Annotated in this window: 98 protein-coding genes (2 of these 98 cut by a window edge); 47 read left to right on the top strand and 51 right to left on the bottom strand. The window is 72.8% G+C overall.

Features of this window, described 5'->3' with window-relative positions; genetic code table 11:
* Nucleotides 1–717: the 5' portion of a LysR family transcriptional regulator gene (locus KB893_RS08445; protein ID WP_246505502.1), read on the bottom strand. 171 nt of this gene lie to the left of the window's left edge; 717 of the gene's 888 nt are visible here — the first part of the coding sequence; its start codon is at nucleotides 715–717; its stop codon lies beyond the left edge, outside the window.
* A gap of 146 nt (nucleotides 718–863) precedes the next feature.
* On the opposite strand from KB893_RS08445, the gene KB893_RS08440 reads away from it, so the two are divergent.
* From KB893_RS08440 to KB893_RS08425, 4 genes are all read left to right on the top strand, one after another.
* The gene (locus KB893_RS08440; RefSeq protein WP_211925364.1) at nucleotides 864–1,610 is read left to right on the top strand and encodes a glucose 1-dehydrogenase; all 747 of its coding nucleotides are present in this window, start codon (nucleotides 864–866) and stop codon (nucleotides 1,608–1,610) included.
* Nucleotides 1,611–1,961: 351 nt separating this feature from the next.
* Nucleotides 1,962–2,654: an aspartate/glutamate racemase family protein gene (locus tag KB893_RS08435; protein WP_211925365.1), complete on the top strand. Its 693-nt coding sequence runs from the start codon at nucleotides 1,962–1,964 to the stop codon at nucleotides 2,652–2,654.
* An 89-nt stretch (nucleotides 2,655–2,743) separates the two neighbouring features.
* Nucleotides 2,744–3,061: an EthD family reductase gene (locus KB893_RS08430; protein ID WP_211925366.1), complete on the top strand. Its 318-nt coding sequence runs from the start codon at nucleotides 2,744–2,746 to the stop codon at nucleotides 3,059–3,061.
* A gap of 23 nt (nucleotides 3,062–3,084) precedes the next feature.
* Complete coding sequence (locus tag KB893_RS08425; RefSeq protein ID WP_213173606.1) at nucleotides 3,085–4,626, top strand: MFS transporter; 1,542 nt, start codon at nucleotides 3,085–3,087, stop codon at nucleotides 4,624–4,626.
* On the opposite strand, the gene KB893_RS08420 is transcribed toward KB893_RS08425, so the two are convergent.
* The 3 genes from KB893_RS08420 to KB893_RS08410 all read right to left on the bottom strand — a co-directional run bounded on the left by KB893_RS08420 (nucleotide 4,538) and on the right by KB893_RS08410 (nucleotide 8,009).
* The gene (locus KB893_RS08420; protein ID WP_211925368.1) at nucleotides 4,538–5,716 is read right to left on the bottom strand and encodes a serine hydrolase domain-containing protein; all 1,179 of its coding nucleotides are present in this window, start codon (nucleotides 5,714–5,716) and stop codon (nucleotides 4,538–4,540) included. The two genes, KB893_RS08425 and KB893_RS08420, sit on opposite strands and share 89 nt — an antisense overlap.
* 52 nt (nucleotides 5,717–5,768) lie before the next feature.
* A complete protein-coding gene (locus tag KB893_RS08415) occupies nucleotides 5,769–6,407 on the bottom strand; it encodes a helix-turn-helix domain-containing protein (RefSeq protein ID WP_211925369.1) in 639 nt (212 codons plus the stop codon).
* Nucleotides 6,408–6,641: 234 nt separating this feature from the next.
* On the bottom strand, nucleotides 6,642–8,009 hold the full coding sequence (locus KB893_RS08410; protein WP_211925370.1) for a hypothetical protein: 1,368 nt from the start codon (nucleotides 8,007–8,009) through the stop codon (nucleotides 6,642–6,644).
* A 393-nt stretch (nucleotides 8,010–8,402) separates the two neighbouring features.
* Here KB893_RS08410 and KB893_RS08405 point away from each other — a divergent pair, with 393 nt between their 5' ends.
* Nucleotides 8,403–8,909 (top strand): hypothetical protein, encoded by a 507-nt coding sequence (locus tag KB893_RS08405; RefSeq protein WP_211925371.1) that lies wholly within the window; start codon nucleotides 8,403–8,405, stop codon nucleotides 8,907–8,909.
* A gap of 44 nt (nucleotides 8,910–8,953) precedes the next feature.
* On the opposite strand, the gene KB893_RS08400 is transcribed toward KB893_RS08405, so the two are convergent.
* Nucleotides 8,954–9,889, bottom strand: coding sequence for a LysR family transcriptional regulator (locus KB893_RS08400; protein WP_211925372.1), 936 nt, complete (start codon nucleotides 9,887–9,889; stop codon nucleotides 8,954–8,956).
* Between the two features lie 102 nt (nucleotides 9,890–9,991).
* Here KB893_RS08400 and KB893_RS08395 point away from each other — a divergent pair, with 102 nt between their 5' ends.
* The 3 genes from KB893_RS08395 to KB893_RS08385 all read left to right on the top strand — a co-directional run bounded on the left by KB893_RS08395 (nucleotide 9,992) and on the right by KB893_RS08385 (nucleotide 12,793).
* Entirely contained in the window at nucleotides 9,992–11,200 is a 1,209-nt protein-coding gene (locus tag KB893_RS08395; protein WP_211925373.1) for an MFS transporter, read from the top strand.
* A 27-nt stretch (nucleotides 11,201–11,227) separates the two neighbouring features.
* On the top strand, nucleotides 11,228–12,259 hold the full coding sequence (locus tag KB893_RS08390) for an aldo/keto reductase (RefSeq protein ID WP_211925374.1): 1,032 nt from the start codon (nucleotides 11,228–11,230) through the stop codon (nucleotides 12,257–12,259).
* Nucleotides 12,260–12,439: 180 nt separating this feature from the next.
* The gene (locus KB893_RS08385) at nucleotides 12,440–12,793 is read left to right on the top strand and encodes a nuclear transport factor 2 family protein (protein WP_211925375.1); all 354 of its coding nucleotides are present in this window, start codon (nucleotides 12,440–12,442) and stop codon (nucleotides 12,791–12,793) included.
* 90 nt (nucleotides 12,794–12,883) lie between these two features.
* Here KB893_RS08385 and KB893_RS08380 read toward each other — a convergent pair whose 3' ends face one another.
* Nucleotides 12,884–14,701 (bottom strand): EAL domain-containing protein, encoded by a 1,818-nt coding sequence (locus KB893_RS08380; RefSeq protein ID WP_211925376.1) that lies wholly within the window; start codon nucleotides 14,699–14,701, stop codon nucleotides 12,884–12,886.
* Between the two features lie 318 nt (nucleotides 14,702–15,019).
* Here KB893_RS08380 and KB893_RS08375 point away from each other — a divergent pair, with 318 nt between their 5' ends.
* On the top strand, nucleotides 15,020–16,501 hold the full coding sequence (locus KB893_RS08375; RefSeq protein WP_211925377.1) for a lipopolysaccharide biosynthesis protein: 1,482 nt from the start codon (nucleotides 15,020–15,022) through the stop codon (nucleotides 16,499–16,501).
* Here KB893_RS08375 and KB893_RS08370 read toward each other — a convergent pair.
* The 4 genes from KB893_RS08370 to KB893_RS08355 form a co-directional block, all read right to left on the bottom strand.
* Nucleotides 16,485–17,405, bottom strand: a complete 921-nt coding sequence (locus KB893_RS08370; protein ID WP_211925378.1) for a hypothetical protein — start codon at nucleotides 17,403–17,405, stop codon at nucleotides 16,485–16,487. The genes KB893_RS08375 and KB893_RS08370 overlap by 17 nt on opposite strands.
* A gap of 570 nt (nucleotides 17,406–17,975) precedes the next feature.
* The gene (locus KB893_RS08365) at nucleotides 17,976–19,496 is read right to left on the bottom strand and encodes a fumarate hydratase (protein ID WP_211925379.1); all 1,521 of its coding nucleotides are present in this window, start codon (nucleotides 19,494–19,496) and stop codon (nucleotides 17,976–17,978) included.
* A gap of 116 nt (nucleotides 19,497–19,612) precedes the next feature.
* Nucleotides 19,613–20,269, bottom strand: coding sequence for an ankyrin repeat domain-containing protein (locus tag KB893_RS08360; RefSeq protein ID WP_211925380.1), 657 nt, complete (start codon nucleotides 20,267–20,269; stop codon nucleotides 19,613–19,615).
* A 170-nt stretch (nucleotides 20,270–20,439) separates the two neighbouring features.
* Entirely contained in the window at nucleotides 20,440–21,414 is a 975-nt protein-coding gene (locus KB893_RS08355) for a Tle-like phospholipase domain-containing protein (protein WP_211925381.1), read from the bottom strand.
* A 135-nt stretch (nucleotides 21,415–21,549) separates the two neighbouring features.
* On the opposite strand from KB893_RS08355, the gene KB893_RS08350 reads away from it, so the two are divergent.
* The 4 genes from KB893_RS08350 (at nucleotide 21,550) to KB893_RS08335 (ending at nucleotide 26,249) form a co-directional block, all read left to right on the top strand.
* Nucleotides 21,550–23,277 carry a gamma-glutamyltransferase family protein gene (locus tag KB893_RS08350; RefSeq protein ID WP_211925382.1) on the top strand — a complete coding sequence of 576 codons (1,728 nt, stop codon included), beginning with the start codon at nucleotides 21,550–21,552 and terminating at the stop codon, nucleotides 23,275–23,277.
* 31 nt (nucleotides 23,278–23,308) lie between these two features.
* Complete coding sequence (locus tag KB893_RS08345) at nucleotides 23,309–24,019, top strand: 2OG-Fe(II) oxygenase (protein ID WP_211925383.1); 711 nt, start codon at nucleotides 23,309–23,311, stop codon at nucleotides 24,017–24,019.
* 95 nt (nucleotides 24,020–24,114) lie between these two features.
* On the top strand, nucleotides 24,115–25,041 hold the full coding sequence (locus KB893_RS08340) for an AEC family transporter (protein WP_211925384.1): 927 nt from the start codon (nucleotides 24,115–24,117) through the stop codon (nucleotides 25,039–25,041).
* A gap of 62 nt (nucleotides 25,042–25,103) precedes the next feature.
* A complete protein-coding gene (locus KB893_RS08335) occupies nucleotides 25,104–26,249 on the top strand; it encodes a hypothetical protein (protein ID WP_211925385.1) in 1,146 nt (381 codons plus the stop codon).
* 234 nt (nucleotides 26,250–26,483) lie between these two features.
* Here the strand turns inward: KB893_RS08335 and KB893_RS08330 are convergent, their stop codons facing one another.
* Nucleotides 26,484–27,236 carry a ComF family protein gene (locus KB893_RS08330; protein WP_211927113.1) on the bottom strand — a complete coding sequence of 251 codons (753 nt, stop codon included), beginning with the start codon at nucleotides 27,234–27,236 and terminating at the stop codon, nucleotides 26,484–26,486.
* A gap of 49 nt (nucleotides 27,237–27,285) precedes the next feature.
* Here KB893_RS08330 and bioB point away from each other — a divergent pair, with 49 nt between their 5' ends.
* The 5 genes from bioB to KB893_RS08305 are packed head-to-tail and all read left to right on the top strand — an operon-like array spanning nucleotide 27,286 to nucleotide 32,235.
* Nucleotides 27,286–28,320 (top strand): biotin synthase BioB, encoded by a 1,035-nt coding sequence (bioB, locus tag KB893_RS08325; protein WP_211927114.1) that lies wholly within the window; start codon nucleotides 27,286–27,288, stop codon nucleotides 28,318–28,320.
* A gap of 7 nt (nucleotides 28,321–28,327) precedes the next feature.
* The gene (bioF, locus tag KB893_RS08320; protein WP_211927115.1) at nucleotides 28,328–29,557 is read left to right on the top strand and encodes an 8-amino-7-oxononanoate synthase; all 1,230 of its coding nucleotides are present in this window, start codon (nucleotides 28,328–28,330) and stop codon (nucleotides 29,555–29,557) included.
* A 1-nt stretch (nucleotide 29,558) separates the two neighbouring features.
* Entirely contained in the window at nucleotides 29,559–30,341 is a 783-nt protein-coding gene (bioH, locus tag KB893_RS08315) for a pimeloyl-ACP methyl ester esterase BioH (RefSeq protein ID WP_211927116.1), read from the top strand.
* Nucleotides 30,338–31,228 carry a malonyl-ACP O-methyltransferase BioC gene (gene bioC, locus KB893_RS08310; RefSeq protein WP_211927117.1) on the top strand — a complete coding sequence of 297 codons (891 nt, stop codon included), beginning with the start codon at nucleotides 30,338–30,340 and terminating at the stop codon, nucleotides 31,226–31,228. Before bioH ends, bioC begins: the two co-directional genes overlap by 4 nt.
* The gene (locus tag KB893_RS08305; RefSeq protein ID WP_338026906.1) at nucleotides 31,225–32,235 is read left to right on the top strand and encodes a multidrug resistance efflux transporter family protein; all 1,011 of its coding nucleotides are present in this window, start codon (nucleotides 31,225–31,227) and stop codon (nucleotides 32,233–32,235) included. The genes bioC and KB893_RS08305 overlap by 4 nt, the downstream gene beginning before the upstream one ends.
* Nucleotides 32,236–32,243: 8 nt before the next feature.
* Here the strand turns inward: KB893_RS08305 and KB893_RS08300 are convergent, their stop codons facing one another.
* The 3 genes from KB893_RS08300 to KB893_RS08290 are packed head-to-tail and all read right to left on the bottom strand — an operon-like array spanning nucleotide 32,244 to nucleotide 34,293.
* Nucleotides 32,244–32,654, bottom strand: coding sequence for a ketosteroid isomerase-related protein (locus KB893_RS08300; protein ID WP_211927118.1), 411 nt, complete (start codon nucleotides 32,652–32,654; stop codon nucleotides 32,244–32,246).
* Entirely contained in the window at nucleotides 32,651–33,319 is a 669-nt protein-coding gene (locus KB893_RS08295; protein ID WP_211927119.1) for a YdcF family protein, read from the bottom strand. Before KB893_RS08295 ends, KB893_RS08300 begins: the two co-directional genes overlap by 4 nt.
* Nucleotides 33,316–34,293, bottom strand: coding sequence for a pyridoxal-phosphate dependent enzyme (locus tag KB893_RS08290; RefSeq protein ID WP_211927120.1), 978 nt, complete (start codon nucleotides 34,291–34,293; stop codon nucleotides 33,316–33,318). Before KB893_RS08290 ends, KB893_RS08295 begins: the two co-directional genes overlap by 4 nt.
* Nucleotides 34,294–34,409: 116 nt before the next feature.
* Here KB893_RS08290 and pepN point away from each other — a divergent pair, with 116 nt between their 5' ends.
* The 3 genes from pepN to mnmG all read left to right on the top strand — a co-directional run bounded on the left by pepN (nucleotide 34,410) and on the right by mnmG (nucleotide 40,305).
* The gene (gene pepN / locus KB893_RS08285; protein ID WP_211927121.1) at nucleotides 34,410–37,013 is read left to right on the top strand and encodes an aminopeptidase N; all 2,604 of its coding nucleotides are present in this window, start codon (nucleotides 34,410–34,412) and stop codon (nucleotides 37,011–37,013) included.
* A gap of 79 nt (nucleotides 37,014–37,092) precedes the next feature.
* A complete protein-coding gene (locus tag KB893_RS08280) occupies nucleotides 37,093–37,842 on the top strand; it encodes a hypothetical protein (protein ID WP_211927122.1) in 750 nt (249 codons plus the stop codon).
* 588 nt (nucleotides 37,843–38,430) lie between these two features.
* Nucleotides 38,431–40,305, top strand: coding sequence for a tRNA uridine-5-carboxymethylaminomethyl(34) synthesis enzyme MnmG (gene mnmG, locus KB893_RS08275; RefSeq protein ID WP_213173605.1), 1,875 nt, complete (start codon nucleotides 38,431–38,433; stop codon nucleotides 40,303–40,305).
* A gap of 12 nt (nucleotides 40,306–40,317) precedes the next feature.
* On the opposite strand, the gene KB893_RS18695 is transcribed toward mnmG, so the two are convergent.
* Together KB893_RS18695 and KB893_RS08265 are read right to left on the bottom strand one after the other, a co-directional pair.
* Complete coding sequence (locus tag KB893_RS18695; RefSeq protein WP_211926042.1) at nucleotides 40,318–44,178, bottom strand: translocation/assembly module TamB domain-containing protein; 3,861 nt, start codon at nucleotides 44,176–44,178, stop codon at nucleotides 40,318–40,320.
* Nucleotides 44,175–45,968: an autotransporter assembly complex protein TamA gene (locus KB893_RS08265; RefSeq protein WP_211926041.1), complete on the bottom strand. Its 1,794-nt coding sequence runs from the start codon at nucleotides 45,966–45,968 to the stop codon at nucleotides 44,175–44,177. The genes KB893_RS18695 and KB893_RS08265 overlap by 4 nt, the downstream gene beginning before the upstream one ends.
* 164 nt (nucleotides 45,969–46,132) lie before the next feature.
* Between KB893_RS08265 and KB893_RS08260 the strand changes: the two genes are divergently transcribed.
* Genes KB893_RS08260 through KB893_RS08240 form a run of 5 tightly spaced genes read left to right on the top strand, consistent with a single transcriptional unit; the run spans nucleotide 46,133 to nucleotide 50,832 of the window.
* Nucleotides 46,133–46,762 (top strand): PepSY-associated TM helix domain-containing protein, encoded by a 630-nt coding sequence (locus KB893_RS08260; RefSeq protein ID WP_211926040.1) that lies wholly within the window; start codon nucleotides 46,133–46,135, stop codon nucleotides 46,760–46,762.
* A gap of 9 nt (nucleotides 46,763–46,771) precedes the next feature.
* Complete coding sequence (locus tag KB893_RS08255) at nucleotides 46,772–47,284, top strand: DUF2271 domain-containing protein (RefSeq protein ID WP_211926039.1); 513 nt, start codon at nucleotides 46,772–46,774, stop codon at nucleotides 47,282–47,284.
* A 35-nt stretch (nucleotides 47,285–47,319) separates the two neighbouring features.
* Complete coding sequence (locus KB893_RS08250; RefSeq protein WP_211926038.1) at nucleotides 47,320–48,126, top strand: DUF4198 domain-containing protein; 807 nt, start codon at nucleotides 47,320–47,322, stop codon at nucleotides 48,124–48,126.
* A gap of 43 nt (nucleotides 48,127–48,169) precedes the next feature.
* Nucleotides 48,170–49,210 carry an FAD:protein FMN transferase gene (locus KB893_RS08245; RefSeq protein WP_211926037.1) on the top strand — a complete coding sequence of 347 codons (1,041 nt, stop codon included), beginning with the start codon at nucleotides 48,170–48,172 and terminating at the stop codon, nucleotides 49,208–49,210.
* The gene (locus KB893_RS08240) at nucleotides 49,207–50,832 is read left to right on the top strand and encodes a sulfite reductase subunit alpha (RefSeq protein WP_211926036.1); all 1,626 of its coding nucleotides are present in this window, start codon (nucleotides 49,207–49,209) and stop codon (nucleotides 50,830–50,832) included. Before KB893_RS08245 ends, KB893_RS08240 begins: the two co-directional genes overlap by 4 nt.
* Nucleotides 50,833–50,843: 11 nt before the next feature.
* Here KB893_RS08240 and KB893_RS08235 read toward each other — a convergent pair whose 3' ends face one another.
* The 3 genes from KB893_RS08235 to glyQ all read right to left on the bottom strand — a co-directional run bounded on the left by KB893_RS08235 (nucleotide 50,844) and on the right by glyQ (nucleotide 56,142).
* The gene (locus KB893_RS08235) at nucleotides 50,844–52,991 is read right to left on the bottom strand and encodes a diguanylate cyclase domain-containing protein (protein ID WP_211926035.1); all 2,148 of its coding nucleotides are present in this window, start codon (nucleotides 52,989–52,991) and stop codon (nucleotides 50,844–50,846) included.
* 71 nt (nucleotides 52,992–53,062) lie between these two features.
* Nucleotides 53,063–55,168, bottom strand: coding sequence for a glycine--tRNA ligase subunit beta (gene glyS, locus KB893_RS08230; protein ID WP_211926034.1), 2,106 nt, complete (start codon nucleotides 55,166–55,168; stop codon nucleotides 53,063–53,065).
* A 65-nt stretch (nucleotides 55,169–55,233) separates the two neighbouring features.
* A complete protein-coding gene (glyQ, locus tag KB893_RS08225; protein WP_211926033.1) occupies nucleotides 55,234–56,142 on the bottom strand; it encodes a glycine--tRNA ligase subunit alpha in 909 nt (302 codons plus the stop codon).
* Nucleotides 56,143–56,276: 134 nt separating this feature from the next.
* Between glyQ and KB893_RS08220 the strand changes: the two genes are divergently transcribed.
* On the top strand, nucleotides 56,277–57,098 hold the full coding sequence (locus tag KB893_RS08220; protein ID WP_211926032.1) for a BPSS1780 family membrane protein: 822 nt from the start codon (nucleotides 56,277–56,279) through the stop codon (nucleotides 57,096–57,098).
* 37 nt (nucleotides 57,099–57,135) lie between these two features.
* Here the strand turns inward: KB893_RS08220 and KB893_RS08215 are convergent, their stop codons facing one another.
* The 5 genes from KB893_RS08215 to KB893_RS08195 all read right to left on the bottom strand — a co-directional run bounded on the left by KB893_RS08215 (nucleotide 57,136) and on the right by KB893_RS08195 (nucleotide 60,403).
* On the bottom strand, nucleotides 57,136–57,858 hold the full coding sequence (locus tag KB893_RS08215) for an RDD family protein (protein WP_211926031.1): 723 nt from the start codon (nucleotides 57,856–57,858) through the stop codon (nucleotides 57,136–57,138).
* On the bottom strand, nucleotides 57,842–58,594 hold the full coding sequence (gene tatC, locus KB893_RS08210) for a twin-arginine translocase subunit TatC (RefSeq protein ID WP_211926030.1): 753 nt from the start codon (nucleotides 58,592–58,594) through the stop codon (nucleotides 57,842–57,844). The genes KB893_RS08215 and tatC overlap by 17 nt, the downstream gene beginning before the upstream one ends.
* Nucleotides 58,591–59,106 carry a Sec-independent protein translocase protein TatB gene (gene tatB, locus KB893_RS08205; protein ID WP_211926029.1) on the bottom strand — a complete coding sequence of 172 codons (516 nt, stop codon included), beginning with the start codon at nucleotides 59,104–59,106 and terminating at the stop codon, nucleotides 58,591–58,593. The genes tatC and tatB overlap by 4 nt, the downstream gene beginning before the upstream one ends.
* A gap of 22 nt (nucleotides 59,107–59,128) precedes the next feature.
* On the bottom strand, nucleotides 59,129–59,383 hold the full coding sequence (tatA, locus tag KB893_RS08200; RefSeq protein WP_211926028.1) for a Sec-independent protein translocase subunit TatA: 255 nt from the start codon (nucleotides 59,381–59,383) through the stop codon (nucleotides 59,129–59,131).
* A gap of 66 nt (nucleotides 59,384–59,449) precedes the next feature.
* The gene (locus KB893_RS08195) at nucleotides 59,450–60,403 is read right to left on the bottom strand and encodes a lipid-binding SYLF domain-containing protein (protein ID WP_211926027.1); all 954 of its coding nucleotides are present in this window, start codon (nucleotides 60,401–60,403) and stop codon (nucleotides 59,450–59,452) included.
* Nucleotides 60,404–60,653: 250 nt separating this feature from the next.
* Here KB893_RS08195 and hemH point away from each other — a divergent pair, with 250 nt between their 5' ends.
* Complete coding sequence (gene hemH / locus KB893_RS08190; RefSeq protein WP_211926026.1) at nucleotides 60,654–61,634, top strand: ferrochelatase; 981 nt, start codon at nucleotides 60,654–60,656, stop codon at nucleotides 61,632–61,634.
* Nucleotides 61,634–62,485: an alpha/beta fold hydrolase gene (locus tag KB893_RS08185; RefSeq protein ID WP_211926025.1), complete on the top strand. Its 852-nt coding sequence runs from the start codon at nucleotides 61,634–61,636 to the stop codon at nucleotides 62,483–62,485. The genes hemH and KB893_RS08185 overlap by 1 nt, the downstream gene beginning before the upstream one ends.
* Here KB893_RS08185 and KB893_RS08180 read toward each other — a convergent pair.
* The 3 genes from KB893_RS08180 to ttcA all read right to left on the bottom strand — a co-directional run bounded on the left by KB893_RS08180 (nucleotide 62,482) and on the right by ttcA (nucleotide 65,219).
* Nucleotides 62,482–63,252, bottom strand: coding sequence for a M48 family metallopeptidase (locus tag KB893_RS08180; protein WP_213173604.1), 771 nt, complete (start codon nucleotides 63,250–63,252; stop codon nucleotides 62,482–62,484). The two genes, KB893_RS08185 and KB893_RS08180, sit on opposite strands and share 4 nt — an antisense overlap.
* A gap of 100 nt (nucleotides 63,253–63,352) precedes the next feature.
* Nucleotides 63,353–64,258 carry a recombination-associated protein RdgC gene (locus tag KB893_RS08175; protein WP_213173603.1) on the bottom strand — a complete coding sequence of 302 codons (906 nt, stop codon included), beginning with the start codon at nucleotides 64,256–64,258 and terminating at the stop codon, nucleotides 63,353–63,355.
* A gap of 76 nt (nucleotides 64,259–64,334) precedes the next feature.
* Nucleotides 64,335–65,219: a tRNA 2-thiocytidine(32) synthetase TtcA gene (gene ttcA, locus KB893_RS08170; protein WP_211926228.1), complete on the bottom strand. Its 885-nt coding sequence runs from the start codon at nucleotides 65,217–65,219 to the stop codon at nucleotides 64,335–64,337.
* A gap of 99 nt (nucleotides 65,220–65,318) precedes the next feature.
* Between ttcA and KB893_RS08165 the strand changes: the two genes are divergently transcribed.
* Nucleotides 65,319–65,528: a YdcH family protein gene (locus KB893_RS08165; protein WP_211926229.1), complete on the top strand. Its 210-nt coding sequence runs from the start codon at nucleotides 65,319–65,321 to the stop codon at nucleotides 65,526–65,528.
* Between the two features lie 21 nt (nucleotides 65,529–65,549).
* Here the strand turns inward: KB893_RS08165 and plsB are convergent, their stop codons facing one another.
* The 5 genes from plsB to KB893_RS08140 form a co-directional block, all read right to left on the bottom strand.
* A complete protein-coding gene (gene plsB / locus KB893_RS08160) occupies nucleotides 65,550–68,153 on the bottom strand; it encodes a glycerol-3-phosphate 1-O-acyltransferase PlsB (protein ID WP_211926230.1) in 2,604 nt (867 codons plus the stop codon).
* 3 nt (nucleotides 68,154–68,156) lie between these two features.
* Nucleotides 68,157–69,134, bottom strand: coding sequence for a hypothetical protein (locus tag KB893_RS08155; RefSeq protein WP_211926231.1), 978 nt, complete (start codon nucleotides 69,132–69,134; stop codon nucleotides 68,157–68,159).
* A 235-nt stretch (nucleotides 69,135–69,369) separates the two neighbouring features.
* Nucleotides 69,370–70,230, bottom strand: a complete 861-nt coding sequence (locus KB893_RS08150; protein WP_213173602.1) for a 5'-nucleotidase, lipoprotein e(P4) family — start codon at nucleotides 70,228–70,230, stop codon at nucleotides 69,370–69,372.
* A 45-nt stretch (nucleotides 70,231–70,275) separates the two neighbouring features.
* Nucleotides 70,276–71,394: a cyclopropane fatty acyl phospholipid synthase gene (gene cfa, locus KB893_RS08145; RefSeq protein WP_211926233.1), complete on the bottom strand. Its 1,119-nt coding sequence runs from the start codon at nucleotides 71,392–71,394 to the stop codon at nucleotides 70,276–70,278.
* Between the two features lie 96 nt (nucleotides 71,395–71,490).
* Nucleotides 71,491–73,479 carry a UvrD-helicase domain-containing protein gene (locus KB893_RS08140; RefSeq protein WP_211926234.1) on the bottom strand — a complete coding sequence of 663 codons (1,989 nt, stop codon included), beginning with the start codon at nucleotides 73,477–73,479 and terminating at the stop codon, nucleotides 71,491–71,493.
* A gap of 181 nt (nucleotides 73,480–73,660) precedes the next feature.
* Here KB893_RS08140 and KB893_RS08135 point away from each other — a divergent pair, with 181 nt between their 5' ends.
* The 4 genes from KB893_RS08135 to KB893_RS08120 all read left to right on the top strand — a co-directional run bounded on the left by KB893_RS08135 (nucleotide 73,661) and on the right by KB893_RS08120 (nucleotide 78,327).
* Nucleotides 73,661–75,037: an SEL1-like repeat protein gene (locus tag KB893_RS08135; RefSeq protein ID WP_211926235.1), complete on the top strand. Its 1,377-nt coding sequence runs from the start codon at nucleotides 73,661–73,663 to the stop codon at nucleotides 75,035–75,037.
* Between the two features lie 506 nt (nucleotides 75,038–75,543).
* Nucleotides 75,544–76,692, top strand: coding sequence for a porin (locus KB893_RS08130; RefSeq protein ID WP_211926236.1), 1,149 nt, complete (start codon nucleotides 75,544–75,546; stop codon nucleotides 76,690–76,692).
* 327 nt (nucleotides 76,693–77,019) lie between these two features.
* Nucleotides 77,020–77,643 (top strand): tetratricopeptide repeat protein, encoded by a 624-nt coding sequence (locus tag KB893_RS08125; RefSeq protein ID WP_211926237.1) that lies wholly within the window; start codon nucleotides 77,020–77,022, stop codon nucleotides 77,641–77,643.
* A 72-nt stretch (nucleotides 77,644–77,715) separates the two neighbouring features.
* Nucleotides 77,716–78,327 carry a thymidine kinase gene (locus KB893_RS08120; protein WP_211926238.1) on the top strand — a complete coding sequence of 204 codons (612 nt, stop codon included), beginning with the start codon at nucleotides 77,716–77,718 and terminating at the stop codon, nucleotides 78,325–78,327.
* A gap of 1 nt (nucleotide 78,328) precedes the next feature.
* On the opposite strand, the gene mutM is transcribed toward KB893_RS08120, so the two are convergent.
* Nucleotides 78,329–79,141: a bifunctional DNA-formamidopyrimidine glycosylase/DNA-(apurinic or apyrimidinic site) lyase gene (gene mutM, locus KB893_RS08115; protein ID WP_211926239.1), complete on the bottom strand. Its 813-nt coding sequence runs from the start codon at nucleotides 79,139–79,141 to the stop codon at nucleotides 78,329–78,331.
* Nucleotides 79,142–79,414: 273 nt separating this feature from the next.
* On the opposite strand from mutM, the gene KB893_RS08110 reads away from it, so the two are divergent.
* From KB893_RS08110 to KB893_RS08100, 3 genes are all read left to right on the top strand, one after another.
* A complete protein-coding gene (locus KB893_RS08110) occupies nucleotides 79,415–80,626 on the top strand; it encodes a DesA family fatty acid desaturase (protein ID WP_211926240.1) in 1,212 nt (403 codons plus the stop codon).
* A 116-nt stretch (nucleotides 80,627–80,742) separates the two neighbouring features.
* Nucleotides 80,743–81,243: an SRPBCC family protein gene (locus KB893_RS08105; RefSeq protein ID WP_211926241.1), complete on the top strand. Its 501-nt coding sequence runs from the start codon at nucleotides 80,743–80,745 to the stop codon at nucleotides 81,241–81,243.
* Nucleotides 81,227–81,607: an EF-hand domain-containing protein gene (locus tag KB893_RS08100; RefSeq protein ID WP_211926242.1), complete on the top strand. Its 381-nt coding sequence runs from the start codon at nucleotides 81,227–81,229 to the stop codon at nucleotides 81,605–81,607. The genes KB893_RS08105 and KB893_RS08100 overlap by 17 nt, the downstream gene beginning before the upstream one ends.
* Nucleotides 81,608–81,653: 46 nt before the next feature.
* Here KB893_RS08100 and KB893_RS08095 read toward each other — a convergent pair whose 3' ends face one another.
* The 6 genes from KB893_RS08095 to KB893_RS08070 form a co-directional block, all read right to left on the bottom strand.
* Nucleotides 81,654–83,081, bottom strand: coding sequence for a 3'-5' exonuclease (locus KB893_RS08095; protein ID WP_211926243.1), 1,428 nt, complete (start codon nucleotides 83,079–83,081; stop codon nucleotides 81,654–81,656).
* Between the two features lie 4 nt (nucleotides 83,082–83,085).
* Nucleotides 83,086–83,604: a hypothetical protein gene (locus tag KB893_RS08090; RefSeq protein ID WP_211926244.1), complete on the bottom strand. Its 519-nt coding sequence runs from the start codon at nucleotides 83,602–83,604 to the stop codon at nucleotides 83,086–83,088.
* A gap of 11 nt (nucleotides 83,605–83,615) precedes the next feature.
* The gene (locus tag KB893_RS08085; protein ID WP_213173601.1) at nucleotides 83,616–85,436 is read right to left on the bottom strand and encodes a DUF294 nucleotidyltransferase-like domain-containing protein; all 1,821 of its coding nucleotides are present in this window, start codon (nucleotides 85,434–85,436) and stop codon (nucleotides 83,616–83,618) included.
* 82 nt (nucleotides 85,437–85,518) lie between these two features.
* Nucleotides 85,519–87,294: a sodium:solute symporter family protein gene (locus tag KB893_RS08080; RefSeq protein ID WP_211925762.1), complete on the bottom strand. Its 1,776-nt coding sequence runs from the start codon at nucleotides 87,292–87,294 to the stop codon at nucleotides 85,519–85,521.
* Between the two features lie 13 nt (nucleotides 87,295–87,307).
* The gene (locus tag KB893_RS08075) at nucleotides 87,308–87,568 is read right to left on the bottom strand and encodes a DUF4212 domain-containing protein (RefSeq protein WP_211925761.1); all 261 of its coding nucleotides are present in this window, start codon (nucleotides 87,566–87,568) and stop codon (nucleotides 87,308–87,310) included.
* Between the two features lie 218 nt (nucleotides 87,569–87,786).
* Entirely contained in the window at nucleotides 87,787–89,181 is a 1,395-nt protein-coding gene (locus tag KB893_RS08070) for a DcaP family trimeric outer membrane transporter (RefSeq protein ID WP_211925760.1), read from the bottom strand.
* A gap of 237 nt (nucleotides 89,182–89,418) precedes the next feature.
* Here KB893_RS08070 and acs point away from each other — a divergent pair, with 237 nt between their 5' ends.
* The 5 genes from acs (at nucleotide 89,419) to KB893_RS08045 (ending at nucleotide 93,965) form a co-directional block, all read left to right on the top strand.
* Nucleotides 89,419–91,362: an acetate--CoA ligase gene (acs, locus tag KB893_RS08065; protein ID WP_211925759.1), complete on the top strand. Its 1,944-nt coding sequence runs from the start codon at nucleotides 89,419–89,421 to the stop codon at nucleotides 91,360–91,362.
* Nucleotides 91,363–91,439: 77 nt separating this feature from the next.
* On the top strand, nucleotides 91,440–92,111 hold the full coding sequence (locus KB893_RS08060) for a response regulator transcription factor (protein WP_211925758.1): 672 nt from the start codon (nucleotides 91,440–91,442) through the stop codon (nucleotides 92,109–92,111).
* 10 nt (nucleotides 92,112–92,121) lie between these two features.
* Entirely contained in the window at nucleotides 92,122–92,943 is an 822-nt protein-coding gene (locus tag KB893_RS08055; protein WP_211925757.1) for a hypothetical protein, read from the top strand.
* Between the two features lie 96 nt (nucleotides 92,944–93,039).
* A complete protein-coding gene (locus tag KB893_RS08050) occupies nucleotides 93,040–93,231 on the top strand; it encodes a hypothetical protein (protein WP_211925756.1) in 192 nt (63 codons plus the stop codon).
* The gene (locus KB893_RS08045) at nucleotides 93,228–93,965 is read left to right on the top strand and encodes an ABC transporter ATP-binding protein (protein ID WP_211925755.1); all 738 of its coding nucleotides are present in this window, start codon (nucleotides 93,228–93,230) and stop codon (nucleotides 93,963–93,965) included. Before KB893_RS08050 ends, KB893_RS08045 begins: the two co-directional genes overlap by 4 nt.
* On the opposite strand, the gene KB893_RS08040 is transcribed toward KB893_RS08045, so the two are convergent.
* The 8 genes from KB893_RS08040 to KB893_RS08005 all read right to left on the bottom strand — a co-directional run bounded on the left by KB893_RS08040 (nucleotide 93,962) and on the right by KB893_RS08005 (nucleotide 103,401).
* Nucleotides 93,962–97,408 (bottom strand): hybrid sensor histidine kinase/response regulator, encoded by a 3,447-nt coding sequence (locus KB893_RS08040; RefSeq protein ID WP_211925754.1) that lies wholly within the window; start codon nucleotides 97,406–97,408, stop codon nucleotides 93,962–93,964. The genes KB893_RS08045 and KB893_RS08040 overlap by 4 nt on opposite strands.
* A 30-nt stretch (nucleotides 97,409–97,438) precedes the next feature.
* Nucleotides 97,439–98,833, bottom strand: coding sequence for an FAD/NAD(P)-binding protein (locus tag KB893_RS08035; protein WP_211925753.1), 1,395 nt, complete (start codon nucleotides 98,831–98,833; stop codon nucleotides 97,439–97,441).
* A gap of 108 nt (nucleotides 98,834–98,941) precedes the next feature.
* A complete protein-coding gene (gene rpmG / locus KB893_RS08030; RefSeq protein WP_211925752.1) occupies nucleotides 98,942–99,109 on the bottom strand; it encodes a 50S ribosomal protein L33 in 168 nt (55 codons plus the stop codon).
* 13 nt (nucleotides 99,110–99,122) lie between these two features.
* On the bottom strand, nucleotides 99,123–99,359 hold the full coding sequence (rpmB, locus tag KB893_RS08025) for a 50S ribosomal protein L28 (protein ID WP_211925764.1): 237 nt from the start codon (nucleotides 99,357–99,359) through the stop codon (nucleotides 99,123–99,125).
* Between the two features lie 216 nt (nucleotides 99,360–99,575).
* Nucleotides 99,576–99,908, bottom strand: coding sequence for a lipid-A-disaccharide synthase N-terminal domain-containing protein (locus KB893_RS08020; protein WP_211925751.1), 333 nt, complete (start codon nucleotides 99,906–99,908; stop codon nucleotides 99,576–99,578).
* Nucleotides 99,905–100,645 (bottom strand): glycosyltransferase family 2 protein, encoded by a 741-nt coding sequence (locus KB893_RS08015; protein WP_211925750.1) that lies wholly within the window; start codon nucleotides 100,643–100,645, stop codon nucleotides 99,905–99,907. Before KB893_RS08015 ends, KB893_RS08020 begins: the two co-directional genes overlap by 4 nt.
* Entirely contained in the window at nucleotides 100,642–101,616 is a 975-nt protein-coding gene (locus KB893_RS08010; RefSeq protein ID WP_211925749.1) for an NAD-dependent epimerase/dehydratase family protein, read from the bottom strand. The genes KB893_RS08015 and KB893_RS08010 overlap by 4 nt, the downstream gene beginning before the upstream one ends.
* A gap of 60 nt (nucleotides 101,617–101,676) precedes the next feature.
* Nucleotides 101,677–103,401 carry an ArnT family glycosyltransferase gene (locus KB893_RS08005; RefSeq protein ID WP_211925748.1) on the bottom strand — a complete coding sequence of 575 codons (1,725 nt, stop codon included), beginning with the start codon at nucleotides 103,399–103,401 and terminating at the stop codon, nucleotides 101,677–101,679.
* A 147-nt stretch (nucleotides 103,402–103,548) separates the two neighbouring features.
* On the opposite strand from KB893_RS08005, the gene KB893_RS08000 reads away from it, so the two are divergent.
* Together KB893_RS08000 and KB893_RS07995 are read left to right on the top strand one after the other, a co-directional pair.
* Complete coding sequence (locus tag KB893_RS08000; RefSeq protein WP_211925747.1) at nucleotides 103,549–104,235, top strand: response regulator transcription factor; 687 nt, start codon at nucleotides 103,549–103,551, stop codon at nucleotides 104,233–104,235.
* Nucleotides 104,228–105,517 carry a sensor histidine kinase gene (locus KB893_RS07995; protein WP_211925746.1) on the top strand — a complete coding sequence of 430 codons (1,290 nt, stop codon included), beginning with the start codon at nucleotides 104,228–104,230 and terminating at the stop codon, nucleotides 105,515–105,517. Before KB893_RS08000 ends, KB893_RS07995 begins: the two co-directional genes overlap by 8 nt.
* 16 nt (nucleotides 105,518–105,533) lie before the next feature.
* Here KB893_RS07995 and KB893_RS07990 read toward each other — a convergent pair whose 3' ends face one another.
* The 4 genes from KB893_RS07990 to KB893_RS07975 form a co-directional block, all read right to left on the bottom strand.
* Nucleotides 105,534–106,418 (bottom strand): ParB/RepB/Spo0J family partition protein, encoded by an 885-nt coding sequence (locus KB893_RS07990; protein ID WP_211925745.1) that lies wholly within the window; start codon nucleotides 106,416–106,418, stop codon nucleotides 105,534–105,536.
* Complete coding sequence (locus KB893_RS07985; protein ID WP_211925744.1) at nucleotides 106,418–107,212, bottom strand: ParA family protein; 795 nt, start codon at nucleotides 107,210–107,212, stop codon at nucleotides 106,418–106,420. Before KB893_RS07985 ends, KB893_RS07990 begins: the two co-directional genes overlap by 1 nt.
* Nucleotides 107,209–107,862, bottom strand: a complete 654-nt coding sequence (gene rsmG, locus KB893_RS07980; RefSeq protein WP_211925743.1) for a 16S rRNA (guanine(527)-N(7))-methyltransferase RsmG — start codon at nucleotides 107,860–107,862, stop codon at nucleotides 107,209–107,211. The genes KB893_RS07985 and rsmG overlap by 4 nt, the downstream gene beginning before the upstream one ends.
* 114 nt (nucleotides 107,863–107,976) lie before the next feature.
* Nucleotides 107,977–108,453 (bottom strand): SPFH domain-containing protein, encoded by a 477-nt coding sequence (locus KB893_RS07975; RefSeq protein ID WP_211925742.1) that lies wholly within the window; start codon nucleotides 108,451–108,453, stop codon nucleotides 107,977–107,979.
* A 242-nt stretch (nucleotides 108,454–108,695) separates the two neighbouring features.
* On the opposite strand from KB893_RS07975, the gene hemB reads away from it, so the two are divergent.
* The 3 genes from hemB to KB893_RS07960 form a co-directional block, all read left to right on the top strand.
* The gene (gene hemB, locus KB893_RS07970; protein WP_211925741.1) at nucleotides 108,696–109,685 is read left to right on the top strand and encodes a porphobilinogen synthase; all 990 of its coding nucleotides are present in this window, start codon (nucleotides 108,696–108,698) and stop codon (nucleotides 109,683–109,685) included.
* 62 nt (nucleotides 109,686–109,747) lie between these two features.
* The gene (gene aroE, locus KB893_RS07965; protein ID WP_211925740.1) at nucleotides 109,748–110,587 is read left to right on the top strand and encodes a shikimate dehydrogenase; all 840 of its coding nucleotides are present in this window, start codon (nucleotides 109,748–109,750) and stop codon (nucleotides 110,585–110,587) included.
* Nucleotides 110,588–110,714: 127 nt separating this feature from the next.
* Nucleotides 110,715–111,074, top strand: the 5' portion of a protein-coding gene (locus tag KB893_RS07960) for a DUF1800 domain-containing protein (RefSeq protein ID WP_213173600.1). The gene runs 1,389 nt beyond the window's last position; only the first 360 of its 1,749 coding nucleotides appear in the window; the start codon lies at nucleotides 110,715–110,717; its stop codon lies beyond the right edge, outside the window.

Here is a 111,074-nt window from a genome sequence, read left to right as displayed (position 1 = left end):
GTCGCCCAGCGGCCTCGGCAGCACGGCGAGGCCCACGCCCTGCAGGCACATCCGCGCCTGCACGCTCCGGCTCGTGCTGGTGAACACGCGCCTCGACGTCGGGAAGGCGTCGAGCAGCCAGGCGACGTCGGGGAAGTGGGACTGCGCCGTGTTCATCAGGATGAGCCCGACCGCGTCCGGGTCGTCCTGTGCGATGCGCGCGGTGTCGGCCGTGCCGTAGACGCCGTAGCCGATCCGCATCAGGCGGCGCTGGACGATGTCCGGCTCGCTGAAGGGCACGATGCGGAAGGCCACGTCGGCGTCGCGGCGCGAGAGGTCGAGCAGGCGATAGCTCGCGATCAGCTCCGGCACGACGGCGGGATGGCGACGCCCCAGTTCGGCCAGGACGGGCGCGAGCACGTAGCCGGCGAACCAGTCGGCCGACGAGATGCGCAGGATGCCTTCGAGGCGGTCGTGGTTGCCCGCCAGGCGCCGCTCCATGGCGAGCGCGGAGTTCTCCATCGACTCCGCCAGCGCCAGCAGCGCATCCCCGGCATCGGTGAGCACCAGCCCGCGCCGGGTCCTGCGGAACAGGGGTTGCTGCGCCTCGTCCTCGAGCGCCCTGACGCGGCGGCCGACCGTCGGATGGCTCACGCCCAGGCTGCGGGCGGCCTCGCCGAACGAGCCGCCGCGGGAGACGGCCAGGAAGATCCGGACGTCGCTCCACTCCATCGCCATGACCGCCGTTCAAAAACGTACGCGGAAGATGCAGGAATGGCAGTCCACAGACAATCGTGCTGGGACCAGCATGGCGCCTCGCTCATCGGCGGCCCGCGCGGGACGCGCGCCGGCCCGCGCAGGCCGCCCCATCCGGAACCCAGGACATGCACACGTTGAAGGACAAGGTCGCCCTCGTCACGGGCGCCTCGAAGGGCATCGGCGCGGGCATCGCCCGCCGCCTCGCGGCCGACGGCGCCAGGGTCGTCGTCAACTACGGCTCGGACGCGGCCGGCGCGGACAGGGTGGTCGCCGACATCGAGGCGGCAGGCGGGCAGGCTGCCGCGGTCGGCGCGGATGTCAGGAACGAAGCCGAGGTCGAGGCGCTGGTCCAGGCGGCCATCGACCGCTTCGGGCGGCTGGACATCGTGGTGAACAACGCCGGCATGTACCAGTTCGCCAGGATCGAGGACACCACCGAGGACCTCTTCCGCAGGCAGTTCGACCTCAACGTCCTCGGCCCCCTCCTGGTCGCCGGCGCCGCAGCGCGGTACCTCGGCAGGGGCGGCAGCATCGTCAACGTCGGTTCCTTCGTCACGCGCGTCCTCCCGGCCGAGAGCGCCATCTACAGCGGCACCAAGGGTGCGATCGACGCCATCACCGGCGTGCTCTCGCGCGAGCTCGGCCCGCGCGGCATCCGCGTCAACGCGGTGAATCCCGGGCTGGTCGAGACCGAGGGCTCCCATGCCGCCGGCGCGATGGGCTCGGACTTCCAGGCCTGGAACGAGGCGCAGACGCCGCTCGGCCGCATCGGCCAGGTGCAGGACATCGCGCCGATCGTCGCCTATCTCGCGTCGGATGCCGCGGGCTGGGTGACGGGCGAATGCATCGTGGCCTCCGGCGGCATGCGCTGAGGCGGCGGTGCCGCGCACTGGCCGTCCTGCGCGCTTGCGCTCCGCGACGACCGGTCGCTGCGGAGCGGCCCAGCATGCGGCCCGCGCGCACGTCCGGCGCCTGCGCTGCGCGCCTCACCCCCATCCCGACCTTCCCCCGCAGGCGGGGAAGGGGCAGAAGCGCCTTTTCCTTCCGGAGGAAGGGCGGGATGGGGCGCGAAGCGCTGCGTTCGGCCGCGATCGAGCAACAGCCGTGGCTGCGCCACGCCCCTCTCCCCAACCCTCCCCCACGAGGGGGAGGGAGCCGGGCGTGCTTCGTAGGCCCGGGTTGGCGAAGCTGCGCGGCACGCGACACACATCAGGAGGAAGACGATGCAAACCATCGGACTGATCGGCGGCATGAGCTGGGAATCGACCCTGCCCTACTACCGCCTCATCAACGAGACCGTCCGCGACCAGCGGGGCGGCCTGCACTCGGCGCGGCTGCTGCTGTTCAGCGTCGACTTCCACGACATCGAAGCGCTCCAGCACGCCGGCGACTGGGCGGCCGCGGGCGCGGCGATGGCCGATGCCGCGCGCGCGCTGCAGGCCGGCGGCGCCGACTTCCTCGTGCTGTGCACCAACACCATGCACAAGGTGGCCGACGCCATCGCCGCGGCCACGCCGTTGCCGCTGCTGCACATCGCCGACTGCACCGCGGATGCGCTGGCCGCGGCCGGCATCACCCGCGTCGGCCTGCTCGGCACGCGCTTCACCATGGAGCAGGACTTCTACCGCGCGCGGTTGGAGGCGCGCGGCATCGAGGTGATCACCCCGGACGCCGACGCGCGTGCCGAGGTGCACCGGGTCATCTACGAGGAGCTCTGCCAGGGCGTCATCCGCGACGGGTCGCGCGCGGCCTATCGCCGGGTCATGGCCGCTCTCGCCGACGCCGGTGCGCAGGGCATCGTCCTGGGCTGTACCGAGATCACGCTGCTGGTGTCGCAGGCCGATGCCGCGGTGCCGCTGTTCGATACCACCGCGCTGCATGCCCGCGCCGCCGCGCTGCGCGGCCTCGCGTCCTGACGCGGGCGGCCCCCGCACGCGCGGACGAGGCCCACCCGCAGCCCACCCATCCAACGCCCAACACAGGGCGCCGCTGCGATCGGATACCCATGCATAGCCAGGCATCGCCCACCGTCGTCCACGTGCGCTATCGAGGTGCGCGCCACGACCGCTTCGATCGGCATTACTACGTCGATGTCCACCTGCCGCTGGTGATGGCGGCGTGGGGTCGCTACGGCCTGCTCGGCCTGGAGGCGTTCTTTCCGGCCAGCGGGTCGGAAGGAACCGTCGCCCTGTGCGAATGCATCTTCCGCGACGACGCCGCGCTCGACGCCGCCTTCGCCTCGCCGGAAGCCGCCCGCGTCATGGCCGACGTGCCGCGCTTCACCGCGATTGCGCCGACGCGGTTCCGGCTCCTCCCGCTCTGATCCGGCACGGAGATCCGCAGGCGATGGATGTGGAGACGCACACCGCGGAGGCGACGGCCGCCGATCCGCGCAGATGGCTCGCGCTGGCCGTGCTGCTGACCGGCACGCTCCTGCCGCCGCTGGACTTCTTCATCGTCAACGTGGCGCTGCCCGCGATCCGCGCGGACCTGGGCGCCTCTGCCGACGTGTCGCAGCTGGTGATCTCGGTCTATGCCGCGGCCTATGCCGTAACCTTGATCCTGGGCGGGCGCCTGGGCGATCTGCATGGCCGCAAACGCGTGTTCCTGGGCGGCATGCTCGGCTTCGGCATCGCCTCGACGCTGTGCGGCCTGGCGCCGTCGCCGGGCGTGCTCGTCGCCGGACGGCTGCTGCAGGGCATCTCGGCGGCGGTCATGGCGCCGCAGTCGCTGGCATCGATCCACGCCCTCTTCCCCGCGGGCGAGAAGAGCCGCGCGCTGAGCCTCTATGGCGCGACGTTCGGCCTCGCGTCCGTGGCCGGACAACTGCTGGGCGGCGTGCTGGTTTCGGCCAGTCCGTGGGGACTCGGTTGGCGCAGCGTGTTCCTGGTCAACCTTCCGGTCATCGCGCTCGCCGTCCCGGCTGCGCTGGCGTTGATGCGCGAGAGCCGGCCCGAACGCGCGGCGCGCCTGGACGTGAGGGGAGCGCTGCTGCTGGCGGCCGGCCTGCTCGCCCTGGTGGTGCCGGTGATCGAAGGTCGGGAGCACCGCTGGCCGTGGTGGTGCCTGGCCCTGCTGGGCGTGAGCGGTCCGCTGCTGCTCGTGTTCTGGCGCCATGAAGTGCGGCAGGAAGCCGCCGGCGGGACGCCCTTGATCCTGCCCTCGCTGCTGGCCGTGCGCGGGCTGCGCCGCAGCCTCGCGTCGACCTTCTTCTTCTACGCGCTGGCGGCGTTCTTCCTCGTGTTCGCGATCTACGAGCAGGCGGGCCTGGGCCGCGACGCCTTCGCGGCCGGGCTGGCGATCCTGCCGCTCGGCATCGGTTTCCTTCTCGGCCCGCTGTGCAGCCCGCGCATTGCGGCGTACCTGGGCCCGCGTACCGCCGCGTTCGGCATGGTCCTGGAAGTCCTCGGCCTGGTGATGGCCGCGACGCTGGTCGGTGCCGGCGCACCCTCCTGGCTCGCGCTGCCGTTGTTCGCCATCGGTGCCGGGCAGGGCATCGCGCTGCCGGCGCTGGTGCGGTCCAGCGTGGATCATGTCGACGCGCGCTGGGCGGGGCTGGCGTCGGGCCTGGTGAATGCCACCCTGCAGATCGGCGCCGCGATCTGGGTGGCGATGATCGGCGGCGTGTTCTTCGCCATCGCGCCCGACGGCGCCGGTGCGCACGACGTGCGGCTCGGCTTCGCGGCCGCGTCCTTGGCGATCGCCGCCGCGCTGGCGGTGGCGGCCGCGCTGGGCGGGAAGCGCAGGCCGTCCGCAGCGGGGCGAGCTGACGGCATGCCCGCGCCTGAGCCCCAGGTGCTCACCTCGCCCGGTGCAGCTCGGGATAGGTCCACCACCACGGATAGTTCGTTTCGCCCAGGACCAGCTCGACGATCTCCGGATAGATGATCTCGGCGCGGACGCTGTTGGACAGCAGCACCACGCAGCGGTCCTCGACCTGCTGGCAGATCGCGATGTTGCCGGTCCACTCGTTGTGCCCGCCCTTGGCGAAGGCCGGCCCGCGCGGACCCTGCCATGCCTCGACGCCGAGCCCGGCTCCGAGGCCGATGGCCGCGGTGCGCGGATCGCGCGTGGTGCTGGCCTGGATCGTGGGGAACTTGTAGGCCGTGCGGATCGGCACGGCAGGCCGGATCCACTCCGCCCGCATGGCGCGCGACAGGCCCTCGCCCGCCAGCATGCCGCGCCACATGCGCGCCTGGTCGGCGATGGTCGTGTCCATCGATCCCGAGGCGCTGACCGTGCTGCGCTCGTCGTGCGGCTCGAACGATCCGTCCATGGCGTAGCCGTCGGCGAGCCGGCCGGCGAAGTCGGCGCGCCACTGCATGTCGCTGTCGGGCATGCCGAAGCGGTCGAAGATCCGGCGCTGCATCTCCGCCTTCACGTCCAGGCCCAGTCCCTCTTCCAGCACGAACTGCAGGAGGTAGTAGCCCTCGCCCGAGTACGCATAGCCGCGCCCCGGGCTGAAGTGGAAGCGCAGCGCCTGTTCCGGCTCGAGGAAGCGCAGGTTCGCGAGCCCCGAGGAATGGGTCAGCAGGATGCGCGGGGTCAGCAACCGCCACGCCTCCTGTCCCTCCAGCGTCGCCCAGCTGCGGTCGCCCTCGTCGTAGGCGGGCAGAGGCTTGTCGAGGTAGTCGGAGATGGGACGGTCGAGCCCGATCCTGCCCTCGTCGACCAGCTGCAGGACCATGTAGGCGAAGGCGGCCTTGGTCAGCGATGCGCCGTACATGATCGTGTCGGTCTCGAGCGGTTGGCGCCTGGCGACGTTGCGATGGCCGAACGCCCTGACGTGGGTGATGTCCCTGCCGTCGATCACCGCGATGGCCAGCCCCTCGACGTCCTCCGTCCTCATCAGGCGTTCGATGCGGGCATCGAGATCGGCGGCCTCGATGGCCGGCGGCGCGGAGACGACGGGGGCGCCGCTGGCCAGTGCCGTCCAGGTGGCGAGCAGGAACGCGGTGACGATCGCGGGGAGTTTCATCGGTCGGTGCTCCTGGTGGATTCGTGATGCCGTCGGGGTGGGCGCAGGCACGTCAGCGCCAGCGCCCGGCGAGGAAGAAGCAGCCGAGACCGGCCGAGATCAGGAGGAGGCCCGGGACCAGCGCCCAGCCGAAGCGGGCGGGTTGCCACTGCGCGCCGCTGCCGACGAGCCGCCACAGGCGCACGCCCTCCGGGGTAGCCTCGGTGAATTCGGGGCCCCGCATCTGCGCGATGTACCGCGTCGCCGCCGCCGCCCGGACCGGCTCGTCGCCCTCCGCGCCGTCCTGCGGAAACACCTGGTCGGAGACGTAGGTGAAGGTCGCGACGTCGCGACCGCGGTCCACCATCGACAGGCCGACAAAGCCGCCTCCCAGCGCCAGCGCGACGAGCCCGGCCGTGAGCCAGCGGCGCGGGATGGCGCGGCGCCTGTGCGACTGGGCCAGCATCAGCGCCCGCAGGCTGTCGATCTCGCGCAGGCGCTCGAGTTCCGCGGGGAACAGGATGTCGAGCATCGCGTGCGGCGCGATGCCGTAGGCGCCGGCGAGCCTGTCGTAGATCTCGCCCGACGGGATCGACTTCCCGGTCTCCAGCTTCGACAGGTAGGACTGCTCGATGCCGGCCCGGGCCGCGGCTTCCGGCTGCGTCCATCCGCGCTGCACGCGCGCATGCCTGAGGTAATCGCCGAACTTCATTCCGTCCCCCTCCGCTGGATGCCGCCATCCACGGGCATGACAGCCGGGAATTCAAGCTGAATATCGAGGAATAGGGGAAATCGACCGATGCTTGCCGGCTCCGCCTGCGGCTGCCGGCGTCAGCGATGGAAGCAGGACTCCTGCGCACCTCCTGGCGGAGCCGGTGGAGATCGGCTCGCTCCGTCCACTGGTCCCATGGCCGGCAGCAGGCGGACCACGACCCCGTCGGGCCGGCTACAGCAACAGCATGCGCCGGCTGCGTTCGCCCTTCGCCAGGCCGTGGAACACCACGCTCCCGCTCTCGTCATCCCACTGCAGCGCGGCGCCGGTGTAGGGGTCGGTCAGCGGGGATGCGGCGACGGCGGACGCGGCCTGGCTTGCAGCGATGCCCTGGCTGCGCAGCGTCGCGGCCAGCAGGGCGGCGCGGCGGACGCCCTCGAGATCCGCCGCGCGCACGCCGTAGTCGGCATACGCCGGCCTGGCGATGTCGACCAGGATGTGTCCGGCCGTGTTGTAGGGGTGCAGCAGGGTCCGCCAGGCGGACACCTCGGCGGCATTGCGGCGCTCTTCCATCACCTGCGGAACCCGACCGAGATCCTCGACATCGTAGGCACGGGCGACGTCCAGCAGCGCGGTGGCCAGGAGGTTGCTGCTCGCCTGCGGCTGGAAGAACCGGGGAGCCAGGCGATCGATCAGGCCCATGTCGGCGAGCGACAGCTGCACGGCGTGATGGACCGTCGCCTGGCTCAGCCGCCAGTCGCCGGCCAGCGGCCGGTACAGCGCGCGCTCCTCGCGGTCGATCGGCTCCCGCCACGAGGGCGGGATCGCGGCTGCCTGCTGCTCGGCCGGCAGGGCGCGCAGGGCGAGGTTGCCCAGCGCGAAATGCCGGTCGATCGCGTTGACCGCCATCATCTTGGCGATCAGCCGGTCCGAGGAGCGCAGCACCATGCGCCAGAACGCGAGGTCCTGCTGCAGCACGTCGCGCACGCCTGCCGCATCGCCCGCCGTCGCCTGCCGCCAGGCGTCGAGCAGCAGGAGTTGCTGGCCGTCGAGCAGGCCCTGGTAGCCCTGCAGCGGTGCGGATGCGTCGATGGGCACGAGTCCGCGCCACTGGCTGCGCTCGATCAGTTCGCGGTAACGCGCCAGCAGCCAGGTCTCCGAGGCCTTCCAATCGGACACGGCATCAGGCGCGCGCTCGAGCTGCTGCGCGCACTCGGCGCCCTGGTACATGCAGGCATCCGCAAGCGCGGCCACGGCATCCGAGCGCGCGTTGCGATAGGCACGACGCTCGCCCTCGAACACCAGGTCGTCGGCAGCGGCGTCGCCGGGGCCGAGCCGCTCCAGGAAGTCCATGCGGGTGGCGCCCTGCGCGACCGGATCCTGCCCGTCGGCCACCAGCAGGCCCAGTGCATACACGTAGCCGTTGTCGGCATCGGCCACGTCCGGCCGCTCCTCGATCAGCGCCCGCATCGCGACGGCATCGGCCGAAGGCGGCTCGTCCGAGCGGTTGACCACCAGCAGCACCACGTACAGGCCCAGCACCAATGCGACGCAGCCGGCGGCCAGCCAGCCCATGATCCGCAGTCCCTTCCGGACGTCCATGTCGTCTCCCCTGTCGATGGATCGTTGGCCGCCCTGCGTGCGGCGCCACTCCCACGATGCCTGGCGATCATCCAGATCGACGGTCGCTACCGTGGTCGGGTGATCGCCTCTCTGGATACAGAGATTACCTGGCGAGCGAAGACTGCTGGGCGTATCCGGGCTATGGAATCATGATGGACACGGAGCGCGCCGGCCTGATCCACGACGTGTCGGAGACGGCCGAGGAGTTCGTGTTCATCGAACCCACAGCACGCGCCGACTGACCTGCAGGGCGTCGCGGCGGGGCCTTGTCGGGTCGCGGCCGCGGCTTGGGACCGGTGGATCATGTGTGGAGCGAGCGGCCGACCACGCCCTCCGCCGACAGCGGCGAAGGAATGCTCGAAGGAGAGGGCCATGGGCATCGGACGGATGCTGTGCATCGCGTCATTGCTTCTCGCCGGCGCGACGGCCGCTCAGGAACGGGTGCAGCGCGTCGTGGACGCGGCCGGCATCGTCGCCGCGGTGGGTGACGGTGAGGAGCAGCTTAGGAAGCTGCGCAAGGACGGTTTCGTCGAGTGGGCGCGCGCCGTCGACGTGGACGAGAAGGGGCTGGATGCGGAGGCGATCGCGATCGACCTGTTCGAGTTCGACCTGGTCGCAGTCAAGGATGCGGCCGCAACTGCCGCGGCGTCGAAGGCGTGGCCTGCAGGTGTCGTGAACTGGGTCGGCTACAGCGTGGGCGCCGAAGACGACCCTGTCCCGAACGTAAGGCTCACGTTGCGGCGCGGAGTGCTGATTGGAACGATCACGCTGCCCGGAGCGAGCTACTCGATCCGGCCTCTCTCCTCGGGCGGACACGCGCTCATAAAGCGGGACTCGAGCCGGATGGACGAGGGCGACGACGACGTTCTCTACCGGTGACGGTAAACGACGTGCAACGTATGGCCGGCGTGCCCGCGGGCTGGTCACTGATCCGCCGCATCCCCCGCCAGCCCCGGCCGCTCCCACGGCGGCTGCGTGCCGAAGCGGTCGGCGAGGAAGTCGACGAAGCGGCGCACGCGCGGCGGTTGCAGGCGCGAGGGGGTGACGGCGCTGATCTGGGTGGTGGGCGGGCGCCAGTCGGGGAGCACCACGACCAGCCGCCCGCTGCGCAGGTCGTCGGCCACGTGCCACAGCGAATGCAGGGCGATGCCCTGGCCGGCCAATGCGGCCTCGCGCATCACCTCGCCAAGGTTGCTCTCGAAGCGGCTGGCCATGCGCACGCGTGCGGTGGCGCCGTCGGGGCCGACCAGCGTCCATACGTCCTGGCGGCCGTCGCGGCCCATCAGCAGCACGCCGTCGTGGCCGGCGAGGTCGTCGGGCGTGTGCGGCACGCCGCGCTCGCGCAGGTAGGCAGGCGCGGCGCAGAGTACGCGCCGGTTCGCCGCCAGCCGCCGCGCGACCAGGCCCGAGTCCTCCAGCGCGCCGATGCGGATGGCGAGATCGAAGCCGTCGCGGACCAGGTCGACCAGGTCGTCGCTGAGGTGCGCGCTGATCCGGAGCTTCGGATGCAGGCGCTGGAACTCCGGCAGCAGGGGGGCGACGTAGAGCTGGCCGAACGAGGCCGACAGCGTCACCCGAAGGGTGCCGGTGACGTGCGCGGCGCCCTCGCGCAGGTCCTCGCCGAGAGCTTCGAGCTCCTGCACCAGGACGCGGCCGCGTGCGGCCAGGGCCTGGCCCTCGGGCGTGGGATGCAGGCGGCGCGTGGTCCGGTGCAGCAGGCGCACGCCGAGGTCGCGCTCCAGCCGCTTGAGGCGCTGGCTGGCCACGGCGGGCGACAGGTCGAGGCGGCGCGCGGCGGCGCTGATCGAGCCGGCGTCCAGCACCCGCAGGAACAGGGCGATGTCGCCGATGCGGTCCATGGCCATTGTCTGCGAACCGTTGAAGGTGATTCACGATAGCAGCGGTTTCTGTGGGGAAGCGGCAGGCGCACGATCGCGCCTTCCTTCCCGCAAGGCGATCCCATGCCCGCTGCCCCGTCCGCCTTCCGGATGCCCCCGGCGCTCTATGCCCTGACCATCGGCGCCTTCGGCATCGGGACCACCGAATTCGTCCTGATGGGCCTGCTGCAGCAGGTCGCCGGCGACCTCGGCGTCTCCATCCCCGCCGCCGGCATGCTGATCAGCGGCTATGCGCTGGGCGTGTGCGTCGGCGCGCCGCTGCTCACGCTCGCCACCGCGCGCCTGCCGCGCAAGGCGGTGCTGGTGGCGCTGATGGGCATCTTCACCCTCGGCAACCTGGCCTGTGCGCTGGCGCCCGACTACCTGACGCTGATGGCCGCGCGCGTGCTGACCTCGCTGGCGCACGGCACCTTCTTCGGCGTCGGTGCGGTGGTGGCGACCTCGCTGGTGCCGGCCGAACGCAAGGCCTCGGCGATCTCGATCATGTTCGCCGGGCTGACGGTGGCCACCCTGCTGGGCGTGCCGGCCGGCGCGTGGCTGGGCCTGCACTTCGGCTGGCGCGCGACGTTCTGGGCGGTGACCGCGATCGGCGTGGTCGCGCTGGCGGTCGTCGCGCACCGGGTGCCGGCCACGGCCGGCGCCGGCACGCCGGTGCGCTGGCGCGAGGAGATCGCGGTGCTCGGCCGCACCCAGGTGCAGCTCGCGCTGGCGATGACGGTGGTCGGCTACGCCGGCGTGTTCGCGGTCTACACCTACATCCAGCCGCTGCTGGTGGACGTGGCCGGCTTCGCCCAGGCCGCGGTGTCGCCGGTGCTGCTGGTGTTCGGCGCCGGGATGATCGCCGGCAACCTGCTCGGCGGACGCCTGGCCGACCGCCGCCCCACGCCGGCACTGGTCGGCTCGCTGCTCGCGCTTGCCGTGGTGCTGGCGTCGATGGGCTTCGTGCTGCATTCGCAGGTCGGCATGATCGTCTTCGTCGGCCTGCTCGGCGTGGTCGCCTTCGCCACCGTCGCACCGCTGCAGCTGCGGGTGCTGAACCAGGCCCGCGGCGGCGGCCAGAACCTCGCTTCCAGCCTCAACATCGCCGCCTTCAACCTCGGCAACGCGGCCGGCGCGTGGCTGGGCGGCGTGGTGGTCGCCGGCCCGCTCGGCCTGACCGCCACGCCCTGGATCGCCGCGCTGGTGACCGTCGCCGGCCTCGGCATCGCGCTGCTCAGCGTCGGCATCGAGCGGCGCGGTGCGTCCGTCGTCGCCTGCGCCCCGGCGCGCTGATTCCCCATCCACCGACGAGCGCTGCCCATGGACACCCGCTTCCTCGGCCGTTCCGGCCTCGCTGTTCCCGTTCTCGGCTTCGGTGCCGGCACCTTCGGTGGCAAGGGCCCGCTGTTCTCGGCCTGGGGCGACACCGGCGCCGACCAGGCGCGGCGCATGGTCGACCTGTGCCTGGAGGCCGGGGCGAACCTGTTCGACACCGCCGACGTCTACTCCGACGGCGCGTCGGAGGAGATCCTCGGCGCGGCGCTGGCAGGCCGCCGCGACCGGGCGCTGATCTCGACCAAGACCGGCCTGCGCCTGGGCGACGGGCCCAACGATGCCGGCGCCTCGCGCATCCGCCTGCTGCGCGCGGTGGACGCGTCGCTCAGGCGCCTGCGCACCGACTACATCGACCTGCTGCAGCTGCACGCCTTCGATGCGATGACGCCGGTCGAGGAGACCCTGTCGACGCTGGACGCACTGGTGCGCGCCGGCAAGGTCCGCTACCTCGGCGCGTCGAACTACGCCGGCTGGCAGCTGATGAAGTCGCTGGCGGTCGCCGATGCGCACGGCTGGCCCCGGTTCGTCGCCAACCAGGCCTACTACTCGCTGGCCGGGCGCGACTACGAATGGGAGCTGATGCCGCTCGGGCTGGACCAGGGCGTCGGCGCCGTCGTGTGGAGCCCGCTCGGCTGGGGCCGGCTGACCGGGAAGCTGCGCCGCGGGCAGCCGCTGCCGGCGCAGAGCCGGCTGCATGCGACCGCCGCGTTCGCGCCGGCGGTCGACGACGAGCGCCTGTTCCGCATCGTCGATGCGCTCGATGCGGTCGCCGCGGAGACCGGGCGCACGGTGCCGCAGGTCGCCATCAACTGGCTGCTGCAGCGCCCGACCGTGAGCACGGTGCTGATCGGCGCACGCAGCGAGGCGCAGCTGCGCGACAACCTCGGCGCGGTCGGCTGGGCGCTGGATGCCGGGCAGGTGGCGCGGCTGGATGCGGCCAGCGCGGTGGAGCCACCGTATCCGTACTACCCCTACTGGCGCGGGCAGTTCGCCGAGCGCAGCCCGGTGCCGGTGTAGGTCGTAGGGCGGCGCAGGCCGCTCCCGCCTCGTGCATGGGCGCATGCGGAGGCGTGATCGCGGCGCGGGGTCGCGGCTGAAGCCGCTCCTACAAGGTGCTCGGAGCCCCGGGTGCATGACGGCGTCGCGATGCGGATCCCGCTAGCGTCGGCGGACGGCACGTGCACGAGGAGAGCGACGATGGCGGAGGCGCACAAGCGGACGCTGGAGCAGGCCAACGCGGCGGTCTCCAGGGGCGATTTCGAGGGCTTCCTGGTCCACTGCACCGAGGACACGGTGTGGCACTTCCTGGGCGAGAGGACCTTGCGCGGCAAGGCCGAGGTGCGGGCGTGGATGGCGGAGGCCTACCGGCAACCGCCGCGCTTCGAGGTGCATCGCATGATCGCCGAGGGCGACGCGCTCGCCGCGCTGGGCGAGATCACGCTGACGGACGCGGACGGGAAGGACGCGCGCTTCGCCTACTGCGACGTGTGGCGGTTCGAGGAGGGCAAGCTGGCGGAGCTGCGCGCCTACGTGGTCGCCCAAAACGGGTAACGCCGCGGCGCCGGCCGTGTCCTCGCGGGAGGGGCGATGCGGTGCCGCGGGCAGCTCCCTGGGTTCGCGGCCGCGCGAGTGCGGTGCGGGTCAGCCCGCGTCCGCCGCCGCCAGCGCATGCGCCTCGGCCTCCTCCAGCACGCGCACGCCGACGCCCTCGTGCTTGGCCCGGCGCTTGGCCGCCGCGGCGAAGGAGGCGACGTCCTCGGCGCGGGTGAAACGGCCAGGGGCGATCTCGGCGACGCCCATGCACAGGGTGGTGAGCGGGAAGGTCGCGGGACGGCCGCTGCGATCCTCGCCCTGCAGCACGCCGCGGCGGACGTCGTCGGGATCGAACAGCTGCACGGCGGCCTCGTTGAACGCCGCGACGATGCGTTCGCAGCGTTCGCGCCAGTCGCCGCTCTGGAACAGGATCACGAAATCGTCGCCGCCGACGTGGCCGACGAAGTCGTGCCGCGCGTCGACGTGCCGGCACTGGATCTCGGCGGCCAGCCGGATCATGCGGTCGCCGCGGAAGTAGCCGTACTGGTCGTTGAAGGGCTTGAAGTTGTCGAGGTCGCCGTAGGCCGCCACGAACGGGCGCCCCGCGGCGAGCAGGCGCTCGATGTGCTCGGTGATCGGGATGTTGCCGGGCAGGAAGGTCAGCGGGTTGGCGTAGCGCGCGGCCTCGATGCGCAGCTCGGTCACACGGCGCACCAGCGACTCGCCGGTACCCAGCCCGCGGTAGCGGCCCTGGTCGGTGATGACGAAGCCGTCGGCGAGGTAGCGCTGGTCCTCGCCGCGCAGGACGTCGGCCATGTCGGCGATGCCGTCCGACAGCTCGGCGAGGATCGGGTGCTCGTGCATGAAGCCGCTACAGGACCGGTGCGCGTGCAGCTCGCGGGTGAACGGGCGCGCCATGCGCTCGTTGAACACCTGCCGGTTGATCAGGCCCAGCGGCCGCGCCTGCGCATCGATCACCGCCAGCGCATGCAGGTCGGGATGCCGCTGGAACAGGCGCTCGACGTCGTCGTTGCTGTTGGCCGGCGTCAGCGCCGGCGCCTCGACCAGCAGGTGCGCCGCGGCGATGCGCCGCCCCGGCGCCACCCGCGAGGCCTGCGGATGCAGGGCGGCGCCGCCCGCACCCAGCGCGAGCACTTCCGCCGCCGGGGTGCGGCAGGGGCTGCGCTGCGGGCGGCCGAGCAGGAAGCCCTGCGCGTAGCCGATGCCGAGATCCTTGACCAGCTCGAGGTCGGCGGCGGCCTCGATGCCCTCGGCGACCAGCTCCGCGCCGAGCGCGGCCGCGACCTCGACCAGCGCCTTGACGATCGTGAGCTTGCCGGCGCTGCGTGCGATGCCGTCGATGAGGAAGCGGTCGAGCTTGACGAACTCCGGCGCCAGCTCGTGCCAGAGCTGGAAGTTGGAATGGCCGGCACCGAAGTCGTCCAGCGCCAGGCGGATGCCGGCGGCGCGCAGGTAGCCCAGCGCGTCGGCGAGTTCGGCGGGATCCTCGACGATGTCGCGCTCGCTGAGCTCGATGACGTAGCGGCCGAGGTCGCGGCCGCCCGCGGCGAGACTGTCGAGGACCTGCTGCGGACGCAGGTCGGCGTGCAGGATCGCGCGGCTGCTGAGGTTGACGAACAGCAGACCGGGCTCGGCGGCGTCCATCAGCGTCGCGCCGCGGCGCGCGGCGAGCAGTTCGACCTCGCCGAGCCGGCCGCGGGTGCGCGCCTCGTCGAGGATGCGCAGCGGCGAGTCGGTGAAGCCGGCCACCCGCATCAGCGCCTCGTGCGCGAGCACGCGCGCGTCGTCGAGCGCGAAGATCGGCTGGTACAGCGCGAACATCGCGCCGGGCGCGAGGGCCTGCGCGACGGGATCGCTCCGCTGCCTGCCGGGTGCTGCCTGGGTGGTGGTGATGTCTGAAGCCATGGATGCGCAGGAAGGGCGGTCGAGGGCGGCGTCCGGCAGGCGGCCGCACGCGGGCACGACGCGTCCTTCGTCGCCGCGCGCCATGAGACGCGGCGCGAATGACAGTCTCGTGGCATCGCAGCGCTGGCGATGTTGCTCCGCGTCATCCGCGGCCCCCAGAATGCGGCGCATCCGCCCGCCGCGCCCGCCGCGCGGCGGCCCCCCACGAGCGCGGAGTGGTTGCGACATGGCGAGCGAGTGCATGCGGGACGCCGGAACGCAGGCGACGTGCCGCCGGGGCGTGGGCCGCAGCGGTCGCGGCGGGGAGGGCACGGGCGCTTGAGCCCGGCGCCGGAATCCCGCGCCAGCCGCACCGCCCGGGCCAGCCTGTGGGTGACCTCGGGCAAGGTGCTCGCGCGCGGCATCGACTTCCTCCTGCTGCTGGTCCTGGCGCGGGTGCTGAGCCCGGAGGATTTCGGCCTCGTCGCGATGGCGATGACGCCGGTCCTGATCGTCGAGGCCATCCTCGAGGTGCCGGTGGTGCAGGCGATCCTGCGCGTGCGCGAACCGGTCGACGCCACCTACGACACCGCGTTCACCCTGGCGGTCCTGCGCGGGCTGGCCCTGGCCGTGGTGCTGGCCGGGATCGCCTGGCCGCTGGCGGAGTTCTACGACGAGCCGCGCCTGCCGCTGCTGCTGTGCGTGCTGGCGATCGCGCCGGTGCTGCGCGGCACCCTGAGCCCGCGGATGGCGGTGTTCATGAGGGACATGGATTTCCGCCGCGACTTCGTCCTGGAACTTGCGGGCAAGGGCACCGCCTTCGTCGTCGCGGTGATCGTGGCCTTCGCCACCCGCAGCCACTGGGCCATCGTCGCGGCCACCCTGGCCACGCCGCTGACCATGAACCTGCTGTCCTACCGGATGGCGCCGTACCGGCCGCGGCTCGGGCTGTCGCAGTGGCCGCAGTTCGCCGACATGCTCGGCTGGAACAGCCTGGCGCAGCTGATCTCGGCGGTGAACTGGCAGTCCGACCGTCTGCTGCTGCCGCGCTTCGTCGACACCGACACGGTCGGCCGCTATTCGATGGCGTCCAACCTCACCGGCATTCCGCAGCAGGCGATCGTGCTGCCGATGACCCGCCCGCTGATGGCGGCCTTCAGCCAGGTCGAGTCGACCGCCGGCCTCGCCGGCGCCTACCGCAAGGCCTCGGCCGCGGTGTTCGCGGTCGCAGCTCCGATCCTGCTGGCGATGGGCCTGCTGGCCGAGCCGCTGATCCGCCTGGCGCTGGGCCGGGAATGGCTGGCGGCGGCGCCGCTCCTGCAGTGGCTGGCGATCGGCACGCTCGCCAGCCTGCCGGTGATGCCGATGGCGCCGCTGGCGATGGCGATGGACCGCACCCGCCTGGTGACCCTGCGCATGTTCGCGGAGCTGGTGGTCAAGCTGCCGCTGCTGCTGTGGGGCCTGATGCAGTACGGCGCCGAGGGCGCCGTCGCCGCGCGCAACGCGTCGATCGTGATCGCCGCGGTGGTGGCGATGCTGCTGGTGCGCCGGCTGACCGGGCTGGGCGTCGTGCGCCAGATCCGGGCGCTCGCCCGCAGCATGCTGGCCCTCGCGGCCATGGCCGGGGTCCTGGTGCTGCTGGCGCCCCCGGTCGGCGAGGACATGACGGCGCTGGTGCTGCGCACCGCGCTCGCCGGCGCCGCGGGCGTCGCCGCCTACGGGCTGATCTCGATCCTGCTGTGGATGGCGGCGGGCCGGCCTCCGGGCATGGAGGCCACGGCCTGGGCCCAGGCGATGCGCAGGCTCAGTCGACGAGGCTGATGTTCGGGATGCCGGTCATGCTCGACCGGTAGATCGCCTCGATCTTGAAGTAGTTGCCGCGGTAGAGCCGGACCTTGCCGCCGAGGATCGCGCCGGCGATCGACACGTGCAGGCGGTCGGTGTGGATGCGGCCGTAGCCGGCGACCGTGCGCAGGAAGTCGCAGCCGTTGGACATGTGGTTGCCGGCCTCGGAGACGTCGATGTTCTGGGGCGGGAGGTCCTGGCCGGCGGATTCGCGATCGCGCCGGAACAGGTAGCCCACGCGCTCGTCCGCGCGCGGCGCGAAGCCGTAGCGCTCGCCGATCGCATAGAGGTACAGGGCCATGTCGTGGCAGAACGGGGCGTCCGGGCGGCGCTCGCGGCTCTGGAACTCGTCGCGGCGGTAGAGCGTGCCGCGGATGCCGCGGTGCGGGACGAAGCCGTAGGTCGACGGCAGCACGATGAGGCTGTCGGTGAAGCGCGAGATGTAGCGGCAGATGGCGTGGCCGAAGCCGTATGCGTCGCTCCACGCGCCGCCGCCCCCGTACAGGAACAGATGGCGACCGCGCTGCAGCAGCAGCGGCGTGAGCGTGTAGCGCCCGCCGCGGAAGCCGACGTTGACCTCGATGTGGCGGATGCCGTGATCGGCGAGGAAGCGTTTGGTCGCGAAGCGGATCAGGCCGTCGCCGAAATTGCCGGGGTTCGGGATGTAGACGACCCGGCGGCCCTCGGCCTCCGCCTTGATGCGCGCGGCCAGCGCATCGAACGGCCGCAGCAGGGCGGCGCGCTGGTCCGGGTTGTCCAGGGCGGGATCGAGCGCCGGCCGTGGCGCCGCGCGCTCCGCAGCGCTCGCCGCAGGGAACAGCATCGCGGCCGCAGGCGGTCGGGACGGGGCATGGGCGCTACCTGGCGAGGGCGGATGCATGGCGGATCCCGGCAGTCGTTCGTGGTCGGCAGCGGCCGTCGGGGCGGACCGGCGCTGGGCGCGGATGCTGCGGGTCGCGCGGCCGTGCAGCACCGCGCAACCGTGGATCGCAAGGCTGGCGCGCCGGAACCGTCGCGGACGACGGCATGCCAACAGCTTCGGAGCTGGCGGGAACGCAAGGCTTCACGAGTGAGCGAGGCGGTCGACGCGCGACCGCTGACCTCGTCGGGCCCGGGGGGAGGCCCTCGCACCCGATACTTCCCCTGCCCATGTCGCAGTGCAACGCGAAGAGGCCGAAACCGAGAACTCCTTCTCAGCTCGAGTTGGGCTTCGTGGACATCGCATGAAACCGCCGCGGCACACGCCACGACCGTGCGCAGCCGCATGGTTGCTGCGTCGGCGGCGCCGCGATCCTGCCGCAGGGGCACGGGCGAGATGCCGGCCGGACGGTGCGGCCGGCAGGACCGGATGGCATTGTGCGGCGCACCATGGGTCGCACGGCGCGGCCGCTGCGTCGACCTGCCGCGGCCGGAAGCACGTCGATGCCGGAGCGGCGCCGCCGCGCGACGGTCAGGCCGGCTCGACCACCACCGGGATGCCGGCGATGCGCGACTTCCACTCGCGCGGGCCGGTCTCGTGCACCGAGCTGCCGTTCGAGTCGACCGCCACCGTCACCGGCATGTCCTGCACGGTGAACTCGTAGATCGCCTCCATCCCGAGGTCCTCGAAGGCGACCACGCGCGAGGCCTTGATCGCCTTCGACACCAGGTAGGCGGCGCCGCCGACGGCCATCAGGTAGACCGACCTGTGCGCGCGGATCGCCTCGATGGCCAGTGGGCCGCGCTCGGCCTTGCCGACCATGCCGAGCAGGCCGGTCTCGGCGAGTACCCGTCCGGTGAACTTGTCCATGCGCGTGGCGGTGGTCGGGCCGGCGGGACCGACGACCTCCTCGCGCACCGGATCGACCGGGCCGACGTAGTAGATGAAGCGGCCGCGGAAGTCGACCGGCAGCGGCTCGCCGCGGTCGAGCATGTCGACGATGCGCTTGTGCGCGGCGTCGCGGCCGGTGAGCAGCTTGCCGTTGAGCAGGATCACCTCGCCGGGCCTGAAGGTCGCGACCTCCTCCGGCGTGATGGTGTCGAGGTCGACCCGGCGGCCCTTCGAGGCGTCGTAGGTCAGCTCCGGCCAGTCGGCGAGCGACGGCGGCTCCAGCGCCACGGGCCCGGAACCGTCGAGCACGAAGTGCGCATGGCGGGTCGCCGCACAGTTCGGGATCAGCGCCACCGGCAGGTTCGCGGCGTGGGTCGGGTAGTCCTTGACCTTGATGTCGAGCACGGTGGTCAGCCCGCCCAGACCCTGCGCGCCGATGCCCAGCGCATTGACCTTCTCGTAGAGCTCCAGGCGCAGTTCCTCGGCGCGGGTCGAGGCGCCGCGCGCCTTGAGGTCGGCGATGTCGATGGGCTCCATCAGCGCCTCCTTGGCCAGCAGCATCGCCTTCTCCGCGGTGCCGCCGATGCCGATGCCGAGCATGCCCGGCGGGCACCAGCCGGCGCCCATCGTCGGTACCGTCCTCAGCACCCAGTCGACGATGGAGTCGGACGGGTTGAGCATCGCGAACTTCGACTTCGCCTCCGAACCGCCGCCCTTGGCGGCGACGATGACGTCGACGGTGTCGCCCGGCACGACGGTCATGTTCACCACCGCCGGCGTGTTGTCCTTCGTGTTCTGGCGCCTGCCCGCGGGATCGGCCAGTACCGAGGCGCGGAGGCGGTTGTCGGGATGGGCGTAGGCGCGGCGCACGCCCTCGTTGACCATGTCCTCGACGCCCATCGTCGCGTCCCAGGTCACGTTCATCCCGATCTTCAGGAACACGGTGACGATGCCCGTGTCCTGGCAGATCGGGCGGTGGCCTTCGGCGCACAGGCGCGAGTTGATCAGGATCTGCGCCATGGCGTCCTTCGCCGCCTGGCTCTCCTCGCGCTCCCAGGCGGCGGCGAGGTTCCGGATGTAGTCGACCGGGTGGTAGTAGCTGATGTACTGCAGGGCGTCGGCGACGCTCTGGATGAAGTCGTCCTGCTTGATCGCGGGCATGGCGTGGATTTCAGCGGCTGGCGAAGGGGTCCGCATTGCTGCGGAGCCGCATAGTGTGCCGCCGATGCCGCCGCCGGGCATCCTGCATCTGGTTCCCGGTCGCGGAAGCGCCCCCCTCAGCGCGCGTCCTCGATGGGCACGTCGTGGTCGCGCAGCCAGGCCTCGAGCGCCTGCCGCTGCGCACGCACCGTCTCCGACTGCACGGCGGCGGGCGTCATCGCGAGGTAGCGCTGGAAGGTCACGCCCTGGCCGTTGCGCGCATCCGCGCTGGCGCCGGCCTGAAGCAGTTCCAGGGCGAGGTCGGGTGCGTTGATCTTGCCGGCGATGTGCAGCGGCGTGTTGCCCATGCGATCGGCGCGGTCCGGATCGGCGCCGGCGGCGAGCAGCATCCGCAGCTGCGCCCGGCGCTCGCCCATGACCGCCGCCGCCAGCGGGGTGGCGCCGGTGCGCCCGTGCGGCGCGTCGGGATCGGCACCGGCGCCGAGCAGGATCTCCAGGTAACGCGGATCGTCGGCCATGGCCGCGGTGTGCAGCGCGGTGTTGCCGTCGATGCCCGGCAGCGCCGGATCCGCGCCGGCATCCAGCAGCGCCTGCAGGCTCTCCGGCTGCTGGTTCAGGATCGCCCACTGCGGCAGGGTCACCGCCTTGTCGCCCTGCGCGTCCAGCGGTGCGTCGCGTGCCAGCTCGCGCACCTGGGCCGCGTCGCCGTCGCGGACGGCGGTGGCGAGCGCGGTCACCGCGGGATCGGGAAAGATGTCGCGCACGTCGGGCATCGCGGCTCCTTGTCGGCTGCAGGCCAGGCAGGCGAGCAGGATAAGCCAGCCCATCCGCGGGGCGCGGCGGGTGCCGACGGAAACCGGATGGGTCGTGATCAAGCGGAAGACCAGCGCCGGGCGGCCGCGTCACCGCGGCCGGGTGGGGAGATCAGAACGCATCGCCGGCGTCAGTTCCAGGGCTCCTGGCCGCCGAGCGCATCCAGCACCGCACCCATCAGGTGCGAATTGATGCTGTGCACCAGCCCCTTGCCGGGAATGGCGTGCTCCCACCAGGACATGGGGTCGGGATTGTCCAGCTCGATCTTGTGCCCGACCGCGTCGGCCATCACCCAGCGGGTGGGGATGTCGTGCTCCTGCTTGTCGGTGAGGATGTCGTCGGCGACGGCGTAGCGGCGGATGCCGCCGTCCTCGGCCTGCTGCTTGGCGGCGGCGGGATCGACCCCGATGCGGCGCAGGGTCGAGTCGGTGAGGCCGGCGGCGTTGAAGGTGACCGCGGCGCTGTCGGTGGCGATCGCCGCGCTGGAGGCGAGGCCGCCGCCGAGCGAATGGCCGGTGATCACGAGATCGTCGCCGAACGCGAGCTTGGCGTCCTTGGCCAGCGCCACGGCCTGGTTGTACTGCGAGGTGTCCATGCCCAGGCCCTGGCCGAGGTTGGCGGCCCAGTCGCGCAGGCTGGTGGCGTCGGTGCCGGCGAAGGCCAGCACGTGGTCGCCGTCGCCGTTGGTGTAGATCGCGGCTCGGAAGCCGGTGCTGCTGTCCTCCAGCGCGGCCGGATCGATGCCCGCGGCCATCAGCTCGCCGTCGTCGAGCCGGTTCCAGCCGGCGATGCCGCTGCTGCCCAGTTCGTAGACGTCCTGCGCCATCTGCGCGAGCTCGAGGTCGACCGCCTGCGCGTCCTGCCCACGCACGCGGGCGTCGAAGGACGGGCCCTGGTTCGCCGCGGTGCCGGCGGCGGCGACGTCGAAGCCGCCCTGCAGCGCCTGCACCTGCGGGTGGTAGCTCGCCTCGGGCGCGTAGCGTCCGGCCGCCTGCAGCGGCGCGGGCGGGACGGTGTCCGCCGTGCCGAGAAGCGCGCTGCGCGCGGCGGCGCCGGCGACGTCGTCGAGGCGGGGCAGGGACGATGAGCTGGACTGGACGTGCATGACGGCCTCGCGGGCGGGTCGTGACGGTGGATCCCGACGCTAGGCCGATGCCGCGTTGCGCGACAGCTGGGGCCGACCCTAGCCCTCGCCGCGCACGCGGCTATCCTCGGACGGTCCCGCGTTCCGGATCCCGCCATGACCCAGCCGTTCCCGCTCCGCCGCGCCGCTCCCGGCGCCCTCTTCCTGCTGGCCGCGCTGCCGCTGCTGGCGGCCGCCGCCGACCGCATCACCGGGCGGAGCTTCGCCACGCGCTCGGAGGTGATCGCCCCGCACGCGATGGCCGCGACCTCGCATCCGCTGGCCACCCAGATCGCGCTCGACACGATGCAGGCCGGCGGCAGCGCGGTCGACGCGGCGATCGCGGCCAACGCCGCGCTCGGCCTCATGGAGCCGACCGGCAACGGCATCGGCGGCGACCTGTTCGCGATCGTCTGGGATCCGAAGTCGAAGCGCCTGCACGGCTACGACGGCTCGGGCCGCTCGCCGCAGGCGCTGACCCTGGCCGAGTTCGAGCGCCGCGGGCTCACCGACATCCCGCCGTTCGGCCCGCTGCCGGTGAGCGTGCCGGGCGCCGTCGACGCCTGGTTCGCCCTGCATGGACGCTTCGGCCGGCGCCCGATGCGCGAGAACCTGGCGCCGGCGATCCGCTACGCCCGCGAGGGCCACCCGGTCGCCGAGACCGTCGCCTACTACTGGGGGCGGTCGGTGCCGCGGCTGTCGCCGTATCCCGGCTTCGTCGAGCAGTTCACGATCGACGGTCGCGCGCCGCGCACCGGCGAGATCTGGAAGAACCCCAACCTCGCCGACACCCTGGAGACGATCGCCCGCGGCGGTCGCGACGCCTTCTACAAGGGCGAGATCGCGCGCACGATCGACGCCTACTTCCGCGCCAACGACGGCTTCCTGCGCTACGCCGACCTGGCCGCGCACCACGGCGACTGGGTCGAGCCGGTGAGCACGAACTACCGCGGCTACGACGTGTGGGAGCTGCCGCCCGGCGGCCAGGGCATCGCCGCGCTGCAGATCCTCAACATCCTGGAAGGCTACGACTTCTCGGAGATCGCGTTCGGCAGCACCGAGCACCTGCATCTCTTCACCGAGGCCAAGAAGCTCGCCTTCGCCGACCGCGCGCGCTGGTACGCCGATCCGGCCTTCGCGCCGGCGCCGGTCGACTGGCTGATCTCCAAGGACTACGCGGCCGAGCGTCGCGCGCTGATCTCGCGCGACGCGGTGCTCGGCACGGTGCAGCCGGGGACGCCGCCGGAGCTCGACGAGGGCGACACCATCTATCTCACCGTGGCCGACGCCGACGGGATGATGGTCTCGCTGATCCAGTCCAACTACCGCGGCATGGGCAGCGGCATGGCCGCGCCGGGCCTGGGCTTCATCTTCCAGGACCGCGGCGAGATGTTCGTCCTCAAGGAGGGCCACCCCAACAGCTATGCGCCCGGCAAGCGGCCGTTCCACACCATCATCCCCGGCTTCCTCACCCGCGACGGCGAGCCGCTGGTGAGCTTCGGCGTCATGGGCGGCGCGATGCAGCCGCAGGGTCATGCGCAGATCGTGATGAACCTGGTCGACTTCGGCATGAACCTGCAGGAGGCCGGCGACGCGCCGCGCATCCACCACGATGGTTCGACCGAGCCCACCGGGCAGAACGCGCCGATGACCGACGGCGGCGTGGTGCAGCTCGAGACCGGCTTCGACTACGAGGCGGTGCGCGGGCTGATGAACCTCGGCCACCGCGTCGAGTTCGCCCTCGGCCCCTACGGCGGCTACCAGGCGATCCGCCGCGACCCCGACAGCGGCGTGTACTACGGCGCCTCGGAGAGCCGCAAGGACGGCCAGGCGGCGGGGTACTGACAGGTCCGCAGGCGCACTGGGGAGAGTCGCGATGTTCAGCAACGCCATCGACGCCGACGCACTGCGCGGGCAACTCGCGCGGCATCGCCGCGCACAGGTGCGCGAGGTCCTGCAGCCGGATGCGGCCGAACGACTCGCGCGCTGCCTCGAGGATGAGGTGCCGTGGCGGGTCGCCGAGCGCGCGGGAGGGACGCCACGCCATCATGCGCCCGAGGTGCTCGCAGCGGATTCTCCCGAGTACCGCGGGCTGCTCGCCGCCGCCCATGCACAGGCCGGCACGAGCTTTCAGTTCGTCTACGACAGCTACATGCTGGTGCGGGCTGCGCGCGAGGGTTGGGACCGCTCGCTCGTGCTGCACGTGGTACTGGAGTTCCTGAACTCGCCGCAGTTCCTCGCCTTCGCCCGCTACATCACTGGCGACGACGGCATCGTGCGCGCCGATGCCCAGGCCACGCGCTACCGCCCGGGACAGTTCCTGCTGCCGCACAGCGACGAGAATCGCGGCGACGATCGTCGCTATGCCTATGTGATCAACCTCAGTCGGCAGTGGCGGGCGGACTGGGGCGGTCTGCTGCAGTTCCTGGACGCCCGGGGCGAGGTCGAGGCGACGTTCCTGCCGCTGTGGAACAGCCTCAGCCTGTTCAAGGTGCCGGCCGAGCACCTGGTGAGCCTGGTGGCGCCATGGGCCGCGCAACCGCGGCTGGCGATCACCGGATGGTTGATGGGCCCACCGCGACCATAGCGTTCCGTAAGCTCGCGAGGGTGCCACGCGCTGCGGGAGAATCCCGCACGGGGTGGTGCGCCCGCCCCACTGTCGTTTCGCTTCCGGAACCCTCCATGGCCTTCGATGCCTACGCCCTGGTGCTGGCGATGCTGCTGCTGGGCATGGCCTTCGCCAGGCTGCGCGCCTTCCCGGCGAACGCGCCGGAGGTGATCAACCTGGTGGTGCTCTACGTCTGCCTGCCGGCGGCGGTGCTGCTGTACGTGCCGCGGCTGGAGTTCGACCTCGGCCTCATCGGGGTGATCGCGATGCCCTACCTGCTGCTGGTCGCGGTGGTGGTCGCGGTGGCGCTGCTGGCGCGGCCGCTGCGCCTGGGGCTGGGCGAGCGCGGCGCGCTGCTGCTGTGCCTCGGATTGGGCAACACCAGCTTCCTCGGCTATCCGCTGACGCGTGCGCTGCTGGGCGACGCGGCGCTGCCGTACGCGGTGGTCTACGACCAGTTCGGCAATGGCATCCTGCTGGCGACCTTCGGCCTGTGGGTGCTGGCCCGCTACGGCGGCGATCGTCCGCCCGCCGCCGGCGAGATGCTGCGCCGGATCCTCGCCTTCCCGCCGCTCTGGGCGCTGGTGCTCGGGCTCACGGTGATGCCGGTGGAGCCCTGGCACTGGCTCGCCGGCGGCCTCGAGCGGCTGGCCGACGCCATGCTGCCGCTGGTGATGCTGGCGATCGGGCTGTCGATCCAGCTGCGCATGCCGCGTCGGGAGATCGGCCCGCTGGCGGCGGGGCTCGTGCTCAAGCTCGCACTGCTGCCGCTGCTGGCCCTGGCGCTGTCGGTGCCGCTGGGACTCGATGGCGTGGTGCTGCAGGCGACCGTGCTCGAAGCCGCGATGCCGCCGATGATCACCGCCGGCGCGCTGGCCATCGCGCATGGCCTGGCCCCGCGCCTGGCCGCGGCGCTGGTCGGCTACGGGCTGCTCCTGGCGCTCGCCACGCTGCCGGCCTGGCGCTGGCTCGTGCAGGCGGCGACGGCGGGTGGCGCTTGACAGCGGTCCACCGTCGCCCGCCTGCTAGACGGTGCTCCCGCCCTGTTTCCGACCGCTCGCGCATGCGCTCCGCATCTCTGCTCGTTCTCGTCCTGGCACTGCTGGGCGGCTCCGCCCAGGCGCTGCCGCCGACGCCGCGGCTGCCGCCGCCGGAGCGCTGCGAGGCGATGGATGGCCGCGCGCGCGAGGCCTGCCTGCTGCGCGCGCGCGGCGCCGAGGCCGGCCGCAGCCGCGACCTCGCCCGCTTCAACGGTGCGGTCGACCGCTACCTCGCCAGGCTCGAGGCGCGCCTGCTCGCCACCGGAGAGGTGCGCGACCAGCTGCTGTCGGCACGCATCGGCGCCTGGATCGCCAGCCGCGCGCGCGCGCTCGACGGCGCCGGATCGCCGCTGGACGGGCTCAGCGGGTTCCGCCCCGACGAGCGCGGCGTGCTGCTGGAGGCGGTCCAGCGCCGCGGCCAGGACGACGCGCTGGTGCAGTGGATGCTGGCGACCGACGCGCTGACCCTGGCCTATCCCTCGCTGCGGCGCGCGGCGATCGCGCGCCTGCTCGAACTCGAGCCGGACAACCTGGCCGCGCGCCTGCTGGCGGTCGACGTGGTGCTGCCGGGCGAGACGCTGGATGTCGCCGCGTCGACGCGCTTCGACGCGCACCACTACGAGCGCCTGCGCGTCTATCTGGAGGCCTTCGAGCGCCATCCGCCGTCGCGGGCGCTGGCGCGGATGGCGCCGGATGGCGGCGTCGAGGTCGACGTGCTCGCCGCGACCCTGGCCATGGGCCTGTGGAGCGACGATGCGACGCCGATGTACCAGGCGGTCGTGGCGCGCTGCGCGCCGGACCTCGGCGGAGCCACCGGCGCGCCGCGCGCCGCCTGCGAGCGCGTCGGGCGCGAGCTCGCCGAGCGCGGCGACACCGTGCTGGTGCGCGGGATCGGCCTGGCCATGCAGCAGCGCCTGGCGGCGAGCGAGGAGGAGGTCGACGCGCTCCGCGCGCAGCGCCGCACCCTGACCTGGCAGAGCCTGCGCAGCGCCGGGCTGACGCCGACGCCGGCCGGCGATGCCGCCCGCTTCCGCGCCTGGATGCGCCAGGTGCGTGCGCCGGGCATGACCGAGATCGAGCTGATCCGCAGCCTCCTGATCGAGGCCGGGGAACCGCTGGAGCCGCCGGTCTACTGGCGCCCGCAGCCGCAGACCCTGCGCCGCGTCTAGACCACCGGACCTCCTGTAGGAGCGGCTTCAGCCGCGACCGGGCGGTCGGAGCGGCCAGCAGCTGCGGGAATCGGGAATCGGGAATCGGGAATGGTGGGCTGGGCGTCCTGTGGGAGGGGCTTCAGCCCCGACGCCCCGACGCAGCGCCGATGCGCGCTCTGTGGCGGTCGCGGCTGAAGCCGCTCCTACGGGTTCCGAAATCGTCGCGACCGTCTGCAGGCGCCGATCCCCGCTTCACCACGCCTGCCCCACCCGCGCCACCACCCAGGCGTCGACCCGCACGACGCCGGCGCGGCGCAGGGCGCGGGCGCAGGCGGCGAGGGTGGCGCCGGTGGTCATGACGTCGTCGATCAGGGCGACGTGCGTGGGCGGGGCACCGATCGACGCGGGCACGGCGAACGCCTGGCGCACGTTGCGGGCGCGGGCGGCGGCGGCGAGTTCGGACTGCGCCGCGGTCGCCTGCCGGCGCAGCAGGAGATCGGTGCGCAGCGGGATCCGCAGCGCGCGGGCGACGGGCACGGCGATCTCCAGCGCCTGGTCGTAGCCGCGCTGGCGCAGGCGCGCGCGGTGCAGCGGCACCGGGACCAGCGCCTCGGGTCGCGGCAGGCCGGTCTCGAGCGCCGCGCCGGCGGCCGCGGCCAGCAGGTCGGCGAGCACGCGCCCGGCAGCGAGGTCGCCGTGGAACTTCAGGCGGGGCAGCAGGCGGTCGAGCGGCGCCGCGTACAGGAACGGCGCCAGCGTCGCGGCGAAGGGCGGCGGCCGGCGTAGACAGCGGCCGCAGCTCGCCGCCGGCTCGTCCGTCGGCAGCGGCAGGGCGCACCCGCGGCAGGCGCCGTGGTTGCGCGGGAGCTCCGCCGCGCATGCGGCGCAGAGGTCGGGCCCGGGCGCGGGCTCGCCGCAGGCCAGGCAGCGCGGCGGCAGCAGCAGGCGGCCGAGCCGCTGCGTCCAGCCGTCAACCGCGGAAGGTCCGTTTTCGTTGACAGTCATGGCATCCGTTTCCAGACTTCCGCCTCTTTATAGCTGCCGAGGGCCCGCCATGGCCGCGCACCGCCACGAAGCCACCCCGCTGCGCCACGACTGGACCCGCGCCGAGATCGAAGCGCTGATGGACCTGCCGTTCACCGAGCTGCTGCACCGCGCCGGCAGCGTGCATCGCGAGCACTTCGATCCGGCCGAGGTGCAGGTCTCGACCCTGCTCTCGGTCAAGACCGGCGGCTGCCCCGAGGACTGCGCCTACTGCCCGCAGGCGCAGCGCTACCACACCGGGGTCGAGGCGCAGAAGCTCATGAGCCTCGACGCGGTGCTGGACAAGGCGCGCGCGGCCAAGGCCGCCGGCGCCTCGCGCTTCTGCATGGGCGCGGCCTGGCGCAGCCCCAAGGACCGCGACATCCCCAAGGTCGCGGCGATGATCCGCGAGGTGAAGGCGCTCGGCCTGGAGACCTGCGCCACCCTCGGCATGCTCTCCGGCGAACAGGCGCAGGCGCTGAAGTCGGCCGGCCTGGACTACTACAACCACAACATCGACACCGCGCCGGACTTCTACGGCGAGATCATCCACACCCGCGAGTTCCAGGACCGCCTCGACACGCTGGAGCACGTGCGCGACGCCGGCATGAAGACCTGCTGCGGCGGCATCGTCGGGATGGGCGAGTCGCGCGCGCAGCGCGCCGGCCTGCTGCAGGCCCTGGCCAACCTGCCGGCGCATCCGGACTCGGTGCCGATCAACCGCCTGGTGCAGGTCGAAGGCACGCCGCTGGCCGGCACCACCGAGCTCGATCCCTTCGAGTTCGTACGCACCATCGCCGCCGCGCGGATCATGATGCCGCGCTCGATGGTGCGCCTGTCGGCCGGCCGCGAGACCATGTCCGACGAGCTGCAGGCGCTGTGCTTCGCCGCCGGCGCCAACTCGATCTTCTACGGCGAGAAGCTGCTGACCACGGCGAACCCGGAGGCCGAGCACGACATGCGGCTGTTCCGCCGGCTCGGCATCCGCCCGATGCAGGTGGTCGAGGAGGCCGGCACCGTGCACGCCGACATCGTCGACAGCGCCCGCCACGGCTGCGCGGCCTGAGGCCGCGATGGCGCGCCCGCGACTGCGCGACCGCATCGCCGCACTCGCCGCGGCGCGCGCCGACGCCGGTGCCGTCCGCGTGCAGCGCCGGGTCGACCGCCGCGAGGGCACGCGCGCGGTGGTCGACGGGCGCCGGCTGCTGAACTTCTGCAGCAACGACTACCTCGGCCTCGCCGAGCATCCCGAGGTGCGCGACGCTCTGGTCGCGGCGGCGCCGCTGCACGGCGTCGGCGCCGCCGCCTCGGCGGTGGTCTGCGGCCACCACGCCATCCATGCGCGCCTCGAGGAGGCGCTGGCCGACTGGCTCGGCGCGCAGCGCGCGCTGCTGTTCGGCAGCGGCTACCAGGCCAACCTCGGCGTGCTGCAGGCCCTGCTCGGCGCCACCGCGAAGGACGGCGAGGCGCTGTGCGTGCAGGACCGGCTCAACCACGCCAGCCTGATCGACGGTGCGCGCCTGGCCGGCTGCGCGCTGCGCCGCTATCCGCATGCCGACGCCGAGGGCGCCGGGCGACAGCTGCGCGCGAGCCCGGACGCACCGGCGCTGATCGCCACCGACGGCGTGTTCAGCATGGACGGCGACATCGCGCCGCTGCGCGAGCTGGCGCTGCTGGCGCGCGCGGAGTCGGCCCTGCTCTACGTCGACGACGCGCACGGCGTCGGCGTGCTCGGCCGCGAAGGCGCGGGCAGCGCCGCGGCGGCCGGGCTCGGGCGCGGCGACGCGCTGCAGCTGGTCACCTTCGGCAAGGCGCTGGGCGGGCAGGGCGCGGCGGTGGTCGGCGACGCCGCGCTCATCGAGCACATCGCCCAGCACGCGCGTGCCCACGTCTACACCACCGCACCGTCGCCGGCCCTGGCCGCGGCCATGCTGGCCTCGGTCGCCGTCGCCCGCCGCGAGCAGTGGCGCCGGGCCAAGCTGCAGGCGCTGATCGCGCGCTTCCGCCGCGGCGCGGGGCAGCTCGGGCTGCCGCTCGCGGAGTCGTTCACGCCGATCCAGCCGATCCTGCTCGGCGACAACGCCGCCGCGCTCGCCGCCTCGCGGGTGCTGGAGGAAGCCGGGATCTGGGTCGCCGCGATCCGGCCGCCGACCGTGCCGCAGGGCCAGGCGCGCCTGCGCGTCGCGCTCTCGGCCGCGCACGGGGAAGAGGACATCGACATGCTGCTGGATGCGCTGTGCCTGGCCTGCGCCGGCGCACCGAAGCCGATCCAGCCGGCGCACCGGCTGCTGGCGGAGGGTTGAGATGGGACTGATCGTCGAACGCCGCGGCCGCACCGGCGCACCGCCGCTGCTGCTGGTCCACGGCTGGGCCATGCACGCGGGCATCTTCGCGCCGCTGCTGGCGCGACTGGAGGACGACTTCGACCTGCACCTGGTCGACCTGCCCGGGCACGGCCGCAGCCGCGGATCCGCGGCGAGCCTGGATCCCGAGCGCTGCGCCGAGCTGCTGCTCGCCGAGGCGCCGGACGATGCGCTGTGGCTGGGCTGGTCGATGGGCGGGCTCACCGCGCTGGCCGCCGCGCTGGCGCAGCCGCGGCGCGTGCGCGGCCTGGTGATGCTGTGCGCGACGCCGCGCTTCGTGCGCGGCGCGGACTGGCGCCACGGCGTGTCGCCCGAGATCTTCCAGGACTTCGGCCAGGGGCTCGCCACCGATTTCCACGGCACGCTGGAGCGTTTCCTCGCGCTCGAGGCCTTCGGCGCCGAACACATGAAGGACGCGCTGCGGGCGCTGCGCGCGGAGGTGTTCGCGCAGGGCGAGCCGGCCGCGGCGGCGCTGGCCGAGGGCCTGCGCGTGCTGGAGACCTGCGACCTGCGCGCGCGCCTGCCGGCGCTGGCGGTGCCGAGCCTGTGGCTGTCGGGCCGGCGCGACCGCCTGGTCGATCCGCGCGCCATGGCGGCCGCCGCGGCGCTCGTCCCCGATGCGAACTCGGTGCGGCTGGAGCACGCCGGGCACGCGCCGTTCCTGACCCACGCCGGCGAGGTGGCGGATCACCTGGTCGATTTCGCCCGGGCGCTGCACGCATGAGCGGGCGCTACGACAGCCGCCAGCTCCGCCGCGCGTTCGGTCGTGCGGCGGAGGGCTACGAGGCCGCGGCGATCCTGCAGCGCGAGGTCGAGACGCGCCTGCTGGAGTCGCTGGAGTACCTCGACGACCGCGTGCCGGCGCGGGTGCTCGACATCGGCGCCGGGCCCGGGCGCGCCAGCGCCGCGATGAAGAAGCGCTGGCCGCGCGCCGAGGTGGTCGCGCTGGACCAGGCCCTGCCCATGCTCCGCCAGGCGCGCCGCCGCGCCGGCTGGCTGCGCCCGTTCCGGCGCGTGTGCGGCGACGCCGCGGCGCTGCCCTTCGCCGACGCCGCCTTCGACGTCGCGTTCTCCAGCCTGTGCCTGCAGTGGGCGCAGGACCTGCCGGCGACGCTGGCCGAGATCCGCCGCGTGCTGAAGCCGGGCGGGCTGTTCCTGATGTCCTCGTTCGGGCCGCAGACCCTGGTGGAACTGCGCCAGGCCTTCGCCGCGGCCGACGGCGGCGCGCCGCACGTCAGCGAGTTCGCGCCGATCCAGCGCCTGGGCGATGCCCTGGTCGCCGCCGGCTTCCGCGATCCCGTGCTCGACCAGGACACCTTCACCCTGACCTATCCCGACGTGCCGGCGCTGATGCGCGAGCTGCGCGCGATCGGCGCGACCAACGCGGCCAGCGACCGTCGCCGCGCGCTCACCGGCAAGGCGCGCATGCGCGCGGTGTTCGACGCCTACGAAGGCGAACGTCGCGACGGCGTGCTGCTGAGCACCTGGGAGGTGGTCTACGCGCAGGCCTGGAGCCCGGCACCGGGCGCGCCGCGGCGCGGCGCCGGCGGCGAGATCGCGAGCATCCCGGTGGCCGGGATCCCGATCCGGCGCCGCGGGGAAAGCCGGTGAGCGCATCGCGCGAGGCGCTCGCGGCCATCGTCCTGGGCCTGCTGTCGGCGCTGTTCTTCACCGCCACCTACGTCCTCAACCGCGCCGCGGCGGTGGACGGCGGCGACTGGCTGTGGACGGCGGCGCTGCGCTATCTGCTGACGCTGCCCATGCTGTGGGCGTGGATGGCATGGCGCGGGCGCGGGCGACCGCAACTCGGCGCCGCGCCAGTCGTCGCCGCATTGCGCGCGCGGCCCGGCGGCTGGCTGCTGTGGAGCGGCATCGGCTTCGTCCTGTTCTACGCCGGCATGTCCTACGCGGCCGCGAGCGGGCCGTCCTGGCTGGTCGCCGGCACGTTCCAGGTGACCGTCGTGGCGGGAATGCTGTGCGCGCCCTTCCTCTATCGCGACGCGCGCCGGCACGTGCCGGCGTCGGCCTATGCGGTCGGCGGCCTGGTGCTGGCCGGGGTCGGCCTGATCCAGCTCGGCCACGCCGGCGGTGCGCTGGATGCCGGTGCCGCGGTCGCCTTCGCCTGCGTGCTGGTCGCCGCCTTCGCCTATCCGCTCGGCAACCGCGGCCTGCTGCTGCACCTGGAGCGGGACGAGGTGCGCCTGGACGCCACCCAGCGCGTGTTCGGCCTGACCCTGGCGAGCCAGCCGGCGTGGCTGCTGCTGGCTGCGGTGGCGCTGTGGCGCAGCGGGCTGCCGGCGCCCGGGCAGGTCGCGCTGGCGGCGGGCGTCGCGGTGTCGGCGGGCATCGTCGCGACCATCCTGTTCTTCCGCGCGACCGGCATGGTCGGCGGACGCCCGGCGGCGCTGGGCGCGGTCGAGGCGATGCAGGCGGCGGAGATCCTGTTCGCGGTGCTGCTGGGCGCGCTGTTCCTGGGCGAACCGTGGCCGCGCGGGCTGGCGCTGGCCGGCGCCGTGGTGGTCGTGGCCGGCATCGTCGCCTTCGCGCGGGTGGCCGCGCGCGAGGCCGCGGCCGGCGCGGCCGCCGAACGCGTCCTGCGCGGCGACCGCGGCGCCTGAGCCGCAGCTCAGCCTTCGACCTGGGCGGTCCAGTCCGGCAGGTTGTAGTAGTTGCTGACCCGCGCGATGCGGCCGTCGCGGATCTCGAAGAAGGCGCCGGCCGGCAGCACGTAGGTCTGCCCGTGCGCCGGCGGCAGGCCCTCGTCGGTGGCCTTGTAGGTGCCGTGGACGACGAATTCCGCCGCGGCGCGGCGGCCGTCGTCGCTGGCCATCACCACGATGTCGGCGAGGCGCTCGGCGTAGCAGCGGTCCATGTGCGCGAGGAAGGCCTCGAAGGCGTCGGTGCCGCTCTGGCGCGCGCCCTGGTTGATGTCGTGCACGACGTCCGGCGTCAGGCGGTCGAGCATGCCGCGCCAGTCGCCGGCGTTGAACGCGGCGTAGTAGCCCTGGACGAGGTCGATGGCGTCGGTGCGGGTCATGGCGTCTCCGTCGTGGCGGGCGGCGCGTCGAAGCCGATGACGCGCTGCCACAGGTTGATGAGATGGTCGCGGTGGAAGAAGTAGACCTCGCGCGCGAGGAATCCGCCACGCGCGCGCCAGGAGCGGAAGCGGCTGGTCGGGGTCGGCGAGCCGACCGCGTCGATGCCCGCCTCGCGCGCCAGGCGCAGGCCGCGCGCCATGTGCAGCGGATCGCTGACCACGATCGCGGTCGCCAGCCCGTTGTCGCGCATCAGCCGCGCGGCCTCGTGCAGGTTCTCGCGGGTGGTGCTGGAGGCGGTCTCGATCAGGATGTCGTCCTCGGCCACGCCGCGCGCGCTGGCGAAGCGGCGCGCGACCTGGCTCTCCGCATAGGCCGCGCCGGCGCCGTAGCCGCCGGTGAAGATCAGCCGGCGCACGCGCCCGGCGCGGTAGAGGTCGACGCCGTGGCGGATGCGCTCCTCGAACACCGGCGACGGGTTGATGTGGTAGGCGGCCGCGCCGAGCACGATGGCGACGTCGCGCGGCGTGGTGTCGTCCTGCTCGCCGACCCACAGGATGTACAGGGCGACGCCGGCGATCCACAGCAGGCCCAGCACGAGCAGGCGCAGGATCCAGCGCCCGCCGGAGGCGCGTGTGCCGCGCGCGCGCCTGCGCCGCCGGCTCATGCCGCGGTCCCGCCGGTGCGCCACGGCAGCGCGTCGAGATCGACGTTGCCGCCGGACAGGATCAGGCCGACGCGGCGCCCGGCGAAGCGCCCGCGGTGGCGCAGCACCGCCGCGAGCGTCACCGCCGCCGACGGCTCGATCGCCTGCTTCAGGCGCTCCCACACCAGGCGCATCGCGGCGACCACCTCGTCGTCCGACACCAGCAGGATGTCTTCGACGTGCTCGCGCACGATGGGGAAGGTGAGGGTGCCGAGCTCGGCGCGCAGGCCGTCGCAGATCGTCTCCGCGTGGCGCCCGGTGACCCGCGCGCCGGACACGAAGGAGGCATGCGCGTCGGCCGCGCCCTCGGGTTCGGCGGCGAACACGCGGATGCCGGCGTCGTGGGCATGCGCGGCGATCGCGGTGCCCGAGAGCAGGCCACCGCCGGACACCGGCGCCAGCACCGTGTCCAGCCCGGGCGCCTGCGCCAGCAGTTCGAGCGTGGCGGTGCCCTGGCCGGCGATGACGCGCGCGTCGTTGAAGGGATGGATGAGCTCGCCGCCGCTCTCGCGCAGGACCTCCGCGGTCGCCGCGTCGCGCGCGGCCTGGCTGGTGTCGCAGGGCACGATGCGCGCGCCGAAGTCGCGGATCGCGGCGAGCTTGATCGCCGGCGCGCTGCGCGGCACCACCACCGTGGCCGGGATCCCGCGCAGGCGGCAGGCCAGGGCGATGGCGGCGCCGTGGTTGCCCGAACTCTGGGTCACCACGCCGCGCGCGGCCGCAGCCTCGTCCAGCGAGAACACCGCATTGGCCGCGCCACGGAACTTGAACGCGCCGATGCGCTGCAGGTGCTCGCACTTGAAGTGCAGCTCGCAGCCGGCGATGGCGTCGAGAGAGCGCGACCGCAGCACCGGCGTGACATGCGCCAGCGGCGCGATGCGGGCGGCGGCGGCATGGATGTCGGAGAGCGTCGGGGCGCGGTCGGCGTGGGGCATCGGGCGTCGGAGTGGGACCGGGACGGCGTGCTAGCTTAGTGGCCACGCGCGTCGGCCGGGTGACTCGTGGCTGCCCGGGATGCGGCGCGCCACCCCCTCATGCATTCCGAGCCCGTATGCCCCGCGACGACGGCAGCATCCATCTTTCCGACTACCGCGCGCCGGCCTGGCGCATCGTCCACGCCGACCTCGAGTTCGACCTCGACGCCGGCGCCACCGAGGTCACCGCCCACCTGCGCCTGCAGCCCGATCCGGAGCAGCCCGACGCGCCGCTGCGCCTGGACGGCGAGGACCTGCAGCTCCTCGACCTGCGCATCGATGGCGCGCCGCTGCCGAGCGACGCCTACCGCGTCGACGCCGCGGGGCTGCACATCGAGGGGCTGGACGGCGCCTGCACGCTGACCTCGAGGGTGCGCATCCGGCCGATCGCCAACATGCGCCTCGAGGGGCTCTACGCCAGCCGCGGCGCGCTGTTCACCCAGTGCGAGGCGGAGGGCTTCCGGCGCATCACCTGGTTCGTCGACCGCCCCGACGTGATGCCGACCTGGCGCATCACCCTGCGCGCCGAGCGCGCGCAGTACCCGGTGCTGCTGGCCAACGGCAACCCGGTCGAGGCCGGCGATCTCGGCGACGGTCGCCACTTCGCGACCTGGCACAACCCACATCCGACGCCGGCCTACCTGTTCGCGGTGGTCGCCGGCGATTTCGGCTGCGTGGAGTCGCGCCTGGCCCGCGCCGACGGCCGCGAGGTCGCGCTGGCGGTGTGGGCCGCGCACGAGGACGTGCCGCGCTGCCGCTACGCGCTGGGCGCGGTCGAGCGCGCGCTGCGCTGGGACGAGGAACGCTTCGGCCGGGTCTACGACCTGGACGTGTTCAACGTCGTCGCCGCGCAGGACTTCACCATGGGCGCGATGGAGAACAAGGGTCTCAACATCTTCAACGCACGCTACGTGCTCGCCGACGAGGACACCGCGACCGACGCCGACTACATGGGCATCGAGTCGGTGGTCGGCCACGAGTACTTCCACAACTGGTCGGGCAACCGGGTGACCCTGCGCGACTGGTTCCAGCTCTCGCTCAAGGAGGGCCTCACCGTCTTCCGCGACCAGGAGTTCACCTCCGACCTCCACTCGCGCGCGGTCAAGCGCATCGAGGACGTGCGCCTGCTGCGCGCGCGCCAGTTCGCCGAGGACGCCGGCTCGCTCGCGCATCCGGTGCGCCCGCCGAGCTACCGCGAGATCAACAACTTCTACACGCTGACGATCTACGAGAAGGGCGCGGAGATCGTGCGCATGCTGCACACCCTGCTCGGCGAGGCGCGCTTCCGCGTCGGCATGGACCTCTACTTCGCGCGCAACGACGGCCGCGCGGCGACGGTGGAGGACTTCCTCGCCGCGCACGCCGAGGCCTCCGGCCGCGACCTGTCGCAGTTCGCGCGCTGGTACGCCCAGGCGGGAACCCCGCACGTGGAGGTGAAGGACGACTTCGACGCCGACGGCGGCACCTACACGCTGGAGATCGCGCAGCGCACGCCGCCGACTCCCGGGCAGCCGGACAAGGCGCCGCTGCACCTGCCGCTGCGCTTCGCGCTCTACGACGCCGAAGGCCGCCGGCTGAAGGTGGACCCGCGTGCCGACGACGGCAGCGGCGACCGCATCGAACTCACCGCGGCCCGCCATCGCCTGCGCTTCCACGGCCTGCCGTCGCGGCCGCTGCCGGCCTTCAACCAGGGCTTCTGCGCGCCGGTGAAGCTGGCCTACGACTACACGCCCTCGCAGCTCGGCCTGCTCGCGCGCTGCGAGCGCGATCCCTTCAACCGCTGGGACGCGCTGCAGCGGCTGGCGACCGGGGTGCTGCTTGAGCACTTCACGGACGCGGCCGCCGCGGGCGCGGCATTGCTGGCCGCGCTCGGCGACCTGATCGACGACGAGGGACAGGATCCCGCCTTCGCCGCCGAATGCCTGCTGCTGCCGGACTTCGACACCCTGGCCGAGGCGGTGCCGAGCATCGACGTCGACGCGCTGATCGGCGCGCGCAACGACCTGCTCGACCGCATCGCGCTGGAGCACGTCGAGCGCCTGGACCGCCGCTACCACGCGCTCGCCGCTGCGGCCGCCGGCGGGCTGGAACCGGCCGCGATGTCGGCGCGCCGGCTGCGCAACGTGTGCCTGGACCTGCTTACCAGGCTCGATCCGGGAGCCGCGCTGGCGCAGGCCCAGTTCGACGCCGCGCGCAGCATGACCGACCGTCTCGGCGCGCTGCGCTGCCTCGTGCACCACGATGCGCCGGGGCGGCAGGCGGCGCTGGACGCCTTCGCCGGACGCTACGCCACCGACCCGCTGGTGACCGACAAGTGGATCGCACTGGTGGCCTCGCGGCCGCATCCGGACGCGCTGCTCGACGTGCGCGACCTGTTCGCCACCCAGCTGTGGACGCCGACCAATCCCAACCGCGTGCGCGCCGTGCTCGGCAGCCTGTCGCGGATGAATCCGCTCGCCTTCCATGCGCCCGGTGGCGAGGGCTATGCGCTGCTGGCGGAGAGCCTGCCGGAGCTCGACGGCATCAATCCGCAGGTCGCGGCGCGGCTGCTGGCCGGTTTCGAGAGCTGGCGCCGGCTCGCGGGCGCGCGCCGCAACCGGGTCGAGGCGGTGCTGCAGGGGCTGGAGGGCCGGCTGTCCTCGCCGGACTCGCTGGAGATGCTGGCGCGGCTGCGCGCCTGAACGGCGGCATGGCGCAGGAGTTAACGGCAGTTCCACGGCCGTGTGCGAAAGTGTTTCGCACGCTGACGGGGGACATGCCATGAAACGCGTATTGCCGGTCCTCGCCGCCGCCCTCCTGCTCGGCGGTTGCGCCACCTACCACAGCAGCGACTACGGCTACCGGCGCGCCGTCTACAGCGACGGCAGCTACTACTACCCCGAGGCCGACGGCTACGGGGACTACTACTACGACCGCCCCCGGACCATCGTGCGCGAGTACGGCCACGGCTGGGGCGCTCCCTACGGTGCCTGGGGCGCCTGGGGCCCGAGCTACGGCCTGTCCTGGTCCAACTATCGGGGTTGGGGCGGCGGACTCGGCTACGGCTACTACGGCGGCTGGCCCCGCTACTGGGGGCCGGGCTACGGCTGGTACGACCACGGCTACCGCTATCGCCACCGGCCCTACGACCGGGACCGGCACGACCGCGACGACCGTGACCGCGATCGGCCGTCGCGCCCGCGTCCGGGCACGGTCGTCGGCCAGCCGTCGCGGGATGCCGACGTCGAGCGTTGGCGTCGCGACCTGGTGCCGCGGCGCGTCGAGGCGCAGGACCTGCGGCGCACGCCGGCGCGGCCCCGGATCGAGCGGGCCGTGCCGGCGCGCAGCGTGCCGGCGGCGACATCGCGGCCGCGCACGCCGGTCATGCCGATGCGGTCGGATGCGCCGCGGGTCACCGCGCCCGCGCCCCGGCGGGTCTCCGCGCCTGCGGTGCAGGCCCGGCCCGCGAGCCCGACCCCGAGCCGGATGAGCAGCCGCTCCCGGGTCGGTGCGCGCACCCAGGAGCCCTGAATCGAGCCCGTGCGCCGGGATGTGACCGGAATCACGTCGCTGGCGCGTCCGCAGGCTTGCGTCAGAATCCCGACGCGCGCATGCTTGGCCCGCGACTGACAAAGCGCGTCGCATTTGGACATTGTGCGACGCAGCCTGCGAGACGCAGGCAGTTCTGCCCGGTGCCCGATCAGGTCCTTCGGATTCCCCCTGTTCCTAAGACCGTCGGGCACCGGCTTTTTATTGGAGGCACAGACGAAGGCCCGGATCCGCAAGGACCCGGGCCTTCGTCTGTGCGCTGCCGTGCGGCGCCGGATCTTCGCCTGGCGCGCGCGGACAATAAAAAAGGCCGGGAGTCCCCCTCGACTCCCGGCCCGTGCATCCCCAAGGTGCGCGCGGTCAACCCTGTTCCAATCTGACCAACGCCCCCCGGCGCCTTGCCACCCTGGGTGCATGGCTAATGCAGCAGGAACCGTGCCAACCGGAATGCGCCCGTTCCGGGCTCTCCCCGCTGCGAACAGCGTCAAAAAGCCGGCATCGCCGCGGGCGGCGGCGGCAGGCGGCGGACGGCACAATGAGCGGCCCGCGATGCGGGCGACGAGGTGAACCATGCAGTCCTACGACGTCATCGTCATCGGCGGCGGCCACGCCGGCACCGAGGCGGCGCTGGCCGCGGCACGCGCGGGTGCGCGCACCCTGCTGCTGACCCACAACATCGAGACCGTCGGGCAGATGAGCTGCAACCCGGCGATCGGCGGCATCGGCAAGGGCCATCTCGTGCGCGAGATCGATGCGCTCGGCGGCGCGATGGCGCGCGCCGCGGATGCTGCCGGCATCCAGTGGCGCACGCTCAACGCGCGCAAGGGGCCGGCGGTGCGGGCGACCCGTTGCCAGGCCGACCGTGGCCTCTATCGCGGTGCGATCCGGCGCGCGGTCGAGGCGCAGCCGGGCCTGCACCTGTTCCAGCAGGCGGTCGACGACCTGATCGTCGAGGGCGGCCGCGTCGCCGGCGTCGTCACCCAGGGCGGGCTGCGCTTCGCCGCGCCGGCGGTGGTGCTGACCGCCGGCACCTTCCTCGCCGGCCGCATCCATGTCGGCCAGGCGCAGTCGGCGGGCGGGCGCGCGGGCGATCCCCCGGCGACCGTGCTGGCCGAGCGCCTGCGCGAACGCAGCCTGGGCGTCGGCCGGCTCAAGACCGGTACGCCGCCGCGCATCGACGGGCGCACGCTCGACTACGCGGCGATGGAGCGCCAGCCCGGCGACGACCCGCGGCCGGTGTTCTCCTTCCTCGGCAGCGACGCCGACCACCCGCGCCAGGCCGACTGCTGGATCACCCACACCTCCGAGCGCACCCACGACATCATCCGCGCCGGCCTCGACCGCAGTCCGCTGTTCTCCGGCGCGATCGAGGGCGTCGGCCCGCGCTACTGCCCCTCGATCGAGGACAAGGTGGTGCGCTTCGCGGACAGGACCAGCCACCAGATCTTCGTCGAGCCGGAGGGGCTGGACGTGGCCGAGATCTATCCGAACGGGATCTCGACCTCGCTGCCCTTCGACGTGCAGCTCGCGCTGGTGCGTTCGATCCGCGGGTTCGAGAACGCCCACATCACCCGCCCCGGCTACGCCATCGAGTACGACTTCTTCGACCCGCGCGGGCTGAAGGCCTCGCTCGAGACCAAGGCGATGCCGGGCCTGTACTTCGCCGGCCAGATCAACGGCACCACCGGCTATGAGGAGGCCGCGGCGCAGGGGCTCGTCGCCGGGCTCAACGCCGCGCGCGCGACGCAGGGGCTGGCGCCGTGGACGCCGCGCCGCGACGAGGCCTACATCGGCGTGCTGATCGACGACCTGATCACCCACGGCACCACCGAGCCCTACCGTATGTTCACCTCGCGCGCCGAGTACCGGCTGCAGCTGCGCGAGGACAACGCCGACGCGCGGCTGACCCCGCACGGACGCGCGCTCGGCCTGGTCGACGACGCGCGCTGGGCGCGCTTCGAGGCCAAGCGCGAGGCGGTCGAGCGCGAGACGGCGCGGCTGCGCGGGCTGTGGGCGGCGCCGGGCAATGCGCTGGCGCGCGCGATCGAGGCCGCCGCCGGCGTCGCCGTCTCGCGCGAGAACAGCGTGCTCGACCTGCTGCGCCGGCCCGAGCTCGACTACGCCGCGCTGATGCGCGTGCCCGGGGTCGGCCCGGGCGAGGCGGATGCGCGCGTGGCCGAGCAGATCGAGATCGCGGCCAGGTACGCCGGCTACCTCGAGCGCCAGCGCGTCGAGATCGCGCGCCAGCAGCGCAGCGAGACGACCGCGATCCCCGCCGGCTTCGACTTCGCCGCGGTGCGCGGCCTCTCGGCCGAGCTGCAGGGCAAGCTCGTCGCGGTGCGCCCGGAGACGATCGGCCAGGCGCAGCGCATTCCCGGCATGACCCCGGCGGCGATCTCGCTGCTGCTGGTGTACCTGGCGCGCGCGGCGCGCCAGGTCGCCTGAATCCGCTGCGGCCTATTTCTCGATGCGCCAGTTGATCGAGGCCTTGTTCTCGATCGTCCCGGATTCGATCTGGATGTCGAAGGCGCGGGTCAGCAGATAGCGGAAGGTGAGCACCTGGCCGGTGCCGAGCAGGGACACGCCGTAGCTGACGTAGAGCCGCGGCGAGATGAACTTGCCGACGGTGAGGGCGCTGCCGCCGAGCGCGCGCGAATCCGACACGCCGGCCTCGTCCAGCCCGAGCCGGGCGCCGACCTTCTCCGCGAGCAGGTTGCTGCCGGCCGACAGCGCGGCGGCGGCGGCATTGAGCTGCTGGCTCTCGTCGTCGCTGGCCGAGCGCAGCGGGCGGCCGAGCACGAGGTAGGACAGCGCCTCGGACTGGTCCATCGCCGGATCGGAGAACACCTCGCTGGTGGGCTGCAGCGCGGTGCCGCGCACGGCGAGGCCGACGGTGATGCCCTGGTCCTCGAAGGCACGGGTGGCGCGCACGTCGAGCGAGGGGTTGTCCAGCGGCGAGCCGGCCCAGCCGAGGCGGCCGCGCTCGATGGTCAGGTCCTGCCCGTAGGCCTCGTAGCGGCCGGTGACGTTGAGGCCGCCGCTGGCCAGCATCTCCCGGCCCGGTTCCTGGCGCACGCGCAGGGTGCCGTCGAGCTTGCCGTCGAAGCCGAAGCCGGACAGCCGCACGTCCTCGCCCATCGCCAGGGTCAGCTCGATGTCGAGCGGCGCGGCGGCGCCCTCCTCGGTCTCCTCGACCGGGTCCAGCACCACGACGTCGGGCGACGGCGAGGTGGTGCTCTCCAGGCTCTCCAGGTCCAGCCGCAGGTAGGGCACGGCGACCGTGCCGCGCACCACCAGCGCCTCCTCGGTGGCGCGCACGGAGACGTCGGGCGAGGCGCGCGCGCGCAGTTCGTCGGTGTTGGCGACGGTGACGTTCTCGCCCTGCACCGTGACCGCCAGCGTCTCCATCGGCGCATCCAGGCGGAAGCCGCCGTCGACGCGGAGCGTGCCGTCGCCGGACCGAACCGAGCCGTCGATGCGCATCGCGCCGTCCGCATCGGCGACCAGGGCGACGCGGCCCTCGCTGGGCGCGATGCCCAGCGCCGGCAGCTCGGCGGAGAAATCCACCAGCTCCAGCCGGCCCGACGGCTGCGGTGCGCCGAGGGTGCCGCCCAGCGCGAGCCGGCCCTGCACGCGGCCGTTCGGCGAGGCGATGTCGGGCGAGAGCAGTTCGAGGAAGGTCAGGTCCTCGATCGCCAGCGTGAGCTCGCCGTCCAGCGGCGCATCCGCGCCCATGCCGGTCGCGACGCGGCCCTCGATGCGGCCGCCGCCGCTCAGCGCGAGTTCGAGCGTGGCGTCCAGCGACTGGCCCTGGATGCGGCCCTGCAGGGCGAAGCGGTCGTAGCCGATCACCTCACGGCCGCGCTGCGCGCGCAGGCGCACGCCGCCGCCGTCGGAGGCGATGGCGACGCTGCCGTTCCAGCCGCTGCCCGCCGGCGCGATGTCGGCGTCGATCCGCAGCGTGCCGTACGCCGTCATCGGTGCGCCGCGGTCGCGGGTGAGGAAGGGATCCAGCAGCGACAGCGGCACGTCGCGGCCGGTGATCTGCGCGCTGCGCGGCCAGTCGGCCTCGGCGCAGAGCGAGCCGCCCAGGTCCTCGGGTTCGAAGCAGCTGCGCTCCAGGCGCAGGCGCTCGCCGCGCTGCGCGAACTCGGCGGGCGCCTGCAGCGACCATGCCGCGCCGGTGGCCGGATCCACGCGCAGGGTTTCCATCCGGCCGCTCCAGCCCGCGTCCTGCTGGCGCAGGTCGGCGGCGAGGTCGAAGCCGAGCGTGGGCCCGCTGCCCGTGGCGCGCACGCGCGGCGCCTGCAGGCTGCCGTCGACCCCGATCCGGGCCTCGTCGAAGGCGATCGCGCCGGTGTCGAGGCCGGCGGCCGTCAGATCGAGGGAGCCGCCACCGCCCTGCCACGGCAGGTCGCCGCGCAGGGTCAGGCTGTCGGCGCGGTAGTCGCCCCAGCGCAGGCCCTGTCCGTCGAGGTCGGCGCGGATCGACGGCGCCTCGGCGGTGCCGGTGATCCGCGCGCTGCCGCGCAGGGTGCCGGCGCTGGCCGGCAGCAGGTCGGCCAGATCGAGCGGGCGCAGCGCGAGGTCGAGGTCCAGGCGCGCGCCGAAGCCGCCCTCGGCGCGCACGCGGCTGTCGCCGAGCGCGAGGTCGAGGTCGAGCTGGCCCTGCTCGTCGCGCCAGTCGACGTCGAGGCTGGCGCGCAGCGGCTGCCCGCGCAGGGTGCCGCCGAGGTCCGGCAGCTCGGCGCGCGCCTCGAGCACGCCGGCGTCGTCCTGGCTGCCGCTGGTGGTCAGGGTGCCGCGCAGGCTGCCGGGGAAGTCGGGGGCGAAGTAGCCGGGGTCGAGGCCGTCCAGCGCGGCCTCGAACTCCCAGGCCAGGGTCGGCGCCCAGCGCACGGTGCCGGAGCCGGTGAGGTCGCCGCTGGGCGTCTGCGCGGCCAGGGTCTCGATGCGTGCGCTCCCGGCATCGCCGCCGCCACGGACCTCGAGGTGCGCGGCATCGCCGGCCCGCGTCAGGTCGGCGTCGCCGGCCAGGGTCCAGGCCTCGAGCGTCCCGCCGACGCTGAACGCGCCGCGCTCCAGAGTGACCGCCTCGCCCTCGGCACCGACGTAGCGCAGCCCGGCCAGGCGCAGCACCGCATCCAGCGTGGGGACCTCGGGCTCGAGGTCGACCCGGCCCTCGAGCGTGGCGCTGCCCTCGTACAGGCGCAGCGCCAGCGGCGCGGCCTCGATCGCACCGTCGACCCAGGCGAGCGTCGAAGGCGCGATCTCGACCGCGAGGTCGCCCTGAGCGACGTGGCCGCTGAGCTCGGCGCGTCCGCCGGTGCCGCGGGCGTCGAGCAGGATGTCCAGCGGCGTCGGCGTGGCCGCGTCGGCGGTGTCGGGCTCCAGGTCGGGCGTCGCCGGGGCGGCGGCCGCAGCCGAGCCCGGCGGCGGCGCGAACAGCGCCGGCTCGAGCTCGGGCGCCTCCAGGTGCAGGGTCCACTGCGGCCGGGTGGTACCGCCGTCGACCAGGTCGACGTCGAGCGCGACCGGGCCGGGCGCCGCGCCGGTGAGGTCGAGGGCGAAGCGGTCGAGGTCGCCCTCGGCGTCCAGCGCCAGCGTCACCGGCTCGCGGTCCGGGTGCGCGGGCAGGACGAGGTCCGCATCGAGGCGCGTGCGGTAGTTCTCGCGCGGCGCGTAGTCGGCATCCAGGCGCAGGCGGCCGCGGTCGCTGTCGACCTCGACGTCGGCCAGGTGCAGGGCGCCGTCGGTGATGTCCATCGCGCCGGTGAGGCTGCGCACCTCGACCAGCGGCGCGCCGTCCTGGACGATGCGCAGGCCGTCCACGTCGAGTGCCTCGGCGCGGATCGACAGCGGCAGGTCGAGCTCCGGCAGGAGTTCCGGCCAACCCTGCGGCGGCGTCTCGGGCTTGTCGTCCGGGCCCGGCGTCAGTTCCAGCACCGCGTCCTCGACCTCCAGGCGACGCAGGGTCAGGGTCCGCGAGAACAGCTGGCGCAGGGCCGGCTCGAGGTGCACGCGCCGTGCGGTGAAGAGGATCCCGCCGTCGTCGTAGCGCACGTCGTGGAGCGTCATCGGGCCACTGATCGGGCCCTCCGCGCGCCCGATCTCGAGCGCGCCCGGCGGCAGCGCCGCCGCGGCACGGGCCAGCGCGAAGTCGCGCCCGCCGCCGGTGCCGAGCAGCCACCACAGGAAGGCGGCCAGCGCCAGCAGCAGCACCGCGATCACGCCCGCGGTCCAGAGCAGGATCCGGCGCGCGCGGTGCCGCCGCGGCGTGGACGCGGCGGCCGGCGCCTGCGGAGGCTGCGCGCTCACAGATCGGTCCCGATGTTGATGTGGAGCTGGAACGCCGACTCCGGATCGTCGAGCCCGTGGCCGATGTCGACGCGGACCGGGCCGACCGGCGAGCGCCAGCGCACGCCGAAGCCGACGCCGACCTTGGCGTCGAAGTCGTCGCGGCTGTTGAAGGCGTCGCCCGCGTCGACGAACACCGCGCCGCCCCAGCTCTCGGTGATCATGCGTTCGTACTCGACGCTCGCCACCGCCAGATGCTTGCCGCCGATGACGAGGTCGCGCTCGCGTTCCGGGTCGTACACGCGGGGGCCGATCTCGCGGTAGGCGTAGCCGCGCACGCTGCGGTCGCCGCCGGCGTAGAAGCGCATCGACGGCGGCAGGTTGTCGAAATCGTCGCTGGTGGTGGTGCCGATGCGCCCGCGCACGAGCACGCGGTTGCGTTCGCCGAAGCCACGGACCCAGTTCGCGCCGACCTCGAGCTGGCTGAAGGCGACGTCGGAGCCGAGGAACTCCGGGCCGCTGCGTACGTCCGCGCTGAAGCCGAAGCCGTTGCGCGGATACAGGCGGTCGTCGGCGCGCGCGTACTGCGCGCTGAGTTCGGGATAGAACAGGTTGGCGAAGCGGACGTCGTCGACGATCTCGAAGCGTTCGCGCTGCAGGTGCATCGAGGCGACCAGGTTCCAGTTGCCGATGCGGCCGTTGCGGCTGCCGATGATCTCGAAGGTGCGGAACGGGATCGTCACCGTGTCGCCGGTGGTGACGTCCTCTTCCTCGCGCAGGTTGGCGGCGAGGGTCCACCAGCCGTTGACCCAGGCGAAGGCGGGAATGCGGTAGCTGGTGGCGATGCTGCGGCGGTACTGGGCGATGTCGGCCTCGGCCTCGAGCTTGTGCCCGCGATCGTTGACGTAGCGGCGGTTCATGCCGAGGCGCACGCCGGCGCCGCTGTCGGTGCCGTAGCTCAGGCCGGCGGAATAGGCGGTGCGCTTGGCCATGGTCAGGTCGACCACGATCGGCACCTGGCCGCCCGGCTCGGCGCGTTCCGGCGCCGGCTGCACGTCGACGAAACCGAAGTAGTCCAGGTCCACCAGCGCCGAGTTCAGGGTCAGCAGGTGGCGCTGCAGGTAGGGATCGCCCGGCTCCCAGGTCACCAGCTGCTCGAGCAGGCCGGGCCGGAACACGTGGCCGTTGAACTCCGCCGCGCCCATCTCGTAGCGCTGGCCGCTTTCCCACACCAGCTCGATGTCGGCGCTGTGCGAGGCGCGGGTCACCAGGACCTGGTGGGTGACCAGGCGGTGGTCGAAGTAGCCGCGCTCGTTCATGACCCGGTTGATCCGGGTCTTGCCGGCCTCGTACCGGCGGTGGTCGAGGACGTCGCCGGGGCGCGGCTCGAGGTTGACCAGCGGCGGCGCGAGCGCCGGGTCCTCGGTCGCCTCGCCGTTGATGCGGGCGATGCGTCGGGTCACCGTCACCGGCTCGCCCTGGTCGACCGTCACCACCACGCGCACCTCGTCGCCGCTGCGCTGCTCGTCGATCTCGACCTCGGTGTCGTAGTAGCCGTAGGGTTCCAGCGCGGTGCGGACCTCCTCGGGCGCCACGCGCAGCAGGTAGGCCAGCCGGCCCGGACGCAGGTCGCGCCGCCGCGCCTCGTCGAGCTTGTTGAGCGACAGGCTGTTGACGACGTTGTCGCGCTCGGTCGCATCGTCGATGCCGCGCACGTCGACCCCGACCAGCTCGACCGCGGAGGCCGGCGTTGCACCGGCGGCGAAAAACAGGACGGCGGCGGCGGCCGGAATGCGACGGAGAGACGGCATGCGTTCAAAGAATACGTGCTCGATGTGAAGGCCGCGGCGGCCAGCCCCGCCTTGAATCAAGAATGGTTCTCGTTCAAGATCTGCCGTCCCCGCGCGGCACCGCAGGCGCGCGAGGCCCACCCACCTCCCGTCGTCGGCGCGGGGCACAGGAGCGACGCAGCGGCATGAAGGCGGGCAACCCGCAGCGCCGGGCCTACTGGCTCAAGACGCTGCACCAGTGGCACTGGATCAGTTCCGCGCTGTGCCTGGTCGGCATGCTGGTGTTCGCCTTCACCGGCATCACCCTCAACCATGCCGGGCAGATCGGCGCCGAGCCGCAGGTGACCACGCGCGAGGCCGAGCTGCCCGGACGCATGCGCCTCGAGCTTGCCGATGCGGCAGGGGACGTCGCGGCCGAGGCGCCGCTGCCGCCGCCGCTGCGCGACTGGCTGGCGGACGAGCTCGACGTCCACGCCGGCGCCCGCGCGGCGGAGTGGAGCCCGGACGAGATCTACCTCGCCCTGCCGCGTCCCGGCGGCGACGCCTGGGTCGCGATCGACCTGGCCAGCGGCGCGGTCGAGTACGAACGCACCGACCGCGGCGCCATCGCCTTCCTCAACGACCTGCACAAGGGCCGCGACACCGGTCCGGCCTGGGGCTGGTTCATCGACGTCTTCGCCGTCGCCTGCCTGGTGTTCTGCATCACCGGCCTGGTGCTGCTGCAGCTGCACGGCGGCCAGCGCGCGGCGACCTGGCCCACCGTCGGCCTCGGCCTGCTGGTCCCGGTCGTGCTGATCCTGCTCTTCATCCACTAGGAGATCCCGATGCGAACGCTCGTCACCGCCGCGCTGTGCGGCCTGCTCGCACCCGCCGCGCTGGCCGCGGAGATGGAGGTCAGCGTGGAGATCCCGCGCATCGACGTCGCCGAATACCACCGCCCCTACGTCGCGGTCTGGGTCGAGGACGACGCGCGCAAGGCCGTGGCCAACCTCGCCGTCTGGTACGACGTCGGCATGGACAACCGCGAGGGCGAGAAGTGGCTGAAGGACATGCGCCAGTGGTGGCGCCGCAGCGGCCGGACGCTGAGCCTGCCGGTTGACGGCGTCACCGGCGCGACCCGCGCCGCCGGCACCCACACGCTCGCCTTCGACGACGCCGACGGGCCGCTCGCCGGGCTCGCGCCGGGCGACTACACGCTGGTGGTCGAGGCCGCGCGCGAGGTCGGCGGCCGCGAACTCCTGAGCGTGCCCTTCCAGTGGCCGCCGAAAGCGGCGCAGACCCTGAGCGAGCAGGGCGAGTCCGAGCTGGGCGCGGTCCGCGTCCGCCTCGCCCCCTGATCCGACCTCTTCCGTCCCACTTCCGAGGATCCACCATGAAGCGTTTCGTCGCCCTCGCCGCGCTGGCCGCGGCCACCGCCCTCCCGCTCTCGGCCCACGCCCACAAGCTGTGGCTGCAGCCCTCAGCCACGGTGCTGTCGGGCAACGACTGGATCACGGTCGACGCCGCGGTCTCCAACGACCTGTTCTACTTCAACCACGTACCGCTGCGGCTCGACAGCCTGGTCATCACCGCGCCCGACGGCAGCCGCCTCGAGCCCGCCAATCCGCATACCGGCAAGCTGCGCAGCGTCTTCGACCTGGAGCTGAAGCAGGAAGGCACCTACCGCCTGGCGATCGTCAACGACGGCGTGTTCGCCAGCTACCAGCTCGACGGCGAGCGCAAGCGCTGGCGCGGCCGCGCCGAGGCCCTGGCCGCGGAGCTGCCGGCGGGCGCGACCGACGTGCAGGTGTCGGAGACGGTCGGCCGGGTCGAGACCTTCGTCACCGCCGGTGCGCCCACCACCGAAACGCTGGCGCCGGGCGGGCGCGGCCTCGAGCTGGTGCCGACCACGCATCCCAACGACCTGTTCGCCGGCGAGGAGGCGCGCTTCGCGCTGCAGCTCGACGGCCAGCCCGCGGCCGGGCTGGAGGTGACGATCGTCCCCGGCGGCACCCGCTACCGCGATGCGCAGGACGAGATCACGGCCCGGACCGACGCGCAGGGGCGCTTCAGCGTGACCTGGCCCGAGCCCGGCATGTACTGGCTCGAGGCCTCGACCAGCGACGACAGGACCTCGGTCGAGCAGGCCGCGCAGCGCCGCGTGAGCTACGTCGGCACCTTCGAGGTGCTGCCGCAGTAAGGACGCGCACCGCACCGCCGCGCGCGGTGCGGCGCGGCCGGCCATGCATCGCCTCCTCGCACTCCTGCCGGTCCTCGCGTCGCTCCTCGTGGGCTGCGCGACGGCGCCCGCCGCCGATGCCGGTGCCGCGCCGCCGGTGCTGAAGCGGATCGCGGGCGAGGCGATGGGCACCACCTGGTCGGTCCAGGCGGTGGTGCCGGCCGGCGTCGACACCGCGACCCTGCGTGCCGCGGTCGAGGCGGTGCTGGACGGCATCGACCGCGACATGAGCGCCTGGCGCAGCGACTCGGCGCTGTCGCGCTTCAACCGCGCGCCGGCCGGCAGCCGCGTGCACCTGCCGCCGGACCTGGTGGCGGTGCTGGACTACGGCCTGGCGCTGGCGGAGGACACCGGCGGCGCCTACGACCCGAGCGTGGGCGCCCTGGTCGAGGCATGGGGTTTTTCCACCGGCACGCGGCGGCAGGCGCCGCCCGATGCCGCCAGCCTGGCCGCGGCGCGGGCGCGCGTCGGCTGGCGCCGGCTGCGCCTGGATGCGGCCGGGGGGACGCTCGTGCAGCCCGGCGGCGTGACGCTCGACGTCAACGCCATCGCGCCGGGCCATGCCGTCGACCGCGTCGCCGCGCGGCTGGCCGCGCTCGGCGCCAGCGCATGGCTGGTGGAGCTGGGCGGCGAGTTCGCCGCGCACGGACGCAAGCCCGACGGGCAGCCCTGGCGCATCGCGGTGGAGCTGCCCCCGGGCGCGCAGGCCGACGACCTCGCCGCCGCCATCGTCGAACTCGACGACCGCGCCGCCGGCAGCTCCGGCGACTACCGCGATTACTTCGAGTACGCCGGCGTGCGCTATGCGCACACGCTGGATCCGCGCAGCGGTGCGCCGGTCGTCCATGCGCTCGCCGCGGTGACCGTGCTCGACGCCACCGCGATGCGCGCCGATGCGCAGGCCGCGGCGCTGATGGTGCTGGGGCCGGACCAGGGCTGGGCGTGGGCGCAGGCGCGCGGTCTCGCGGCGGTGTTCGTGATCCGGCGCGACGCCGGCTTCGACGTGCGGATGACGCCGGCCTTCGAACGGGCGCTGGCGCGATGAGCGACCGCGCCGCGCGCCTTTCCGTGGCTGGCAATGCGCTGGTCCTGCTGCTCCTGGCCGGCGTCTGTGCGGCGCTGGCGGCCTGGCACGGCGATGCGCTGTGGCGCGCGCCGGCGCCGGGCCTGCGCAACGGGCTCGCCGCCGCCGCGGCGGTGGCGGCCTGGGCCGGGCTCGTCGTCCTGCAGGCCGTGCTGCGCCGGCGGCGGACGCGGGCGCGCACGGCCACCGCGGGCCATGCGGCGGTCGCCATCCATTTCGCCAGCCAGACCGGCTTCGCCGAGGACCTGGCCTGGCGCAGCGCCGCGGCGCTGGGCGAGGCCGGCACCACGGCACGCGTGGCGCCGCTCGATGCCTTCGATCCCGCCGCCGCCTCGACGCCGCGCACGGTGCTGTTCGTCGCCGCGACCACCGGCGAGGGCGATGCGCCGGACGCAAGCGCGCGTTTCCTGCGCCGGGTGATGGCGGCACCGGCGGATCTCGGCCGCCTGCGCTACGGGCTGCTCGCGCTCGGCGACAGCGGCTACGCCGATTTCTGCGGCTTCGGGCGCCGCCTCGACGCCTGGCTGCGCGAGCACGGTGCGCAGCCGCTGTTCGACCGCATCGAGGTCGACGATGCCGATCCGGGGGCCCTGCGCCACTGGCTGCACCACCTGGGCCAGCTCGCCGGCGGCGTGCATCTGGCCGACTGGGAGGCGCCGCGCTATGCGCCGTGGCGCCTGGCCGGGCGCCGCCTGCTCAACCCCGGCAGCGCCGGCGGGCCGGCCTTCCACATCGCGCTCGAGCCGGCCGACCCCGCGGGTGCGCCGACGTGGCAGGCGGGCGACATCGCCGAGATCGGCCCCGAGCACCCGCCGGCGCGCGTCGCCGACTGGCTGGCGGTGCACGGCCTCGATGCCGCGGCGCCGGTGGAGGAGGGTGGCCTGCGCCGCCGCCTCGACGCGGTGCTGGCCGCGCGCGTGCTGCCCGCGACGCCGCCCGCCGACCTCACGCCGCAGGCCCTGGTCGACGCGCTGCCGCGCCTGCCGCATCGCGAATATTCGATCGCCTCGCTGCCGGGCGACGGCCGCCTCGAACTGCTGGTGCGCCAGCAGCAGGGCGCGGACGGCGCGCTGGGCGTCGGCAGTGGCTGGCTCACCGCGCACGCCCCGATCGGTGGATCGATCGCGCTGCGCGTGCGCCGCAACGCCGGCTTCCATCCGCCGCCCGCGGCCAGCCCGCTGCTGCTGATCGGCAACGGCACCGGCCTGGCCGGCCTGCGTGCGCACCTCAAGGCGCGCGCGGCGGGCGGCGCCGCCCCGGCCTGGTTGCTGTTCGGCGAGCGCAGCGCCGAGCACGACCTGTTCTTCGCCGAGGAACTGCGCGCCTGGCAGGACTGCGGTGTGCTCTGGCGCGTGGACCTGGCGTTCTCGCGTGCGCCGGCGGGGCGTGCCTACGTGCAGGACGTGCTGGCCGCGGCAGCCGAGCCGCTGCGGGCGCAGGTCGACGCCGGCGCCGCCATCCTGGTGTGCGGCAGCCTGCAGGGCATGGCGCCTGCGGTGGATGCGGTGCTGCGCGACGTGCTGGGGGATGCGCGCGTGGACGCGCTCGCGGCCGAGGGCCGCTACCGCCGCGACGTCTACTGAGCGCGCGCGGCTCAGGCCGCGGCGTGGAAGCGCCAGCGGTTGCCGCCGTCCATCTTGGCCCGGTACATCGCGGTGTCGGCGTTGCGCATCAGCGTCTCGGCGTCGCGGCCGTCGCGCGGATACACGCTGATGCCGAGGCTGAAGACCATCTTCAGGCGGTGCCCGTCGATCACGAACGGCGCCGCCGCACCATCCAGCAGCTTGCGCGCGGCGACCGCGGCGTCGTCGGCCGCGGCGATCTCCGGCATCAGCACGATGAATTCGTCGCCGCCCTGGCGGCAGACGGTGTCGCTGCGCCGCACCTGTGCCGCCAGGCGCCTCGCCACCTCCTGCAGCAGGCCGTCGCCGACGGCGTGGCCGAGCTCGTCGTTGACCTGCTTGAAGCGGTCCATGTCGAGGAACATCAGCGCCAGCGCATTGCCGTGGCGCTCCGCCCGGCGCAGCGCCTGCTCGAGGCGGTCGGTCAGCAGCGCGCGGTTGGGCAGCCCGGTCAGGTAGTCGTGCTGGGCCATGTGCGCCATGCGCTCGTGCAGCGCGCGGGTCTGGCTGATGTCGTGGAAGACCATGACCGCGCCGACCACCCGACCCTCGCGGTCATGCACCGGTGCGGCGCTGTGGTCGATCGCCAGCCGTGAGCCGTCGCGGCGGACCAGGTCGACGTCGGCGGCGACCTCGACCGTGCGGTTGTAGGTGATCGCCTCGCGCAGCGGGTTCACCGCCCATTCCTCGGTCTGCCCCTCGTAGAGCGGCAGCACCTCGTCGACGCCGCGGCCGAGCGCGTCCTCCCCCCAGCCACTGAGCGCCTGCGCCACCGGGTTCAGGTAGGTCACGCGGCCGCCGACGTCCACGGTCGCCACGCCGTCGCCGATCGAGCGCAGCGTGACCTCGGCCCGCTCCTTCTCACGGAACAGTTCCTCCTCCATCGTCCGGCGCTCGGTCAGGTCGTTGACCAGGATGAAGGCGCCGACGACGGCCCCGTACGGGTCGCGATCGGGCTTGCAGATCGCGTGGATGTAGCGACCCGTCGTGGGCAGCTCGTGCTCGTAATGGACGACGTTGCCTTCCAGGCACTCGGCAAGATTGGAGACCACCACCTCGGCCAGCTGTTCTCCAAACACCTCCTGCGGACGACGTCCGTAGAGATCACGCGGCGTGCGGCCGTACCACTCCTCGTAGCGGGCGTTGTTGAAGCGGTAACGCATGTCGGCATCGACGTAGCCCACCAGCGCCGGAATATTGTCGGTGACGGCCTGGAGCTGGTGCTGGGCGTGGCGCCGCCGCTCCTGGGCGGCGCGGACCGAGGTCAGCAGCAGGCTGACATAGAGCGGCGCGACGACGGTCATCGCCGCGTAGAAGAAGGTCTCCGGCGTGGTCAGCGTCGACGGCGCGGCATCTCCGGTCCAGCCGCGCACGTTCGCCAGGTGCAGGCCGACGACCACGGTCAGCGTGGCCGTGCACAGCAGCGCGGTGCCGAAGGTCGTGGCGCGGAAGGCGACCAGCAGCAGCGGCAGCGTGATCATCACGAACGGCTGGTTGAGCAGCTCGATCGCGAGCGCCGCGACGAGCACGACCAGGACTGCGAGCAGCACGAACTCCGGCCTCCGGGTGCGCCGTTGCGTGACTCCGGGCGCGCGCGCCAGCAGGAGCGGAAGCACCAGCAGGATGCCCGTCAGGTTGGAGGTCCACCAGGTGAAGAAGATGCCGGCGGTCTCGGGGTCGAAGCCGCGCCCCAGCACGGCAACGACCGCCGCCGTCAGCGCCGGCAGCACGAAGCCGACGAGCAGCATCGACCAGGTGAAGCCGGAGATGCCCGGCAGCACGCCGCGGCGCACGCCCATCCGTTTCAGCACCTGCAGGCTCGCCACCACCTGGACCACATTGACCAGGGTCAGCGGCAGGGCAATCCCGATGCCGATGCCGTGCAGCCCGGTCGCGGCGAGTTCGCCGCCCGCGGTCGCGGCGATCGCCAGCCAGCGGCGGGCGGGTGCCATCTCCAGCGTCAGCCCGATCAGCAGCGGCGTCGACAGCCACAGGGTCGCATGGTCGACGTTGAAGGCGGACAGCCAGATGCCGAGACTCGCACCGCCCGCACCGGCCGCGGCGAATGCGGCGGCGGTCAGCAGGTCACGCGTGGACCATCGATGGCCGGATGGGAACATGACGACGGAAGGCCTTCGGCTCGACTCCTTCTAAGCGACGCACCCTGCCACGACAAGTCCTGCGCAGTCGGCTACTGGGTCGCAGAAAGCTGGGCGACATCGGCGACCGCGCCGAAGCGGTCGCGCAGGCGCTGCAGCAGGGCGAGGCGGTTGCCGCGCACCGCGCGGTCCTCGGCCATCACCATGACCGAGTCGAAGAAGGCGTCGACCGGCGCGCGCAGCCAGGCCAGGCGGCGCAGCACCGAGACGTAGTCGCGCGCGGCGAGCGCCTGGTCGGTCTCGCGGATCGCGGCCTCGACCGATTCGGCCAGCGCCTGCTCGGCCGGTTCCGCGAGCAGGCCGCGGTCGACCTGCGGCGGCACCGCCTCTCCGGCCTCGCGCGCCTTGCGCAGGATGTTGGCGATGCGCTTGTTGGCCGCGGCCAGCGCCTCGGCCTCGGGCAGGGCGGCGAAGGCGGCGATGGCCTCAAGGCGACGATCGAAGTCGGTGAGCGCGGCCGGTCGCGTCGCCGCCACCGCCTCGAACTGGAGCGTCGGCACGCCGCGATCGGCGTAGTAGCCGCGCAGGCGTTCGATCACGAAGGCATGCAGTTCGGCGGCGTCGGCCGGCTGCGGCTGCGCGGCCACGGCCTGCGCCAACGCCTGGGGCAGATCCAGTTCGACGCCACCCTCGATCAGGGTGCGCGCCAGCCCCAGCGCATTGCGGCGCAGGGCGAACGGGTCCTTGTTGCCGGTGGGCCTGAGCCCTGCGGCGAAGCCGCCGGCGAGCGTGTCCAGGCGCTCGGCCACCGCCAGCAGCTGGCCCAGGCGCGACGGCGCGATGCCGTCGCCGGCGTTGCGCGGCATGTAGACCTCGTCGAGCGCCTGCGCGAGATCGGCGCGGCGGGCGTCGGCGAGGTCGGCGAGGCTGTCGTCGGATTCGGCGTAGACGCGCCCGGCGATGCCCTGCAGCTCCGGGAACTCGCCGACCAGGCGCGACTGCAGGTCGGCCTTGGACAGTTCCGCGGCGCGGCGGGCGAGGGTCGCGTCGACGTCGAAGGCCGGCGCCAGCGCCACCGCCAGCGCGGTCACCCGCGCGACCTTGTCGGCGTGGCTGCCGAGCTTCTGCTGGTAGGTGACCGATGCCAGGCCGGCGTTCATCGAGGCCAGGCCCTGCCTGAGGTCGGTCTCGAAGAAGAAGCGCGCGTCGGCGAAGCGCGGGCGGATCACGCGTTCGTAGCCCTTGCGCACCTCGGCCACGTCCTTCGACTCGATGTTGGCCACGCCGACGAAGTGCCCGCGCATGCGCCCGGCCTCGTCGAGCACCGGGAAGAACTTCTGGTTGGTCTCCATCGTCAGCACCAGCGCCTCGGCCGGCACCGCCAGGAACTCCGGCTCGAACGCGCACAGCACCGCGCTCGGCCATTCGACCAGGCAGTTGACCTGTTCGAGGTTGTCGGCGGTGATCCGGGCGCGGCCGCCGGCGGAGGCGGCGGCCGCCTCGACCTCGGCGGCGATGCGCGCGCGGCGCTCGTCGGCGTCCACCAGCACCTTCGCCCCACGCAGGGCATCGACGTAGTCCTCGGGGCTGCCGACCCACACGCTCTTGCCGTTCATGAAGCGGTGGCCGCGGCTCATGCGGTCGGCGCGCACGCCGAGCACCTCGCCGTCGACGACGTCGGTGCCCAGCAGCATCACCAGCCAGTGCACCGGGCGGGCGAAGGCGATGTCGTGCGCGCCCCAGCGCATCGGCTTGGGGATCGGCATCGCGGCCAGTGCCTCGGCCACGATCTGCGGCAGCAGCTCGCGGGTTTCGGCGCCGCGACGGAACACGCGCGCCATCAGGCGCTCGCCCTTGTCGGTGGCCTTGACCTCGACCGCGGAAGGATCGGTCCCGCAGCGCTGGGCGAAGCCGAGCAGGGCCGGCGTCGGGTTGCCGTCGGCGTCGCGCCCGGCCTTGGCCGGCGGGCCGAGCTGCTCCTCGTCGACGTCCGCCTGGCGTACCGCGACCGCCGGCACCAGCGCGCCGAGGCGGCGCGGCGTGTACAGCGAACGCGCGCCGTCGCGGTCGAAGGCGAGCCCCCGCTTCTCCAGGCCGGCGAGGATGCCGTCGAAGAAGGCCTGCGCCAGGCCCGGCAGGGCGGCGACGGGCAGTTCCTCGGTGCCGAGTTCGATCAGGAGGGATTTGCGATCGCTCATCGCTGCGCGGGTCCGGTGGGAGGGAAGCGGGAACAGGGATGCGCCGCCGGGCGGCGCGGCCGCGCTCAGGCGGCGGCGGGTGCGGGCTTCAGGCCGGGGAAGCCGAGCGTCTCGCGCTGCGCGAAATAGGCCTGGGCCACGGCCTGCGCCAGCCGGCGCACGCGCAGGATGAAGCGCTGGCGCTCGGTGACCGAGATCGCGCGGCGCGCATCCAGCAGGTTGAAGCTGTGCGAGGCCTTGCACACCTGCTCGTAGGCCGGCAGCGGCAGGCCGGCCTCGACCAGCTTCATCGCCTCGGCCTCGCAGGCGTCGAAGCGGTGGAACAGCTCGGCGACGTCGGCGTGCTCGAAGTTGTAGGCCGACTGCTCGACCTCGTTCTGGTGGTAGACGTCGCGGTAGGTGACCGGGGTGCCGTCGGGGCCGTGGGTCCACACCAGGTCGAACACGTCGTCGACGTTCTGCAGGTACATGCACAGCCGCTCGAGACCGTAGGTGATCTCGCCCAGCACCGGGCGGCACTCCAGCCCGCCGGCCTGCTGGAAGTAGGTGAACTGGGTCACCTCCATGCCGTTGAGCCACACCTCCCAGCCCAGGCCCCAGGCGCCGAGCGTGGGCGACTCCCAGTTGTCCTCGACCAGCCTGAGGTCGTGCACCTGGGGGTCGATGCCCAGTGCCTTCAGCGAGCCGAAGTAGCGCTCGACGATGTCGTCGGGCGAAGGCTTCATCACCACCTGGTACTGGTAGTAGCGCTGCAGGCGGTTGGGGTTCTCGCCGTAGCGGCCGTCGGTGGGGCGGCGGCAGGGCTGCACGTAGGCCGCGTTCCACGGCTCGGGCCCCAGTGCGCGCAGGAACGTCGCCGGATGGAAGGTGCCGGCGCCGACTTCGAGATCGAGCGGCTGGATCAGCACGCAGCCGGATTCGGCCCAGTACTGGTTGAGGCGCTGGATGAGGTCCTGGAAGGTGGGCGCGGCCATGGCAGGGGAGCGGGTGGACAGCGGGCTAGTATAGCCACGGCCCCGCGGACGCCCGGCGGACGCGGTGTAGAGTGCCGCGCCGGCGCCACCCGCGCACGGCGGATCTTCGACTTACGAAAGGGGATGGATCGACCATGAGTCATCGCAGGGTCGCCGCGGGACGCGGCGCAGGCTGGATCGTCGACGGCTTCGACATCGTCCGGCGCAATCCGGGCACGTTCGCGCTGATCGGGCTGGTGTTCGGCGCCATCGTGTCGGTGCCGCTGCTGGGCGCCATCGTCAGCCTGCTGTCGCCGGTGTTCTACGCGGGCTATCTCTCCGCGGTGCGGACCGAGGACCGCGGCGGGCGCGCCCAGGTCGGCCAGGTGTTCGACGGCTTCGCGAAGCCCGGCGCGTTCCTGCGGATGCTGCCGATCGTGTTGGTGAGCATCGGCGTGGGCGTGCTCGCGCTGATCGTGATGGTGGCGTTCATGGGCGGCGAGCTGATGGCGCTGGCGCAGGCCGGCACCACCGACCCGTCGCCGGAGCAGCTGGCCGCGCTGGCGGGCCCCTTCCTGCAGAGCCTGGTGGTGCTGCTGCCGATCGGCCTGCTGTTCGGCTGGACCAGCTTCTTCGCCCAGCCGCGGGCGATGCTGGGCGAGGTGTCGGGCCTGCGTGCGCTGGGCGACGGCTTCCGCGCGCTGTGGAGCAACCTGCCGGCGCTGCTGGTCAACCTGCTGTGCTGGATCGTGATCGGCGTGGTGCTGACCATCGGCATCGGCCTGTTCAGCCTGCTCGGCGCGGCGCTGGGCAGCCTGCTGCAGTTCGTGGTGCAGTTCGTGATGAACATGCTGCTGATGGCGGTGGTGGCCGCGATCTACGTGCCGTCGATGTACAGGGCGTGGCAGGAGGTGTTCGGCGACGATGCCGCGACCGAGGTGCCGCCGCCGGCGCCGCAGGGCTACACCGCGTTCTGAGACGCCTGCCGCGGGGCGCCCGCGTCCCGCGGCCGTTTCAGGCGGCGAAGCGCAGCAGCAGTTCGATCCAGGCGCCGAGCAGCCAGGCCACGCCGGCGAGCAGCGCGCAGCCCTGCATGCCGAGCCAGGGCAGCACCCAGCGCGGCAGTCGCGGGTCCGCGCCCTCGCGCAGGAGCACCCGGCTGCCGGCGACGATGTCGTGCAGGGCACGCCGCTCCGGCGTCCACGCGGCCAGGGCATGGCCGAGGTTGAGCGTCGCCCAGGACAGCGCACCGGCGAAGAAGCGCGCGGCGGCACGCACCGGGCGCAGGCGGGCGCCCGCGGCGTCGGCCGCGCGGATGTCCAGCGCGCGCTTGCCGGGCGTGGCGCCGCGGGCGCCGGATTCGAACAGCACGAACCAGGGCGCCGCCACCAGCGTCCACGCCAGCATCGGCACCGCGAGCGCGACGAGGAGCGCGTCCTGGAAGCGGACAACGGCGCCGGCGACCACGGGGTCGCGCACGATCGCCAGCGCCAGCAGCAGGTTGCCGGCGGGATCGGGCGTTCGCATCGCGTCCTGCATCGTCAGCGCCAGCGTCACCGCCAGCGCCGAGCCGGCCGCGAGCAGGCGCGGCCACGCCGCCTGCAGCGGCAGCCAGGCGAGCAGGGCCGCGGGAACCACCAGGATCAGCGCGTCGATGCTCCAGGCCGCGTAGCGGCGCCAGAAGCCGGCGGGGCGCAGCGCCGACGCGCGGTGCGTCGGGTCAGGACGCGGCGGCATCCGCGTCCACGCTGCGCGGCCGCACGAAGCGCGCGGCGATGATGCCGGCCTCGTACAGCAGGCACATCGGGATCGCGAGCAGCAGCTGCGAGACCACGTCCGGCGGGGTGAGCACCGCGGCGACGACGAAGGCGCCGACCACCACATAACCGCGCGCCGCCTTGAGCTGCGGAATGTCGACCACGCCCAACGCGGCCAGGATCACCACCGCCACCGGCACCTCGAAACTCGCGCCGAAGGCCAGGAACAGCACCATGACGAAATCGAGGTAGCGGCTGATGTCGGTCATCATCGCCACGTCCGCGGGGGTGACCGCGGTCAGGAAGCCGAACACCGTCGGCAGCACCAGGAAATAGGCGAAGGCCACGCCGCCGTAGAACAGCAGCATCGCCGAGACCAGCAGCGGCGTCGCCAGCCGGCGCTCGTGGCGGTACAGCCCCGGGGCGACGAAGGCCCACAGCTGGTACAGCACCAGCGGCATCGCGAGCACGATCGCGACGAAGAAGGCGAGCTTGATCGGCGCGAAGAACGGCGAGGCGACCTCGATGGCCACCAGCTGGCTGCCGGCGGGCAGCTTCGACACCAGGGGCTGCGCCAGCCAGGTATAGAGCCGCTGCGCGAACGGCAGCAGGGCCACCAGCACCACGACCACCGCGATCACCGCCTTGAGCAGGCGGGTGCGCAGTTCGAGGAGGTGCGAGAGCAGGCCCTCCTCGCGGTCGTCCTCGGCGCTCATGGCGTTTCCCTGCGCGGCACCGGCGCGTCCGCGGCGTCCGCGGCGTCGTCATCAGGCGCGTCCGTCGTACCGCCGGCGGCGGCGTCGCGGCCCTCGCGCCCCGCTTCGTCGGGGAGGGTCTCGAGCGCGGTCGGCGCCTCGCCCGCGGTGGCGGCGGGGCCGGGTTCGGCCGGGTCCGCCGCGTCCTCCCGGCGCACGCGCTCGCGGCGCTCCGACAGCGCATCGCGTGCCGAGCGGCCGGTGGCGCGCAGCGCGTCGGCGTCGGCGCGCAGGCTGTCGCCGAGCTGGCGCGTCTCCTCGCGCAGGCTGCGGGTCTGCTCCTCGATGCTGCGCTTGATCTCCTCGGCGGCGAGCTCGCGTTCGAGTTCCGACTTCACCGAGTACCACTGCGCGCGCGCCTTGCGCACCCACAGCCCGCAGAAGCGCGCCGCCTTGGGCAGGCGCTCGGGGCCGAGCACGATCAGCGCGACCACCGCCACGATGAGCAGCTCGCTGAAGCTCAGGTCGAACATGGTCGCGCGATGCGTGTCGCCTTCAGCCGCGCGGCGGGATGTCGGTGTCGCGCGACGCCTCGCGGCGGCGGGCGTCGTCCTCGGCCTGCCGCTGGCTGTCGATGCGCGGCGCCGGCTTGTCGCCGTCGGCGTCCTTGTCGGCGTCGTGCATGCCCTTGCGGAAGCCCTTGATCGCGCTACCGAGATCCTCGCCGATGTTGCGCAGGCGCTTGGTGCCGAAGATCAGCAGCACGACGGCCAGGACGACGAGCCAGTGCCAGATGCTGAAAGAACCCATGGGAGGTCACGTTGCGAATCGGGAAGGACGTCGAGGATACCCCAGGCACCGCGCCAGGACGGTGAATCAGTAGCCGTCCCCGGCCGGCGCCGGATCGCGGCGCAGCGGCTCCTCGGGCAGCTCCTCGACCGGCGGAACCGGCTCGAAGCCCTGCTGGGAGGGCGGCTGCGGAGTGATGGTGCGCGGTGCGGCCGACGGACCCTGCGGATAGGCCTGCGGCGCGGGCGCGGCCTGCAGGGGCTGGGTCTGCGCGCCCTGCACCGGATAGGTCTGGCTGCCGGCGGGCTGCGGCGCCGGCTGCGCCGGCGTGGGGGCCGGGGCCGGCGCGGACGTGCCGGCGGCGACCGCCGAGTACTCCTCGAGGCGGTCGCGGAAGTCGACGATCGGGGTGGAGCTCGGCCCGACCCGGTTCTCGAAGATGGCGCGCGGGGTGGTGTTGGCGCCGTAGACCGCCTGGTTGGCGCGGTGGTTGATCGACATCACCGCGCCGTCGATGGCAAGCCCGGCGAACAGGCCGCGGGCGCGGGCGTAGGCGTAGATCTCGGCCTTGAGCTGCTCGTCGGTGGAGGCCTGGGCCATGCGTCCCACCGGCCCGGCGGCCACCGCGGCGTCGGCGCCGAGGGTGAACTTGCCGTTGACGATGGAGTCCACGCCCCGCTGGCTGCGGAACACCAGGACCAGGTCGCTGGCCTGCACACCGGCCTGGAAGCCGATGCTGCCGCCGGTCAGGGTGATGAAGCTCGGGTTGGACCAGGTGCCGTCGCGCATGCGCACCGAGATCAGGCCGTGGCCGCGGCGGCCGCCGATCACCAGGCCGGCCTTGACCACGTTCGGGAACACCGCGATCGCCTGCGCCTCGCGCAGCATCGCCTCGGGCAGCGCCTGCTCCGGGACCATCATCATGTTGTCGAGGACGATCACCGCGTCGCTGGCGCGCTGGTCCTCGCGCGCGCCGGCGAAGGCGGCGCCGGCGAAGGCGAGCAGGACGGTCAGGACGACGAGGCGTGCCGCAGGGCGCATGGAGTTCTCCGCTGATGGGATGGAGCCGGTCGATTCTCGCGTGCAGCGGTGAATCGGGTCTGACGGGGAGTATGCCGGGATCGCGCAGGAGGCGGGCCGAGGCGGGTGCGGAGCGCCGGGCACAGGGCACAGGGCGGTGCAGGGAGTTCATGTCCGGCGTCGCATCCAGGCCGGGCCCGGGCCGCAGCGCAGACGCGTCGCGCGCGTCGAGCCACTACACTGCCGCCCCGCCCCGCCAGGAGTCGCATCGATGTCCCATGCCGGCACCGCCGTGCTGCTGGTCAACCTCGGTACGCCGGACGCGCCCACGTCCGCGGCCGTGCGTCGTTACCTGTCGGAGTTCCTGCACGACTACCGCGTGGTCGATCTCACCCGCTGGCTGTGGTGCCCGGTGCTGCACGGCGCGATCCTGCCCCTGCGTTCGCCGCGGGTGGCGAAGAAGTACGCCTCGATCTGGCGCGAGGACGGCTCGCCGCTGCTGGCCCTGTCGACGCGGCTGACCCGCGAGGTCGCGCGCCTGCTGCCGGGCGCGCAGGTGCGCCTGGCGATGCGCTATGGCAATCCGTCGGTGCCCGAGGTCCTGCGCGAGCTGCGCGAGGCCGGGATGCAGCGCCTGCTGGTGCTGCCGCTGTACCCGCAGTATTCGCAGAGCACCGCCGCGTCGGTGCTCGACCGGGTCAGCGGCGAGTTCCGCCGCTGGCCGCGCGTGCCCGACCTGCGCTTCGTGGCCGACTACCACCTGTTCCCGGCCTGGGTCGACGCGGTGGCCGCCAGCATCCGCGAATGGCGCGAGCGCGAGGGCGCGGGACAGGCCCTGCTGTTCTCCTACCACGGCCTGCCGCAGCGCTTCGCCGACGCCGGTGACCCCTATCCGATGCAGTGCCAGGCGTCGACGCGGGCGGTGGTGCAGGCGCTGGGCCTGGACGACGACGCATGGCGGCTGACCTACCAGTCGCGGTTCGGCCGCGAGGCCTGGCTGGAGCCGGCGACCGACGCCACCCTCGTCGCGCTGGCCAAGGCCGGCGTGCGCGACGTGGACATCGTCTGTCCCGGCTTCGCCGTGGACTGCCTGGAGACGCTCGAGGAGAACGCGATGCAGAACGCGGAAATCTTCGAGGCTGCCGGCGGCGGCCGCCTGCGCTACATCCCGGCGCTCAACGAGGACGCCGCGCACGCGGCGGCGCTCGCGGCGCTGCTGCGCGAGCACGGCGCCGGCTGGCCCGGGCTGTGATGCGGGACGCGGCGCTCGACACGCCGCGCGGCCGCTTCGCCGCCCTTCGTGGCGGCCGCGTGGGCGCGCCGCGGGTGCTGGCGCTGCACGGCTGGCTCGACAATGCGGCGAGCTTCCTGCCGCTCGCCCCGCACCTGGGCGACATCGAGCTGGTCGCCCTCGACCTCGCCGGGCACGGCCGCTCCTTCCATCGCAGCGCCGAGGCCGAGTACGGCTTCCTCGACTACCTGCTCGACGTGGCCGCGGCGCTCGATGCGCTGGCGTGGAGGGATGCCGGCCTGCTCGGCCATTCGCTCGGCGGTGCGGTGGCGGTGCTGTTCGCCGCGGTCGCGCCCGCGCGCGTGCGCCGGCTGGCCCTGGTCGAGTCGGCGGGTCCGCTGTCGGGTGACCCCGCACAGGCACCCGAGCGCATGCGCGAGGCCTTCGAGCGTCGCGTGCGGCCGTCGCGCGGGCCGCGCGTGTTCGCCGACCTCGACGTGGCGGTGCGGGCGCGCATGCAGGCCAACGGCCTGTCGGAGCCGGCGGCGCGGCTGCTGGTCGAGCGTGGTACCCGCGCGGTGGACGGCGGCTTCGTGTGGTCGAGCGATCCGCGCCTGACCTGGCCGAGCCCGCTGCGCATGGACGAGGCCAGCGTGCAGGCGGTGCTGCGCGCGATCACGGTGCCGGTGCGGGTGGTGATGGGCAGCGAACACCATCCGTCGCTTGCACCGGCGCTGCGCGAGGCGCGGCTGGCCTGCCTGCGCGAGGTGCGCGTGGAGGTCGTCCCCGGCCATCACCACCTGCACATGGAGACGCCGGAGCCGGTCGCGCGCTGCCTCGCCGACGTCTTCGCCGAGGCGCCGGACGACTAGTCGAGCAGCTGTGCCAGGCGCGCCTTCAGCGCGAGCCCGTGGGCGTGGAACCAGCGACGCTGCTCGCGCCAGTCCGGGCAGCGCGCCTCGACCTCCTGCCAGAACGCCGGCGAGTGGTTGGCCTGGATCAGGTGGCAGAGCTCGTGCACCAGGACATACTCGAACGCGGCCGGCGGGCCGAGTACCAGGGCGAGGTCGAGCGAGACGGCGCCCGACGGGCTCAGCGAACCCCACAGCGACGACAGCGGCTTGAACGCGATGCTGCGCGGCGGCCGCGGCAGGCCGTCGAGATAGCGCGGCAGCCAGCGTCCGACGTCGGCGCGCGCCTGCGCGCGGTAGAAATCGAGCAGGGCGCGGCGCAGCGGGGTGGCATCGATCCCCGACGGCGCGGTGGCCACGAGGGTGCCGTCGGCTTCGAGGCGGATGCCGACGAAACGACCCTCGCGCCACGCCACCGGCAGCTCCACGCCGCGCAGCGGCAGCGGTCGGGCGTCGCCGGGAGCGAAGGGCTGCGCGCGTCCGGCGGGCGCGAAGCGCAGCAGCTGCGCGGCCAGCCAGTCGCGGTGGTCCTGGGCGAAGCGCAGGCCGGTGCCGTCGGCGACGCCGCGCGGCAGGGTCAGGCGCGCGCCGCGCTCGTTGACCACGAGCTTCATCCGCCGCGCGCGCGGATCGCGCACCCGCGCGATCTCGATCACCCGTCCGCAGGCCAGCGTCAGCGGAAAGCTGTCGCGTTCGATCGGACGCGCTGCGCGGCGGAACTGGGGCATGGGCTGCGGTGCGGAAGGGGGCGGGAGCCGCGACGGCGGCATCGGCTGCCAGCATCGCAGAACGCGGCGGCCGGCGCGTGCACGCCGGCCGCGCGCGGGCTCAGGCTTCCGCGCGGCTGAGCTTCATCGACGCCTCGAGGGTGGTCCAGAGGTTCTTGAGCTCGCCCGACATCAGCGCGAAGCGCGCATCGAGCTCGGCGCGCTGGTCGTCGCGCTCGCTGTTCTCGAGCGACTCCACCGCACCGTCGAGGAACTTGAGCTTGCGCACGATGAGGTCCTCGCCGAGCACGAAGGAGACGTGGTCGTCGAGGGTCAGCGCCAGGCGCGTGCACTGCTTGCCGACCTCGAGATGCTTGGTCACCTCGTCGGCGTCGAGCTCCTGGCGCGTGCACTTGACCACCGCGCCCTTGTCGGCGGCGTCCTTGAGCTCGCACTCGTCGCCGAGGCTCAGGCCCTCCGGCAGCGCCTCCCCGGCCAGCCACGCGGTGAGCACGTTGCGCGGCGCGGTCTCGGCGTTGAGCGGCAGCGCCGGGAAGCTGCCCAGCGCCTCGCGCAGCTCGGACGCCACGCTCTCGGCCTGCTTGCGCGAGGAGGTGTCGATCGCGATGAAGCCGTGCTCGAGGTCGAGGTAGGCGTCGGTACGCAGCGGCCGGACGAAGGCGCGCGGCAGCAGGTCGAAGACGATCTCCTCCTTGAGCTTCTTCCGCGCGCGGCCGCCGAGGCGGCGGCCCTGGGTCTCCTCGATCTCGTCGATCTTCTTCTGCACCGCGTCGTTGACCACCACCGACGGCAGCAGGCGTTCCTCGCCGCCCATGGTCAGCCACACGCAGCGCTCGACCTTGTGGGTCAGCGCCTCGGCGTCGCGGCCCATCGGCGACACGAAGCCGCGGGAGGACAGCTCGGTCGCGCCGACCGGCTTGAGCCGGTGCTCGGCAAGGCGCTCCTCGAGGTCGTCGAAGGTGAGCGTGGTCGGGAAGCGGAAGAAGCAGAGATTCTTGAAGAACATCGGGATCGGGTGCTCCGGTTGCACGGCCTTGCCACGCGCGGCGCGAAGGCTGCGCGCAGCGCGGCGCGGATGAGGGTCAGGATTCGGTGCGGGCGTCGATGGCGGTGTCGCCCCCGAGCCAGGCATGCGCATCGGGCGCGGTTGTTGCGCCGCTGCGGCGGCCGAGCGCGGCGAAGTCGAACAGGCTCGCGTCGGCCAGCTGCGAGGGGCGCACGTCGGCCAGCGCGCGCGCGATCTGCTCGACGCGGCCCGGCGCCTCGCGCTCCCACTCGCGCATCATCCTCTGCACCTGCTTGCGCTGCAGGTTCTCCTGCGAGCCGCACAGCGTGCACGGGATGATCGGGAAGCGCTTCCATTCGGCATAGGCGGCGATGTCGTCCTCGCGGACGTAGGCCAGCGGCCGGATCACGGTGTTGCGGCCGTCGTCGGAGCGCAGCTTCGGCGGCATGCCGGAAAGCTTGGCGTGGTGGAACAGGTTCATCAGGAAGGTCGCCACCATGTCGTCGCGGTGGTGGCCCAGCGCGATCTTGGTGAAGCCCTCGGCCTCGGCGTGCGTGTAGAGCGCGCCGCGGCGCAGGCGCGAGCACAGCGAGCACATGGTCTTGCCTTCGGGGATCACGCGCTTGACCACCGAGTAGGTGTCCTGCTCGAGGATGCGGTAGGGCACGCCCAGCGACTCGAGGTACTGCGGCAGCACGTGTTCCGGGAAGCCCGGCTGCTTCTGGTCGAGGTTGACCGCGACCAGCTCGAACGACACCGGCGCCTTCCTCCTCAGCTGCAGCAGGATGTCGAGGAGCGTATAGCTGTCCTTGCCGCCGGACAGGCACACCATGACCTTGTCGCCGTCCTCGATCATGCCGTAGTCGGCGATGGCCTGGCCGACCTGGCGGCGCAGGCGCTTGGCGAGCTTGTTGTTCTCGTGCGCGCGACGGGCGTCGGGCGCCGGGGCGACGGCGGACATGGGCGGGGATGCGCGGGTGCGGCCGGCTAGTGTAGCGGCGGCGCCCGCCGGCCGCCGCACGCCGGCAGCGACCGGGCGACGGCGCTAAGCTTGGGCGCCATGTCCGCCCCCACCGATACGGCCAGCATCACGCGCCGGCTCACCGAGCTGCGCATCGAGCATCGCGACCTCGACGCCGCGATCGAGCGGCTCGCCCACGACGCCGCCGCCGACCAGATCGCGCTGCGCCGGCTGAAGAAGCGCAAGCTGCTGCTGAAGGACGCCATCGGCCGCCTGCAGAGCCGGCTGATCCCGGACCTCGACGCCTGACCCGCCGCCGCGGCGCGGCGCTCAGCCGGCGGCGGGCTCGCCGGCGGCGGTGCGCGCCGCGTCCGGCGACAGGCTCATGATGGTCGCGCGCATCTCGCGGCTGAGGATCAGGCGCGCGTCGCGGGCCCAGCTGTCGAGACGCTCGTCGAAGACCAGCCGGCCTTCCTCGTTGGCGCGCACCAGGCCCATCTCGCGCATGCGCTGGATGAAGCCGCGGAACAGCGACTTATCGAAGAACTCCGGCGCCGCCGGCGCGTACAGCAGGGACAGCCGCTGCGCGGTGAGCTGGCACAGCGTCTCCAGCTCGGCGGGGGTGAGGCTGCCGGGCCCGTTCTTCACCAGGATGGCGATGGCGATGTAGTAGCGCTCGAAGGCCTGCTGCAGGCTGTGCGCGATGGCGCGCAGGCGGAATACCTCGTCGGTCTGCCCCGGCTCGCGGCTGAGCCATTCGCTCTCGCCGTCGCTGCCGGGCACCGAGGTCAGCAGGCCCTCGCGGATGAACACGGCGATCGTCTGCTCCAGGCGCTCGACGAAGCCCTCCTCGCTCCACGGCAGGAACAGCTCGCCCTGGATGAAGGGATACAGCGCGCGGCCCACGCGCAGCACGCCGGCGCGGCTCATGCGGCGGTTGTTCTGGAAGCAGCAGGCGATCCACGCCGCCGCCACGAACAGGTGCAGCACGTTGTTGCGGTAGTAGCTCTGCAGCGCGGCCGACTCCGCCTCCAGGCTGATGACGTCGCCGAGCGGATGCCGCACCCGGGTCAGCACCTCGATCTTCTCGCCGTAGGCGATGATCTCGGCCGGGGTCAGCGCGGTCACCGTCACCCGCTCCGAGTACGGCACCGCCGCCAGCAGCGTCTTGGCCAGCGCGAGCTGCGCCGCCAGGTCGCCCTCGCTCATCGCCCGCCGCGGTGTGGCCAGCAGGGCGAGCGCGAGCAGGTTGACCGGATTGACGTCGGCGGTGCAGTTGATGTGCACCACGATGCGCTCGGCGATCTCGTCGACGACGGTGCCGAACCAGGCCGGCTTGCCGTCGGGATCGGCCTCGCGCCAGTCGGGCGCGTGCCGCTCCAGCACCTCGTCCAGCCGGATCGGTGCGCCGAAGGACAGCGCGACCTTGCCGTAGCGCTTGCGCAGGATGCCGCCGATCCCGCGCAGCAGCGCCCACACCGTCTCCTTCTGCTTGGGCCGGCCGGTGAGCTCGTCCATGTAGCTCTCGCCCTCCATCAGCTTCTCGTAGCCGATGTAGACGGGCACGAACACCACCGGACGCCGCGGCGCGCGCAGGTAGGCGCGCACCGTCATCGCGACCATGCCGCCCTTGGGCGCCAGCATGCGCCCGGTGCGCGAGCGCCCGCCCTCGACGAAGTACTCGAGCGAGAAGCCTTCGCCCACCAGCTGCGCGACGTATTCGCTGAGCACCGTCGAATACAGCACGTTGCCGCGGATCGAGCGGCGGATGAAGAACGCGCCGCCGCGGCGCAGCAGCGAACCGACCACGGGCATGTTGAGGTTGACGCCGGCCACGATGTGCGGCGGCACGATGCCGCGCCCGTACAGGATGTAGGACAGCAGCAGGTAGTCGATGTGGCTGCGGTGGCTCGGCGTGTAGACCACCTCGTGGCCGGGCGCGACCTCCTTCAGCGTCTCCATGTGGTGCACGGTCACGCCGTCGTACATGCGGTTCCAGAACGGCGTCAGCAGGATCGACAGCGAGCGCACCAGCGGGTGCGAGTAGTCGGCGGCGATCTCCCACGCGTAGGCGTGCGCCTTCTTCCACGCCTCGGCGTGGCTGGAGCCGTCGCGGCGCGCCTGGTCGGCGATGGCGCGGCGGACCGGTTCGGAATCGAGGATGCGGTCGACGAACAGGCGCCGGTGCGAGAGGTCCGGGCCGATCACCGCCGCGCGGATGCGGCGGTAGTGCGCGCGCAGCACGCGCCCGAGCTTGCGCACGGTGCGCTCGGGGTCGAGCTGCTCGGCCAGCGCCTCGCGCGCGGTGAACGGCGCGGAAAACTGCACGATGGTGTGGCGGCCGTTGAGCAGGATCGCGAGCATGCGCCGGAAGCGGCCCACGATCGCCCAGTTTTCCGAGAACAGCACCTGGAACCAGCCCGACTGCCGGTCCGGCGCGCGGCCGACGAAGATCGACACCGGCACCAGCTGCACGTCGAGGTCCGGATGCGCGCGGTGCGCGTCGAGCAGGCGCGCGAGGCCCTCGGAATGCGTGCGCCGCGACGGCCTGCCCGAAACCGGCGCGCGCCGCTGCGAGAGCACCGCATAGCTGCGGCGGCGGCCGAGCGCGTCGTGCGGCAGCGGCGACATCGGCGAGGGCAGGCCCGCCTCGCGGCAGGCGCGGTCGAGGATCAGCAGGTTCGACAGGCCATGGTGCTCGAGCACGTAGCACACCGGCCGGGTCGCATCGAGCAGGGCCTGCGGCCGCTCCGGCTCGCTGCGCAGCGCGATCCACGGCGACAGCAGGTCGGCGGCGATGCGCTGCCACAGCTTGGGCCGCGGCGGCGGGGTGGTGTAGCTCGGTCGCACCGGGACCAGGGCCTGCGCCTGGTCGTCCAGCGGAAGGGAGGGCTGGTCCACGCCGTGCGGCTCCTGCTGGCTGGGCTGCTGCATGGGTCAGCCGTTGCCGGCGCCGGCCGCGTTCGCGGCACGCGCGGTGGCGGGCGCCGGTGCGGCGTCCGGCTCCGCATCGGCCGCCGTCTCCGGTGGCGCGCCGTCCACCGGTTCGGCCAGTCGCTGCTCGGCGCTGGCGATGATCTCGCGGCTGTACCAGCGGCCATCCTGCTCGACCATCGCCATGTCGAAGCCCAGCGGATGCCCGGCGAGCTCGTAGTCGACGTGCACGGTCGCGGTGTCGGCGGTCTGGTCGACCACGTGCGTCTCCAGGCTGGCGAAGGTGGCGTCGAGGTCGAGGCCGTACACGGCCAGCGTCTGCCGCACGCCCTGCGCGACCGTGCCGCCGCGCCCGAGCGCCTGCTCGAAGTCCAGCGCGGCCACGTCTTCGGCGGTCTCCAGGTCGAGGGCGCGCGCGGTGTCGACGGTGACCGCGACCGCCTGGCGCGCGCGCTCGCGGTCGAACAGGGGCGCCTCGGTGGCCCAGGCGGACAGCGCGCCGACGATGCCGGCCGCGTGCTCCTTCTGCGCGGGACCGAGGGTCTCGCTGCGGTTGATCGCCACGTTGGCCAGGCCCGAGAGCATGCCCATCACCAGCGGGCCCTGGGTCGCGAACTCGTTCTCCCACTGCGCAAGCTGCGGCTCGACCTCGGCATAGAGCGTCTCCTCGGCGTCGGGCGCGGTCAGGTCGCGCATCGTCTGCGCGAACTCGGCGCGGTCCTCCGCGCTCGGCGCCGCGCGCGCGGCGCGGTCCTGCTCCCAGCGCATGGCGACCCGCTCGCGCAGCGCCGGCGGCAGGGCCAGCTCGGAGAACTGGCGCAGGTCGTTGGCCCGCAGGCTCTCGGCCATGGCCTGTACCGCCGCCTCCGGCGTGTGCGTGACCCCGGCGACGGGCTCGGCCTGCTCGCGCTGGCAGGCGGCGAGGACCGCGGCGAGGGCGCCGGCGGCGAGGAGCGGGGCGATGGCGGGCGAGCGACGCATGGGCGGAGGCTCCAGTGGACCGGCCGCACAATCTACCAGTTCGCCCCATGCGCCCCCGTCGCGGCGGCGCACACAAAAGCGGGAGACCCTTCGGTCTCCCGCAAATCCGGCAGGGCCGGAGGACATGCGTGTTTTCGGCACGATCGGCCGGGCATGGCGTCCCGGGCGACCGCGTGCAAGGTACTTGCCGCGAGTACCTCAGTCAATATCTCGGAATGCGACGTAACTTACTGTTTCAGTGAGTGTCGACGCTTTCCAGCGCATCGAGCTTGGCCGCGCGACGCGCCTCCGCCGGCAGCGACCAGTCGTTGTCGAACAGCGCCGGCTCCCAGCCGCCGTAGCTGGGGTTCGGCAGGATCCACCAGCGGCTGCCGATCCAGCCGGCGTGTTCGGTCACGAACTGCGCCTGCGCGTCGCGGCCGTGGCCGACGCTGCCGAAGTCGGTGACCTGGTCGCCGACCTGCAGCAGCACGCGGTACTCGCGCGCCACCGCGCGGCGGCGGCAGCCCTTGTCCGAGCCCGGCTGCGTGCAGCCGGCAACCTCGCGTCCCTTCCCGTAGAACACGCGCCCTGCTTCGCCCACCGGAAACCCCAGCGCACGCAGGTTGGCGAGCGTCGGCGCCGCGAGGTCGGCGTCGCGGTTGGTGATGTAGACGATGGTGATGCCGCGCTCGCTCGCGGCGCGGGCGAAGGCCAGCGCTCCGGGCACCGCACGCGCCGCCTCCTCCCGCACCCAGGCGGCCCAGGTCGCATCGTCGTACTGCAGGCCGTCGCGCACCAGGCGCGCCTGGTAGGGCGAGTTGTCGAGGACGGTCTCGTCGACGTCGACCACCACGGCGGGCGGCAGCGCCGTCGCGTCCGCGGCGCGGTCGCCAGGCAGCAGCGCGTTCCACTGCGGATCGGCGAGCGCGGCATCCAGCGCGTCGGCGGCGCCGCGCCAGGTCTGCTCGGCCAGCGCGCGGTACTCGGCGCTGGTCTGCATCCAGGCCACCGCGTTGAGGTTGTCGTTGGCGTCGGACGCGGGAGAGCGACGTAGCTCCGGCGCGGCGCTGCAGGCGGCGAGGACGAGGAGCAGGGGCGTGGCGAGAAGGCGCATGGCGGCGGCCTCGGCGGAAACGGGGCCGCGGAGTCTAACCGGCGCTCAGCGCGGCGCGACGTAGCCGCCCGGCACCCCGTGCGGCGACAGCACCAGCTGCCACAGCTGCGCGCGGCGGCTGCGGAACGCCGCCATCGAGCCGGCGAGGTAGTAGTGCCACATGCGCCGGAAGCGGGCGTCGTAGCCGGGCAGCCGCGGCCAGGCGGCGTCGACGTTCGCGCGCCAGGCCTGCAGGGTGCGGTCGTAGTCGGCGCCGAAGTTGTGCCAGTCCTCGACCACGAAGCGACCCTCCAGCGCACGCGCGACCTGCGCCGCCGACGGCAGCATCGAGTTGGGGAAGATGTGCCGCGCGATCCACGGATCGGTGTGCGCGGTCGAGCGCTCGCCGCCGATGGTGTGCAGCAGGAACAGCCCGTCGGCCTCCAGGCAGCGGCGGGCGACGTCGAAGTAGGTCGCATAGTTGCGCACGCCGACGTGCTCGAACATGCCGATCGAGAAGGCGCGGTCGAAGCGCTCGTCGAGGTCGCGGTAGTCGGCCAGCCGGATGTCGACCGGGAGGCCGGCGCACAGCTCTCGCGCGTATGCGGCCTGCTCGCGGGAGATGGTGACGCCGACTCCGGTCACGCCGTAGCGCTCGGCGGCGAACTTCAGCGCCTCGCCCCAGCCGCAGCCGATGTCGAGCACGCGCATGCCCGGGCGCAGGCCGAGCTTGCGGCAGACCAGGTCCAGCTTGGCCACCTGCGCGGCGTCGAGGCCGTCGGCCTCCCGCCAGTAGCCGCAGCTGTACACCAGGCGGCAGCCGAGCATGGCCTGGTAGAGATCGTTGCCGAGGTCGTAGTGGCGCTCGCCGACCTGGCGGCTGCGCCGGCGCGTCTGCCGGTTGCCGACACGCGCCAGCAGGGCGTCGGCGACGGTGCCGATGCCGCGGACCCGCTCGTCGAGGCGCGCGGCGAGCAGGCGGTGCAGGGTGTGGTCGAGCGTCGCCGAATCCCACCAGCCGTCGACGTAGCCGTCGCCGAGGCCGAGCGAGCCCTGGGCCAGCACGCGTCGGTACAGGCGCGGATCGTGGACCCGCATGTCCCAGGCGCGCGCACCGTCGGTGCGCACGTCGGCGAGCGCGAGCATCGCCCGCACCCGGCGCGCGTAACGGCTGTCTCCGGCCATGCGTCCCCCGCGATGTGTCGGACCGGCCCGAGGCTAGCGCGGCGCGCGCGGCCGGAACAGTCGCGCCATGTGCATGCAGCGTCCGGCGGGTGACGATCAGTCGTCGAACAGCGCCGCGATCGCCGCCAGCTGCGCCTTGCCGCGCTCGCGCTTGTGTTCGGCATCGCGCTCCGGATCGTCGCCGTCCCGGAACAGGTCGCCCGCCGGCAGCTCGGCGAGGAAGCGGCTCGGCGTCAGCTTGATGACCTCGCCCCACTTCCGCGCCTGCGCCGAGTGCGACAGCCACAGCGCCTTGCGCGCGCGGGTGATGCCCACGTAGAACAGCCGCCGCTCCTCGTCCAGGCGCGCCTCGTCGATGCTGGCCTCGTGCGGCAGCACGCCGTCCTCGACGCCGACGATGAACACCGCATCGAACTCCAGGCCCTTGGCCGCGTGCAGGCTCATCAGCCGCACCTGGTTGCCGGGTTCGCCGCGGTCGGCATGGGTCAGCAGCGCGAGCTGGGCGGCGAGTTCGCCGGGGCCGGGCCGGCCCTTCATTCCCGGGGCCGCCTCGAACCAGCTGGCGAGATCGTCGAGGTTGGCGCGCCGGCGCTGGAACAGCGCCTCGTCCTTGCAGCTGGCGCGGAGCGCGCCGAGCATCCCGGAGCGCTCGATCAGGCTGCGGCACAGTTCGGCCGGCGTCAGCCGTTCGCTCTCGGCGCGCAGGGTGCGCAGGATCGAGGCGAAGGCGTCCAGCCCGGCGGCCGCGCGCGGCGTGAGCTGCTTCAGCAGGGTCAGCGATTCGCAGGCGCGCGACAGCGGCATGTGCGCCGTGCGCGCGAGTTCCGCCAGCTTCGCCAGCGACGCCGAGCCGACCTCGCGCTTGGGCGCGGCGATGGCGCGCAGGAAGGCCGAGTCGTCGTCGGGATTGGCCAGCACCCGCAGCCAGGCCAAGGCATCCTTGACCTCGCCGCGGTCGAGGAAGGCGGTGCCGCCGGACAGGTGATAGGGCACGCGCAGGCGCTGCAGCGCCTTCTCCAGCGCGCGCGACTGGAAGTTGCTGCGGAACAGGATCGCGAACTCGCCCCAGGGCGTCTTCTCCGACTCCTGCCGGAACGCGATCTCCGCGGCCACGCGCTCGGCCTCGTGCTCGGCGTCGCGGCACGGCCACACCCGGATCGGCGGGCCGTCGGGATGGGTCGACCACAGCGTCTTCAGGTGCTCGTGCGGGTTGTTGGCGATCAGGGTGTTGGCCGCGCGCAGGATCCGCGCCGAGCAGCGGTAGTTCTGCTCGAGCTTGATCACCCGCAGGCTCGGGTAGTCGGCACCCAGGCGCAGCAGGTTCTCGGGATCGGCGCCGCGCCAGGCGTAGATCGACTGGTCGTCGTCGCCCACGCAGGTGAACAGGCCCTTGGGCCCGGCCAACTGCCTGAGCAGCCGGTACTGCGCACCGTTGGTGTCCTGGCACTCGTCGACCAGCAGATAGCGCAGGCGTTCGCGCCAGGCGGCGGCGAGCTCGGCGTCGCCCTCCAGCAGGCGCACCGGCAGGCGGATCAGGTCGTCGAAGTCGACCGCGTTGAAGGCCGCCAGCCGCGCCTGGTACAGCCCGTAGACCGTGGCCGCCTCGACCTCGCGCGGCGAACGCGCGAGGGCGGCGGCCTCCTCCGGCGACAGCGCCTCGTTCTTGGCCTTGGACACCAGCTGGCGCACGGCCTCGACCACGTCGGGCTTCACCCCCTTCGGGCAGAGGTCCTTGATGATCCCGAGCTGGTCGTCGGAGTCGAAGATCGAGAAGCCGCGGCGCAGCCCGGCCTTCGCGTGCTCGATCTGCAGGAAGCGCAGGCCGAGCGCGTGGAAGGTGCACACCGTCAGCCCCTCGGCGCGGTCGCCGGGCAGGCGCTTGGCCACGCGCTCCTTCATCTCGCGCGCGGACTTGTTGGTGAAGGTGATCGCGGCGATGTGCCTTGCCTGCATCCGCCCGGAATCGACCAGGTACGCGATCTTCTCGGTGATCACCCGCGTCTTGCCGCTGCCGGCACCGGCGAGCACGAGGAGCGGACCATCGACATGCGCGACGGCCGCGCGCTGCTGGGGATTGAGGGACATGGCGCAGGAGCGACGATGGAACAGTGGGCATTGTCGCAGGGCGCAGGGCGTCCGCGAAGGACGGCTGCGACGATCCGGACCGTGCCTTCGTAGTGGCAGACGGGCCCGCGGCACGGCGCCCGCAACGCGCAGTGGGATATGGCCCGGCGCAGGGCCCAGTCATTTCACGGAGGAAGAGACGATGAGACCGATGCATCTCGCGGGCTGCCTGCTGCTGGGTCTGCTGATGGGCCCGGGAGCGCAGGCGCAGGACGACCAGGCGCTGTCGGCAGTGGATTTCGCGCGCGAGGAGAAGATCGCGCGGGGCTACCCGAACGAGCGCTGGCGGCTCTACGGCATGCGCGAGTACGCCGCGGAGCGCCCGGAAAGCGCCGCGACGTTCTTCCGCAAGGCGGCGCGCTTCGGCGACAAGCACTCGCAGCATCGGCTCAGCCTGATGTACTGGTTTGGCGATGGCGTGCCCCGGGATCGGGCGGAGGCCTATGCCTGGAGCGATCTTGCCGCGGAGCGCGGCAACCACCCGCAGCTCATCGTGCGCCGCGACCTGATGTGGACGCATCTCGAGGCCGCCGACCGGGCGCGGGTGCAGGACATCGGGGCGCAGCTGTATGCCGAATACGGCGACGATGTCGCGATGCCGCGACTCGAACAGGCGATCCGCCGCCACGTGAGCACGCTCGTCGGCAGCCGGCTGGGCTTCACGGGTTCCCGCGTCGACTCCGTGGCGGCGCCGGCGAACGGTGACTTCATCGCCGGTTCCATTGGCAGCGTGCGCGTCGTCGGCGACCTGTCGACCGACTACAGCGCGATCTACGACGAGGCCAGGATTGACGTGCGCAGGTACATGAGATCGCAGGGCATGCCGATCCCTGGCGAGCCGCAGGGCCGGGTGGAGGTACGTTCGTTGCGTGAGGTGCAGGCGGCGACGCTCCTCCAGGAGGGCGGTGTCGTGCAGAGCCGCGCCTGGCTGGCCGGCCACCCCGACGTCAACTGGCGCCAGCGCGGGGAGGCCTCGCTGGAACGCGGCGACTACAACGACGCGCTCAAGTACCTGGTCCGCGCCGCCCGCTACAGCGACAAGCCGGCGCAGGCGCTGCTCGGCGAGATGTACTGGGACGGGCGCGGGGTGCCGCAGGATCGCGTGCTCGGCTACATCTGGACCGAACTCGCGGCGGAGCGGCAGTACCGGCCGTTCGTCGCCCAGCGCCTGCACTACTGGGAGCGGATGACCGAGGCCGAACGCGTACAGGCCGCCGAACGCCGCGAGGTCATCGCCGACGAATACGGCGATGCGCAGGCGAAGGCGAGGCTCGTCCGCGTGCTGGAGCGCCACCGTCGCTACGTCGGCGGCTCACGGACCGGGTTTTCCGCCTACGGCAGGGTCGTGAGCTGGGACCCGGAGGGAGGTCGGGTGGCGTACAACAGCGACGAATTCTTCGAGCCGAAGTACTGGGAGCCGGAGCGCTATTTCCAGTGGCTCGACAGCCTGTGGCAGGCGCCGCCGAGGGGGCGCGTCGACGTCGGACCGCTGCGCGAAGGGACACCCGACGAGCCCTAGGCATCCGTGCCCGTAAAGCGTCGCCAATGGCCGGATTCCCGTCCCTTCCCTGGCCCAGCGCGGCCTCATGACGGGGGAGAAACAGGCAGCACATGCCCCGGCGGGCGACGCTGATCGCTCCGATGGAACCGCGGGGGCATGGGGGCCGTGCGGCAAGGGCCATCGTCAGGGGCGGATGGCAGCGGATGCCGATCGTGCGTAGGGGCTGCGCGCCGAGCGACTGCCGCGGACGATCCTTCCGAGCAGCATCGGTACGGCCCATGTGCCATCCGAGGCACATCGCGGCGGACGCGTTGTGCAGGGAAGGTGACAGCCCGCGTCCGCACGGACCTGCTGTCCTGCAGCGCATCGGATGCCGCTTGCCTGCACCACCCTGCGCGTTTGCGACGCTGCGCTGCGGCAAGCCCGCCGTGGCACGGCCTTTGCGCCGGCTCCTTGGGTCCATTCCGGGCCGGAGGAGGACTGACATGTCGAACCATGTGAACGCCAGGCGGATTCCAGGGTGCATGGCCGGTTCGCGCGCACGCGCCTGCGTCGCCGTGCTCGCCTGCGCCATCGCGCCCGTGGCCGGGGCCGTCGAGTTCGAGGCGGGCGAGTGGACGCTGGACGTCGGCGGTTTCGTCAACGCCTACTACACCTCGGTCGACTGCAGTGGCGACGTGGTCGGTGGGGCCGCACTGGCCTCGCCGGCGCTCGGCTGCGGCGGCGAGGACAGTCGCACCACCATCGGCAACGGCCTGCTGCCGAACGCGCTGGTGACCAAGGCCTCGTCGCGGCAGGGTGGCTACGACATCGGCGCCACCATCGCGATCATGGCCCACACCGCCACCTCCAGCGCCATCGCGCCCAACAGCGGCGTCGACGTGCGCCAGGCCTTCTTCACCATCGGCGGCGACTTCGGCACGATCAAGCTGGGCCGCGACTACGGCATGTTCGGCGCCAACGCCATCCTCGGCGACATGACCCTGCTCGGCGTGGGCATGCCGATCCAGGCGACCCAGCGCGGCCGCGTCACCCTCGGGCACATCGGCGCCGGCTACGCCTGGCTCGGCAACTACGGCCAGATCGCCTATTCCACGCCGGGCGAGAGCGGCTTCGGCTTCAGTGCCGCCCTGGTCAGCCCCGTCGACAACGATGGCGCCTACGTCTCCGACGACGGCCCGCAGGTGCAGGCGCAGCTTTCCTGGACGAGCGATGCCTTCGAGGCCTGGGCGGTCGGCAAATACCAGAAGTTCAAGACGCCCGACGACGTGCTGCCGGGCGATGCGTTCACCATGGCCGGGGTCGAGCTCGGCGCCTCCTACACCGGCGGCCCCTTGAAGGTGCTGGTGAACGTGCAGCAGGGCGACGGCCTCGGCATCCTGGCCGACGGCGACCAGGGCGATGTCGAGGCCCTGCACTGGTTCGCGCAGACGACCTGGGCGCTCGACGAGCAGTGGACGCTGGGCCTCAACTACGGCGTCAGCAAGAACCGCGACGCGCCGCTGGGCGATGCCACGCTGGAGAGCAACCGCAATGCCACCCTCGGCGCCTACTTCAAGCTCACCGAGAGCGTCACCCTGGCCGGCGAGGTCTCGCAGACCCGCTCCGAGGACTACGGCGGCAACGAGGCGAGGATGAACGGCCTGGCCTTCGGCGGGATCATCTTCTTCTGAGCCGGAAGACGCGGCCGCGGGACGCCGTCGCGACGGCCTCCCGCGCCGTCTCGCGCCTGGCGATCCGGACCGCACGATCCAAGGTGCGGCGGGCCGCGCGAGGGACGTCGTGTGACCCGGGGGCGACTAGGCACTGTCGTCATGGCATGACTTCCTGGCGTGTCCGACTCGGGCCGCGAGGCCCAGACTCGGCTTCCTGGACACTGGAACCGGAGGTCCTCGTGCAAGCCCACGCATCGCTGATCCTCGCCCTGGTCTTCGCTGTCTCCCTGCCCACCCAGGCCGGCGACCAGCCGCCACAGCGCGATTCCGGATCCGGATCGCGAGGTGCTCACCAGCGCCGGTTTCCTTGCCGCGCATCCGGACCTGCAGTGGCGCAACGAGGGCGTGCGCGCCTGGCGCGAGGGCGACCGTGCGCGTGCGCTCGAACTGTTCCTGCGCGCCGCCCACTACGGCGACAAGGCGTCGCAGGCGATGGTCGCAGAGATGTATTGGCTCGGGGAGGGTGTGGGCCGCGACCGTCCCCGCGCCTATGCCTGGATGGATCTGGCCGCGGAGCGGATGTACCGGCGCTTCCTCGTTCGCCGCGAGCAGTACTGGGCGGAGCTGGACGAGGCCGAGCGCGAGCGGGCGCTCGCTGTGGGCGAGGACATCTACGCCGATTACGGCGACGCAGTGGCCAAGCCTCGACTGGAGCGTGTGCTGGCGCGCGCGCGACGCACCGTCACCGGTACGCGCACCGGCTTCGTCGGGACCCTCCAGGTCCAGGTGGTCGGACCCGGCGGCACTCCCATCGTCATCGACGGCGCCCGCTTCTACGACCCGCAGTACTGGGAGCCCGAACGCTACTGGGCGTGGCAGGACGACGTATGGCAGGCGCCGCCGAAGGGGCGGGTGACGGTGGGTGAACTGGAGCGGATCGCAGGCCCGGACGGGCGGCCTTCGGACTGAGCCGGCCCGGCCGGGCCGGACGCCGGATCTGCGCGATACTGGCCGTCTCTCCGCCGTCCCCGTTCGACTGCCTTGGCCAAGCTCTACTTCTACTACTCGGCGATGAACGCCGGAAAGACCACGACGCTCCTGCAGAGCGCCTACAACTACCGCGAGCGCGGCATGCGCACGCTGATCCTCACCCCCCAGCTCGATGACCGCTACGGCAAGGGCGTGGTCGCCTCGCGCATCGGCCTGCGCGCCGACGGGCATGTGTTCGGCCGCGAGGACGATCTGCAGGCGATCGTGGGCGAGGACATCGCCGCGCGTGGCGCGCTGCACTGCGTGCTGGTCGACGAGGCCCAGTTCCTGACCCGCGCCCAGGTCTGGCAGCTCGGCGAGGTGGTCGATGCCCTGCGCGTGCCGGTGCTCTGCTACGGCCTGCGCACCGACTTCCGCGGCGAGCTCTTCGAGGGCAGCCAGTACCTGCTGGCCTGGGCCGACGAGCTGACCGAGATCAAGACGATCTGCCAGAGCGGCGCGAAGGCGACCATGGTGGTGCGCGTGGATGCCGAGGGTCGCGCGGTGACCGACGGGCCGCAGGTGCAGATCGGCGGCAACGAGCGCTACGTCTCGGTCAGCCGTGCCGAGTTCAAGAAGATCGTCGCCGGCGAGGCGCGCATCCAGCCGGCGGCACCGGCCTAACTCAGCGCTGGCAGCGCGGGCACCACACGCTCGCGCGCTGGCCGATCGCCGCCTCGCGCAACGCGGTGCCGCAGGCCTTGCACCGCTGGCCGCCGCGGCCGTAGACGAACAGCTCCTGCTCGAAGTACCCGGGCGCGCCGTCGGCGTTGAGGAAGTCGCGCAGGGTGGTGCCGCCGCGCGCGATCGCGTGCGCCAGCACCGTCTTCACCGCCCCGGCGAGCGCGCGGTAGCGCTCTCGCGACACCCGGCCCGCCGGGCGCAGCGGCGCGATGCCGGCGCGGAACAGGCTCTCGGCCGCATAGATGTTGCCGACGCCGACCACGATCGCCTGGTCCATCAGGAAGGTCTTCACCGGTGCCGCGCGTCCGCGCGAGCGGGCGAACAGGTAGTCGCCGTCGAAGGCCGCCTCCAGCGGCTCCGGCCCCAGCCTGCGCAGCAGGGGATGCACTTCGCCGATCGGCTGCCACAGCAGGCAGCCGAAGCGGCGCGGATCGGTGAAGCGCAGCAGCCGGCCGGAATCGAGCGCGATGTCGACATGGTCGTGCGGCCCGACCGGCGTGTCCGGCGGGAGCACCCGCAGCATTCCCGACATGCCCAGGTGCAGCAAAGCGCTGCCGGCCTCGGTGTCGAGCAGCAGGTACTTCGCGCGCCGACGCACGGCGTCGATGCGTGCGCCCGGCAGATGTGCGGCCACCGCCGCGGGGATCGGCCAGCGCAGGTCGGGCCGGCGCAGCGTCACCCCCGCCACGCGCCGCCCGGTCAGGTGCGGCGCCAGCCCGGCGCGGGTGGTCTCGACTTCGGGAAGTTCGGGCATGGGGGCGAACGCCGGGAAGGCGGTTGGGTGAGGCGGCGATCGGGACCTGGAGCAGATGGGCGCGTGAACGGCGATCGGCAAGGGTTCCACCACGGGCACTCCGCTCCAGCGGCCGCCGCGACCTGCCGGTCCCCGGTCCCGCTTCACCAAAACGCGGCACGCCCCTTGCAAAGCTCACCTCACTGAACACCCCGGCCGCCATACGCCCGCGCAGGGATGGCATGGGCAGGACCGAGGCCCCATCATGACCGCTCACGCTTCGCGAGATCCGCAATGTCCTCCGCCTTCTACGACTGGCTGACCAGTGGCTTCACCGGCTTCGGCTGGGTCGGCATCCTCGTCACCTTCCTGGTGTTCGTGCAGCTGACCATCTTCTCGGTGACGCTCTACCTGCACCGCAGCCAGGCGCACCGTTCGGTGGACTTCCATCCCGCGCTCGCGCACTTCTTCCGCTTCTGGACGTGGCTGACCACGTCGATGATCACCAAGGAGTGGGCCGCGATCCATCGCAAGCACCACGCCAAGTGCGAGACCGACGAGGACCCGCACAGCCCGCACACCCGCGGCATCCGCAAGGTGTTCTGGGAAGGCGCCGAGCTCTACCGCGAGGCGCGGGCGAGCCGGGAGGACATGGAGAAGTACGGTCGCGGCTGCCCGGACGACTGGATCGAGCGGAACCTCTACGCGAAGCATTCGAACTGGGGCCCGACCCTGATGCTGCTGATCGACGTCGCCCTGTTCGGCGTGGTCGGCATCGCGGTGTGGGCGGTGCAGATGGTGTGGATCCCGTTCTGGGCCGCCGGCGTGGTCAACGGCCTCGGCCACTGGTGGGGCTACCGCAACTTCGAGACCGCCGACAAGGCGACCAACCTCACCCCCTGGGGCGTGTGGATCGGCGGCGAGGAGCTGCACAACAACCACCACACCTTCCCCAGCTCGGCGAAGTTCGCCCTGCGCAAGTGGGAGTTCGACATCGGCTGGGTCGTCATCCGCGGCCTGGAGAAGCTCGGGCTGGCCAGGGTGCTGCGCGTGGCGCCGAGCCTCGACGTGCGCCCGAACGTCGCCATGCCGGATTCGGAGACGCTCAAGGCGCTGCTGTCGCACCGCTTCCAGGCGATGACCGACTACTACCGCAGCGTGCTCAAGCCGGCGCTGCGCGAGGAGCGCGCCGGGGCGGGAGCCGGGCTCGAGGGGGTGCCGCGGCGCGTGCGCCGGGCGCTCGCCAGCGACGGTCGCTGGCTCGATGCCAAGGGCCGCGAGCGGCTGCAGGCCTGGGTCCAGGCACACCCGCGCCTGGCCCTGCTGGTCGAGTACCGGACGCGCCTGGCCGCCGTGCTCGAGGCGCGCCAGAGCGACGCCGCGGCCTCGCTGCACAGCCTGCAGGAGTGGTGCCGGGAGGCCGAGGCCACCGGGATCCGCGGGCTGCAGGAGTTCTCCGCCCGGCTCAAGGGCTACACCCTCGCGCCGGCCCGCGCTGCCGCCTGAGTTCCGCCGCCGAACCTGAGCGGACGCCGCGCCCGTCGCGGCGTCCGGTCGTTTCCAGGCTTGCATCGACGCGCCCGCGCGCGCACGCTCACGCGATGCGAACGCGACCCAACCCCGTGCATCCAGCGCCCGAGGCCGATCCGCCGCGCGTCGAGGCCGCGGCCGAGGGCGGAGCCGACGCGTTCGATTTCGAGATCGCCGCGCCGCCGGAGCGGGTCTTCGCCGCCATCGGCGACATCAAGCGCTGGCGCGAGTGGATGCCGGGCGTCGACGGCGTGGAATGGCTCAGCCGCGGCATGCTCGGGGTCGGCAGCCGCTGGCGCATCGGCCGCGTGCTCAACGGCGACCACGTCGAGCAGGCCTTCGAGGTCAGCGACTGGGAGCCCGGCCGCGAGCTGGGCCTGACCATGATCGGCAGGCGGGCCGGCTACGGTCCGCGCCACTACGGGCTGAAGCTGCTGCGCGGGAGCGAGAAGGACACCACGCGCATGCACGTGGAGCTGGCCTGCGACGACGAGCCGCTGCCGTCGCCGCCCGTGCTCACCGACGATCCCGACCGCCACCGCATGCTCATCACGAGCCTGGAGGCGCTGCGGCGGTATGTCGAAGGCGCCTGAGGCCGCGCGTCGGCGCCGCCTCGCCGGGCCGATCCTGCTCGCGGCGTTCGCCGCCGCGGAGGCTGTCGCCGCCCGGGCGCCGCAGCCGCTGCCCCGGACCCCCGAGGATTACCTGCGCCGGATCGACGACGACGGCGACGGGCGGATCTCCCGCGAGGAGTACGTGGCCCACTCGATGCGCGCCTTCGAGACGATGGACCGCGACGGCGACGGTGTCCTCGCCGGCGCCGAGCTGCCCTTCGCCGAATCGGCCCCGGTTTCGCGGGAGCGGCGCACGCAGGCGCTGGAGCGCGTGTTCGACCGCCTCGACAGCGACCGCGACGGCACGCTGGACGCCCGCGAACTCGCCTCGCCGCTGCGCTGACCCTGCGCCGCCCGCCGCAGGCGTCCGGCCGGGTCTCGCCGCCGGGTCAGTGGGTCATGCGCAGCATGCGCGCGTGCTGCGCCGTCTCCGCCATGACCGCATCGAGCGTGACCAGGCCGCGTCCGCGCAGCACCGCCAGCAGACGCAGGAACGCCTCGGCGGTGGCGACCGCGTCGCCCATGGCGGTGTGCCGTGCGCCCGCGGGAATGGTCACCTCAAGCCGCCGGCACAGCGCATCGAGCGAATGGTCCTCGGCGGTGCCGAACACGGCTGCCGACAGCAGCACGGTGTCGAGCACCGGCTGCCGGAAACGGCAGCCGCAGGCGGCCTCCGCACGGCGCAGGAAGGCCATGTCGAAGGCCGCGTTGTGCGCCACCAGCACGCTGTCGCCGGCGAAGCGGTGGAAGCGGGCGGCGGCGTCCGCCACCCGCGGCGCACCGGCGACCGCGTCGTCGTCGATGCCGTGGATCGCCGTGGCGCCGGCAGGGATCGGCCGTCGGGGATCGACCAGGGTCTCGAAGGTGTCGCCCGCCACGACGCGGCCGTTGACGATGCGGACCGCGGCGATCTGCACGATCGCGTCCTGCGACGGCAGCAGCCCGGTGGTCTCGGTGTCGAACACGACACAGGCGAGCGCGTGCAGGGAGGCCTCGCCGGCGGGGTCGCCGCGCCGGCGCGAGAGCAGCTCGAAATCATGGACGATGCCTGCGCGCGCCGCCGGGACCGGGCGTCCCGGCGCGCGGTCGAGGACAAGCAGATAGCCCGGCCCGTCCGCCCCCTCCCACTCGGCGCCGGGCAGCAGGCGCATCCATGCGTCCAGCGGGCGCTGGGCCAGGGTCCGGCAGGTGAAGCGGCGGACCGGGTCGGCGCCCGCGTCGGCGAGCAGCTGCGCGCGGGCGTCGACCACGGCGCCGGCGTCCAGGTGCGCGCGCAGGTCGCGGTCGAGTCCCGGCCCGGGGTCGGCGCCGACGCAGTCCAGCGCCAGGGCGTTGTGCAGGACCACCCGATGGTCGCCGCTGCAGGCCAGCACCGCCAGCGGAAGGTGCGCCAGCACGGCCTCCAGCCGCGTGGTGTCGAGCGCCAGCCGCGTCGTCTCGCGGGCGATGGCTTCGGCCTCGGCATCGCGCGCGGCGGCGAGGCGCCGGCTCAGGGCCGCCGCCGCGGGCGCGAGATCCCCGAGGTAGCGCGCCGCCGCCTCGTCGACGGCGGTGTCGACGCCGCCGTGGGCACGGACGCGCAGCGCCCCCGCCAGGGCCTCGATCGCGCGCGCGACATGGGCGTCGAAGAGCAGCCACACCGCCGCCACCAGCACCAGGATCAGCACCCCGGCGACCACCGAGGCGACCAGCAGCGCCCGGGTCGCCTCCGCGCTGGCTGCGCGCGCGGACGCGAACGCCGCGCCCACCGTCATCGCCGCCACCGCGCCCAGACCCAGCAGGGCGAAGAACAGCAGGATGCGCAGCCGCAGGCTCATCCGGTCACGCTCCGCAGGCGCCCCGCAGCAGCGCATCGTCGACCGGCAGTGCGATCCAGCGCGCGCCGGCGAGCCCGCCGTCCGGGGCGAACGCCACCTCGTCGGTCAGGTCCGCCCGGCGCGCGCCCGCGCAGTCGAGGACCACGCCGAACTGCCGTGACGGCTCCCAGCGTCCCAGCAGCAGCACCCGGGTGAGGACCTGGTCGGGCAGCGCGGGGTTGCGCCGGTCGAAGCGGTGATCCAGCGCGATCAGCCGGTTGACCTGCGGCACCACGTAGGTCCAGGGGCGATACCAGGCGCGCAGGCGGTTGGTCGATACCACCTCGACCTCCTGCGGCAGGTTCGCGGTGACCCGCTCGAACCAGGAATATTCCAGCCAGATCGCCATGGCCAGCATGCCGGCGCCGGCCGATGCCGGCACGACCCACTTCGGCAGGCGCCGTCGCAGCAGGACGTTGAGCGTGAGCGCGATGCCGGCGAGGGCGAAGCCGGCGGCGAGGATGGCGACGAACTCGAGCAGCATCCGGGGCTCCTTCAGGTGAATGCGGCGCGGCCGTGGCCGAGGGCCGCCTGCATGCCGCGCACGACGACGAAGGCGTCGCGCAGGTGGCCGCGCTCGAAGCCGGACAGTTCCGCCGGCGCGAGATAATTGTCCGGCGCATGGCCGCTGCGCACCAGCCGCGCCTGGTGTGTCAGCCGCAGCGAGGCGATGACGTCGTAGGCCTCGACCAGGTCGCGCGCGCCCGAGGCGCTGACCACCCCGGCCGCGGCCGCGGCCTGCAGCCTGCTGCGGGTGCCGACGGACGCGATGCGCCCCTGCAGCGCGTACAGGCGCGCCAGGTCCACCACCGGCACCACGCCCGCGTGCTTCATGTCCAGGCGCCTGCGGTGCGCACCGGTACGTATCGTCGACAGGCCGCGCAACACGCCCAGGGGCGGCGCGTGCTGCAGGGCGTTGGCGATCATGTGCGCGACGAACACCGGGCGTGCCGCCGCCGCCGCGAGCGTCTCCGCCTGCAGCGGGGCGAACAGGGCGGTGGTGCCGGCGACCGGGCGCAGGTCGAACATGACGCTCGCCAGCATGCGCGCCTCCGGGTCGGGCTGGGCGATCCACCGGTGGAAGTAGCGCCGCCAGGCGCGCAGCGGCTGACACCAGCGCGGGTTCATCGCCATCATGTCGCCGGGGCAGTGCAGGTAACCGGCACGGTGCAGCCCGTCGCAGACGAAGGTGGCGAGCCGCTGGAAATAGCCCAGATCCGCCTCGCGCGCGGCATCGTCGATGAACAGGCAGTTGTCCTGGTCGGTGACGCCGGACTGCTCCTGGCGCCCCTGCGAGCCGCAGGCCAGCCAGACGTAGGGCACCGGCGGTGGGCCCAGCTCGGCCTCGGCCAGTGCCAGCAGGCGGCGGGTCGCGGCGTCGGCGATGTCGGTGATCAGCCGCGTCGCCACGTAATGCGGCGTGTTTGCCTCGACCAGCTGCACCAGCAGGCGGGGGATCGATGCGGTGGCCGCCGCCATCGCCACGGCGTCGGCGGCGGCCTCGACCTGCGCCACCAGCCCGGACGCCAGCAGGGCCTGGTAGCGGGTCAGGTCGGTCCGGGTGACCACGCCCAGCAGCCGCCCGGCCGCAACCACCGGCAGGTGGCCGATGCGCGCCTGGAGCATGGTGTGGAGGATGTCGGCGCCCAGTGCCGTCGGCGCGACCGCGAGCGGGTCGCGGGTCATGACCGTGGCCACCGGCGTGCGCGGGTCGCGGCCGTCCGCGAGCACCCGACGGGTGAGGTCGCCGGTGGTGACGATGCCGAGCAGCCGCGTCCCGTCCACGACCGGGACGCAGGAGATGTCGTGCCGGCGCATCACGCCGGCGACTTCGGCGACCGGGTCCTGCGGCGTGCAGGTCACCGGCTCGCGCAGGACCAGGTCGGCGGCGCGTGCGGCGGCGAGCCCGATCGCCTCGACGCCCCGGTCGTCGCTCCGCGCCACGCGGCCCGCGAAGAACGGATGGCGGTGGACGAGATCGTCGAGCAGGTCGTCGGGCACCTGCAGCAGCACCGAGGCCTGCAGCGCCCGCACGGTCGTGGCCGCCGCGCCCTCGCGGTGCAGGCCGCGCCCGCCGAAGCAGTCGCCGGGGCCCAGCCGCGAGACCAGACCGCCCTGCGCATCGCGGATCTCGATCGCGCCGCGTACGACGATGTGGAGGCGCCCGCTCTCCGTGTCGGGGGCGGGGACACGGTCGCCGGCGGCGCAGGTGGCGCGCCCGCAGCGGCGCGCGAGGAGGTCGATGTCGGCCTCCGGCAGGAGGTCGAATGGGGGCAGGGTGCGCAGGAACGCGATGTCGTCGGGTGTCGCGGCCACGCAGTCGCACTCGGGGTGGGGGCAGACACGCTGCGGCCCGCCCCCGTGCTCGGGGACGGGCCGGTTCCGGGGCGGGCGGACCTCAGTGGTGGCCGGTCGCCACGCCCGCGCCGCGCGGCACGCGGATGCTCTCCACCAGGCCGCGGACGTGCTCGGGCACGGGCCGGGTCAGCTTCATCGTGATGTAGGCGGCGACGAAGTTGAGCACCGCCCCGACCGCACCGAAGGACGGCGGCGCGATGCCGAACAGCCAGTTGTCCGGCGTGTTCTCGAGCATGTTGGTGCCGGGGATGAAGAGCCAGCCCAGGTAGGTGAAGATGTAGAGCACGGTGGCGCCGAGGCCGACGAGCATGCCGACGATGGCGCCCGTGGAGTTCATGCGGGTCGAGAAGATGCCCATCATGATCGCCGGGAACAGCGAGGACGCCGCCAGGCCGAAGGCCAGCGCGACCACCTGCGCCGCGAAGCCCGGTGGATTGAGGCCGAGGTAGGTCGCGATCACGATGGCCACCGCCATCGACACCCGCGCCGCCATCAGCTCGCCGCGCTCGGAGATGTCGGGCTTCAGCGTCGACTTGATGAGGTCGTGGCTGATCGCCGAGGAGATCGCCAGCAGCAGCCCGGCCGCGGTGGACAGCGCCGCGGCGAGGCCGCCGGCGGCGATCAGGCCGACCACCCAGGCCGGCAGCTGTGCGATCTCGGGGTTGGCCAGCACCAGGATGTCCTGGTTGAACTCCACCATCTCGTTGCCGGTCCAGCCGCGCGCGGCCGCTTCCTCGGCGAAGCCTTCGTTGGCGGCGTTGTAGTACTGGATGCGGCCGTCGCCGTTGACGTCCTCGAACCGCAGCAGTCCGGTCTGCTCCCAGGTGCGCATCCAGTCCGGACGCTCGTCGTAGGCGATCGGCGCGGCCTCGACGCCGTCCGGGTAGATCGTGGTGATGATGTTCAGGCGCGCCATCGAGCCCACCGCCGGTGCCACCGTGTAGAGCAGGGCGATGAACACCAGCGCCCAGCCTGCGGAGCGGCGGGCATCGGCCACCTTCGGCACGGTGAAGAAGCGGATGATCACGTGCGGCAGGCCCGCGGTGCCGATCATCAGCGACAGGGTGAACAGCACCATGTTGAGCGTGGAGCCGTGGTGGCCGGTGTAGTCGTTGAAGCCGAGTTCGAGCAGGACCTGGTCGAGCCGGGCCAGCAGCGGCAGGCCCGATGCCTCGTGCGTGGAGAACAGGCCGAGCTGCGGCAGCGGATTGCCGGTGAGCTGCAGCGAGATGAACACCGCCGGGATGGTGTAGGCGATGATCAGCACGCAGTACTGGGCAAGCTGGGTGTAGGTGATGCCCTTCATGCCGCCGAGCACCGCGTACACGAACACCACCGCGGAGGCGATCATCAGCCCGGTGGTGGCATCGACCTCCAGGAAGCGCGAGAAGGCCACGCCGGCGCCGGTCATCTGGCCGATGACGTAGGTGATCGAGATGATCAGCAGCGCGGCCACCGCGACCAGGCGCGCCCCGCGGCTGTAGAAGCGGTCGCCGATGAAATCGGGCACGGTGTAGCGGCCGAACTTGCGCAGGTAGGGCGCCAGCAGCAGGGCCAGCAGCACGAAGCCGCCGGTCCAGCCCATGAGGTAGGTGGAGTTGCCGTAGCCGACGAAGGCGATCAGGCCCGCCATCGAGATGAAGGAGGCCGCCGACATCCAGTCGGCCGCCGTCGCCGCACCGTTGACGACCGGGTGCACGCCGCGTCCGGCCGCGTAGAACTCGGAGGTGGAGCCTGCGCGGGCCCAGATCGCGATGCCGATGTAGAGCAGGAACGAGCCGGCGACGAAGATCAGGTTGATGGTGAACTGGTCCATGGTCGTCGGGTCCTTATTGCTCGTCCACGCCGTACTCGCGATCGAGCCGGTTCATGTACCAGGTGTAGAAGAAGATGATCACGATGAAGGTGTAGATCGAACCCTGCTGGGCGAACCAGAAGCCCAGATCGGTGCCGCCGATCGGGATCCCCGCCAGCAGCGGGCGCAGGAGGATGCCGAAGCCGAACGACACGAGCGCCCAGACGCCCATGCAGATGAAGATGATCCTGAGGTTCGCCTTCCAGTAGTTGCTCGCCGATGTCTGTTCGCTCATGTGGGTCCCCGCGTTCGAATGCTGTTCTTGATGGTCTGGCGCCGACGTTGGCGGCTGCGCCCGCGTCGCGCCCGTCCGTGCCGGACGCGGCCTGGTCCGCCGCGCACGGTCGCGTACTGATGCTGCGCCGCGTCCCGCGGCAGTCCCCGGTGCGTGCGTGCAGCCGTCGTTGTCCCGCCGGACCGGCCGGCTGCCCGTCGGCGACCTGGCCGCGGCCGTCAGAAGCTGTACTTCACGTGCGTGTGCAGCCGGCTCAGGTCGCCCTCGCGCTCGTCCTCGAGGAAGCGCTCGCCGTAGATCAGCTCCGCCCCGACGTCGAGCTTCGGCAGCGGCGAATAGATCAGGTTGGCGTGGACCGAGTACGCCTTCTCGGTGACGCCGTAGCCGGTGTAGTCGACCTCGTTGTCGAAGGTCGCCATCGAATACATCAGGTTGCTGCGGAGCTTCGGCGTGAATGCGTGGCGCCAGGCGACGAAGCCGCCGGCGCCGTCGAGCGCATGGATGTCGCCGTTCTCGTCCTGGACCACGTCGCTGCCGAGGCCGAAGGCGAGGTAGCGGCCGATGCCGCTGCCGGCGTTGAGTGCGTAGCGGATGTCGTCGCTCGCGCCGATGTTGAAGCGGCCGGACACGCTGACCGCCGCCCCCGCCTCGTCCTCGTCCTCGTTCTTGAACTGGCGCAGCAGACCGGCGACGGTGAAGTGGCCCCAGTCTCCCTTGGTGATCCAGCGCGCGGTCAGGTCGGGCAGCACGTTGTCCTCCGTACGCACCGAGGGCCCGCCGAGATAGGGCGTGATCGTGGTCTCCGGATTCTCGACCGAGACCGACCACGCACCGCTGGTGTAACGCAGCTGGGCCTGGCGCGAGAAGATCGTGCCGTCGGTCGGGCCGACGAAGTCCACCGCCTCGGGCAGCGCCGAGACATCCATGAAGTTCGACCAGGTCTGGCCGGCGAGCCACTCGTTCCAGCTCACGTAGGCGTGGCGCAGGGTCAGCCCGTGGGTGTTGGTGTTGGTCGTGTTGCCGAGGATGGTGCCGCCGCCGAACATGTCGGCCTCGATGTAGGCCTTGACCTTGTCGCCGCCGTCGGTGACGTGGTCGACGCTGAACCAGAACCGCGAGAACTGCGCGTGCGAATCGGTGTAGGGATCGCCGCCCTCGGCGTCGTCGCCGCCGACCGGGATCGCGCCGGGCAGGTAGAACAGGCGCCCTGCCGAGCCGTCGACCATGCGCCCGTCGCTGGTGTCGGTGACCATCGCGTCGAACTTGATCATGCCGCCGTAGGAGAAGCTCGTGCCCGGGCTCGCGGAGGTGAGGATGGTGGTGTTCTGGATCGGCTGGGCGCCGGCCGGCAGCGGCGAGACCGCCGGCGAGGTCGCCGCGGCGGTCGCCGAGGTCCCGGCCGGGGAGGCGGTGGGCGCCGGGCTCGGTGCCGGCGTCGCGGCGCGCTCGGCGACGAGCTGCTCGACCATGCGTTCGAGTTGCGCGATGCGCGCCTCGAGTTCGCGTTCCTTGGCCGTCTGCGCCATCGCCGTCCCCGGCACCGCGAGCGCCAGCGTCAGCGCTGCGGCGAGCGGCCGCAGGCGTGAACGCGCAGGAATATATGCCCTGGACATGGTGTCTCCCCTCCCTCGGTCGCCGCTTATATGAATTCGTGAACCCGCGCTGACGGCGCGGCCCGGTCGAGCTTGCGGCGTGTGTCCACGGCCCGGCCATTCTTCTTTGGTCGAAGTGAAGGCGGTCTTCGACCAAAGTCGAAGCCGCGCCGCGGGCGGGTTCCCGGCCCCAAAAGGCACACTTGTGGGAGCCGCCGACGCTCCCGCGTCGTCCCCATTCCCGAGCCAGGAGCCCCCATGTCCGATGTGATCGCCCCGCGCGAGGAGTTCGCCGCCGCCGCCCTCACCCGCGCCGACGACTACGCACGCCTCTACCAGGAATCGACGCAGGATCCGGACGCGTTCTGGGGCAGGGTCGCCGGGCGCCTGGACTGGAACCGCGCGCCGACGCGGATCAAGGACGTCAGCTACGACCTCGCCGACTTCCACATCCGCTGGTACGCCGACGGCGAACTCAACGCCGCGGTCAACTGCGTCGACCGCCACCTCGCCACGCGTGGCGACAAGGTCGCGCTGATCTGGGAGCCGGACGATCCGAAGCAGCAGGCGCGCCGCATCACCTACCGCGAGCTGCATGCCGAGGTGTGCCGGCTCGCCAACGCGCTGGAGAACCTGGGCGTGGTCAAGGGCGACCGCGTCACGCTCTACCTGCCGATGATCCCCGAGGCCGCCTACGCGATGCTGGCCTGCGCGCGCATCGGCGCGATCCATTCGGTGGTGTTCGGCGGCTTCTCGCCGGACTCGATCGCCGGGCGCATCGCCGACTGCGGCAGCAAGCTCGTCATCACCGCCGACGAAGGGCTGCGCGGCGGCAAGCCGATCGCGCTGAAGAAGAACGTCGACGAGGCATTGAAGAAGCCGGGAACGCAGAGCGTGGAGACCGTGCTCGTGGTGCGCCGCACCGGCGCCACCGTCGACATGCAGATGCCGCGCGACCGCTGGTACGACGCGGTAGTCGAGGGCCAGCCGGCGACACACCAGGCGCAGCCGATGAACGCGGAGGATCCGCTGTTCATCCTCTACACCTCCGGCTCCACCGGCAAACCCAAGGGCGTGCTGCACACCACCGGCGGTTACCTGGTCTATGCGAGCTACACCCACGAACAGGTGTTCGACCTCAAGGACGACGACGTCTACTGGTGCACCGCGGACGTCGGCTGGGTGACCGGCCACAGCTACCTCGTCTACGGGCCGCTGGCCAACGGCGCGACCTCGCTGATGTTCGAGGGCGTGCCGAACTACCCCGACGTCTCGCGCTTCTGGGAGGTCATCGACAAGCACCAGGTGACCCTGTTCTACACCGCGCCGACGGCGATCCGCGCGCTGATGCGCGAGGGCGAGGCGCCGGTGAAGAAGGCTTCGCGCGCCAGCCTGCGCGTGCTCGGCTCGGTCGGCGAGCCGATCAACCCCGAGGCCTGGCGCTGGTACTACGACGTGGTCGGCGACGGCCGCTGCCCCGTGGTCGACACCTGGTGGCAGACCGAGACCGGCGGCATCCTGATCACGCCGCTGCCCGGCGCCACCGACCTCAAGCCCGGCTCCGCGACGCTGCCGTTCTTCGGCATCCAGCCGGCCCTGGTCGACGCCAACGGGCAGGAGCTGGAGGGCGCGGCCGAGGGCAACCTGGTCATCAAGGACTCCTGGCCGGGCCAGATGCGCACGGTCTACGGCGACGACCAGCGCTTCATCGACACCTATTTCAAGACCTATCCCGGCCGCTACTTCACCGGCGACGGCTGTCGCCGCGACGCCGACGGCTACTACTGGATCACCGGCCGCGTCGACGACGTCATCAACGTGTCCGGGCACCGCATCGGCACGGCCGAGGTCGAGAGCGCGCTGGTCGCGCATCCGAAGGTGGCCGAGGCCGCGGTCGTGGGCTTCCCGCACGACATCAAGGGCCAGGGCATCTACGCCTACGTGACCCTCAACGCCGGCGAGCAGCCGGACGACGACCTGCGCAAGGAACTCGTCGCCTGGGTGCGCAAGGAGATCGGGCCGATCGCCTCGCCCGACCACCTGCAGTGGGCGCCCGGCCTGCCGAAGACGCGCTCGGGCAAGATCATGCGCCGCATCCTGCGCAAGATCGCGGAGAACCAGCCGGACCAGCTCGGCGATACCTCGACGCTGGCCGATCCTTCCGTGGTGCAGGCGCTGCTGGACGAGCGCAAGGTCAAGTAGAGTCGACGCGGGCCGGCGCTCCCCGGCCCTTTCCGCGGCCGTGGACGGCGGTCGCCCTGCACGTGCAACGGCCGCCCATGCCCACGATCCTGATCGCCGACGACCATCCGCTGTTCCGCGAGGCCCTGCGCGGCGCCGTGGTCCGCGACCTGCCCGCGGCGGACATCGTCGAGGCCGAAACCGCCGAGGGCCTGTTCGCCGCCGCCGACGAGCATCCGCATGCCGACCTGGTGCTGATGGATCTCGGCATGCCCGGCGCGCACGGCTTCAGCGCGCTCGTGCACCTGCGCGCGGCGCAGCCGCAGCTGCCGGTGATCGTCGTCTCCGCGCGCGAGGAGCCGGCGACGATCCGCCGCGCGATCGACCATGGCGCCGCGGGCTTCATCCCGAAGTCGGCGGACACCGCGAGCATCCACGCGGCGATCGGCGCCGTGCTCGACGGCGACACCTGGATTCCCCCGCAGTCGGCCAGCGCGAGCGGCGTCGGCCGCGAAGAGGCGGAGATCGCGCAGCGCATCCGCGAGCTGAGCCCGCAGCAGTTCCGCGTGCTGAGCATGCTCGGCGCCGGCCTGCTCAACAAGCAGATCGCCTACGCGATGGACGTCTCCGAGGCGACCGTGAAGGCGCACATGACCGCGGTGCTGCGCAAGCTCGGCGCGTCCAACCGGACCCAGGCGGTGCTGCTCGCCGGCCGGCTCTCGCTCGACGGCAGCGTGAGCGCCGGCGACGAGGCCGTCGACGACCCCTGACCCCGAGGGCATGGCGTACCCTGCCTTCGATCCGCTGCGCGCCGAGGCGCGGGCGCTGTGCCATGCATGGTGGGCGCGCTGGCATCGCGACCGGGCCGGGCTGCTGGTCGAGCTGCTTGCCTGGATGCTGTGCGCGGTGGGTGCGGGCATCGTGCTGCACGGCTTCGCGCCGACGATGCGCAACATCCTCTCGTGGTTGCCGTCGCATGCGCTCGTGGCCGTCGTGGGCACTGCGACGCTGGTCTGGTGGCAGGCTGATGCACGCAGCCGTCGACGTCTGGCCGCAACCGGGGAAGGTTGGCTGGCGGCCCTGCCGCAGACGGCCGACCGCGTGCCGGCCGCACTGTGGCGGGCGGCCTGCCGCGACGCCGGCACCTGGTCCGGCGCGTGGCTGGCCCTCGTCTGCATGGCTGCTGCGCAGCGCGATCTCGAGGGGCCGGAATGGGACGCGGCATTCACGCTCGGCGCCGTCCTTCTCCTGGTTCCGCCGCTGGCGGCGCGACACGTCCTGCGCTCGCGGCCGCGTGACGGCGGCGCTGCGCCACGTGCGCCTTGGTCGACCGTCGGCCGGGCGCTGCCACCGGCGATGGCATGGCAGCTGGCCCGGGCCCGGGGCGCCTGGCGCGGGCGTGGCCTCGCCTTCAGGCTCGCGCCGGTCCTGCTCCTGGTGCCTGCGGGCATGGCCGGACTGCCGCAGCTCGCGGCGCTGGCGGGCCTGCTGGTCGCGGCGGGACTGCTTTCCCTGTGGTCGGAGGCGCTGCGCACCATGCTCGCGGCCGCCGAGCTCATGCGTGCGCAGCCGCTCGGCCCGGCGCAGCGGCCGCTGCCCTAGCTGCGCCTGCCCACGGTCATCCTGCTGGCGGGGGAAGCGGCGATCCTGCTGCCGCTGGCCTGGGCCGGTCCAGCGGGCCTGGCGCCCCTGGCCGCGTTGACGCTCGCCGCGGCGGCGCAGCTGCAGGTCGCCTGCGTGCGCGCCAGCGCCGCGGATGGCCGTCCGCCGGCGCTGCGCCAGCTGCTCCACGCGGTGCTCGTGTTCGGCCTGCTGCAGGTGGCCGAGCCGCTGGCGGCCGCGAGCTATGTGCTGCAGTCGGCGTGGCTGTGGACGTGCAGGCCGGCATGAGTGCGCTGCTCGAGGTCCAACGCGTGCGCGTGCGCCTGGAGGGCCGCGACGTCCTCGACGACCTGTCGCTTGCGCTCGAGCGCGGCGCGCTGGCGACGCTGGTGGGCGCGAACGGCTCCGGCAAGACCCGCCTGATCCACGCCGTCGCCGGGCTCCAGCCGCTGGCCTCGGGCGCGATCCGCATCGACGGCGTCCCGCTCGCCGCAGACCCAGGCGCCGCGCGGGCGCGCCTCGGGTTCGCGGTCGATCCGTCGCGCCTGCCCGCGCCGCTGTCGCCACGGCAGTGCCTCGAGCTGTTCGCCCGCAGTCGCGGTCTGGCCCGCATCGATGCGGAGACGCTCGCCTTCGCCGAGCAGGTCCGGCTGGCGCCGTGGCTGGACACGCCCGTCGGCGCCTGCTCGCTCGGCACCCGGCAGAAGCTCGCGATCGCGCTCGCCCTCGTCGGCACGCCGCCGCTGCTGCTGCTCGACGAGGCGCTCAATGGCCTGGATCCGGTGGCGGCGGTGGACACGTTCGACCATCTGCGCCGGCTCGCCGACGACGGGCGCTGCGGCGTGCTGCTCGCTACCCACGGACTCGAGCTGGCAGTGGACCGGGCCGATCGCCTGCTGCTGATCGAGGCGGGGCGGCTCGCGGCAGACTGGGATGCGCAGGCGCTCGCGCAGGCGCGTGGGACGGGCGGCATCGCAGGGGCGGTCGTCGCCCACCTGCGCGCGGCGCAGGCGGCGCGCTAGACCACGACCTTGCGCTGCGCGGCGAGGAAGGCGCGCAACGATGCGGGCTTGAGCGGCTTGGTCAGCAGCGCACAGCCGCGGCTGCGCGCGGCGCGCTTCACCGGGTCGCTGCCGTCGGCGGTGACCAGCGCGGCGGGAACCTGGTCGCCGCAGATCGCGCGCAGCCTGTCGACCGCAGCCAAGCCGTCGATGTCGTCGTGCAGGTGGTAGTCCACCAGCAGCGCGTCGGGCATGCGCGCGGACGCGGCCTCGACCGCGGCGTCCACAGTCTCCGCGGCGTGCACCTCCACGCCCCAGCGCGTCAGCAGCGCCACCATGCCGGCAAGGATGGCGCGATCGTTGTCCAGGCACAGCACGCGCATGTCGCCGAGATCGCCGCGCACCGCCGGCGTCTGCCGCGGCGGACGCGCGACCACCGGCTTCAGCGCCAGCGGCACGCGCATCGAAAACACGCTGCCGCGCCCGGTGCGCGAGCGCACCGCGATGGGATGGCCCAGCAGGTGCGACACGCGCTGGCAGATCGACAGGCCCAGCCCGAGGCCGCGTTCGCCCCAGGGCGAGGCCTGGTCGAAGCGGCGGAACTCCTCGAACACGTGGCGCAGGTGCTGCTCGGGAATGCCGGGGCCGGTGTCCCACACCTCGATCAGCGCCGCACCCGAACGCAGGCGCACACCGACCACGATCCCGCCGTGCTCGGTGTAGCGCAGCGCGTTGGAGACGAAGTTCTGCAGCGCGCGGCGCAGCAGGCGGCGGTCGCTGGTCACGGTGACGTCGCGACGGCGCACGCGCAGCGACAGGCCGCGTTCGGCCGCCAGCGGCGCGTACTGCTCCGCGATGCCGCCGAGCAGCTCGTCGAGGCGGAAGTCTCCGACCTCGGTCTCCAGCGCGCCGGCCTCCAGGCGCGAGATGTCGAGCAGGCCGTCGAGCAGCTCCTCCGCCGCGCGCAGGGAGACGTCGACGCGCTCGCCGAGCCGGCGCTGCTCGGCGACGTCGTCGGTGACGCGCAGCGCCGAGGCGAACAGGCGCGCGGCGTTGAGCGGCTGCAGCACATCGTGGCTGAGCGCGGCGAGGAAGCGCGTCTTCGAGGTGGTGGCGGCCTCCGCCTCGCGCGTGCGCAGCGCAACGCGCTGCTCGAGGTTCTCGTTGGCTTCGCGCAGCGCGCGCTCGACGCGCTTGTAGTCGGTGACGTCGTTGTAGGTGGTGACGTAGCCACCGTGCGGCAATGGCCGGCCCTGCATCTCGATGGTGCGGCCGTCCGGGCGCACGCGTTCGAACAGGTGCGGCGTGCCGGCGCGCATGTAGGCGATGCGCTTGTCGATCTGTTCCTGCACGTCGCCGGCGCCGAGCTCGCCGCGCTCGCCGTTGTAGCGGATCAGGTCGGCGACCGGACGTCCGACGTAGAGCATGCCGTCGGGGTAGTCGAAGAGCTCCTGGTAGCGGCGGTTCCATGCCACCAGGCGCATGTCGCGGTCGACCACGCTGACCGCCTGCGACATGTTCTCCATCGTCGCCGAGAGGATCTCGCGGTTGAAGCGCAGCTCCTGGCTGGCCTCGTCGAGCAGCGCCATCACCTCGCCGATCTCCATGCCCGAGCCGCGCAGCGCGGTGGTCAGGGTCAGGCGCGCCGACGCGGCGCCGATGGAGGCGGCGAGCAGGCGTTCGGTGAACTGCACCAGCGCGCGGTCGGCGGCCGTGCCCTGCGGCACCGTGCGCGCGCCCTTTGCTGCGAAATGGTCGGCGAAGGCGCGGCGGGCGTTGCGTTCGCCGACCACGTGCGCGGCCAGTGCCTGCAGGTCGCCGACGCTGAGCCCGCCGCGCCACACGCCGCCGGCGAGCGCCGGACGATGGGCGTAGGGATCGAGGAAGGGCGTCGCCGCGAGGCGGTCCTCGAAGCGCGGGCTGTAGCGGGTGGAAAGAACCAGGAAGGTGCCGATGTTGGCCAGCAGCGACCAGAACGTGCCGTGGGTGATCGCATCCCAGCCCTGCAGGCCGAACAGGCTCTCCGGCCGCAGCCAGCGCAGGCCGAGCGGGCCGTCGATCAGCCAGGCGTCGTCGACGCCGAGCGCGCGCAGCAGGGTCGGCAGCATCAGGGTGTAGGCCCACACGCCGATGCCGGCGACGAGGCCGGCCAGCGCGCCGACGCGGCTGCCGCCGCGCCAGTACAGCCCACCGATCAGCGCCGGCGCGAACTGCGCGACCGCCGCGAAGGCGAGCAGGCCGTAGGCGGCCAGCGTCTCGGTGCCACCGGCGAACCGGTAGTACAGGTAGGACAGCGCGGCGATCACGACGATCGCGATGCGTCGTACCCACAGCACGCGGGTGGCCAGTGGCAGCGCGTTGCCGCGCGCGTTGCGCAGCAGCATCGGCATGACCAGGTCGTTGCTGACCATGGTCGCCAGCGCCACGCTCGCCACGATGACCATGCCCGTCGCCGCCGAGAAGCCGCCGATGTAGGCAGCCAGGGCCAGCGCGATGGAATCCTGCGCGATCGGCAGCGCCAGCACGTAGATGTCGGGCTGCGCGCGTCCGGCCAGCAGCGCCTGCCCGGCGGCGCTGATCGGCAGCACCATCACGCACACCAGCACCAGGTAGCTGCCGAACAGCCAGCGGGCGCGGCGGACGTTGGCCACGTCCTCGCACTCCACCACCGCCAGCTGGAACTGGCGCGGCAGGCAGACCAGCGCGACGAAGGCGAGCAGGGTCTGCGCGACGAAGCCCTGCGGGATGCCGGGCACGACCATGCGCCGTCCGGCCTCCAGCAGCCGCTGCGTCAGGCCCTCGCCGCCGGGCAGGTGCGCGATCGCGAACACACCCACCGCGACGAAGGCGACCAGCTTCACCAGCGACTCCAGCGCCACCGCCAGCACCATGCCGTGGTGATGCTCGGTGGCGTCGAGCTGGCGCGTGCCGAACAGGATCGCGAACACCGCGAGCAGGCCGGCGACGTAGAACGCCGGGTCCGACAGCACCGGGCGCGGTGCGCCCTCGCCGGTGGCGGCGGCGGTGAGCACCTCGAGGCTCGTCGCCACCGCCTTGAACTGCAGCGCCACGTAGGGGATCGCGGCGACCACCGCGATCATCGCCACCAGCGCGGCGAGCGCCGGCGCACGGCCGTAGCGCGAGGCGATGAAGTCGGCGATGGAGACGATGTTCTGCTCGCGCGCGATCAGCGCCAGCCGTTCGAGGATCCGCCAGCCGAAGATCAGCAGCAGCAGCGGTCCCAGGTAGATCGGCAGGAACCCGAGGCCGGTGCGCGCGGCGGTGCCGACGGCGCCGTAGAAGGTCCACGACGAGCAGTACACCGCCATGGCGAGGCTGTAGACCAGCGGGCGCATCCACGCCGGCGAGGGCCTGGCCTCGGTGCGGTCGCCCCACCAGGCGACGCCGAACAGCACGCCGACGTAGAGCGCGGAAACCAGCAGCAGCGTCCAGTCGGTGATCAAACGTGCGCTCCCCGGTACGACGCGTCGAGTCTAGCGCGGCACCAGCAGCGCCCGAGCCGCGTCGGCCGCCTGCATGCGCAGGTCGGGCACGGCGGTGCTCTCCCAGAGCGTGCCGATGCGCAGGCTGCCGAGCAGGCGCAGGTTCGGCGCGGCACGTCCGCGGGCGTCGAGGGGGCGGCCGTCGAGGTCGGTGGCCAGGCCGAGGCCGAGCGGGTCCGGCTGCACCATGCCGTCGGCGAGGAGCTGGGCGAGCAGCGGGTCCGCCGTGTCGCGCAGGTCGGCGGCGATGCCGGTGGCGTTGACCACGTGGGTCACGTCCAGCGCGAACGGCCCTCCGCAACCCTCCGCCTCGGCCCGCACGCCGCCGTCGATGCGAGTGAGGTGGCGCAGCCGGCCGCGATGCAGGCGGAGGCGCCCGCCGGCGAGGTCGCGCGCGATCAGCGCCTGCGCCGGGGCCGCGATGCGGTGGCGGTGGATGTCCCAGTGCCGACGCGCGTGGCGCAGGAAGCGGCGGCGGTCGGCGTCCTCGAACCCGCGCCAGATGCTCTGCACGTGCGGACGCACCGCGTCGAGCACGTCCTGCCACGGCCGCCCCTGGCGGACCGCCTCCCCGGCCAGGCCGCGCAGACCGCGCACGACCGCACGCAGCGGACGGCCGACGAGCGCCGAGGCGTCGATCCCGTCGCCCTGATGCCCGCGGTCGGTATGCGGCAGCGGCAGCAGGGCGTGCCGCGCCAGGACGTGCAGCGGCCCGCGGTGGCCGCGGGCGTCGAGGCCGAGGGCGACGTCGACCATGCTCAGGCCCGCGCCAACCACCAGCACCGCGGCCTCTTCGGGGATGCCCGCCAGCGCGGCCTCGTCCCAGGCCTCGACCAGCCGCGCGGGCGGCACGTCGGGATCGCGCGTGCCCGGCAGCGGGCGCGGGCGGTTGCCGGGCGCGAGGATCGCGCCGGTCGCGCGCAGCCGGGCGCCGGATTCGAGTTCGATCGAGAGGGTCGCACCGCCGTGGCGCAGCGCGATCGCCCGCCCGCGGTGGACCTCCAGGCGCGCGGGGCTCGCCGCACGCGCGGCCGTGAGCCGCGCCTGCAGGTAGCGGCGGTACGAGGGGCGTGGCACGAAGCGGTTGGCGAGATCGGCCGCGGTCGCGGTGCCGACCGGGTCCTGCTCGAGCAGATACGCGACAAAGTCGTTCGGCCGCTCCGGGAACGCGCTCATGCGCCCGGCAACGACGTTGAGCAGGTGCTCCGGCCGGTCGCCGGCGTAGGCGACGCCGGCGCCGAGCTCGCCCGCGGCCTCCACCAGCACGATGCGCGCACCCGCAGGAGCCAGCGCCAGCGCATGCAGCGCCGCGATGACGCCGGCGGCGCCCCCGCCGATGATCGCGAGTGCGGCGGGGTCGGCGGGGTCACAGGCGTGCTCGGGCATCGGCGGATTCTACGTGCGCCGTGGGTGCCGTCCGGAAACGACGAAGCCCGCCGGAGGGCGGGCTTCGCGGGTGGCGCGATCGCCGGTCGCGGCCGGCGTGACGTCAGGTCACTTGATCTTGCCTTCCTTGTAGATCACGTGCTTCCGGACGACCGGGTCGTACTTCATGAACTCGAACTTGTTCGGCGTGTTCTTCTTGTTCTTGGTCGTCGTGTAGAAGTGGCCGGTCCCCGCGGAGGAGATCAGGCGGATCTTGTCGCTCTTGCTGTTGGCCATGGCTGCAGGCTCCTCAGATCTTCTCGCCGCGGGCGCGCAGTTCGGCGAGAACCACGTCGATGCCGCGCTTGTCGATGGTGCGCAGGGCATGGGTGCTCACGCGCAGCTTGACCCAGCGATTCTCGCTGGCAACCCAGAAGCGGCGCTCGTGCAGGTTGGGCAGGAAGCGGCGACGGGTCTTGTTGTTGGCATGCGAGACGTTGTTGCCGGTCTGCACGCCCTTTCCGGTTACTTGGCACACGCGGGCCATACGCACCTCGATCGGGATTTCGGTTGATCCCCCTTTGGCCAGGGAGACATCGGCCCCGCACCAGGCGAACCGCCTGGGCGCACGATGTGGGAGTGGGATTCGCACCGCCGCTGCGCCGGAACCGTGCTTCCGGACGCATCGGGCCGAAACGGCATACCGGAGCGAGCCGCGCATCATGCCCGGCTTTTCCTTCCGCGGCAAGTGCTTGCGCCGGTGCTAGTCGGGCGTGGCGGGGTCGCGGGGGCGCGCCCCGCGGTTGCGGATGTCGAGCCAGAGGCTGTAGGCGGCGGTGAAGGCCGGAAACAGGTTCTGCAGCACCCCGACGGAGTCGCGCTTCGCCGAGAACAGGAAGTAGCTCAGCGTCATCAGGCTGCCGACCACGCTCATGTACCAGAACAGGCGCGGGATCACCGGCCGCCCGGCCCGGCGCGAGGCCAGGAACTGCACCAGCCAGCGCCCGCCGAACAGGGCCGCGCCGGTGTAGCCGATCAGCTTCCACGGCGTGACGTGCAGGCCGGTGAATCCGAGCCAGACGATTTCCTGGTTCATGGCGCCCCCAGCTCGCGAACCGCAGTGCGCCGGCTGCGAGCGATCAGCCAGGCCACGCCGCGCAGGTCGCGCAGGCCGACCCAGGCGCGCTGCAGGTTGTTGTACTTGGAGCAGCCTGCGGCGCGCGGTCGATGGCGCACCGGGACCGACTTCACCTGCCAGCCGGCGCGCTGCATGAGGGCGGGGAGGAAGCGGTGCATGTGGTCGAAGTAGGGCAGGTCGAGGAAGGCCTCGCGTTCGAACAGCTTGATGCCGCAGCCAGTGTCGGGCGTATCGTCGCGCAGCAGGCGGCTACGGATGGCGTTCGCCCACTTCGAGGCCCAGCGCTTGCTGCCGCTGTCGCGGCGCTCGGTCCGCCAGCCGGCGAAGAGCTTGAGCGTCGCCGGCGCGGCGTCGCGCTCGCGCAGGAGCAGGGGGATGTCGGCGGGGTCGTTCTGGCCGTCGCCATCGAGCGTGGCGATCCAGGCGCCGCGGGCGGCGCGCACACCGGTGCGGATCGCGGTGCTCTGCCCGGACTGGCTGGCATGGACGAGCACGCGCAGCTCCGGGACCTCGGCGCGGAGCGCATCCAGTATAGCGAGGGTGCCATCACGGCTGGCGTCGTCCACGTAGACGATCTCGAACCCGATCCGTCCGCGCAGCGCCGTCACGATCTCCCCGACCAGCGGCCGCACGTTGTCGGCCTCGTTGAAGACCGGCACCACCACCGACAGCGCCGGGGCTGCGTCCTGCGTCATGCATCCTCTCCGTAGTACGTGCGGCACCACTCGACCACGCCGGGCAGGCCCTCCTCGATCGCGATCCCCGCGCGGAAGCCGAAGGCCGCCTCGGCGGCGGCGGTGTTCGCAGCGGTCTCGAGCATGTCGCCGGGCTGCATCGGGCGGTAGTCCTTCACAGCGGCGCGGCCGGCGGCCTGCTCGATCACCGCGATGAAGCGCTCGAGCTCCACCGGCACGCTGTTGCCGAGGTTGAACAGGCGGTGCGGCGCCACGCCGGCATCGTCCGGCGGATGGTCCAGCGCGCCCAGCACGCCGCCGACGATGTCGTCGATGTGGGTGAAGTCGCGGCGCAGGCGGCCGTGGTTGAAGACCTGGATCGGGCGTCCGGCGAGCACCGCGCGGGCGAACAGCAGCGGCGCCATGTCCGGGCGCCCCCACGGCCCGTACACCGTGAAGAAGCGCAGGCCGGTCGTCGGGATGCGATAGAGGTGCGCGTAGCTGTGCGCCATCAGTTCGTTGGCGTGCTTGGTCGCCGCGTACAGCGACAGCGGCGCGTCGACGCGCTGGTCCTCCGAGAACGGGGTCGTGGTGCCGGCGCCGTAGACCGAGGACGACGAGGCGTACACCAGGTGCCGCACCGCGTGCCGCCGGCAGGCCTCGATGACGTTGCCGAAGCCGACCAGGTTGGCCTGCAGGTAGGCCTGCGGGCGCGTGATGGAGTAGCGCACCCCGGCCTGTGCGGCGAGGTGGACGAGGTGGGTCGGCCCGACCTCGTCGACCGCGGCATCCAGCGCGGCGGCATCGGCGATGTCGAGCACCCGCACGGGCAGGTCCGGGCACAGCGCAGCCACGCGGTCGCGCTTGAGCGACGGGGCGTAGTAGGCATCGAAGCTGTCGAGGCCGAAGACGGCGTCGCCGCGCGCCTGCAGGGCGCGTGCGACGTGCGCGCCGATGAAGCCGGCTGCGCCGGTGACGAGGACGCGCCTCATGCGACGCGTCGTCCGGCCGCGTCGCGGCCTGCCTGAGGTGTCCGCCGCGTCGCGCACGTGTCACTCATCCTCGGCGCCCTCCTCGTCGTCGATCTCGTCGGCCAGCGCCGGCGTCACGCAGCCCTGCCGCATCGCCGTGCCCGGCACCAGCAGCCAGCGCCTGCGGTTGGACTCGCCGATCGCCACGACCTGCGTCGCGTCCGCGCAGGGGCTCAGCGCCTCGTCGAGCACGAACAGCCAGCGTCGCTGCGGCGCCTGTGCGAGCCACGGGGTCGCGTCCGTCCACTGGTCCTGCCAGTCGCGGCGGAAGCCGAAGGTCCGCGTGGGACGGTCGGCCTGCAGCAGGTGTTGTTCCCTCCAGCCAATCAGTGCGAGCTCCGCGTCGGGGCCGATGTGGGCACCGGCTTCGCGCATCAGCCGTCGTGCCGAGCTGCTGGCGTCGACCGCCGGCGCCAGGCCGACGCCGTAGACCGTCCACAGCAGGGCGATGAAGCTGACCACGGCCGCGCCGATCCGGCGGAGCCGCAACGTGGCCAGGAGCACGAGGCCGGCGACGCCCAGCCCGAGCAGCCAGGCCATCAGACGATGCATCGAGTCCAGGGACATGCCGCGTTCGGTGGCCTTCTCCACCGCCCAGCGCGCATCGGCCAGGCCGCTGGCGCCGGCGGCGGCGAAGAGCAGCGAGAGCAGCACGATGAACGCCGCCAGGATCCAGTGCACGCCTCGCCGGCGCAGCAGGCCGGGCAGCAGCGGCGCGGCGGCCACGCACAGCGCCGGCAGCACCGGGAAGATGTAGACCTCCCGCTTGCCGGGACTGGCGGTGAAGAAGAGGAGGGTGAGCAGGCTCCACCCCAGCAGGACGACCAGCCGTGCGTCGCGGCGCTTCAGCCGGCGCCACCACGCCGGCAGCAGCCACGGCAGCAACAGCGCACCCGGAAGCCAAAGGGTGAAGATCACCTCGAGGTAGTACCAGGCCGGCTGCACGTGGTGCCAGGCATTGGCGTAGCGTTCGCCCGTCTGCTTGAAGAGGATGTTGTCGGCGTAAGCCTGCATCGCCGGATCGCTGCTGGTCGCCACCGCCACCAGCATCGGGACCAGCCACACCCCCGCGCCGGCCACGAAGGCCAGCGCGAACCCCGCCCAGCACCAGCCGCCAGCGGCGGTCGTCGTGGCGCGCGGCGCGAAGCGGCGGGTCGCGGCCCACGGCAGCAGCGCCAGGAGCGGCAGGAATCCCACGCCCTTGGTCACCGTGCCCAGCCCGGCGGCGAAGGCGCCGAGGCAGAACGCCGGCCAGTCCGGTCCGCGCAGCAGATGCCGCAGCAGCCCCCACAGCGACAGCGTGGTCATGAACACCAGCAGCATGTCGATCTGCGCACGCTTGGCCTGCAGCCCGAACTGCAGGCAGCCGAGCAGCGCGAAGCCGGCCCAGACCGCCACCCGCGGGTTCCACAGCCGGCGTGCCAAGTCCACCGTCAGCCACAGCGTGCCCAGCGCCGCCAGCAGCGAGGGCAGCAGGAACGCCACGCGCAGGTCGCCGGTCAACGCGTAGCCGGCCGCGATCGTCCACATGAACATCGGCGGCTTGTCCGGGTAGATCTCGTTGCCGCGGTGCGGGACCAGCCACGACCCGCTCTCCACCATCTGCCTGGCCGCCAGCGCGAAGCGCGGCTCGTCCGGCGGCGACGGATCGCGCAGGCCCAGCCCGGCACCGAGCGCGGCGAGCGCCAGCAGGAGCAGGAGCAGGACGAGTCGCGGATACGACCAATACCGGACCACGGAATGCATGCGGATCCCGGAGGGAGCGAGAACCGCGGGAGCGTGGCAGGCCGGGGATCGGAAACCTGTCGGAACGTTCCGACCCCGTTCCGACGCCGCTGCATGCCCACTATCGTGTAGGCCGCGGCGGGCGGACGTGCGAGCGGAGGAGCGGCAGTGCGGCTGTTGATCGTCGAGGACAACCGAAGCCTGGTGGCCAACCTCTTCGCCTACTTCGAGGCGCAGGGGCACATCCTCGATGCCGCCCCGGACGGCGAGACCGGCCTGCACCTGGCCACGACCCAAGCCTACGACGCGGTGGTACTGGACTGGATGCTGCCGCGGCTCGACGGGCACGAGGTACTGGCGCGGCTGCGCGCCGCCGGCAACGTGGTGCCGGTGCTGATGCTGAGCGCCCGAGACGAGCTGCCGGACAAGATTGCCGGCTTCCGCGCCGGTGCCGACGACTACCTCACCAAGCCGTTCGCGATGGCGGAGCTGGAGGTCCGCCTCGAGGCCCTGGTGACGCGCGCCAGCGGGCGCCGCGCGCGCGTCCTGCAGGTCGGCGACCTGCGCTACGACAGCGGCTCGCTCGAGGTCGTGCGTGGCGGCCGCGTCCTGCACCTGTACCCAGCGTGCCGCAAGCTGCTCGAGCTGCTGATGCAGGCCAGCCCGGCGGCTGTGTCCCGGCAGCGCATGGAGCAGGCGCTCTGGGGCGACGAGCCGCCGGACGGGGACGCGCTGCGCTCGCACGTGTACGACCTGCGACGGGTGGTCGACGCGCCGTTCGAAATCAAGCTGATCCACACCCTGCCGCGGATCGGCTACCGCATCGCCGCACCGGAGGGCGGCGCCCATGGCTAGGCGTCGCAGTAGCCTGCAGCGCCAGATCAGCGTGGGCCTGGTGCTGTACGTGCTGCTGCTCAGCGCGGCGCTCGCCGCGCACGGCCTGCTGGTCAACGAACAGGCGGAGCGTCGCGTGTGGCAGTCGCTGCTGAACGTGGAGATGGACCATGTCGTGGCGCGCGTGCGCGAGCGTGCGAACCCTCCATGGGCGCCGGCCACCGGCCTGCGCTTCTACGCCGACCAGGCCATCGCCGCCTCGCCGCCGCCGGCGCTGATGCGCTTCGGCCCAGGGCTGCACGACAACGTCGTCTTCGACGACAACGAGTGGGTGGTGCTGGTGCGCCTCGTCGGCGACGGCCGCTACATGCTCGCGCTCGACATCGACGGCTTCGAACAGGACGAATGGCGGCTGGCTGCGCCCCTGCTCCTGCTGGCCGCGCTCATGGCGCTGCTGCTCGCGCTGTTCTCGATCTGCGGTGTGCGACGGCTGGTGCGCCCGCTGGCGGCGCTGGCGGAGCGGATCCTGGAGCTGCGCCCCGACCGCACCGGGCAGCGCATCGAGGTCGGGCGCGGGGGCAGCAGCGAGCTGGTGGTGATCGCCGAGGCGCTCAACGCCTACCTCGAGCGCAACGAACGGTTCGTGGAGCGCGAGCGCGTGTTCATCGACAGCGCCAGCCACGAGCTGCGCACGCCGATCGCGGTCGTCGCCGGCGCCGCCGACCTGGCGCTGGCGCGGCCGATCGACGACGAGGCGGTGCGCGCACCGCTGCAGCGGATCGCGCGCACCGCGCGGGCGATGGAGCAGCTCGTGGTGCTGCTGCTCGTGCTCGCCCGCGACCCGGCACGGCTGAGCGCGGCCAGCGACCGCTTCCGTCTCGACGAGCTGCTGCCGGAGCTGGTCGAGGACCACCGGTTCCTGGCCACCGGCAAGAGCCTCGAGATCGAGGTGGCCCTGCACGCATCGTGCGAGCTCGTCGCGCCGGTGCGGATCGTCCAGGCGGCGATCGGCAACCTGCTGCGCAACGCGATCGAGAACAGCGATCGCGGCCGTATCCGGGTGGAGCTGCATCCGGCCGGCGTGGTGGTGATCGATGATCCGGGCCACGGCATGGCGCCGGAGGAGGTGGCCGCCATCTATGCGCGCATCGCGCGCGGTGGCGGGCGCGAGAGCAGCGACGAAGGCATTGGCCTCGACCTCATCGCGCGGCTATGCGAGCACCTCAGCTGGCGGCTGGTGATCGATTCGGGCCACGGCCGCGGCACCCGCGCCACGCTCGATCTCGGCGCCGCGGTGGCCTAGTGGGCGCCCGCGCGGCTCAGGATGAGCGGGCGCGCAGACGCTCGAGCACGCCTTCCAGCGTGTCCAGGCCGTGGTAGTGGATCACCAGCCGGCCCTTGCCGCCCTTGCCGTGCTGCACGGCGACGCGGGTGCCGAGGGTCTCGGACATCTCGCGCTCGAGCGCGGCGATGTCGGCGTCGGGCAGGTTCTTCGGCTTCGCGGCCGGCTGCGGGATGCCCTGGGTCAGGCGCTGCACGCGCTGCTCGACCTCGCGCACGGACAGTTCCTCGTCCGCGGCCTCCTGCGCCAGCGCGACGGCCTGGCGCTCGGGCAGGGTGAGCAGGGCGCGGGCGTGGCCCATCTCGATGCGGCGCGCCTCGACCAGGCGCCGGATCGGCTCGGGCAGTTCCAGCAGGCGCAGCAGGTTGGACACCGCCGACCGCCCGCGGCCGACGGCCTCGGCCGCCTGCTGGTGGGTCAGGCCGAATTCCTCGATCAGCCGCGCCAGCGCCTGCGCCTCCTCCAGCGGGTTGAGGTCCTCGCGCTGGATGTTCTCGATCAGGGCCATGGCGATCGCCGCACGGTCCTCGACCTCGCGCCTGACCACCGGCACCTCGGTGAGACCGGCCTGCCTGGCGGCACGCCAGCGGCGCTCGCCGGCGATGATCTCGTAGCGGTCGGCGCCGACGGCGCGCACCACGATCGGCTGGATCAGGCCCTGGCTGCGGATCGAGCCGGCGAGTTCGGCGAGCTTCTCCGGATCCATGCCCGTGCGCGGCTGGTACTTGCCAGGCTGCAGCGCGTCGATCGGCAGCGTCGCCAGCGCGTCGCCGGTCCCGGCGGCCTCCTCGGGCGCAGGCCCGGCGGAGCTGCCGAGCAGCGATTCCAGGCCTCGGCCGAGGCCGCGCTTCTTGACGGCCATCAGTGGACCTCCGTGGTCGGCTGCGCCGTGCGCTCGCGGCGCAGGATCTCGCCGGCGACGCCGAGGTAGGCGACGCCGCCGCGCGAGGCGCGGTCGTAGCCCAGGATCGACTGGCCGTGGCTCGGCGCCTCGGCCAGGCGCACGTTGCGCGGCACGATGGAGCGGAACACGCGGTCGCCGAAGTGGGTGATGAGCTCGCCGGACACCGCGTTGGCGAGGTTGTTGCGCACGTCGAACATGGTGCGCAGGATGCCCTCGATCCGCAGTGCGGGATTGAGGCGCTTCTTCACCGCCTCGATCGTGTCGACCAGGGCCGAGATGCCCTCCAGCGCGTAGTACTCGCACTGCATCGGCACGATCACGCCGTCGGCGGCGCCCAGCGCGTTGAGCGTCAGCAGCGACAGCGACGGCGGGCAGTCGATGATGATGTAGTCGTAGCGCTCGCGCAGCGGCGCCAGCGCGGCCTTGAGCCGCTGTTCGCGCTGCGGCAGCTCCATGAGGCGCACTTCCGCGGCGGTGAGGTCGATGTTGGACGGCAGCAGGTCGAAGCCTTCCGGCGCGGCCACGACCGCCGCTTCGGCCGGGATCTCGCCGAGCAGCATCTCGCAGGCGGAGTTCTCGATCTCGCGCTTGTCGACGCCGGCGCCCATGGTGGCATTGCCCTGCGGGTCGAGATCGATCAGCAGCACCTTGCGCGGCGCCTGCGCCAGCGCGGCGGCGAGGTTGACCGCGGTGGTGGTCTTGCCGACGCCGCCCTTCTGGTTGGCAACGGCGAAGATGCGCCCCTTGCTCATTGGTCTTGATTCGTCCGGTCGTTGAGGCGCGTGAGCACCACGAGGTGCCGTTCCGCGTCGAGGCCGGGCACCGCCAGGCGGTGAGCCGCGGCCACCTGCCAGCCCTCCGGCAGCGCCGCGATCTCGTCGTCGGGATGTCGCCCCTTCATCGCCAGCAGGCGTCCCCCGGGTGCGATCAGGTGCCCGCCGACGCGGACGAGCTCGGCAAGCGTACCCAAGGCCCGCGCCACAAGACAGCCGAAGGCGCCGCTGCGCGGCAGGGATTCGGCGCGGCTCTCGGCCACCCGGGCATTGGCCAGGCCCAGCTCGCGCAGCGCCTGGCGCATGAACCGGGTCTTCTTGCCGTTGGATTCGACCAGCGTCACATCGACGCCGGGGCGCACGATCGCCAGCGGGATGCCGGGCAGGCCCGGCCCCGTGCCGATGTCCACCAGTGCACCGTCGGGGACGAAGGCATGGAAGCTCAGCGAATCGAGCAGGTGCCGGGTCACCATCTCGCGCGGGTCGCGGACGGCGGTGAGGTTGTAGGTCGCGTTCCAGCGCGCCAGCAGGGCGAGATAGGCCAGCAGCCGCGGCGCGTGCGCGCGGTCGATGCCGAGCGCATCGAGGCCGGCTTCGAGTTCGGGCTGGAGGTCGGCCGTGGCGGTCAAGGCGGTGCGGGAGCGGTGAAATCGGCCGCGCAGTCTACTAGAGCCCGGTCGCCCGCCCGGCCCGGGCAGCCGCGGACCCTGCGGCGGCAAGGCCCGACGGCGGACGCGGAAGGCTCAGCGCGTGTGCAGCGCGCAGCGGATCACGCGCAGGCCCATCCCGGCCACGCGCCGGTTCAGGGCGGCCTTGAGCGCCTCGGCGAAGGAACCCGGCGCGCGCACGGCGCCGTCGGCACCGAGTTCGGCCAGCACCGCATCGGCGTGCTGGCGCATCAGCGTGTCGACCTGCTCCAGTGCGCTGCCGGCCTGGCGCGGGTCGAGGATCTGGAAGTAGAGGTCGGCGCCGGTGGCCTCGCCGCCCGGGGCCGACGCCGGGATCCGCAGGTGGTGGTCGATCAGCGACACCCGGTGCGCGACCCGCTCCACGCCCGGCAGCAGCAGGTGGACGCCGGCGGGCAGGGCGCGTCCGTAGCGGCCGAAGCGGTGCACCACGTCGACCCGGCCCTCGGGAACCACCCGCACCGAGACGGCGAGGGCGAGCAGCAGCGCGACGGCGAGGAAGGCGACGAGAATGGCCATGGGAATCAGTGACATCGCTTCTGGTGTGGAGACGCCACGCGAAGCGATGCGGGCAAAATGAATGTGGTTTAACGAATAAATTACCTTCTGCCGCGTCAATCATGGCTGAACAGGACTGTCAAGCCGCGGCCTGCTGTTCATATCGGCGCGCTGTGTGCCGGCCGCAGGGCCGCCGGTCGGAAAGCTGCATCCGCCGGCGATTCGCGGCCGCCCCGGCGCCGCGGGCGTACCATGGGCGGTCCAGCAGGAGCCCCCTCATGAACCATCTCGCCATCCGCCCGCGGCGCATGCGCCGCGACGCCTTCTCGCGCCGCCTGATGCGCGAGAACGTGCTGACCACCGACGACCTGATCTATCCGGTGTTCGTGCACGAGGAGGACGGTCGCGCCGCCGTGCCGTCGATGCCCGGCGTCGAGCGGCTGTCGATCGACGAGCTGCTGCGGGTGGCCGAGGATGCGGTCGGGCTCGGCGTGCCGGCGCTGGCGCTGTTTCCGGTGACGCGGCCGGACGCCAAGTCGCTCGACGCCGCGGCGGCCTGGGACCCGCAGGGCATCGCCGCGCGCGCCATCCGCGCGCTGAAGCAGCGCTTCCCGGACCTCGGCGTGATCACCGACGTCGCCCTCGATCCCTACACCACCCACGGTCAGGACGGCCTCGTCGATGCCGACGGCTACGTGATGAACGACGCGACCGTCGAGGCGCTGGTGAAGCAGGCGCTGAGCCATGCGGAGGCCGGTGCCGACGTGGTCGCGCCCTCCGACATGATGGACGGCCGCATCGGCGCGATCCGCAGCGCGCTCGAGGACACCGGCCACGTGCACACCCGCATCCTCGCCTATGCCGCGAAGTACGCCTCGGCCTTCTATGGTCCGTTCCGCGACGCGGTCGGCTCGGCGGGCAACCTCGGCAAGGGCGACAAGTTCACCTACCAGATGGATCCGGCCAATGCCGACGAGGCGCTGCGCGAGGTCGAGCTGGACCTGGCCGAGGGTGCCGACATGGTCATGGTCAAGCCGGGCATGCCCTACCTCGACGTGGTGCGCCGGGTGAAGGACGCCTTCGGCGTGCCGACCTATGCCTATCAGGTGTCTGGAGAGTACGCGATGCTCAAGGCCGCCGCCGGCAACGGCTGGCTCGACGAACGCGCTTGCGCGCTGGAGGCGCTGCTGGGCTTCAAGCGTGCAGGTGCCGACGGCGTGCTGACCTACTTCGCGCTCGATGCGGCGCGCTGGCTGCGCGAGCGCTAGTCTCGCGGGTGCATCCCGCGGCGCCGCGCGGGCGGCGCCCCCCAACGCAAGGAGAGATGTCCATGACGCAACCGCTCCGTTTCGCCGTCATCGGCCAGCCCATCGCGCACTCACTCTCTCCCACCATCCATGCGGCCTTCGCCCGGCAGCGCGGCATCGTCCTGGAATACACCGCGATCGAGGCCGGGCCCGAGGCGCTGGCGGAGACGCTGGAGCGCTTCGACGGCCACGGCGCCAACATCACCCTCCCGCACAAGGTCGCGGCATTCGGCCTGTGCGCGAGCACCACCGAGCGCGCGCGCCGCGCCCGCGCGGTGAACACGCTGACCCGCACCGCCGAGGGCTGGGAAGGCGACAACACCGACGGCAGCGGCCTGGTCCGCGACCTGACCGAGCGCCGCCGCCTCGACCTGCGCGGGCGCCGCGTGCTGCTGCTGGGCGCCGGCGGCGCCGCGCAGGGCGTCGCGCCGCTCCTGCTCGATGCGGGCATCGACGAGATGGTCGTGGTCAACCGCAGCCCCGAACGCGCCGACGCCCTGTGCAGCGCGCTGGGCGATCCCGCCCGCGCGCACTCGCGCTACTGGGACGACCTGCGCGGCCTCGGCGACTTTGAGATGATCGTCAACGCCACCTCGGCCGGGCGCGCGACGGGCCAGTTCGACATCCCGTTCTCGCTGCCGTCGCCGCGCTGCCTCGCGGTCGACCTGTCCTACGGCGAGGCCGCGGTGCCGTTCCTGGCGTGGGCGCGCGCGGCCGGCTGCGTCGACGTCGTCGACGGCCTCGGCATGCTGGTCGAGCAGGCCGCCGACAGCTTCGCGCGCTGGCACGGCGTCCGCCCCGACACCGAGGCGGTCTACGCCATGCTGCGCGCCCGCGAGGACGCGCTGGTGACCGCGGACTGAGGTCCCGCTGCCGTTCGTCGCCTTGCGATGACCCGGCGTCGCGAAGGCGGCGTGAAGGTGATGGAGCGCACGGTTCTGCCCCGGGCGCGTCCCTATCGTCGCGCGGCCTCCCGAGAGTCTCGCGCCAATGGATTCCCTCCGATCTGCCCCCGCTCTGGATCCGGAGCGCTTCCTCGACGCGCGGTACGGGCTATCGCGCCGCCAGCAAGGCCAGTTCCGACCGGTCTCGGCCGGCAGCGGTTCGGCGATCGACGTCGTCGCGCCGAGCCTTCCCGGTGTCGCCCTGGAGCCAGCGGCCACGGGCGGCACGCCGTCGTTCGCAGTGCGCGCGCTGAACCGGCTGACGTTCGGCCAGAGGTCGAGCGACCTCAGCCTCTTCAAGGCGCTCGGCTCCTCCGACAGCGAAAGGCTGGCCAACTGGGTGGATTGGCAGCTTGCGTGGGACGAGATCGACGACAGCGCGCTGCAGGCGAAGCTCGATACCGCC

It is taken from the genome of Coralloluteibacterium stylophorae (assembly GCF_018122625.2).
GTDB lineage: Bacteria > Pseudomonadota > Gammaproteobacteria > Xanthomonadales > Xanthomonadaceae > Coralloluteibacterium > Coralloluteibacterium stylophorae.
The sequence above is the reverse complement of the archived record's forward strand: the minus strand, read 5'-3'. Positions and strand labels throughout refer to the sequence as shown.

What these genes read in the sequence shown, in the direction of transcription:
- KB893_RS08335 (WP_211925385.1), top strand. Translation starts at nt 25,104, where the DNA reads ATGCGCTCCGCATCTCTGCTCGTTCTCGTCCTGGCACTGCTGGGCGGC.
- KB893_RS08260 (WP_211926040.1), top strand. Translation starts at nt 46,133, where the DNA reads ATGAAGGCGGGCAACCCGCAGCGCCGGGCCTACTGGCTCAAGACGCTG.
- KB893_RS08410 (WP_211925370.1), bottom strand. Translation starts at nt 8,009, where the DNA reads ATGGACGTCCGGAAGGGACTGCGGATCATGGGCTGGCTGGCCGCCGGC.
- KB893_RS08130 (WP_211926236.1), top strand. Translation starts at nt 75,544, where the DNA reads ATGGCCGGTTCGCGCGCACGCGCCTGCGTCGCCGTGCTCGCCTGCGCC.
- KB893_RS08010 (WP_211925749.1), bottom strand. Translation starts at nt 101,616, where the DNA reads ATGAGGCGCGTCCTCGTCACCGGCGCAGCCGGCTTCATCGGCGCGCAC.
- KB893_RS08425 (WP_213173606.1), top strand. Translation starts at nt 3,085, where the DNA reads ATGGATGTGGAGACGCACACCGCGGAGGCGACGGCCGCCGATCCGCGC.
- glyS (WP_211926034.1), bottom strand. Translation starts at nt 55,168, where the DNA reads ATGAGCGATCGCAAATCCCTCCTGATCGAACTCGGCACCGAGGAACTG.
- KB893_RS08440 (WP_211925364.1), top strand. Translation starts at nt 864, where the DNA reads ATGCACACGTTGAAGGACAAGGTCGCCCTCGTCACGGGCGCCTCGAAG.
- KB893_RS08265 (WP_211926041.1), bottom strand. Translation starts at nt 45,968, where the DNA reads ATGCCGTCTCTCCGTCGCATTCCGGCCGCCGCCGCCGTCCTGTTTTTC.
- plsB (WP_211926230.1), bottom strand. Translation starts at nt 68,153, where the DNA reads ATGCAGCAGCCCAGCCAGCAGGAGCCGCACGGCGTGGACCAGCCCTCC.
- pepN (WP_211927121.1), top strand. Translation starts at nt 34,410, where the DNA reads ATGCCCCGCGACGACGGCAGCATCCATCTTTCCGACTACCGCGCGCCG.
- KB893_RS08330 (WP_211927113.1), bottom strand. Translation starts at nt 27,236, where the DNA reads ATGACTGTCAACGAAAACGGACCTTCCGCGGTTGACGGCTGGACGCAG.
- KB893_RS08220 (WP_211926032.1), top strand. Translation starts at nt 56,277, where the DNA reads ATGAGTCATCGCAGGGTCGCCGCGGGACGCGGCGCAGGCTGGATCGTC.
- rpmB (WP_211925764.1), bottom strand. Translation starts at nt 99,359, where the DNA reads ATGGCCCGCGTGTGCCAAGTAACCGGAAAGGGCGTGCAGACCGGCAAC.
- KB893_RS08280 (WP_211927122.1), top strand. Translation starts at nt 37,093, where the DNA reads ATGAAACGCGTATTGCCGGTCCTCGCCGCCGCCCTCCTGCTCGGCGGT.
- acs (WP_211925759.1), top strand. Translation starts at nt 89,419, where the DNA reads ATGTCCGATGTGATCGCCCCGCGCGAGGAGTTCGCCGCCGCCGCCCTC.
- KB893_RS08290 (WP_211927120.1), bottom strand. Translation starts at nt 34,293, where the DNA reads ATGCCCCACGCCGACCGCGCCCCGACGCTCTCCGACATCCATGCCGCC.
- KB893_RS08430 (WP_211925366.1), top strand. Translation starts at nt 2,744, where the DNA reads ATGCATAGCCAGGCATCGCCCACCGTCGTCCACGTGCGCTATCGAGGT.
- KB893_RS08255 (WP_211926039.1), top strand. Translation starts at nt 46,772, where the DNA reads ATGCGAACGCTCGTCACCGCCGCGCTGTGCGGCCTGCTCGCACCCGCC.
- KB893_RS08250 (WP_211926038.1), top strand. Translation starts at nt 47,320, where the DNA reads ATGAAGCGTTTCGTCGCCCTCGCCGCGCTGGCCGCGGCCACCGCCCTC.
- KB893_RS08400 (WP_211925372.1), bottom strand. Translation starts at nt 9,889, where the DNA reads ATGGACCGCATCGGCGACATCGCCCTGTTCCTGCGGGTGCTGGACGCC.
- KB893_RS08020 (WP_211925751.1), bottom strand. Translation starts at nt 99,908, where the DNA reads ATGAACCAGGAAATCGTCTGGCTCGGATTCACCGGCCTGCACGTCACG.
- bioC (WP_211927117.1), top strand. Translation starts at nt 30,338, where the DNA reads ATGAGCGGGCGCTACGACAGCCGCCAGCTCCGCCGCGCGTTCGGTCGT.
- KB893_RS08420 (WP_211925368.1), bottom strand. Translation starts at nt 5,716, where the DNA reads ATGAAACTCCCCGCGATCGTCACCGCGTTCCTGCTCGCCACCTGGACG.
- KB893_RS08080 (WP_211925762.1), bottom strand. Translation starts at nt 87,294, where the DNA reads ATGGACCAGTTCACCATCAACCTGATCTTCGTCGCCGGCTCGTTCCTG.
- KB893_RS08150 (WP_213173602.1), bottom strand. Translation starts at nt 70,230, where the DNA reads ATGCGCCTTCTCGCCACGCCCCTGCTCCTCGTCCTCGCCGCCTGCAGC.
- KB893_RS08345 (WP_211925383.1), top strand. Translation starts at nt 23,309, where the DNA reads ATGTTCAGCAACGCCATCGACGCCGACGCACTGCGCGGGCAACTCGCG.
- KB893_RS08015 (WP_211925750.1), bottom strand. Translation starts at nt 100,645, where the DNA reads ATGACGCAGGACGCAGCCCCGGCGCTGTCGGTGGTGGTGCCGGTCTTC.
- KB893_RS08365 (WP_211925379.1), bottom strand. Translation starts at nt 19,496, where the DNA reads ATGCCCGCGATCAAGCAGGACGACTTCATCCAGAGCGTCGCCGACGCC.
- KB893_RS07985 (WP_211925744.1), bottom strand. Translation starts at nt 107,212, where the DNA reads ATGAGCAAGGGGCGCATCTTCGCCGTTGCCAACCAGAAGGGCGGCGTC.
- KB893_RS08340 (WP_211925384.1), top strand. Translation starts at nt 24,115, where the DNA reads ATGGCCTTCGATGCCTACGCCCTGGTGCTGGCGATGCTGCTGCTGGGC.
- KB893_RS08045 (WP_211925755.1), top strand. Translation starts at nt 93,228, where the DNA reads ATGAGTGCGCTGCTCGAGGTCCAACGCGTGCGCGTGCGCCTGGAGGGC.
- mutM (WP_211926239.1), bottom strand. Translation starts at nt 79,141, where the DNA reads ATGCCCGAACTTCCCGAAGTCGAGACCACCCGCGCCGGGCTGGCGCCG.
- KB893_RS07975 (WP_211925742.1), bottom strand. Translation starts at nt 108,453, where the DNA reads ATGTCACTGATTCCCATGGCCATTCTCGTCGCCTTCCTCGCCGTCGCG.
- bioH (WP_211927116.1), top strand. Translation starts at nt 29,559, where the DNA reads ATGGGACTGATCGTCGAACGCCGCGGCCGCACCGGCGCACCGCCGCTG.
- KB893_RS08240 (WP_211926036.1), top strand. Translation starts at nt 49,207, where the DNA reads ATGAGCGACCGCGCCGCGCGCCTTTCCGTGGCTGGCAATGCGCTGGTC.
- KB893_RS08110 (WP_211926240.1), top strand. Translation starts at nt 79,415, where the DNA reads ATGTCCTCCGCCTTCTACGACTGGCTGACCAGTGGCTTCACCGGCTTC.
- hemH (WP_211926026.1), top strand. Translation starts at nt 60,654, where the DNA reads ATGTCCCATGCCGGCACCGCCGTGCTGCTGGTCAACCTCGGTACGCCG.
- KB893_RS08155 (WP_211926231.1), bottom strand. Translation starts at nt 69,134, where the DNA reads ATGCGTCGCTCGCCCGCCATCGCCCCGCTCCTCGCCGCCGGCGCCCTC.
- mnmG (WP_213173605.1), top strand. Translation starts at nt 38,431, where the DNA reads ATGCAGTCCTACGACGTCATCGTCATCGGCGGCGGCCACGCCGGCACC.
- KB893_RS07995 (WP_211925746.1), top strand. Translation starts at nt 104,228, where the DNA reads ATGGCTAGGCGTCGCAGTAGCCTGCAGCGCCAGATCAGCGTGGGCCTG.
- KB893_RS08135 (WP_211926235.1), top strand. Translation starts at nt 73,661, where the DNA reads ATGAGACCGATGCATCTCGCGGGCTGCCTGCTGCTGGGTCTGCTGATG.
- cfa (WP_211926233.1), bottom strand. Translation starts at nt 71,394, where the DNA reads ATGGCCGGAGACAGCCGTTACGCGCGCCGGGTGCGGGCGATGCTCGCG.
- KB893_RS08070 (WP_211925760.1), bottom strand. Translation starts at nt 89,181, where the DNA reads ATGTCCAGGGCATATATTCCTGCGCGTTCACGCCTGCGGCCGCTCGCC.
- rpmG (WP_211925752.1), bottom strand. Translation starts at nt 99,109, where the DNA reads ATGGCCAACAGCAAGAGCGACAAGATCCGCCTGATCTCCTCCGCGGGG.
- KB893_RS08300 (WP_211927118.1), bottom strand. Translation starts at nt 32,654, where the DNA reads ATGACCCGCACCGACGCCATCGACCTCGTCCAGGGCTACTACGCCGCG.
- KB893_RS08235 (WP_211926035.1), bottom strand. Translation starts at nt 52,991, where the DNA reads ATGTTCCCATCCGGCCATCGATGGTCCACGCGTGACCTGCTGACCGCC.
- KB893_RS08100 (WP_211926242.1), top strand. Translation starts at nt 81,227, where the DNA reads ATGTCGAAGGCGCCTGAGGCCGCGCGTCGGCGCCGCCTCGCCGGGCCG.
- KB893_RS08390 (WP_211925374.1), top strand. Translation starts at nt 11,228, where the DNA reads ATGGACACCCGCTTCCTCGGCCGTTCCGGCCTCGCTGTTCCCGTTCTC.
- KB893_RS08395 (WP_211925373.1), top strand. Translation starts at nt 9,992, where the DNA reads ATGCCCGCTGCCCCGTCCGCCTTCCGGATGCCCCCGGCGCTCTATGCC.
- tatC (WP_211926030.1), bottom strand. Translation starts at nt 58,594, where the DNA reads ATGAGCGCCGAGGACGACCGCGAGGAGGGCCTGCTCTCGCACCTCCTC.
- bioB (WP_211927114.1), top strand. Translation starts at nt 27,286, where the DNA reads ATGGCCGCGCACCGCCACGAAGCCACCCCGCTGCGCCACGACTGGACC.
- aroE (WP_211925740.1), top strand. Translation starts at nt 109,748, where the DNA reads ATGACGCAACCGCTCCGTTTCGCCGTCATCGGCCAGCCCATCGCGCAC.
- KB893_RS08295 (WP_211927119.1), bottom strand. Translation starts at nt 33,319, where the DNA reads ATGAGCCGGCGGCGCAGGCGCGCGCGCGGCACACGCGCCTCCGGCGGG.
- KB893_RS08370 (WP_211925378.1), bottom strand. Translation starts at nt 17,405, where the DNA reads ATGCATCCGCCCTCGCCAGGTAGCGCCCATGCCCCGTCCCGACCGCCT.
- KB893_RS08350 (WP_211925382.1), top strand. Translation starts at nt 21,550, where the DNA reads ATGACCCAGCCGTTCCCGCTCCGCCGCGCCGCTCCCGGCGCCCTCTTC.
- hemB (WP_211925741.1), top strand. Translation starts at nt 108,696, where the DNA reads ATGAACCATCTCGCCATCCGCCCGCGGCGCATGCGCCGCGACGCCTTC.
- KB893_RS08405 (WP_211925371.1), top strand. Translation starts at nt 8,403, where the DNA reads ATGGGCATCGGACGGATGCTGTGCATCGCGTCATTGCTTCTCGCCGGC.
- KB893_RS08180 (WP_213173604.1), bottom strand. Translation starts at nt 63,252, where the DNA reads ATGCCCCAGTTCCGCCGCGCAGCGCGTCCGATCGAACGCGACAGCTTT.
- KB893_RS08075 (WP_211925761.1), bottom strand. Translation starts at nt 87,568, where the DNA reads ATGAGCGAACAGACATCGGCGAGCAACTACTGGAAGGCGAACCTCAGG.
- KB893_RS08055 (WP_211925757.1), top strand. Translation starts at nt 92,122, where the DNA reads ATGGCGTACCCTGCCTTCGATCCGCTGCGCGCCGAGGCGCGGGCGCTG.
- KB893_RS08095 (WP_211926243.1), bottom strand. Translation starts at nt 83,081, where the DNA reads ATGAGCCTGCGGCTGCGCATCCTGCTGTTCTTCGCCCTGCTGGGTCTG.
- KB893_RS08415 (WP_211925369.1), bottom strand. Translation starts at nt 6,407, where the DNA reads ATGAAGTTCGGCGATTACCTCAGGCATGCGCGCGTGCAGCGCGGATGG.
- KB893_RS08005 (WP_211925748.1), bottom strand. Translation starts at nt 103,401, where the DNA reads ATGCATTCCGTGGTCCGGTATTGGTCGTATCCGCGACTCGTCCTGCTC.
- KB893_RS08360 (WP_211925380.1), bottom strand. Translation starts at nt 20,269, where the DNA reads ATGCCCGACGTGCGCGACATCTTTCCCGATCCCGCGGTGACCGCGCTC.
- KB893_RS08355 (WP_211925381.1), bottom strand. Translation starts at nt 21,414, where the DNA reads ATGCACGTCCAGTCCAGCTCATCGTCCCTGCCCCGCCTCGACGACGTC.
- KB893_RS08175 (WP_213173603.1), bottom strand. Translation starts at nt 64,258, where the DNA reads ATGTTCTTCAAGAATCTCTGCTTCTTCCGCTTCCCGACCACGCTCACC.
- KB893_RS08035 (WP_211925753.1), bottom strand. Translation starts at nt 98,833, where the DNA reads ATGCCCGAGCACGCCTGTGACCCCGCCGACCCCGCCGCACTCGCGATC.
- tatB (WP_211926029.1), bottom strand. Translation starts at nt 59,106, where the DNA reads ATGTTCGACCTGAGCTTCAGCGAGCTGCTCATCGTGGCGGTGGTCGCG.
- KB893_RS07990 (WP_211925745.1), bottom strand. Translation starts at nt 106,418, where the DNA reads ATGGCCGTCAAGAAGCGCGGCCTCGGCCGAGGCCTGGAATCGCTGCTC.
- bioF (WP_211927115.1), top strand. Translation starts at nt 28,328, where the DNA reads ATGGCGCGCCCGCGACTGCGCGACCGCATCGCCGCACTCGCCGCGGCG.
- ttcA (WP_211926228.1), bottom strand. Translation starts at nt 65,219, where the DNA reads ATGTCCGCCGTCGCCCCGGCGCCCGACGCCCGTCGCGCGCACGAGAAC.
- KB893_RS08185 (WP_211926025.1), top strand. Translation starts at nt 61,634, where the DNA reads ATGCGGGACGCGGCGCTCGACACGCCGCGCGGCCGCTTCGCCGCCCTT.
- tatA (WP_211926028.1), bottom strand. Translation starts at nt 59,383, where the DNA reads ATGGGTTCTTTCAGCATCTGGCACTGGCTCGTCGTCCTGGCCGTCGTG.
- KB893_RS08060 (WP_211925758.1), top strand. Translation starts at nt 91,440, where the DNA reads ATGCCCACGATCCTGATCGCCGACGACCATCCGCTGTTCCGCGAGGCC.
- KB893_RS08380 (WP_211925376.1), bottom strand. Translation starts at nt 14,701, where the DNA reads ATGGCTTCAGACATCACCACCACCCAGGCAGCACCCGGCAGGCAGCGG.
- KB893_RS08140 (WP_211926234.1), bottom strand. Translation starts at nt 73,479, where the DNA reads ATGTCCCTCAATCCCCAGCAGCGCGCGGCCGTCGCGCATGTCGATGGT.
- KB893_RS08215 (WP_211926031.1), bottom strand. Translation starts at nt 57,858, where the DNA reads ATGCCGCCGCGTCCTGACCCGACGCACCGCGCGTCGGCGCTGCGCCCC.
- glyQ (WP_211926033.1), bottom strand. Translation starts at nt 56,142, where the DNA reads ATGGCCGCGCCCACCTTCCAGGACCTCATCCAGCGCCTCAACCAGTAC.
- KB893_RS08165 (WP_211926229.1), top strand. Translation starts at nt 65,319, where the DNA reads ATGTCCGCCCCCACCGATACGGCCAGCATCACGCGCCGGCTCACCGAG.
- KB893_RS08385 (WP_211925375.1), top strand. Translation starts at nt 12,440, where the DNA reads ATGGCGGAGGCGCACAAGCGGACGCTGGAGCAGGCCAACGCGGCGGTC.
- KB893_RS08435 (WP_211925365.1), top strand. Translation starts at nt 1,962, where the DNA reads ATGCAAACCATCGGACTGATCGGCGGCATGAGCTGGGAATCGACCCTG.
- KB893_RS08195 (WP_211926027.1), bottom strand. Translation starts at nt 60,403, where the DNA reads ATGCGCCCTGCGGCACGCCTCGTCGTCCTGACCGTCCTGCTCGCCTTC.
- KB893_RS08245 (WP_211926037.1), top strand. Translation starts at nt 48,170, where the DNA reads ATGCATCGCCTCCTCGCACTCCTGCCGGTCCTCGCGTCGCTCCTCGTG.
- KB893_RS08090 (WP_211926244.1), bottom strand. Translation starts at nt 83,604, where the DNA reads ATGCTGCTCGAGTTCGTCGCCATCCTCGCCGCCGGCTTCGCCCTCGCC.